The organism is Breznakibacter xylanolyticus, from assembly GCF_003254275.1.
GTDB lineage: Bacteria > Bacteroidota > Bacteroidia > Bacteroidales > Marinilabiliaceae > Breznakibacter > Breznakibacter xylanolyticus.
Genome location: NZ_QKZK01000003.1, coordinates 56,580 through 171,922 on the forward strand (window position 1 = coordinate 56,580; position 115,343 = coordinate 171,922).

Annotated in this window: 90 protein-coding genes, 2 tRNA genes and 1 pseudogene; 58 read left to right on the forward strand and 35 right to left on the reverse strand. The window is 46.2% G+C overall.

Going from position 1 to position 115,343, the window contains the following annotated elements:
* Positions 1-161 precede the first annotated feature (161 nt).
* The 3 genes from LX69_RS02415 to LX69_RS17945 all read right to left on the reverse strand — a co-directional run bounded on the left by LX69_RS02415 (position 162) and on the right by LX69_RS17945 (position 2,202).
* The gene (locus tag LX69_RS02415) at positions 162-1,481 is read right to left on the reverse strand and encodes an acetylxylan esterase (protein WP_111444227.1); all 1,320 of its coding nucleotides are present in this window, start codon (positions 1,479-1,481) and stop codon (positions 162-164) included.
* A gap of 171 nt (positions 1,482-1,652) precedes the next feature.
* Entirely contained in the window at positions 1,653-1,820 is a 168-nt protein-coding gene (locus tag LX69_RS17940; RefSeq protein ID WP_221621256.1) for a hypothetical protein, read from the reverse strand.
* Positions 1,821-1,884: 64 nt separating this feature from the next.
* Positions 1,885-2,202, reverse strand: coding sequence for a hypothetical protein (locus LX69_RS17945; protein WP_221621257.1), 318 nt, complete (start codon positions 2,200-2,202; stop codon positions 1,885-1,887).
* 1,025 nt (positions 2,203-3,227) lie between these two features.
* Here LX69_RS17945 and LX69_RS02425 point away from each other — a divergent pair.
* From LX69_RS02425 to LX69_RS02445, 5 genes are all read left to right on the forward strand, one after another.
* Positions 3,228-5,405, forward strand: a complete 2,178-nt coding sequence (locus LX69_RS02425; RefSeq protein ID WP_170124204.1) for a S9 family peptidase — start codon at positions 3,228-3,230, stop codon at positions 5,403-5,405.
* Positions 5,406-5,407: 2 nt separating this feature from the next.
* Entirely contained in the window at positions 5,408-5,809 is a 402-nt protein-coding gene (locus LX69_RS02430; protein ID WP_146260616.1) for a DUF5329 family protein, read from the forward strand.
* A gap of 710 nt (positions 5,810-6,519) precedes the next feature.
* The gene (locus LX69_RS02435; RefSeq protein WP_146260617.1) at positions 6,520-7,011 is read left to right on the forward strand and encodes a DUF6252 family protein; all 492 of its coding nucleotides are present in this window, start codon (positions 6,520-6,522) and stop codon (positions 7,009-7,011) included.
* A gap of 132 nt (positions 7,012-7,143) precedes the next feature.
* Positions 7,144-7,227 (forward strand) — tRNA-Leu (locus LX69_RS02440).
* 154 nt (positions 7,228-7,381) lie between these two features.
* Positions 7,382-8,014, forward strand: a complete 633-nt coding sequence (locus LX69_RS02445) for a peroxiredoxin (protein ID WP_111444231.1) — start codon at positions 7,382-7,384, stop codon at positions 8,012-8,014.
* Between the two features lie 324 nt (positions 8,015-8,338).
* Here LX69_RS02445 and LX69_RS02450 read toward each other — a convergent pair whose 3' ends face one another.
* From LX69_RS02450 to queC, 6 genes are all read right to left on the reverse strand, one after another.
* The gene (locus LX69_RS02450; RefSeq protein ID WP_111444232.1) at positions 8,339-9,655 is read right to left on the reverse strand and encodes a PAS domain-containing sensor histidine kinase; all 1,317 of its coding nucleotides are present in this window, start codon (positions 9,653-9,655) and stop codon (positions 8,339-8,341) included.
* Between the two features lie 2 nt (positions 9,656-9,657).
* Positions 9,658-10,824, reverse strand: a complete 1,167-nt coding sequence (ercA, locus tag LX69_RS02455; RefSeq protein ID WP_111444233.1) for an alcohol dehydrogenase-like regulatory protein ErcA — start codon at positions 10,822-10,824, stop codon at positions 9,658-9,660.
* Between the two features lie 972 nt (positions 10,825-11,796).
* Complete coding sequence (locus LX69_RS02465) at positions 11,797-13,668, reverse strand: ABC-F family ATP-binding cassette domain-containing protein (RefSeq protein WP_111444235.1); 1,872 nt, start codon at positions 13,666-13,668, stop codon at positions 11,797-11,799.
* Between the two features lie 78 nt (positions 13,669-13,746).
* Entirely contained in the window at positions 13,747-14,637 is an 891-nt protein-coding gene (locus LX69_RS02470; RefSeq protein ID WP_111444236.1) for an NADPH-dependent 7-cyano-7-deazaguanine reductase QueF, read from the reverse strand.
* An 84-nt stretch (positions 14,638-14,721) separates the two neighbouring features.
* Positions 14,722-15,624 (reverse strand): 7-carboxy-7-deazaguanine synthase QueE, encoded by a 903-nt coding sequence (locus LX69_RS02475; RefSeq protein WP_111444237.1) that lies wholly within the window; start codon positions 15,622-15,624, stop codon positions 14,722-14,724.
* A 341-nt stretch (positions 15,625-15,965) separates the two neighbouring features.
* The gene (queC, locus tag LX69_RS02480; protein WP_111444238.1) at positions 15,966-16,637 is read right to left on the reverse strand and encodes a 7-cyano-7-deazaguanine synthase QueC; all 672 of its coding nucleotides are present in this window, start codon (positions 16,635-16,637) and stop codon (positions 15,966-15,968) included.
* Positions 16,638-17,051: 414 nt separating this feature from the next.
* Here queC and LX69_RS02485 point away from each other — a divergent pair, with 414 nt between their 5' ends.
* The 14 genes from LX69_RS02485 to LX69_RS02550 all read left to right on the forward strand — a co-directional run bounded on the left by LX69_RS02485 (position 17,052) and on the right by LX69_RS02550 (position 42,082).
* Entirely contained in the window at positions 17,052-17,549 is a 498-nt protein-coding gene (locus LX69_RS02485; protein ID WP_111444239.1) for a SixA phosphatase family protein, read from the forward strand.
* Positions 17,550-17,651: 102 nt separating this feature from the next.
* Positions 17,652-19,127, forward strand: coding sequence for a proline--tRNA ligase (gene proS, locus LX69_RS02490; protein ID WP_111444240.1), 1,476 nt, complete (start codon positions 17,652-17,654; stop codon positions 19,125-19,127).
* A 679-nt stretch (positions 19,128-19,806) separates the two neighbouring features.
* A complete protein-coding gene (locus LX69_RS02495; RefSeq protein ID WP_111444241.1) occupies positions 19,807-20,487 on the forward strand; it encodes a hypothetical protein in 681 nt (226 codons plus the stop codon).
* A 118-nt stretch (positions 20,488-20,605) separates the two neighbouring features.
* Positions 20,606-21,826 carry a peptidase T gene (gene pepT, locus LX69_RS02500; RefSeq protein ID WP_111444242.1) on the forward strand — a complete coding sequence of 407 codons (1,221 nt, stop codon included), beginning with the start codon at positions 20,606-20,608 and terminating at the stop codon, positions 21,824-21,826.
* Between the two features lie 331 nt (positions 21,827-22,157).
* The gene (locus tag LX69_RS02505) at positions 22,158-23,534 is read left to right on the forward strand and encodes an MFS transporter (protein WP_111444343.1); all 1,377 of its coding nucleotides are present in this window, start codon (positions 22,158-22,160) and stop codon (positions 23,532-23,534) included.
* Positions 23,535-23,621: 87 nt separating this feature from the next.
* Complete coding sequence (locus LX69_RS02510) at positions 23,622-24,599, forward strand: ROK family protein (RefSeq protein WP_111444344.1); 978 nt, start codon at positions 23,622-23,624, stop codon at positions 24,597-24,599.
* 324 nt (positions 24,600-24,923) lie between these two features.
* On the forward strand, positions 24,924-26,381 hold the full coding sequence (locus tag LX69_RS02515; RefSeq protein WP_111444243.1) for a glycoside hydrolase family 30 protein: 1,458 nt from the start codon (positions 24,924-24,926) through the stop codon (positions 26,379-26,381).
* A gap of 245 nt (positions 26,382-26,626) precedes the next feature.
* Positions 26,627-29,548, forward strand: coding sequence for a LuxR C-terminal-related transcriptional regulator (locus LX69_RS02520; protein ID WP_170124205.1), 2,922 nt, complete (start codon positions 26,627-26,629; stop codon positions 29,546-29,548).
* 1,237 nt (positions 29,549-30,785) lie between these two features.
* On the forward strand, positions 30,786-33,938 hold the full coding sequence (locus LX69_RS02525) for a SusC/RagA family TonB-linked outer membrane protein (RefSeq protein ID WP_111444245.1): 3,153 nt from the start codon (positions 30,786-30,788) through the stop codon (positions 33,936-33,938).
* 19 nt (positions 33,939-33,957) lie between these two features.
* Complete coding sequence (locus LX69_RS02530) at positions 33,958-35,463, forward strand: RagB/SusD family nutrient uptake outer membrane protein (RefSeq protein ID WP_111444246.1); 1,506 nt, start codon at positions 33,958-33,960, stop codon at positions 35,461-35,463.
* 18 nt (positions 35,464-35,481) lie between these two features.
* Positions 35,482-36,936 carry a hypothetical protein gene (locus LX69_RS02535; RefSeq protein ID WP_111444247.1) on the forward strand — a complete coding sequence of 485 codons (1,455 nt, stop codon included), beginning with the start codon at positions 35,482-35,484 and terminating at the stop codon, positions 36,934-36,936.
* 505 nt (positions 36,937-37,441) lie between these two features.
* Positions 37,442-39,703, forward strand: a complete 2,262-nt coding sequence (bglX, locus tag LX69_RS02540) for a beta-glucosidase BglX (RefSeq protein ID WP_111444248.1) — start codon at positions 37,442-37,444, stop codon at positions 39,701-39,703.
* 575 nt (positions 39,704-40,278) lie between these two features.
* Complete coding sequence (locus LX69_RS02545) at positions 40,279-40,527, forward strand: hypothetical protein (protein ID WP_111444249.1); 249 nt, start codon at positions 40,279-40,281, stop codon at positions 40,525-40,527.
* A gap of 205 nt (positions 40,528-40,732) precedes the next feature.
* A complete protein-coding gene (locus tag LX69_RS02550) occupies positions 40,733-42,082 on the forward strand; it encodes an MFS transporter (protein WP_111444250.1) in 1,350 nt (449 codons plus the stop codon).
* A gap of 79 nt (positions 42,083-42,161) precedes the next feature.
* Here LX69_RS02550 and LX69_RS02555 read toward each other — a convergent pair whose 3' ends face one another.
* From LX69_RS02555 to LX69_RS02645, 19 genes are all read right to left on the reverse strand, one after another.
* On the reverse strand, positions 42,162-43,019 hold the full coding sequence (locus LX69_RS02555) for an alpha/beta hydrolase (RefSeq protein WP_111444251.1): 858 nt from the start codon (positions 43,017-43,019) through the stop codon (positions 42,162-42,164).
* A gap of 286 nt (positions 43,020-43,305) precedes the next feature.
* Positions 43,306-44,862: a RagB/SusD family nutrient uptake outer membrane protein gene (locus LX69_RS02560; RefSeq protein ID WP_111444252.1), complete on the reverse strand. Its 1,557-nt coding sequence runs from the start codon at positions 44,860-44,862 to the stop codon at positions 43,306-43,308.
* Positions 44,863-44,882: 20 nt separating this feature from the next.
* Positions 44,883-47,924 carry a SusC/RagA family TonB-linked outer membrane protein gene (locus LX69_RS02565; RefSeq protein ID WP_317046391.1) on the reverse strand — a complete coding sequence of 1,014 codons (3,042 nt, stop codon included), beginning with the start codon at positions 47,922-47,924 and terminating at the stop codon, positions 44,883-44,885.
* Between the two features lie 730 nt (positions 47,925-48,654).
* Positions 48,655-50,040, reverse strand: coding sequence for a D-xylose transporter XylE (gene xylE, locus LX69_RS02570; RefSeq protein WP_111444253.1), 1,386 nt, complete (start codon positions 50,038-50,040; stop codon positions 48,655-48,657).
* Positions 50,041-50,129: 89 nt separating this feature from the next.
* Entirely contained in the window at positions 50,130-51,455 is a 1,326-nt protein-coding gene (xylA, locus tag LX69_RS02575) for a xylose isomerase (protein ID WP_111444254.1), read from the reverse strand.
* 59 nt (positions 51,456-51,514) lie between these two features.
* A complete protein-coding gene (locus LX69_RS02580; protein ID WP_111444255.1) occupies positions 51,515-52,999 on the reverse strand; it encodes a xylulokinase in 1,485 nt (494 codons plus the stop codon).
* 236 nt (positions 53,000-53,235) lie between these two features.
* A complete protein-coding gene (locus tag LX69_RS02585) occupies positions 53,236-53,952 on the reverse strand; it encodes a NigD1/NigD2 family lipoprotein (protein ID WP_170124206.1) in 717 nt (238 codons plus the stop codon).
* A gap of 169 nt (positions 53,953-54,121) precedes the next feature.
* A complete protein-coding gene (locus tag LX69_RS02590; RefSeq protein ID WP_111444257.1) occupies positions 54,122-54,586 on the reverse strand; it encodes an FKBP-type peptidyl-prolyl cis-trans isomerase in 465 nt (154 codons plus the stop codon).
* Positions 54,587-54,780: 194 nt separating this feature from the next.
* Positions 54,781-55,296 (reverse strand): FKBP-type peptidyl-prolyl cis-trans isomerase, encoded by a 516-nt coding sequence (locus LX69_RS02595; RefSeq protein ID WP_111444258.1) that lies wholly within the window; start codon positions 55,294-55,296, stop codon positions 54,781-54,783.
* A gap of 259 nt (positions 55,297-55,555) precedes the next feature.
* A complete protein-coding gene (locus tag LX69_RS02600; protein WP_111444259.1) occupies positions 55,556-56,563 on the reverse strand; it encodes a DHH family phosphoesterase in 1,008 nt (335 codons plus the stop codon).
* A gap of 128 nt (positions 56,564-56,691) precedes the next feature.
* Positions 56,692-58,185, reverse strand: coding sequence for a methyl-accepting chemotaxis protein (locus tag LX69_RS17680; RefSeq protein ID WP_111444260.1), 1,494 nt, complete (start codon positions 58,183-58,185; stop codon positions 56,692-56,694).
* 259 nt (positions 58,186-58,444) lie between these two features.
* Positions 58,445-58,867 (reverse strand): type 2 periplasmic-binding domain-containing protein, encoded by a 423-nt coding sequence (locus tag LX69_RS02610; RefSeq protein WP_111444261.1) that lies wholly within the window; start codon positions 58,865-58,867, stop codon positions 58,445-58,447.
* Positions 58,868-58,883: 16 nt separating this feature from the next.
* On the reverse strand, positions 58,884-60,020 hold the full coding sequence (locus tag LX69_RS02615; RefSeq protein WP_146260618.1) for a hypothetical protein: 1,137 nt from the start codon (positions 60,018-60,020) through the stop codon (positions 58,884-58,886).
* Positions 60,021-60,047: 27 nt separating this feature from the next.
* A complete protein-coding gene (locus LX69_RS02620; RefSeq protein ID WP_170124207.1) occupies positions 60,048-60,425 on the reverse strand; it encodes a response regulator in 378 nt (125 codons plus the stop codon).
* A 228-nt stretch (positions 60,426-60,653) separates the two neighbouring features.
* Positions 60,654-61,283 carry a response regulator transcription factor gene (locus LX69_RS02625; RefSeq protein WP_111444264.1) on the reverse strand — a complete coding sequence of 210 codons (630 nt, stop codon included), beginning with the start codon at positions 61,281-61,283 and terminating at the stop codon, positions 60,654-60,656.
* Between the two features lie 13 nt (positions 61,284-61,296).
* Positions 61,297-63,144 (reverse strand): PAS domain-containing sensor histidine kinase, encoded by a 1,848-nt coding sequence (locus LX69_RS02630; RefSeq protein WP_111444265.1) that lies wholly within the window; start codon positions 63,142-63,144, stop codon positions 61,297-61,299.
* Positions 63,141-63,656, reverse strand: a complete 516-nt coding sequence (locus LX69_RS02635) for a V4R domain-containing protein (RefSeq protein ID WP_111444266.1) — start codon at positions 63,654-63,656, stop codon at positions 63,141-63,143. The genes LX69_RS02630 and LX69_RS02635 overlap by 4 nt, the downstream gene beginning before the upstream one ends.
* 892 nt (positions 63,657-64,548) lie before the next feature.
* Positions 64,549-65,508 carry a hypothetical protein gene (locus tag LX69_RS02640; protein WP_111444267.1) on the reverse strand — a complete coding sequence of 320 codons (960 nt, stop codon included), beginning with the start codon at positions 65,506-65,508 and terminating at the stop codon, positions 64,549-64,551.
* 92 nt (positions 65,509-65,600) lie between these two features.
* A complete protein-coding gene (locus LX69_RS02645) occupies positions 65,601-67,895 on the reverse strand; it encodes an inorganic phosphate transporter (protein ID WP_245934922.1) in 2,295 nt (764 codons plus the stop codon).
* Between the two features lie 273 nt (positions 67,896-68,168).
* On the opposite strand from LX69_RS02645, the gene LX69_RS02650 reads away from it, so the two are divergent.
* Positions 68,169-68,813 (forward strand): LysE family translocator, encoded by a 645-nt coding sequence (locus LX69_RS02650; protein ID WP_111444268.1) that lies wholly within the window; start codon positions 68,169-68,171, stop codon positions 68,811-68,813.
* Positions 68,814-69,339: 526 nt separating this feature from the next.
* Here LX69_RS02650 and LX69_RS02655 read toward each other — a convergent pair.
* Positions 69,340-70,155: an SDR family oxidoreductase gene (locus LX69_RS02655; protein ID WP_111444269.1), complete on the reverse strand. Its 816-nt coding sequence runs from the start codon at positions 70,153-70,155 to the stop codon at positions 69,340-69,342.
* A 190-nt stretch (positions 70,156-70,345) separates the two neighbouring features.
* Here LX69_RS02655 and LX69_RS02660 point away from each other — a divergent pair, with 190 nt between their 5' ends.
* The 20 genes from LX69_RS02660 to LX69_RS02755 all read left to right on the forward strand — a co-directional run bounded on the left by LX69_RS02660 (position 70,346) and on the right by LX69_RS02755 (position 88,136).
* Positions 70,346-70,885: an FKBP-type peptidyl-prolyl cis-trans isomerase gene (locus LX69_RS02660; RefSeq protein WP_111444270.1), complete on the forward strand. Its 540-nt coding sequence runs from the start codon at positions 70,346-70,348 to the stop codon at positions 70,883-70,885.
* A gap of 164 nt (positions 70,886-71,049) precedes the next feature.
* Positions 71,050-72,126: a chorismate synthase gene (aroC, locus tag LX69_RS02665; RefSeq protein ID WP_111444271.1), complete on the forward strand. Its 1,077-nt coding sequence runs from the start codon at positions 71,050-71,052 to the stop codon at positions 72,124-72,126.
* 67 nt (positions 72,127-72,193) lie between these two features.
* Positions 72,194-72,269: transfer RNA gene (locus tag LX69_RS02670), tRNA-Pro, on the forward strand.
* 283 nt (positions 72,270-72,552) lie between these two features.
* Positions 72,553-73,812, forward strand: a complete 1,260-nt coding sequence (locus LX69_RS02675; protein ID WP_111444346.1) for a site-specific integrase — start codon at positions 72,553-72,555, stop codon at positions 73,810-73,812.
* A 108-nt stretch (positions 73,813-73,920) separates the two neighbouring features.
* Positions 73,921-74,760: an RteC domain-containing protein gene (locus LX69_RS02680; protein ID WP_111444272.1), complete on the forward strand. Its 840-nt coding sequence runs from the start codon at positions 73,921-73,923 to the stop codon at positions 74,758-74,760.
* 356 nt (positions 74,761-75,116) lie between these two features.
* A complete protein-coding gene (locus LX69_RS02685; protein ID WP_111444273.1) occupies positions 75,117-75,389 on the forward strand; it encodes a helix-turn-helix domain-containing protein in 273 nt (90 codons plus the stop codon).
* Positions 75,390-75,648: 259 nt separating this feature from the next.
* Positions 75,649-76,314, forward strand: coding sequence for a hypothetical protein (locus tag LX69_RS02690; RefSeq protein WP_146260619.1), 666 nt, complete (start codon positions 75,649-75,651; stop codon positions 76,312-76,314).
* 98 nt (positions 76,315-76,412) lie between these two features.
* Positions 76,413-77,015 (forward strand): ATP-binding protein, encoded by a 603-nt coding sequence (locus LX69_RS02695; protein ID WP_111444275.1) that lies wholly within the window; start codon positions 76,413-76,415, stop codon positions 77,013-77,015.
* 166 nt (positions 77,016-77,181) lie between these two features.
* Positions 77,182-78,033 (forward strand): peptidoglycan-binding domain-containing protein, encoded by an 852-nt coding sequence (locus LX69_RS02700; protein WP_111444276.1) that lies wholly within the window; start codon positions 77,182-77,184, stop codon positions 78,031-78,033.
* Between the two features lie 162 nt (positions 78,034-78,195).
* Complete coding sequence (locus LX69_RS02705; protein ID WP_111444277.1) at positions 78,196-78,636, forward strand: hypothetical protein; 441 nt, start codon at positions 78,196-78,198, stop codon at positions 78,634-78,636.
* A gap of 151 nt (positions 78,637-78,787) precedes the next feature.
* Complete coding sequence (locus tag LX69_RS02710) at positions 78,788-79,369, forward strand: hypothetical protein (protein WP_111444278.1); 582 nt, start codon at positions 78,788-78,790, stop codon at positions 79,367-79,369.
* 85 nt (positions 79,370-79,454) lie between these two features.
* On the forward strand, positions 79,455-80,384 hold the full coding sequence (locus LX69_RS02715) for a DNA/RNA non-specific endonuclease (protein WP_111444279.1): 930 nt from the start codon (positions 79,455-79,457) through the stop codon (positions 80,382-80,384).
* An 833-nt stretch (positions 80,385-81,217) separates the two neighbouring features.
* The gene (locus LX69_RS02720) at positions 81,218-81,643 is read left to right on the forward strand and encodes a Fur family transcriptional regulator (RefSeq protein ID WP_111444280.1); all 426 of its coding nucleotides are present in this window, start codon (positions 81,218-81,220) and stop codon (positions 81,641-81,643) included.
* A gap of 80 nt (positions 81,644-81,723) precedes the next feature.
* Entirely contained in the window at positions 81,724-82,182 is a 459-nt protein-coding gene (locus LX69_RS02725; RefSeq protein ID WP_111444281.1) for a ferritin-like domain-containing protein, read from the forward strand.
* Between the two features lie 21 nt (positions 82,183-82,203).
* Entirely contained in the window at positions 82,204-82,911 is a 708-nt protein-coding gene (locus LX69_RS02730) for a peroxiredoxin (RefSeq protein ID WP_111444282.1), read from the forward strand.
* A 164-nt stretch (positions 82,912-83,075) separates the two neighbouring features.
* Positions 83,076-83,612: a hypothetical protein gene (locus LX69_RS02735; RefSeq protein WP_111444283.1), complete on the forward strand. Its 537-nt coding sequence runs from the start codon at positions 83,076-83,078 to the stop codon at positions 83,610-83,612.
* A gap of 437 nt (positions 83,613-84,049) precedes the next feature.
* The gene (locus LX69_RS02740; RefSeq protein ID WP_111444284.1) at positions 84,050-84,535 is read left to right on the forward strand and encodes a mechanosensitive ion channel domain-containing protein; all 486 of its coding nucleotides are present in this window, start codon (positions 84,050-84,052) and stop codon (positions 84,533-84,535) included.
* Between the two features lie 463 nt (positions 84,536-84,998).
* Positions 84,999-85,823 (forward strand): hypothetical protein, encoded by an 825-nt coding sequence (locus LX69_RS02745; protein WP_111444285.1) that lies wholly within the window; start codon positions 84,999-85,001, stop codon positions 85,821-85,823.
* Between the two features lie 165 nt (positions 85,824-85,988).
* Positions 85,989-86,729: a zinc ribbon domain-containing protein gene (locus tag LX69_RS02750; protein ID WP_111444286.1), complete on the forward strand. Its 741-nt coding sequence runs from the start codon at positions 85,989-85,991 to the stop codon at positions 86,727-86,729.
* A 165-nt stretch (positions 86,730-86,894) separates the two neighbouring features.
* The gene (locus LX69_RS02755; RefSeq protein WP_111444287.1) at positions 86,895-88,136 is read left to right on the forward strand and encodes a PDDEXK-like family protein; all 1,242 of its coding nucleotides are present in this window, start codon (positions 86,895-86,897) and stop codon (positions 88,134-88,136) included.
* 313 nt (positions 88,137-88,449) lie between these two features.
* Here the strand turns inward: LX69_RS02755 and LX69_RS18110 are convergent, their stop codons facing one another.
* Complete coding sequence (locus LX69_RS18110) at positions 88,450-88,620, reverse strand: hypothetical protein (protein WP_245934923.1); 171 nt, start codon at positions 88,618-88,620, stop codon at positions 88,450-88,452.
* A gap of 33 nt (positions 88,621-88,653) precedes the next feature.
* Positions 88,654-88,737 (reverse strand): annotated as a pseudogene (locus tag LX69_RS18320) (transposase); the annotation flags it as partial.
* 453 nt (positions 88,738-89,190) lie between these two features.
* Between LX69_RS18320 and LX69_RS02765 the strand changes: the two are divergent.
* The 16 genes from LX69_RS02765 to LX69_RS02835 all read left to right on the forward strand — a co-directional run bounded on the left by LX69_RS02765 (position 89,191) and on the right by LX69_RS02835 (position 105,759).
* A complete protein-coding gene (locus LX69_RS02765; protein WP_111444289.1) occupies positions 89,191-89,556 on the forward strand; it encodes an HNH endonuclease in 366 nt (121 codons plus the stop codon).
* 24 nt (positions 89,557-89,580) lie between these two features.
* Positions 89,581-89,988, forward strand: a complete 408-nt coding sequence (locus LX69_RS02770) for a TIR domain-containing protein (RefSeq protein WP_111444290.1) — start codon at positions 89,581-89,583, stop codon at positions 89,986-89,988.
* Positions 89,979-90,866: a DUF4231 domain-containing protein gene (locus tag LX69_RS02775; protein WP_111444291.1), complete on the forward strand. Its 888-nt coding sequence runs from the start codon at positions 89,979-89,981 to the stop codon at positions 90,864-90,866. The genes LX69_RS02770 and LX69_RS02775 overlap by 10 nt, the downstream gene beginning before the upstream one ends.
* A 197-nt stretch (positions 90,867-91,063) precedes the next feature.
* On the forward strand, positions 91,064-91,762 hold the full coding sequence (locus LX69_RS02780; protein ID WP_111444292.1) for a hypothetical protein: 699 nt from the start codon (positions 91,064-91,066) through the stop codon (positions 91,760-91,762).
* Between the two features lie 10 nt (positions 91,763-91,772).
* Positions 91,773-92,168 carry a hypothetical protein gene (locus LX69_RS02785; protein WP_111444293.1) on the forward strand — a complete coding sequence of 132 codons (396 nt, stop codon included), beginning with the start codon at positions 91,773-91,775 and terminating at the stop codon, positions 92,166-92,168.
* 28 nt (positions 92,169-92,196) lie between these two features.
* Positions 92,197-92,511, forward strand: a complete 315-nt coding sequence (locus LX69_RS02790) for a hypothetical protein (protein ID WP_111444294.1) — start codon at positions 92,197-92,199, stop codon at positions 92,509-92,511.
* A gap of 303 nt (positions 92,512-92,814) precedes the next feature.
* Entirely contained in the window at positions 92,815-95,505 is a 2,691-nt protein-coding gene (locus tag LX69_RS02795) for a class I SAM-dependent DNA methyltransferase (RefSeq protein ID WP_111444295.1), read from the forward strand.
* Positions 95,502-97,142 (forward strand): ATP-binding protein, encoded by a 1,641-nt coding sequence (locus LX69_RS02800; protein WP_221621258.1) that lies wholly within the window; start codon positions 95,502-95,504, stop codon positions 97,140-97,142. The genes LX69_RS02795 and LX69_RS02800 overlap by 4 nt, the downstream gene beginning before the upstream one ends.
* A 548-nt stretch (positions 97,143-97,690) precedes the next feature.
* Entirely contained in the window at positions 97,691-98,047 is a 357-nt protein-coding gene (locus LX69_RS02805; protein ID WP_111444296.1) for a four helix bundle protein, read from the forward strand.
* 221 nt (positions 98,048-98,268) lie between these two features.
* Positions 98,269-100,137: a DEAD/DEAH box helicase gene (locus LX69_RS02810; RefSeq protein ID WP_245934924.1), complete on the forward strand. Its 1,869-nt coding sequence runs from the start codon at positions 98,269-98,271 to the stop codon at positions 100,135-100,137.
* A 139-nt stretch (positions 100,138-100,276) separates the two neighbouring features.
* Positions 100,277-101,479: a GIY-YIG nuclease family protein gene (locus LX69_RS02815; protein WP_111444298.1), complete on the forward strand. Its 1,203-nt coding sequence runs from the start codon at positions 100,277-100,279 to the stop codon at positions 101,477-101,479.
* A gap of 782 nt (positions 101,480-102,261) precedes the next feature.
* Positions 102,262-102,681 (forward strand): LexA family protein, encoded by a 420-nt coding sequence (locus tag LX69_RS02820; protein ID WP_111444299.1) that lies wholly within the window; start codon positions 102,262-102,264, stop codon positions 102,679-102,681.
* A 73-nt stretch (positions 102,682-102,754) separates the two neighbouring features.
* On the forward strand, positions 102,755-103,168 hold the full coding sequence (locus LX69_RS02825; protein ID WP_111444300.1) for a hypothetical protein: 414 nt from the start codon (positions 102,755-102,757) through the stop codon (positions 103,166-103,168).
* A gap of 117 nt (positions 103,169-103,285) precedes the next feature.
* Positions 103,286-104,869 (forward strand): hypothetical protein, encoded by a 1,584-nt coding sequence (locus tag LX69_RS02830; RefSeq protein ID WP_111444301.1) that lies wholly within the window; start codon positions 103,286-103,288, stop codon positions 104,867-104,869.
* 9 nt (positions 104,870-104,878) lie between these two features.
* Positions 104,879-105,556, forward strand: coding sequence for a hypothetical protein (locus LX69_RS17505; protein WP_170124209.1), 678 nt, complete (start codon positions 104,879-104,881; stop codon positions 105,554-105,556).
* 23 nt (positions 105,557-105,579) lie between these two features.
* Positions 105,580-105,759 carry a hypothetical protein gene (locus tag LX69_RS02835; RefSeq protein ID WP_111444302.1) on the forward strand — a complete coding sequence of 60 codons (180 nt, stop codon included), beginning with the start codon at positions 105,580-105,582 and terminating at the stop codon, positions 105,757-105,759.
* A 16-nt stretch (positions 105,760-105,775) separates the two neighbouring features.
* On the opposite strand, the gene LX69_RS02840 is transcribed toward LX69_RS02835, so the two are convergent.
* The 3 genes from LX69_RS02840 to LX69_RS02850 form a co-directional block, all read right to left on the reverse strand.
* Positions 105,776-108,466, reverse strand: coding sequence for a CHAT domain-containing protein (locus LX69_RS02840; protein ID WP_170124210.1), 2,691 nt, complete (start codon positions 108,464-108,466; stop codon positions 105,776-105,778).
* Positions 108,467-108,719: 253 nt separating this feature from the next.
* Positions 108,720-109,640 carry a tetratricopeptide repeat protein gene (locus LX69_RS02845; RefSeq protein ID WP_111444304.1) on the reverse strand — a complete coding sequence of 307 codons (921 nt, stop codon included), beginning with the start codon at positions 109,638-109,640 and terminating at the stop codon, positions 108,720-108,722.
* A complete protein-coding gene (locus tag LX69_RS02850) occupies positions 109,637-110,236 on the reverse strand; it encodes an RNA polymerase sigma factor (RefSeq protein WP_111444305.1) in 600 nt (199 codons plus the stop codon). The genes LX69_RS02845 and LX69_RS02850 overlap by 4 nt, the downstream gene beginning before the upstream one ends.
* Positions 110,237-110,382: 146 nt before the next feature.
* On the opposite strand from LX69_RS02850, the gene LX69_RS02855 reads away from it, so the two are divergent.
* Both LX69_RS02855 and LX69_RS02860 read left to right on the forward strand, forming a co-directional pair.
* Positions 110,383-111,522 carry a hypothetical protein gene (locus tag LX69_RS02855; RefSeq protein WP_111444306.1) on the forward strand — a complete coding sequence of 380 codons (1,140 nt, stop codon included), beginning with the start codon at positions 110,383-110,385 and terminating at the stop codon, positions 111,520-111,522.
* A gap of 57 nt (positions 111,523-111,579) precedes the next feature.
* Positions 111,580-112,110, forward strand: a complete 531-nt coding sequence (locus LX69_RS02860; RefSeq protein ID WP_111444307.1) for a hypothetical protein — start codon at positions 111,580-111,582, stop codon at positions 112,108-112,110.
* Between the two features lie 103 nt (positions 112,111-112,213).
* Here LX69_RS02860 and LX69_RS02865 read toward each other — a convergent pair whose 3' ends face one another.
* Positions 112,214-112,705, reverse strand: coding sequence for a hypothetical protein (locus tag LX69_RS02865; RefSeq protein WP_111444308.1), 492 nt, complete (start codon positions 112,703-112,705; stop codon positions 112,214-112,216).
* Positions 112,706-115,343: the final 2,638 nt, after the last annotated feature.

The window sequence follows — 115,343 nt, forward strand, 5'->3', positions numbered from 1 at the left end:
CCTCTTAAGAACTGACGCTGAGTTGCAGTGAGGTAAGATGAGTGCCGGTGAGGTGAAGAAAACTCAGTGGAACTCAGTGTTGACTCATCTTCCTCAGTGTAACCCTCGAAGAACTACCGCTGAGTTGCAGAGAGAAAAGATGAGAAACTAAATATCTTCACTTATTTCACCTGTTTTACAAGCCAGCTCATGATGTGACGACGAGTATTTTGCGACACCCAGTGCTCGTTCACGGGAGTGAGGTAAGCGGTTTTGGGGCAGGTGAGGGTGTTATAAACGATGTAACTGGTGGTAGGCGGGCAGACGTTGTCGTTGTATCCCCAGGTCATGTACACCGGCACCCGGATGTTACGGGCAAAATTCACCACATCGTAGTAGGCCAGGGTATTTAGTTTTTCGGGGGTGTCAATATTGCTGTAGTTGGTGAATAGGTGTGGGTAGCCACCGGCGCGGTTGGCCTTGTAACCCGCCATGTCGCTCAGTGCCGGATGTGCTACGGCGCAGGCCGTGATGCGCTGGTCGAGAGCCGTGGCCACCAAGGCCAGGGCTCCTCCCTGGCTGTTGCCCTGTGCCATCAGGTTTTTGCCGTCCCACTCGGGAAGGGTGGTGAGGTAGTCGATGGCACGCAGCAGGGATAGGTACACCTTTTTCAGGTAGTAGGTGTCGCGGTTGTCGATGCCATTGACCAGGTAGCTGTTGTTTGCAGTGCCAAAGGCAGCGCTGATCTCCTTGTAAGTGGCCTCGTCCAGGTCGGGGCGGATGCCGTGTATCTCCATGTCGAAGCGAATCAGACCATTGTCGGCATAGAAAATCTCCTTGAGAGGGTTCATGGGTTTGATGCCGGCTCCCGGAGGCGAAATCACCACCGGATATTTACCGGGTGCCTTAGGCTGTGTCAGGTAGCCATACACATACTGTCCTTTTTTGTAGGCCTGTAGCTTCACCAGATAACAATCTGTTTTGTCGGAGGAGTATTCGGGGACATAGGTACGGGTCACTTCCATGGGGCAGCGTGAAGCTTCGTCTTTGGCGTTTTCCCAATAGGTCATGAAGTCTTCGGGTTGTTGTGTGTAGGGCTTGAGTTTGTGGGGGGCAAAACCCACCTTGATGTGGTGTTTGTAAGTGTGGTCGTTGAGGGTGATTTGCATGGAGCAGTCGCGAAAGCCAGGCTCGGTCAGTGTGCCCATGGGGATCATGGCCGCACCGTTTTTGAGGCGCACGGTGCCCTGTTGGTCTGTCGGCATCAGTTCCGGCCCGCATTGGTAGGTAATGTCAGCATCGTTCACCACCATGCCGTGTTCGTAAACCGCTACGGTGATGCGCGCTTCCTGCTTCAGTGAGTATAGCCAGTCGGGACTGTCGGGCGTGGTCACCCACAGCACGTCGCTTTGATGGGGGTAGTTTTGAGCAATGGATGGCATCTGAATTGCCATTACAGCCAATAAGGTCAGGAGGTATTTGCGTGTGATTTTGGTTTTCATGCCGGCATGGTTTGATGAATTGATGCAAGATAAAGCATCAAAATTAAATCATGGTGGTTGATGTGCTGAGTGGTGGGCTGATTTTGAATAATTAACAGGTTCCGCAAAATTGTGTGGGTGGTCGTAGGGCTAGTTGGGTTACATTTTACGGAGGTTTTATTCTGATGTCGTTTAGGTGGTATAGGATTGATTGAGGTATTGCTTTTTTAACCAAAGTTCAAAAGCCGGATCAACAAATTCATACCTTTTATTATCTTCTTGAATGATGTCGGAATTGATGAGGATGGTTTTGTTTTTGCTCACGTTTCTAGGGGTACCAAGCGCGTGTTTTTGCATCACGGCGGCACTTGTGAGTTGAGTTTCTCCTTTTGCGATTGCTTTTAATAGATTTAATTGTGTGTGGCTAAGGTTTTCTGTTTCTTTTTGATAAAGTGTTGACTTTGGAGTTAATTAGCTCAGAGAGAGCGGCGTTTAATTCGTTTAATGAAGCTTGTTTGTCGGTGATATTCCAGACATAATGAGCGAGTTGCTGGACATACCATGAGTGGTTTTTCATTAACGTTGCTATCAATTGGGCTGTTTTTACATCAATCTCTTTTCCTGTATTCTTAAAGCCTTCGCAATTAAATTGCACCCATTTATTGGTTTCGATTTTTGAAAGAAGCATGATGTCTCCAAAGCGATAAAATGGTTTTGAGGGATTGTTGAAGATGTCGGTCATCATATGTCGCTTGCTGCCGTAGAGGCAATATGTTACAGATTTGTGGCGTTGCCAATAAGCTCTTTATTTCTTTTCAAAAATCTGATAGTCGTTAAGTGTGGTCAGTTTTTGAAATTCATCTAAGCATATGATAAATTGAATTCCTTTCGTATTCGCAATTGTCTCTGGGAGATTTAGTATTTCGTCGCTGTGGCGTTTCATCTCTTCCCAGTCGATGCTCAGGCTAAAGTCTGTTTGAGGATCAATTCCAATACTGAATTTTGGAATTAATTTATTAAATCACTCTTTGCCACTGGCAAGCCACTCTTCCCATTTCGTTGATGATGCCTTAATGACTTCACGAGCAAAGGTCTCTAAAAACTCTTCCTGACTACCGATTGAAAAGAGATCAATGATGACTTGTTTTGTATTTGGAAAATTGATGTCGTTGATGACTTTTTCGACTAACGATGATTTTCCCCATCGTCTGGGTGAGATGATGGTGGTGTTGATTCCGTTTAGTAAGTTGCTTCTTAGCTTTTCTGATTCTTCTTTTCGATCAGTAAACGAACGATCACTGACAGTTGTGCCGTATATAAGGGTGAATCTTTCATGTGCTGAAAATTTTTTTACTTAATTATTAGGATGAGAGGCGATGATATTTTTTTTATCATTCCTGCAATACAACTCTTTGTTGAGAATCTCTTAGGTTTCTTCTGCCTACTGGTCTACTGGTTCTTATCTTCTCTCTCTGCAACTCATGGTGATGATCGTTTTGTGGCATTATACCACATGGTATTATACCCAAAGGTATAAAACATATACTCCCTTGTTAAGTGTTTTTGAGATTGTCATTTTCTGTTGACGTTACCAATATGATTGTCTTAGTTTTCGTTGCCATTTTTGTTTATTCCCACTTCAGTTATTTCTCTTTATCTCCTCTTTTTTTTGCACCCATATTGAAATGCTTTAGATTTGTTGCGTGTAGGGTGCCACCATGGCACCAAAATTGTTATCCCGAACGTCAACCTCACAAATACGTTATCATGAAGCATCTGTTTTTGTTATGGAGTCTCTGCGCCCTGTCTATGGGTGTGATGGGACAAAAACAACCCGTCACGCTAATTTCATTGGGACAGCTCACGCCCAAGTCGGTGCCCGCCATTCAAAGCATGGCTGATGGCTTGCACTACACTCAACTGGGTGAAAATGGCCGCTCCATTGAGCAGTACGATTATGCAACCGGCAAAAAAGTTGCCGACCTGCTCGATCTCGATAAGGTTGAATTAAAGGACGTAGCTGTCATTGACGGCTACGAGGTTAACGATGCTGCAACACGCATTCTCATCTACACCAATAAAAAACCTTTGTACCGTCATTCGTTTGTGGCCGACTATTATGTGTACGACATGAATCGTCGTGAGCTCAAGCCTCTTTCGGAGGGGGGCGGACAACGCATGGCTTCCTTTTCGCCCGATGGCCATCATGTGGCCTTTGTCAAGAACAACAATCTGCACGTGGCCAAGTTGCGTTTCGGCACCGTGAGTGCCATCACCTCCGATGGCGCCCCGGGAGCGGTCATCAATGGCGTGCCCGACTGGGTGTACGAAGAGGAGTTTAAGCTCACTCAGGCCTATGCATGGTCGCCCGACAGTCGTGAAGTCGCGTTTGTGCGTTTCGATGAGTCGGCGGTCAATACATTTAATTTTCCCCTGTACCGAGGCTCTATGCCGGCCAACGAAGCCTATGGGCTCTATCCCGGGATGTATGAATACAAGTATCCAAAGGCCGGTCAGCCCAATGCCCGCGTGAGCGTTCGGGTGTTTAATCTCGATAACCGCACCACCAAGACCATGGACATCGGCAAGGACGACGATGTGTATGTGCCGCGCCTGATGTGGGCCGATGCTCAGCGGGTGGCGGTGGTGAAACTCAATCGTCTGCAAAACCAGCTCGACTTGTTGCTGTGTCATTCGGCAACCACCGTGTCGACTTCGTTATTGATGCATCGTAATGAGTTTTATATTGGTGATGATGTGCTCGATAATATTCAATTTTTGCCCGATGGCAATGGTTTCCTTTATGTGGGCGAGATGGATGGCTGGAATCACATTCATCATTATTCCATGGCCGGAACTGAACTCTCTCAATTGACCAAGGGTGAGTACGATGTGATGTCTTTGTTGGGGTACGATGCTGATAAAAAAATGGTCTATTATCAGGCCGCTGAGGAGTCGCCGCTGTGCCGCGATATTTATATGGTGAGCCTCAGTGGCAAGGTGAAAAAGAAAATCAGCCCGTTGAAAGGAACCAATGAGGCCGAAGTGTCTGTGGGGGGCAAATACCTGTTTGTGACCTCGCACAACGCCACCACACCGCCTCGTTACTCCATGTTGGATGCCGCCGGTAAAGTGCTGCGAACCATTGACGACAACAAGGATTTGTCCGCCAAAATGGCCGATTATGAGATCGCCTCAAAGGAGTACTTTACCTTCAATCAGACCGATGGCGTGGCCTTGAACGGTTGGCTCATGAAGCCTGCCGGGTTCGATGGCTCTAAAAAATATCCTGTGGTGCTGGTGCAATACAACGGCCCTAATTATCAGGAAGTGCTCGATGGTTTTAAACTGGGATGGGAACAGGCCCTGGTGACCGAAGGGTTCATCGTTGCCTGTGTGGATGGACGCGGCACCGGAGCGCGCGGCGAGGCGTTTCGTAAAAGTACCTACATGAAGTTGGGACAACTCGAGAGTGCCGACATGGTCGATGCTGCTGCTTATCTGTCGGGTTTGCCCTTTGTGGATGGCTCCCGCATCGGTATCTGGGGGTGGAGTTATGGAGGCTATGTGACGCTGATGAGCATGAGCCGTTCGGCTGCCTTCAAGGCCGGGGTGGCCATTGCACCGCTTACCGACTGGCGTTTTTACGACACTGCTTACACCGAGCGATACATGAGACGTCCTTCCGACAATGAGGCGGGTTATAACGCCGGTTCGCCGCTCTTGATGGCAGGCCGTCTCAAAGGACGACTGCTGTTGGTGCATGGTACGGCCGATGACAATGTCCATTTTCAAAACACCATGGAGTATGCTGATCGCCTGATTCAGACTGGTAAACAGTTCGATATGATGGTGTACCCCAATCAGAGCCATGCCATCAAAGGCGGATTTAGCCGGATGCATTTATATGTGAGGGTGATTGATTTCTTTAAACAAAATCTTTGATGATGATGCAATATAATAAACGAATGGGGCTGAAGTTTTGGTTGTTGCTTGGTGTTATTTTGATGTCGGCCATGGCTTTTTCACAAACCACGCCTATGGCTTCGCGCAAGCCTCTCACCGAAGACCAAAAGATTGAGGCATTGATTGCCGGTGTTGAAAAGGCCAACGGCATTCAGTTCTTTCGCAACGGAAGCTATCATGATGCCGCCACAGCCGCTTCGCATCTGCGTCTGAAGCGCAAAAAGGCCGGCAGTGCAGTCAAAACCGCTGCCGCTTTCATCGACAAACTGGCCACCAAATCATCCATGAGTGGCGAGGAGTATCGCATCCGTTATGCCAATGGCAAGGAAGTGAAGGCGCGCGATTATTTTTACGCGCAGCTCAATGCCATTGAGTCTAAATAGGATTTTTAAATCAATGTCGTTTAGTTAAGAAGTTGAACTGTTCAGTGAGGCTTTCTGGTCAGTCAAGGTGTTTGCCAATCACTGTTTGTACGATATATTAAAGCTACAAACGCAAGTAAAAGAATAGATCAACTACCATATGATTTCTTTTTTAACGCGAGCAATACTTTTTTTTAGAGGCCCCATAGGGGCCAAATATCGGTAGCATTTAGGGGATTCGTTTCCCTCTCGCCCCAATCGGGGCGAAAGATGGGGTGCTAACCTTCATCTACCGAGCTTTGGTGCCCCAATGCACCAAAAAAAGTTTGAAAGGTCAAGTTCGATATGATTTTGAGACATGAGAATTGGGAGGAATGATGGCAAATCACTAACTAAATGACTTTGATAGAGTATTATGTGTGGGCATGCAAATTAAAGGAAAGACAAGCGAGATATTTGTGTTGATATGACATAGGGGAGTGTTATTATAATTTCCCAGTAGGGGAAAAAGATCGGTGGTCATAAAATCGTTGATTAGGTCTTTTGCCCCGGATGGGGCAAGACAAAACGATATTCTCCTTCGTTTCTACTGTGCTTTCCTGCCTAACGGCAGGAGAATTTTAAAGCCTCATAAATTTCACGCTTCGTAAATTTTGTAATACACATTAGTTTTTTTGATCTTTAAATGCATTTTCAATTATTAATTCGCATTAACAACTAAAAATTTAGTGATGATGAACAGTGTAAAGTGGGTGTTGGGAATATGTGTGGGGATGGCTGTGATGCTGTCGTCGTGCAGCAAGGATTCGGATGGCAATATCATTGCCACCAAAATGAGTGCGACCATCGACGGATCTGGCTGGTCGACGATATCGCGGGTGACGGTGCTCACCAATGGGATTTTTACCATTACCGGGACGACTGCCTTAAGCGAATCGATGGTGATCACCATTCGGGGAGATGAAACGGGAACCTATGAATTGAGTGCCAATTTGAACGATCTTTCCGGGCAATGTCTTTGTGTTTATTCAACCTCGTTATTGCCAACGGCCGATGTGTTTACCAGTACCGAAGGGGTGGTGACGTTGACTGCCGTGGATACGTCGGCCAAAACCATTTCGGGAACTTTTTCCTTTACGGTGTATAACCTGACTAAAGGAACCAAGTCGATTGAAAACGGGGTGTTCAATAACCTTTCGTACACAGAACGGAGTGGTGAATGATTTATTTTAGATGGTAAATGATTGAAAGGCAGATGAACCAATGATGGCATCTGCCTTTTTTCTATCTTTTTTGAAGGCTGAATTTGGTGGTTCAAAAAAAAAGCTATCTTTGCATCGCATTTGAAACAAATCGCCCGGGTGGTGGAATTGGTAGACACGCTAGTTTCAGGGACTAGTGGCCGTACGGCTGTGTGAGTTCGAGTCTCGTCCCGGGTACAAGGTTTATAACCGCAAATTTCTTTGTGAAATTTGCGGTTTTTTTATTTGACGCTGTTTTATCGTGAATAATTCTTAATTGCTCAAACAAACCTTCTTTTTGTGTTGTTATACTGCCATTGTTACAAATATTAATTCAAAAAAAACATTCAACATGTCAGTATTAGTAGGAAAAAAAGCGCCGAGCTTCTCGGCCAAAGCAGTGGTTAATGGCGGTGAAATTGTTGAGAATTTCTCACTCGACCAGTATGTCGGAAAAAAATATGTCGTCTTCTTCTTCTATCCGGCCGACTTCACCTTTGTGTGCCCCACCGAAATCATCGCCTTTCAGGACAAGATTGCCGAGTTCGAAAAACGCAATGTGCAAGTAGTGGCAGCATCTACCGACTCGGAATTCTCGCACTGGAAATGGTTGCAAACCGAAAAGAAACAAGGCGGCATTGGTGGCGTGAAATTCCCATTGGTGGCCGACAGCAGCATGACCATCTCCGATAATTACGACGTGCTGGCCGGTTCGTACGATTACAACGACGATGGACAAATTGTGTTCAACGGCGAGCCCAAAGCTTACCGTGGCCTCTTTTTGATCGATAAGGACGGTGTTGTACGCCACCAAGTGGTGAACGACATGCCCCTGGGGCGTAGCGTTGAGGAGGTGTTGCGCATGATTGATGCCCTTCAGTTTTTTGAGGAGAACGGCGAAGTATGCCCCGCCGACTGGCACAAAGGCGACGCAGGTCTCAAAGCCACTCAGGAAGGCATTTCCGAATTCCTGTCAAAAAACTAATCGCCCTGTCGTAGTCCATTATTGTTTGGAGTTAGATAGTTGATTTAATCCCCGCCGGATGCTCATTGCAGTGTCCGGCTTTTTTTATGCATCGCGTTCACCCCTTCCCTTCATCCATCAACGGAGAATCGTGTTTGTTCTGTGCTTCAATTCGGGGTGGCAGTATGGCCTTTTTTTGCCGTTTCCCCTCTTTTCCTCTTGAACTTTTGCACTCCTCCACTCTTACACTTCTACACTTCTAAACTCCTCCACTCCTGCACTCTTCCACTCTTCCATTCCTCCACTCTTCCACTTTTACACTCTTCCACTCCTTCCACTCTTCCCTCACCCCAACTTCCGATTGTGCTCCCGAGGAATGGCAAACGTAAACGTGCTGCCCTTGCCCAGTTGCGATTGCACCTCGATGGTGCCCCCCAATAGTTTCACCAGAGCTTTGCAAATGGCCAGCCCCAGCCCGGTGCCACCATGGTGCGTGCGGTTTTTTTGGTCGGACTGCCGAAAGCGTTTAAATATCCTTTTCAATTGCGATTTGGGGATGCCAATGCCGGTGTCGCTCACAAAGAACTCAATCATCCCGTTGTTGTCACGATAGCCAAAGGCGATGCTGCCCGCTTCGGTGAATTTCATGGCATTGTTGAGCAGGTTGTTGAGTATTTGGCGCAGTCGCCCCGGGTCGGTAAATATTTGACAATCCTCATCGGGCAGCGTGTTGGTCATTTCCAGCGTGATTTCATCTTTGCCGGTGGCCCGATAGTAGGCATACAGTTCGTGCATCAGGCGGTTCAGGTGTGTCATCTCAGGGGTGATGGTCATCTGCCCGGCTTCAATCTTTGAGATGTCGATGATGTCATCAATGATGGTGAGCAGTTGCTGCGAGCAGTTGTTGATGATCGACACGTACTCGCGGGTGGCCTCTTTGTCGTCGTCGGTAAAGGCCAGCAGCGAGGCAAAGCCAATGATGCCATTCATGGGGGTGCGAATCTCGTGGCTCATGTTGGCCAGAAAGGCCGATTTGAGGCGATCGCTTTCCACGGCTTTCTTTTGAGCCGCTCGCAGTTGCTGGTTCATCTCGGCAATGTGGCGGTTGCTTTCGGCCAGTTGCGCGTTGAGTTGCTGTAGTTGCTGATTTTGTTTGAGCAGTGCCAGTTCCCGTTCTTTGAGGCTTTTTTCAATGTTTTTGCGAAAGGTGATGTCGCGCACCGTCACAATAATGGCCGGCTGGTGGTTCCAGATGGTGGCATGCATCGACACCTCGGCATCAAAGGTGGCGTGATCGACGGGCGAGCGCATGGGCCATTCGAGTATTTGCGGCATGCCTCCAATGGTTTCGGCGATGATTTGGTGCAGCAGTTCTGCGTCGATGTCGCGGGTGTAACCGATAAAGGGGAGGGAGAGTGCCATATCACGGTCGCTCAATTGAAACAAGCGAAGTACGCTATTGTTGATGCCCATGATGTTGCCCTTTTGGTCGATGATAAACACGGCATCCATCATGCTGTTGAGCAGGGTCACCAGGTTTTGCTCACGTTCCTGCAGATCGTTAATTTTTTTCTGGAGCTCGGGAAAATAGCTTTTCCGGCCCGACTGATCGCCCAGACCAATGATTTTATCCCGCAGTTCGTTCCAATTATTGTCGTTCATGGTTACATGGCCTCCCGATAAATGGTTTCGAGGTCTTGTTGGGTAGGTTGCCTCGGGTTGGTGATGTTGCACGGGTCGTTGATGGCTTTGGCGGCCAGCAGGGGCAGGTCGCTCAGGCTGACGCCGTACGTCCCCAGGGTGTGGCTGATGCCTGCATTTTGTTTAAAGGCAATGATGTGTTGCACAATGGCCGTCCGTTGTTTGGCCGTCGGCAGATGCGTGGTGTCGAGTCCCATCCAGGCGGCCACCTGTGCGATGCGTTGTGGTGCTGCCGATTGGTTGAAGCCGATGACATGGGGCAGCAGCATGGCGTTGCATTCGCCGTGAGGCAGGTCGAGGTAGCCCCCCAGACTGTGTGCCATGGCATGCACGCAGCCCAGGCTGGCGTTTGAGAAGGCCAGACCGGCATACAGACTGGCCATCATCACCTGCCCCCGGTACGCCAGGTTGTCGGGCTCGGCAATCGAAAGGTTCAGGTAGCCATGAATAAGTCGGATGGCTTCGGCGGCATTGAGGTCAGTCACCGGCGAGGCGGCGTTGGAGACGTAAGCTTCAATGGCATGCACCAGGGCATCAATGCCGGTGCAGGCCGTCAGGTAGGCATCCATGGTGGTGAGCGTGGCCGGGTCAATCAGCGCCAGGTCGGGAACCACGGCCTTGCTGATGATGGCAATTTTAACCCGCTCGATTTCGTTGTTGATGATGGCAAACTGCGACACGTCGGCTGCTGTGCCCCCCGTGGTGGGAATGCAGATGAGGGGCGGCATGGGCACGGTGATTTGATCGACCCCCTTGTAATTGAGAATGTGACCCCCGTTCGACACCACAATGCCAATACCCTTGGCGCAATCCATCACGCTGCCTCCGCCCACAGCAATGATGACGTTACATTGTTGTTGCCGAAACCATTCGGCACCGTTCATCACCTCCTGCGAGCGCGGGTTGGGACTGATGTCTTTGAAGATGGTCACGGGGATGCCTTCATTTTCGAGCGATTCGACCACCCGGTTGGCCCATCCGGCGGCCATCACCCCCGCATCGGTGGCCAGCAGCACCCTTTGTGCCCCCAAATTGCGGGCATAGCGGCCGGTCAGTTGCAGGGCATCTTTTCCAAAAATAAATTCGGGTGCCACAAATTTGCGAAGCGAGAGTTCTGGCGATTCTGTCATCTTACTATGTTTTGAGTGTCAATGTTTGCTGAGTTTCACAGCGTTTTCTTCACCTCATTTTAACTCATCTTATCTCATTGCAACTCAGCGTCAGTTCTTCGCGGGTTACACTGAGGAAGAAGAATTTAGACTGAGTACAACAGCATTTTCTTCACCTCATTTAACTCATCTTATCTCACTGCACCTCAGCGTCAGTTCTTTGTGGGTTACATTGAGGAAGATGCGTTAACACTGAGTTCCACAGCGTTTTCTTCACCTCATTTTAACTCATCTTATCTCATTGCAACTCAGCGTCAGTTCTTTGTGGATTACATTGAGGAAGATGCGTTAACGCTGTTTTATTTGACCACAGTTTTAAGTTTTTTCAAGCTCACATCATCAACTGAAAAAAACTCTGTGTCCCTGTGTTTTTTGAAAACCCTGATATTGATTTTCTAAAATTAAGGCACAATCGTATGGAATGGAAATTTTTTGTGGGGTTTATCATCGCACCATTTTCCTTGATGAAAGAATGTTTAAAGTCTGAAGAATGTTGTCAGTTTTTGACGCGCCGTCCTATTCAAGAGATCCGACGCCGGAAGTTTTTGACACAATGATCTCCTTTTTTAATGCGGTGGGGCATTTAAAAGATGCGACGTCGTCAGTTTTTTACAGGATGTTGACAGACGAGGGTAGGACGTTGTCTGTTTTTGATACGACGTCCTATCCTAAAGATGCAATTTTGTCAGTTTTGGGTAGGGCGTTGTCAGTTTTTGATGCAACGTCCTACCCAAAAGATGCAATTGTGTCAGTTTTTGACAGGATGTTGTCAGTCGTGGGTAGGACGTTGTCAGTTTTTGATGCGACATCCTACTCAAAAGATGCGACGCCGTCACTTTTTGATAGGACGTTGTGTGTTTTTGATGCAACGTTCCATCAAAAAGATGCGACCTCGTCAGTTTTTGGTGGGATGATGCATTTGTTTACATGCATTTATATCTCGCTCAACTCCAGCCAGCGCATCTCTTTCTCCTCGAGCTGTTCGATGATTTGTCCCACGCGCATCGATTGTTGGGTGAGTTCATCGCCCGTGAGGGTGCCCGATGAGAGGGCGGTTTCAAGGCTGTTTTTTTCTGCTTCCAGCGCAGCAATGTCGGCTTCGAGCTGCTCGAGTTCGCGTTTTTCTTTAAAGCTGAGTTTGCGGGTGGTGTCGGCTTTTTTCTCGGCCGGCTTGGCTTCGGTGGCTTTCTTGTCGGCGGGTTTTTCCTGGGCTTTGATTTTGTCCTGCTCCTTGCGGTAATCCTGAAACTCGGTGTAGTTGCCCGGAAAATCTTTCACCACGCCGTTGCCCTGAAACACAAACACGTGATCGACCACCTTATCCATAAAATAACGGTCGTGCGACACAATGATGAGGCATCCCTTAAAGGCACGCAGGTAGTCCTCGAGCACGTTGAGGGTAAAGATGTCCAGGTCGTTGGTGGGCTCATCCAGAATGAGGAAGTTGGGGTTGCGCATGAGCACCGTCATCAGATGCAGGCGTTTGCGTTCGCCCCCGCTGAGCTTGGCCACCTGCACGTAGTGCATCTCGTTGGGGAACATAAAGTAACGCAGAAACTGCGAGGCCGACATGGTTTGCCCGTCGCCCAGCGATATTTTTTCAGATATCTCGGAGATGACGTCAATCACGCGTTTGTCGTCGTCCACCACAATGCCTTGCTGGCGGTAGTAGCCAAATACCACCGTTTCGCCAATTTCGATGGTGCCGCTGTCGGGCTTGATTTGCCCCGAAATCATGTTCAGGAAGGTGGTTTTGCCGGTGCCGTTGTTGCCGATGATGCCCACCTTTTCGTTGCGGGCAAATTTGTAGGTAAAGTCCTTCATCATCACCAGGTCGTCGTAGGCTTTGCACACACCGTCCATCTCGAGGATTTTCGAGCCCAGTCGGGCGCCCTGTATGCCCAGCTCCATTTCGCGGCCGCCCACGCGTTGTGAGGCCACGTCTTTGAGCTCGTAAAAGGCGTTGATGCGGTATTTGGCTTTGGTGGCGCGCGCCTGGGGCATGCGGTTCATCCACTCCTGTTCCTTGCGCAACAGGTTGCGGGCTTTTTCTACCTCGGCGCTCTTCATGGCAATGCGTTCCTCGCGTTTCTCGAGGTAGTAGGGGTAGTTGCCCTGGTATTGATAAATGGTTTGATTGTCGAGTTCTAAGATGTGGTTGCACACCCGATCCAGGAAGTAACGGTCGTGGGTAATCATCAGCAGGGTCGATTTCGACTTGCCCAGGTATTGCTCCAGCCACTCAATCATGTCCAGGTCGAGGTGGTTGGTGGGCTCATCCAAAAGGATGAAGTCGGGCTCGGTGATGAGCACTTTGGCCAATGCCACGCGTTTGCGCTGCCCGCCCGAGAGTTCTGAAATCTGTTGGTCGAAGCGGGTGATTTTCAGTTGTGCCAATATCTGTTTGATGCGGCTCTCGTAATCCCACGCGTTGAGGTGATCTATGCGCGAGGTCAGGCGGCTCAGGGCATCCATGTCGTGATGGTGAAGCGCTTCTTCGTATTGCCGGATGGTTTGAATGGCTTCGCCTTCGGCAAAAAACAACTCCTGCATCACCGTGTTGTCGGGGCACAGCTCGGGATCCTGCGACAGATAGCCCACCCGGATGCCTTTGCGGAAGGTCACTTCGCCCTCCTGGGGTGGAAACTGGCCGGTGAGGATGTTGAAAAGGGTGGTTTTGCCGGCGCCGTTTTTGGCGATCAGCGCCACTTTTTGGCCTTCGCTCACGCCAAAGTTGATGTTGTCGAACAGGGCGAGGTCGCCGTAGTGGTAGGTCACGTTTTCGACCGACAGGTAATTGATCATTGCTCCATGATTGATGTGGCGCAAAAATAGGCAAAAAAAAGCTGTCTCCTTGCCCTGTTTGAAGGAGACAGCATGCGATTATTGACGAAGCAATTTGTGCGAGAGCGTGTGATGCGAGGTGAGCGATGGCGGGATGAGGAACGCATGGCTGGCCCTGACCGGGCAGATGTCGATGCCGCCGCGTCGCGTGTAGATGCACACCACCATGAGCTGCTCGGGATTGAAGGCCTCGTGAAGGCGCGTAAACAGCATCTCGCAAATCTCTTCGTGAAAATGGTTTTCGTTGCGCAACGACACGATGTATTGCAGAATCGACATGAAGTTGGGCGTTACATTGGCCTTGATGTGAATGTAGGCACTGCCCCAGTCGGGCTGGTGAGTGATTTTGCAGTTGCTGCGCAGCAAATGGGTGGCCAGACGCAATTCGCAGGGTCGGTCGTAGTCGGTGCGCAGCAGAGCCGGCGTGTCGGTGTAATGTGCGAAGTCCACCTGGTCGGCGCCATGCAACGTCTCCAGTATTTTGAATCCATGAAAGTCGAAGGGCAAATGGCCGGGCTGGGTGGTGAAGAGTTCCACACGCACGTCGTCGGTTTGCAACAACGTGGCCAGGTCGCGCTGCACGGTCAGTTTAAATTCCCTGATGCCATCCTCGGGCGTGTTGCCCAGTCGCTCCATGTTGAAGGAGTTGAGATATAGCTTGAGCGATTTACTCTCGACAATCACCGGGTTATTGGCCGGGTAAATGATTTTGAGCACGCCGGCCACCGGCAGGCCGCGTCGGGTCAAAAACCCGGCTTCCCAGGCGTGCCAAACGTCGTAGCCGGTAAAGGGCAGGTTTTTATCGTCAATGGCATATTGGGTGCGGTTGAGTTGTCGTGGCACTGCCACCAATACCTGTGGGGCGTAGGTGGCCGGGTATTCAACGTGTTTGCCCAGCAGGGTGGCTTCGATGGGGACGGTGGGGGTCATCGGGTGGTGTTTTTGTGAATGTTGGTCAAATTTATGAATTTTTTTGTAGAGACAGGGCATGCCCTGTCTCTACAAATCCAATAATCATACCCCTGCCCTGTTACCCCACAAATCAATGTGTAATCGAGGTGCGAACCGCCATCCGTTGATAACGGCCAATTGCACGGCTATGGGGGTGTTCACGGCCAGTTGGTCGCGGTTGCCGCCCAACGGCATTAGCAGGATATCTGATGGTTGCCATCCGGTCAGCTCATTCAAAAAATCGGTTTTTATTTCGTCCACTTCATCGGGGTGTGCCACCACGAATTTGAGTTGAAAATCATTGTCAAATACCCGGCAGTTATTCATCCATTGTTGAATGGCTTCGGTGTTTTTTCGTATTTCGGCATGGTAGGCAAACGTCCCTTTGTAGTCCATGTTCATTTTTTGGGCCGATGCCGGGGTGGGGGTGGCGTTTTGCAGTTTGGGCGAAAGACTCACCAGGTCAATTAGTGGCGCCAGTTCTTTGTCAAAAAGGGTGCCGTTGGTCTCCATGGTGATGTGCAGGTGCAGCTCTGTTTTGAGGATACGGCATAACTCGGTGAGGCTGCGCGACTGCAACATGGGTTCGCCGCCGGTGATCACCACGTGGCGCATGCTGCCGATGTTGTGCCTCACCGTATTCAGCACTTCATCAACGGTCATGCGGCGTGTCTGCCCGGTGTGAAACGACGCGTAAGCCGTATCGCACAGGCTTACCTCCCCGTTGGGCATCTGCCACATGCACCTCAGGTTGCAGCCCGCCAGGCGAATGAAGAGCGAGGGCACCCCGGCCAGCTTGCCTTCTCCCTGTATGGTGCCGGCATGGTGCCAGCCCGTGTTGGGGCACTGTTCCAGCAAGTCGCCCCGGTGGTTGCGCGTCACGGGAAACACGCCTTCCTGCACCAGTGTCAGATGGTGGGTGGTTTTGGGGGTAACGGTGGCCGGTTGGGCAAGTGGCTGATGCATGGGTGTGAATTGTGTGGTGTGATGATGTGTTTAATGTTGAGGTACAGAGGTGCTGAGTTTTCTTTTCCTCACTGGTTCTCATCTGCTCTCATTGCATCTCAGTGTCAGTTCTTCGTTGGTTTTGCTGAGGAAGATGAGTAACGCTGAGTGATCTGCTTTTTTTCATTTGAACGCAAGGCGTTACAAATAAACTCAGCGCCTTTTAGCCTCAGCGTTTAATCCTATTGCTATATAAATCTTTGAGTTATCTGCTTTGTTATTTAAACGCATGGTGCAATAAAATAACTCAGCGCCTTCGCGCCTCTGCGTTTATTCTTTACTCTGTGTTATAGATAACCGCATCAAAGCGAAGTATCCGTTACCCCCGCCTCAGCAAATGCCTTGGCACGGAGCAGGCAACTGTCGCAGGTGCCGCATGGTTTGTCTCCGCCCCGGTAGCACGACCAGGTGAGTGAGAAATCAACGCCAAGTTCAACGCCCAGCCGTATCTCATCGGCTTTGGTTTTGTAGATGAAGGGGGCATGAATGGTGATGGGGCGGTTGAGTTCGGCACCCATCACTGTGCCCTGGTTGATGGCCGTCTCCATGGCCTTGATGAACGACTCGCGGCAATCGACATAGCCTGAGTAGTCTACCTGACTCACCCCGATGAAGATGTCCTGCGCCCCGCGAGCTTCGGCCAGCGACGCAGCCACCGACAGAAACACCATGTTGCGCGCCGGCACGTATGTGGCCGGGATGTCGGTGCGATCTACATCGCCATCCTCTACCGGCATGGCGGCATCGGTAAGCGATGAGCTACCCCAGCTGCCCAACTGGAGCGATACCACGTGGTGCGAAGTCACGCCGGCCTTTTGGGCAATGGCTCGTGCCGATTGCAGTTCCCGGTTGTGCCGCTGACCATAATCGAACGACAGGGCATGCACTTCAAAGCCTTGCGATTTTGCCAAATACAACGCCACGGCCGAATCGAGGCCGCCTGATAACAATACGATTGCTTGTTTGGATGACATGGTGAATGAATCTCGTGAGTGAAACCATGCCTATAAATAAACCTAGTGTCGGCCAGCCGTACGTGACACCACTGCCGGACATGCCAACCAACGGTGCCTGGCGGTACCGTCTTCCCTAGTTTTGTTTATAGACAGGATGGTTTCGAACTGTCTGTTTGCGTGGCAAAGATAGTGCTTTATTGGATATATTGATGACCTCTGTTGGTGTTGCGATTGTGGCGTCTCCCCCAAAAAAACGTTTACCGATGGTTGAAAAAGGTGTATTTTTGGTGAAAAGTAGCAAAGTGACAGAGTAACAAAGTCGCAAAGCGATAAAGTAGAAAAGGAGTAAATATTTCGATCCGCTTTTTCCTGTTTAAAGTACGAAACAACCCAAGTCCCCTTCGGGAGATAAGGGGGCTTATAATTCATCTTATGAAACGATTGATTCTTATTCGCCACGCCAAAACCGAGGCACTGCAATATGGTTTTTCCGACATCGAACGTCAGTTAGAGCAGCGGGGCATTCGCGATGCCGGACAGATTGCCCAACATCTGTCCGACAAGGGCTATCGACCCGGGTTGATGGTGTGCAGCAATGCATCGCGCGCCTTGCAAACCTGTCACATCATGGCCGAAGTTGTTGGCTATCCCGTGTTCACCATTCACTCCGAAGGGTTTATTTATGATGGTTATACCACGGCCGATTTTCTCGATTTTTTGGGTCGACAGGATAACCATCACCACGAGATTTGGGTGGTGGGGCACAATCCCGACATTGCCATGCTGGCCACCAAACTCACCAACGATCATTTTGACCATTATCCCACATGTGCTGCCGCTGTAATTGAATTTGAGAGCGATCACTGGGGCGATGTGGCTGCCCGCAGTGGCAAGGTGGCCTATTTTGTGTTTCCACGTGAGTTGAAGTGAGTCTGCGCTCCAACAAATCCGCCCTGCTTGCCCGATAATTCTTTAATAATTTGTAATTTCGGCCGATTTTTAAAACGCTGAAACAGACAATTATTACAAGATATGGCAAAGGTTTTAACGTCCCGAAGCGAAAGTTATTCGCAATGGTACAACGATTTAGTGTTGAAGGCCGACCTGGCTGAAAATTCGGCTGTGCGGGGTTGCATGGTCATCAAACCCTATGGTTATGCCATTTGGGAGAAGATGCAGGCTGTGCTCGACCGCATGTTTAAAGATACCGGTCACGTCAACGCTTATTTCCCGCTTTTTATTCCCAAATCGTTTTTGAGCAAGGAGGCCGACCATGTGGAGGGTTTTGCCAAAGAATGTGCCGTGGTGACGCATTATCGTCTCATGAACAGCCCCGATGGTAAAGGTGTGGTGGTGGATCCCCAGGCCAAATTGGAGGAGGAGCTCATTGTGCGCCCCACTTCTGAAACCATCATTTGGAATACTTACAAGGGCTGGATTCAAAGCTATCGAGACCTGCCAATCTTGTGCAACCAGTGGGCCAACGTGGTGCGCTGGGAAATGCGTACGCGTTTGTTCTTGCGCACTGCCGAGTTCTTGTGGCAGGAGGGACACACGGCTCATGCCACTCAGGCTGAGGCCATGACCGAAGCCATGACCATGTTGAAGGTCTATGCCAAATTTGCCGAAGAGTATCTGGCTGTGCCGGTGGTGCAAGGCGTGAAAACGGCCAACGAGCGTTTTGCCGGAGCTGTTGAAACTTACACCATCGAGGCTTTGATGCAGGATGGCAAGGCGCTTCAGAGCGGTACCAGCCACTTCCTGGGGCAGAACTTTGCCAAGGCTTTTGACGTGACTTTCACCAATCAGGAGGGGAAAATTGACCACGTGTGGGCCACCTCGTGGGGCGTGTCAACGCGGTTGATGGGTGCCCTCATTATGGCTCACTCCGATGACAACGGTCTGGTGCTGCCTCCCAAATTGGCGCCCATTCAGGTGGTGATTGTGCCCATCTATAAAAGCATGGAAGAGCTCGATAAAATCTCTGTGGTGGCCAAAGAGTTGGTGGCTAAACTGAAGGCCAAAGGTTACGACGTGAAATTTGATGACAACGATAAAAAGAAACCCGGCTGGAAATTCGCTGAGTATGAATTGAAAGGCGTGCCCGTGCGTTTGGCCATTGGCCCGCGCGACCTGGAGAATGGCACTGTAGAGGTGGCTCGCCGCGATACCCTTACCAAAGAGGTGATGCAGCTCGATGGCATCGATGAGCGCATCGTGTCGCTGCTGGACGATATTCAGACCAACATCTATCAAAAAGCACTCGATTTTCGTGCTGCAAGCACCACCAAGGTCGATTCGTACGAAGAGTTTCAGAAGGTGCTCGACGAGAAAGGCGGTTTCGTGTTGGCGCATTGGGACGGCACCAGCGAAACTGAACAGCGCATCAAAGACGAAACCAAAGCCACCATTCGCTGTATCCCTCTCGATAATGAGCAGGAAGCCGGCGTGTGCATGGTAACCGGTCAGCCATCCACCCAACGCGTGGTATTTGCACGGGCGTATTGATTTTTATCATTCATAAAATGAAGGCACAGTCGATCGGCTGTGCCTTTTTTGTGCCCGTGTAGCTGATGTGAAACGGAGGGAATCACTATATTTGGTTAATAACCATGGTGATATTTCCGATAAAAGAGATGATTATTTGACTCAGAGTTACTACTATATAAATCTTTGAGTTATCTGCTTTGTTATTTAAAGGCTCTATGTCGAATCCTGTGGGTAAACAAAATATGAATGCACGAAATCAAACAAGGTAACTAAGCCGCCTTCGGAAAATGGCGTTAAAAAAATCATAGGCCTGAGCGTTAAAAAATATGCGCTGTTTGAGCTTGCGAGTTCGCAGATTTTAGCGAAGGCCTATGATTTTTAGCCATTTTACGTCAGCGGCGGCCTTTTTTGCTTACTTTTTGGGGCTGTAGCCAAAAAGTAAGAGCCCGCCCGGCTGGGGGCTCGAAAAAATGGTTAGTGTGAATTGATACTTATGATTACCCACACAAATCTGAATAGAGCCTATTTAAACGCAAGGCGTTACAAATTAACTCAGCGCCTTTAGCCTCAGCGTTTATTTTGACTCTGTGGCTGCTCCGTGCAACTCGGTGTAATATAATCCTGCTTCACAGAGTTCCTGAACCCTATCGCATTAGTATTTACATCTATATTGACGAACACCTTAAACTTTAAAAATATGCCAACCACACAAAACAACATATTGGCCATGCTTCAGCATAAGGCCGTGATGAAACAACATGTTTTTGATGTCACGCAATCAACTTTTAATGAACTCAAGAGCGTGCTGGCTGAAGTGGCCGAGACATATAATCAACTGCTCCACGACAGCGACCCGCGCGTTCGTCTCGAGTACCACGACCGGGGCGAATTTGTGGCCATGCTCAAAGTGGCCGGTGACATGCTGGTGTTTTACATGCATTCTAACACCTTTGAGTTTGATCGGGACCATAAAATATGGCAGCAGCCTGTGGTGCAGGAGGATGTGTTAAACACCTATTCGGGGCAGATCAATGTCTTTAATTTTCTTGACGATTCGTTTCGTTACAATCGTGAAGAAGATTTAGGCTATCTGGTGGCTCGTCTGTTTGTGAACCGCAACGGACATTATTTTGTTGAAGGCAAACGACAGCGTGGCATGGGCATCGCTCAATTTGGGAAGTCGGTGCTCGATCGTGCTGCTTTGCGAAAGGTGGTGGATGCTGCCATCAATTATGCCCTGCAGTTTGATTTGCTGGTGCAACCCTACGACGATGTGAAAATTATTTCGCTGGCTCAGGTGAACAATGAAATCATGAACTCTCGCGTGCGTACCGGTAAACGGCTTGGATTTCAGTATAATTCGGATGATGTGCGTTGATCGTTAGCGACTGTGTCTGAAGTTGTGCAATGTGTGCCTTTGCTGTTGATGATTGGTGGCTTGACAATGACCTGTCGTGGCTGCGGTTGGGATTTAACTTTTTAAAATAAAAACAACGATGAGAGAGTCTGTTTTATCTCGTTTCTTAAAATATGTCACCATCCACACTCAGAGTGACACTTCCAGTGGAACCACGCCCAGTTCTGACGGTCAAATGCATTTTGCCCGCCAACTGGCTGATGAATTGCAACAAATAGGACTTCACGACGTGTCAGTGGACAAGAATGGGTATGTGATGGCCACGTTGCCGGCCAATGGCGACACTGCCGCTCCGGTGATTGGGCTGATTGCTCACATGGACACAAGTCCCGACATGTCGGGCGAAGGGGTGAAACCCCAAATTGTGGAACGGTTCAACGGTCAACCCATTGTGCTCAATCCATCGAAACACATCGTGCTTGACCCATCCGAATTTCCTGAGTTGAACCGATATCTCGGTCAGGATTTGGTGGTGACCGATGGCAACACGTTGCTGGGGGCCGACGATAAGGCCGGCATTGCCGAGATTGTCACAGCCGCCGAGTACCTGTTGGCGCATCCCGAATTGAAGCATGGCAAGGTGCGTATCTGTTTCACGCCCGATGAGGAAATAGGGCAGGGTGCCGATCATTTTGATGTGGCGCGTTTTGGTGCCGACTTTGCCTACACCATCGACGGGGGCGAGATTGGGGAACTGGAGTTCGAGAATTTTCATGCCGCTTCGGCGCACATCACCGTCATTGGTCGTAACGTGCATCCGGGATATGCCAAAGGGAAGATGCGAAATGCCATTCATCTGGCGCGTAAGTTGGCCAACCATCTGCCCGCCGATGAAGTGCCTGAAGCTACCGATGGTTATGAGGGTTTTTTCCACTTAATCGCGTTTAATGGCACGGTCGAGAAGGCTGAAATCGAATACATTATCCGCGATTTTGATGAGGTGAAATTCAGTCATCGCAAGGAGATGATTCAGGCCATGGTAGATGATCTCAATCAGCAGTTTGGAGCAGGCACTGCGCTGTTGCAGATTAAAGATCAGTACGCCAATATGCGCACTAAGATAGAACCCGTGATGCATGTGGTGGATCGTGCCCGGGCGGCCATGGAAAAGGCTGGAGTGACGCCGTTGGTGCGCCCCATTCGTGGTGGTACCGATGGGGCACGTCTGTCGTTCATGGGGCTGCCCACGCCCAATATCTTTGCCGGGGGGCACTATTTCCATGGGCGTTTCGAGTTTGTTCCTGTTCAAAGCATGGAAAAAGCCGTGGAGGTGATCGTAAATCTGGTGCAGCAACCCTGATTAACGGGGCGTTTTCGTTAATATTTTATGATGGCCGGCCTTGGATGGGTTATATTTTTTCACATCCGGGGGTTGGCTATTGTTTTGTTTGGGTGGTGGTTAGATGTAGTGAAGACCCTCATGTATCTATATTTTTCCTCTGTTGTGTCTGTTTTAGGTGTTTGGTGATGAAGGATTGAATTTCTTTGTGATTGATTTTTTAAACACTTCTTCGCAATTTTTCAAGGAACCTTTTGTTAGTGTATTAAAAACACGGTATTTTGGTGCCATATTTCACGCACATCAAAACATCAAAGGAAAAAGTAATCATTCAAACACAAATTCAATCATTATGAATCAGAACAACAATCAGTTTGCCGTCGGAATGTCGGCATTCGGGGCTATCTTTTTCATCTTCGGGTTTGCCACCACGTTCATCATCACGTTGAGTGCGCCGGTGAAAGGGATTTTCGGCTTGTCGGAGACGGCGGCTCAGCTGCTTTCATCGGCATTTTTTATTGCTTATCCCATCATGTCCATCCCCACCGGGAAACTCATCAATGTGATTGGGTACAAAAAAACGGTCATCTCGGGCTTGGTGCTCATGGCCATCGGGAGCTTGCTGTTTTTACCGGCTGCCAAGTTGCCTTCGTTCCCCTTCTTTTTGTTGGCCACGTTTATTTTGGCCATCGGGGTGGTGTTTTTGCAGGTGTCGGCCAATCCATACGTCACTGCTTTGGGAGCCGAATCGTCTGCATCGAGCCGTTTGAACCTCACACAAGCTTTGAATTCTATTGCGACCATGATTGCCCCATGGCTCATTTCGGTGGCGGTGTTCAAAGGGTTGGATTTGGGGGCTGTGGATGCCGATGTGCTTAAAGCCAATCAGATGGAAGCTGCCAGCCGTGTGCCCATGCCCTTTATCATGATGGCGACCGTGGTGCTGGCTGTGGCAGTGATTTTATTCATCATCAAGCTACCGGCAATCACATCGGGTGCCAAAGCTGCTAAAAAGAGTGTATGGAAATACCCTCACGTGGTGCTGGGTGCCATTGGCATTTTCTGTTACGTGGGTGCCGAGGTGGGTAACGCCGGTTTGTTGGTGAATTACCTGAAAAAGTCAAGCGCCGATATTACCTCCGAAGTGGCATCGACCTATGCAGCCATCTATTGGGGGGGAGCCATGGTGGGGCGTTTCTTTGGTTCCATTATGTTCTCGGACATCAAGGACAAGATGCGCAAATACTCCCTCATTGCCGGGGTGTTGGTGTTGGGTTTCTTCGCCGGCTCGTTTGTGACCGATTGGAACTGGAACATCGGATTTATTTTTGTGGCCATTGCCTTTGTGAACTTCCTGATTATGCAATTCGGAACCGGTAAAGCTGCCCGCACGTTGGCCATCTTTGCCCTGGCTGCGGCTCTGCTCGATATCGTGACCTCGTTTACAACCGGCAACGTGGCGTTGTGGTCGGTGGTGTCCATCGGGTTGTTCAACTCCATTATGTTCCCCAATATCTTCTCGCTGGCTGTGAAAGATTTGGATGGTGAAGAGATGGCCTCGGCCTCTGGTATTATCAATGCGTTGATTATCGGTGGTGCCATCATCCCGCCTCTCATGGGGATGGTGGCTGATAAATTTGCCTATTCATTGGCATTTATCATTCCGGCGCTTTGTTACCTTTATATCTTCTTTTTTGCTGTTAAGGGAAGCAAGATTCGTACTGCTTAATTAAAACAAACACAAACATTCGTCGTTTGTATGAATGATTCGCCCATGGGCGGATGGAACACACAAACACAAAAAGAGATTTTACAGATGAAAAAGATTGCAATTGGAATTGACATCGGTGGCACCAACTCGGCCATTGGTGTGGTCGATGCAGATGGCAACGTGTTGGCAAAAGGTGGCATTAGCACGCCTTCGCACGGTGATGTGGATCGTTACGTGAAAGATTTGGCCGAAGCCGTTCGCGAGATGCTTAAATCGGTGATGCAGATTAATGCTAATTTCGAAGTGATTGGCATTGGCATTGGTGCGCCCAACGGGAACTATTACAGCGGTACCATTGAGTACGCTCCCAACCTCTCGTTTAAAGGGGTGGTGCATCTGGTGGAGCTTTTGAAAAAACAGTTCCCCGAGTATGCCCACATTGCTCTGACCAACGATGCAAACGCGGCTGCCATTGGTGAGATGATATACGGGGGTGCCAAAGGAATGAAAAACTTTGTGATGTACACCCTGGGTACCGGCGTGGGCAGCGGGGTCGTGGTGAATGGAGACCTGGTTTACGGTCACGATGGGTTTGCCGGCGAATGCGGGCACACCACCCTGATTCCCGACGGCCGTTTGTGCGGTTGCGGTGCCAAAGGTCACCTCGAAGCTTATTGCTCTGCCCCTGGCATGAAGCGAACAGCTTTTGAGTTGCTGGCCAAATACAACGCCATCGACAGTCAGTTGGCCTCCAAAACTTTCCAGAACATGGAGTCGAAAGATATCTATGATGCGGCCGTGAAAGGCGATAAAGTGGCGCTTGAAGTGTTTGAGCTCACCGGCAAATATCTGGGACAAGGCATTGCCGATACGGTTCACCACCTGAGCCCCGAGGCCATCTTCCTGTTTGGTGGCCCCACTGCTGCCGGGGACTTCATTTTTAAACCCACCATTGCCAGCATGGAGGCGCACTTGTTGCCCATCTTTAAAAACAAGGTGAAGGTATTGCCTTCGAAGCTGAGCGCAGGCGATGCTGCCATTGTCGGTGCCAGTGCTTTGGTGTGGAAAGAGCTGGATAAGTAATTGATTCTTCTTCTTCTTCTTCTCATTTAAAAAACGAACTGCCCCCGGGTGGTTCGTTTTTTTTTGATGCCTGTGGCATTGGTTGTGATTATCTGTAATGAGGTGTGCTTATGTGCTTGTGATGGTTGTGTGTTTGTTTGTAATTCCTATGGTGTGAGTGTGATGGATTTTTTTTGTTGGGTTGATGTAGTGTTTGTGATGAGGTGTTTTTTTTGCAATGATGAGGTTTAAGTGTGGTGGTTCAATCGTCTTTCGGTGGCTTCTTATTTATGTTTGCCTTGTCAAATGTTGATAACCGAGTATTCACCATTCATCCCATAGATTATGAGAATATTGTCTCTTTCCCTGTTGGTCGTTTTATTTGGGTGTGCCTCCAAACCGTCACCCGATGTAGCTGCGGAAGCCGACTATTCGGTGGCCGGCAAAGTGGCCACGGTTTACACCACCGCCGATCAATCCGATTTACGATTGTCGATGACGGCATCTCTCGATTTCTCGGCCAATCCTCAACCCCTCGAAACTGAAGTGGCTGTGTTTGTTGAGCCTCGCTTGCAGTATCAGACTTTTATTGGCATTGGTGGCGCCATCACCGACGCTTCGGCCGAGGTATTTGCCCGTCTGCCCGAGGCGCGTCAACGCGAACTGCTCGAAGCTTACTACAATCCTGTCAGGGGCATCGGCTACTCGTTGGCACGCACCACCATTCATAGCTGTGATTTCGCCAGTGGAAGCTATACTTATATTGACGAAGGAGACGACAAGCTTTCTACTTTCTCCATCGATCACGACCGCACTTACCGCATCCCTATGATTAAGCGTGGCATGGAGGCTGCCGGAGGGTCGTTGTTGCTGTACGCCAGTCCCTGGAGTCCCCCGGCGTTTATGAAGTCGAACAAAAACATGTTGCAGGGCGGCAAGCTGTTACCCGAGTATTATCAGGCCTGGGCAGATTACTTTGTGAAGTTCATTAAGGCGTACGAAGCCGAAGGAATGCCCATTTGGGGCGTGACCGTGCAAAATGAGCCCATGGCTGTGCAGCGTTGGGAGTCGTGCATCTATACCGCCGACGAGGAGCGCGATTTTGTGAAGAATTTCCTGGGCCCCACTTTCTGGAAACAAGGGTTGAAGGATAAAAACATCGTGGTGTGGGATCACAACCGTGACCTGCTTGCGCAGCGTGCCAATACCATTTTGAGCGACCCCGAAGCTGCTAAATATGTGTGGGGTACTGGTTTTCATTGGTATGAAAACTGGTCGGGAGGGGAGCCCATGTTCGAGAATGTAGCGCGCGTGAAAGAGGCCTTCCCCGACAAGCAGCTCCTCTTTACCGAGGGATGTAATGAGCGCTTCTCGGCCGATAAGTATCAGTATTGGCCCAATGCCGAACGTTATGGTCGTGCGATGATTCACGACTTCAATAACGGCACGGCCGGATGGACCGACTGGAACATCCTGCTGGACGAAAATGGCGGACCCAACCATGTGGGCAACTTCTGTTTCGCGCCCGTGCATGGCGATACGCGCACGGGAGAACTGGTTTTCACCCCTGCCTATTACTACATCGGCCATTTCTCAAAGTTTATTCGTCCCGGTGCTCAGCGCATCAGTGCTGCATCCAGCCGGAGTAGTTTGTTGTGCACGGCGTTCCTCAATCCCGATGGCACGGTGGCCACGGTGGTGATGAATCCCGGCGACCATCCCGTGACTTATAAACTGTATGTGGACAATCAGGCGGTGGTGACCGAGATTTTGCCCCACGCCTTGCAAACGCTGGTGTTTTAATCAGGGTGTCATCGCATCATCGGTTATTTTGACCATTCGTTCTTGAGTTTGAATATTTATCTGAGTGAAATACCCCGTGACGATCTTTTTTGTCATGGGGTGTTTGGGTTGGATCGATTCCCGGTAGTGTTGAGTGGTTTCCTGATTGATATTTGCTAATTTGGCTTTGTCGGTTCGTTCATGGTAGGAGGCACTGATATTGTTCTCCCGAAGCTCATGCCCGCGAATGATTTAAATGGATGTCTATGAAAAAGAATACGCTCTGGCAATGTGGTTGTGTGTTGATGTGTTGGATGGTGTTGGCCGGTGCTCTGTTGGCGCAACAACCCTCGGTGACGCCCGGCGTACCCGAAATTGAGAGCTATTCCCGTAACGATTATCGCGGGGGGACACAGAACTGGGCCATTGCCCAAACCGATAACGGGTTGATGTATTTTGCCAACAATGATGGAATCCTGGAGTACGATGGGACCTATTGGAAACTGATTCCCCGCATGACCAATGCTGTGGTGCGCGCCATGCTGGTGCACGAGGGGCGCATCTATGCAGGCTCCACCAACGAAATTGGCTATTTTGCCAAGCAGGGACGCGACTACGTTTATACCTCCATCACCAAAGCGTACAATTTGCGCGACATTGGCGAGGTGTGGGGCATTCATGCATATGACGGGCGGATTGTGTTTCAAACCGAGAAGATGCTTTGCCTCTTTCATGAAGGCTCCAAAGTAGAGATGATACATGCCGGTTCGCGCTTTCCCAGTTCGTTTTTGGTGAATGGCATGATGCTGGTGCACGACGAGCAACAGGGGCTCATGGAGTTGCGTGGTAACAAATTGCAACTGGTACCCGGGGGGCAGCGCATCACGGGCGACCGCATAGGTGCCATCCTTCCTCTGTCGGGGCAAGGGATGGTCATCGGCACCATGCTTGGGGGGATGTACCGATGGGGGATGTCTGATCAGATTGAGAAATGGAATGTCCCGGCAGATGATTACCTGCGGCGCATGAACATCTTCAGCGGCACAGTTGTGGATGGCGATTTGATTTTTGGAACCATACAGTCCGGAGTGGTGGTGGTCGATCGCCTGGGACGCATCCGGCAGGTGGTGAACAAGGCTAAAGGATTAAAGAATAACACGGTGCTGAGCATCTTTCCCGATCGGGAAAAGAACATCTGGGCCGGCCTCGATAACGGCATTGCAAAAGTTGCCTATCATTCGCCCATTACCTTCTTAAACGACTTTTTCGACATCGGTTCCGGTTATGCTATTGCCCGCAAGGGCGGAAAACTTTACATGGGCACCAATCAGGGGCTTTATAGTGTGGATGAATCGACTTTTTACGATCCCCTGAAGGAGCCCGGTTCGTTTCGGCGCATCGATGGCACGGTGGGGCAGGTATGGACGCTCTTTGACGACGGTTCCCCCGATGGACTCCTGTGTGGCCACACCCAGGGTGCTTATGCCGTGCGTGGCGGCTTGGCTCGCCTCATCACCCCGCCCGGCATTCTGGGCGTGTGGACGTTTCGTGATGTGCCCGGACGGCGTGATTTGCTCATGGCGGGCATTTATGACGGTCTGGTGTTGTTTGAGAAAGATGCCTCGGGGCAGTGGCGATACCGGTGCCGCGTCGATGGCTTTAGGGAATCCTCACGCGCCATCGAATGGGATGTGGATGGTGGTTTGTGGATGACCCACGGTCAGCAAGGCATTTATAAGCTGTATTTCAATAGCAGTTACACCGCGGTGGTGAAAATCGAAACCATCGACCATTACAAGGGGATGCTCAATGACAAAGACATGAGTCTGGCCATGATCGACGGCCAAATGGTGTTTGTGTCGCCCCGGGGCATCTATCGCCTCGACCAGGCATCGCATACCTTTTATGAGCATCAGTTGGCTCAGTATTTTACGAGCGATGGTCATCCCCTGCCCACCGGGATGGTGCAGGATGAGGAAGGTAACATCTGGTTTTTTGGACAACGAGGGGTGGGGCAGTTGCGACACCGTTCCGATGGGGGATATCAGCGTGTGGAACACCCATTTCTTCCTTTGCGCGGGCGCATGGTGAGCGCTTTTGAAACGTTGTTAGTGTGGGATCGGCAGAACGTTCTTTTTGGCATGGTTGATGGTTTTGCCCACTATCGGGTCGATGATCGGGCGGAGGACTTGCATGCTTTTTCGGTGCACATCCGTTCGTTTAGGGGGGCTACCGACAGCATCGCCCATTTTCGGCATGCCGACCAACCCTGGCCGGAGACATATCCGAAATATCCTTTTGCCGACAATGCCTTTGAGGTCTCCTATGCGGCCACCTGGTTTGGAACCGCTCAGGTGGAGTACGCATCGTTTCTCAAGGGGTTCGACAAAGATTGGTCGCCGTGGGACGAACGGCAACGCCGTCAGTTTACTCGTTTGCGTGAAGGGGAATACGCCTTGATGGTGAAAGCTCGTAACATTCAGGGGGTCGAGAGTGAACCGGTCACGTTGGTGTTTCGGGTGATGCCTCCCTGGTATCGCACCCTGGTGGCCAAAGGCGTGTATGTGTTGCTGCTGTTGTTGTCGGTGCTGGCCGTTTGGGGCATGACGCGCCGCATCATCGAGAAAAGCCGGCAGCGCGAAATGCTCCGTCAGGCCGAGTTGTATCGGCAGGAACAAGAGAAGCTTCGCCACGAGGCTCTGCTCAACGAGAAAGAGATGATACAGTTGCGCAGCGAGAAGCTTCACTTCGAAAACCAGCTCAAAGAGAAAGAGCTGGCCAACTCCACCATGAACATCATTCAAAAGAATGAGTTTCTCATTAAGCTAAAGGAGGAGCTGGCTTCGGCCGTGCAGGTACGCGACACTGATGGTATCATTCGCAAGATTTCACAAACACTCCGTCGCATAGATCAGGACATCGACAACGACTCTCAATGGCAGCTCTTTGAGACTCACCTGGAGCAGGTGCACGAAGATTTTCTCGAACGTCTCAAATCTCGTCACCCCGAACTGGTGCCACGTGAACTTAAGCTGTGTGCCTACCTGCGCATGGGGATGTCGTCGAAAGAGATTGCTGCCCTGATGAACATCAGCTCCCGTGCCGTGGAGAATAACCGTTACAAGCTTCGAAAAAAGATGGGCATGGATCAGGGCGACAACCTGCTTGAATACATCACCAAATTGTAACGCATTTTTGTAGTTGGTGTATGTGGTAACATCCAAGGGCGTTCCTCGGATGTGTCATTTTGTTTAAATGTGCCCGAAGCCACCATCTGTTTTTATCGCATTGGGAGGATGGACGTATGCTGTTGCTCTTATGCTTGGTTTTTTCTGACTGCCTCAATCCTGTCAGGTCTTTGAGATTTGACAGGGTTGAATAATATCCTCACGGAGTCATTGATGGAGTGCTTGCCCATAATACTGTATATCTCAGTATATTCTCTGTGCAATATTGAGCTGTGTTTCATTTCATTGAATCATTGCGTTTTGATCGTACTGGTTGGTTATTGCACGATGGACGCACAAATTCGGCTTCAGTCTTTATTTATAATGCGAGTTTGCATGTTCCATGTGTGGATGCCAATCGTCTAATCACACGGGGTTGCTTTTCACGGATTTGTGTTTGTATGAGGGTGGGTTGATGAACAGTATGGACGTGTCCTCGTTGGCTTATTTCGTTTCCTCATTCATTTTTGTACGTAGTGATGTGTCGTTGCACCTTTATGGAACGTCTGACCAAGATGCTTGGTATTGGCGAGCCAGGGTGTGTGGTACGCCTGTACCAGGGTGTGTGGTATAGGCGTGCAAGGGTGTCGTGCACGCTTGTACCATGGTGTGTGGTATAGGCTGTACCATACACTGTGGTAATTCGTATGGTGTTGATGTGTTGTGCTTTATCGTGGATGTGGGTTTCGTAATGATGTCATCGGTTGTACAGGCTATTCGTGAGGCTTGTTTTTATGGTTTTCTTCCATCGCTCTTTTCTGTCATGCATGAACGGGTGCCTCATGAGGGTTTGGATTTCTTCATCAGGATGACGGTGTATTTATCTCGCATCAAATGCGTGGGAATGCTCTTTTCTTACCCTTCTGTCAATAGATGTGAAAAGGGTTGGCTTGCTTATTTTATGCGTCAATGAGGTGGTTGTGTGCTCTGTTGTGTTGTGTAGGTGTTTTGTATATGAAAGTATATCACTTGAATGTGGTTTTATTGATGAGTTTTTGATGAGTTAATAAATGTGAATGAGTGAGTTTTTAGAGGGGTGTGTGATTAGGGTTTGTTAACATCTGGAGGGTAGTTTTGCTGCATCAATCGGGCAACGCCACACGGCTCAAACGAATGTGGCCGACCATGAAAATGGCGCGATGCCCGGGAGACATCTAGAATCAATTCATATAAACATGCAAACCAAATTAAGTGGATTATGAAAAAAACGCTAGGCCTTTTTTTCCTGCTGATGTGGACGACCCTCATGTTCGCGCAGGAAATAACCGTCACCGGAAAGGTGACTTCCAAACCCGACGGGGCTCCCATACCCGGGGTGAACGTGCTGGTGAAAGGCACCACCCATGGTACCATCACCAATTTCGACGGGGATTACTCGTTAACGGTTCCCAAGGGGCAGACGCTCCTGTTTTCGTCCATCGGCATGAAGAGTGTAGAGGTGGTGGTTGACAATTCGTTGATTTCCCCGCAGATGGAAGAAGATGTCACCGATTTGGGCGAAGTGGTGGTGGTGGGGTACGGCGTTCAAAAGAAGAGCGTGGTCACTGCTGCCATCAGCCGCGTGAGCAGTGAGGACTTGGCCAAAAACAAACCTTCGCGCATCGAGGATGTGCTCAAAGGCAAAGTGTCGGGCGTGCAAATTACGCAAAGCTCAGGGCAGCCCAATGCCGACTCTAAGGTGCGCATCCGCGGGATTGGAACTGTCAACAACAGCGAGCCTCTTTACATTGTTGATGGGATGGCGGTTGAAGGGGGCATCAATTACCTCAACCCCACCGATATTCAGTCAGTGGAGATTCTCAAGGATGCTGCCTCGGCGGCTGTGTATGGTGCCCGTGCTGCCAATGGCGTGGTGTTGGTGACCACCAAGTCGGGAACCAAAGGTAAAACCACCATCAACTACGATGTGACCTATGGCTGGCAAAATCCGTGGAAAAAGCGCGAGATGCTCAATGCCACAGAATACATGACACTCATGAACGAAATGCAGGTCAACGATGGCAATCCGATACGCTATACGCTCGATGACATTGCGGCTGCCGGCAAAGGCACCGATTGGCAGGACGAGACCTTTAATTACAATGCACCCGTGCAGAACCACCAGGTGAGCATGAACGGGGGGAACGACAAAGGCACCTATTTTCTCTCGTTTGGTTACTACAACCAGGAAGGGATTGTGGGTGGCAACTTCGATAAATCGAATTACGAGCGTTGGAGCTTGCGCAGCAACTCAACCTACACCGCTTACGAAACCGACTCGCGCCAATTTCTCAATAAGGTGCGCGTGGGCGTGAATGCCGGTTACACCCGCGGCCTGGCATCGTCCATCGAAACCAACTCGGAGTATGGCTCCATTTTGGGGAGTGCTTTGGCTTTTAACCCTACATTGCCTGTCTATGCCATTGACCCTGAAAAAGAATTATCTGATTATCCACATGCCGTGACCGACAGTCAGGGACGCGTGTTTACCACACCTCCGGCCGGTTTTCAGGAAATTGCCAACCCCGTGGCCATGCTCAATGCGCCCTCGCATTCGCAGCTCAACGAAGATAAGTTTGTCTCTACCTTTTGGGGCGAAGTCGATATCGTGGAGGGCTTGAAGTTTAAATCAAGCTATGGCGTCGACCTGGCTTTTTGGGGCAATGATGGTTACACCTTTCCGCACTTCCTGGCCACCCAGGGCAAAAACATCACCCAAAGCTCGGTGTTTTCGAACATGCACCGCGGGTTTACCTGGCAGCTCGAAAACACGCTGACCTACACCAAGTCGTTCAACGATAAGCATAACTTTAACTTCCTGTTGGGGCAATCGGCCAAGGAGCAGACCCTGCGAGAGCTTTTTGGTGACGATTACGACTTGCTCGACAACTCCGATCCCCGCAAAGCCAACATCGACTCGGCCATTGCCGACCGTGAAGATGAACGTGTGGGTGGCGGTTATGGTGTGGGCGGTGAAGATGCATCGGCTCGCACGCTGGCCTCCTATTTTGGTCGCATCGACTACAACTATGCAGAGAAGTACATGTTGCAGGCCACCATTCGTCGTGATGGTTCGTCGAACTTCGGAACCAATAATCAGTGGGCCATCTTCCCATCCTTTTCGTTGGGGTGGAACATCACCAGCGAACCCTTTCTGGAAAATCGTCCCGACTGGTTCACCATGTTGAAACTGCGTGCCAGCTGGGGGATGAACGGTAACGAAAACATTGGTGCCTTTAAATACACCAGCCTGATGGACGGCGGTCAAAACTACTACTTTGGTTCGGCCAAAACATCGGCCATGCAGTATGGCAGCAGTCCCTCTAAACTGTCCAATCCTTACATCAAGTGGGAAGAGTCGGAGCAGATCGACCTGGGCTTCGAAGCCCGTTTCTTCAACAATGCCCTCACCTTTGGGTTCGATTATTACAAGAAGACCACCAAGGGCATGCTCATCGAGCAACCCATTCCCGACTACGTGGGCAAAGGCAAACCATGGGCCAATGCCGGCGACATGGAAAACTCGGGTCTTGAGTTCGAAGCTTCTTATAAGTTAAAGGTGCGCGACCTGGTGATCAATTTCGGCGCCAATGCCTCTTACCTGCAAAACGAGCTCATCAACCTGGGCAATGCCTCGGGCGAAGCCATTAAGGCCGATGCCGGTGCTTCGGGCGTGGGCAGCTATGTGAAAGCTCAAAATGGCGAAGTGTATCCTTATTTCTATGGTTTCCTTACCAATGGCATTTTGCAAACCGATGCCGATGCTCTGGCTTATAATAACAAATACAAGGGTGAGAAAGCGCAGGCCGGTGACGTCATCTTTGTGGATCGCGACGGGAACGGCCTCATCGAAGATGCCGATAAGACAAAGATTGGGAAAGGAATGCCCGACTGGACCTTTGGCTTCAACATCAACGCCGAGTGGAAGAACTTCGATTTGAGTGCCTTCTTTCAGGGGACCTATGGCAACGACATCTATGACTTCTCGATGCGTGGCGACATTCCGGCCATGAACCTGCCGGCCTGGATGATGGATCGTTGGGTGGGTGAGGGCTCTTCGAATAAGATTCCCCGCATGACCAGCTCCAACCCCAACCGCAACTGGCGTTCGTCCGACTTGTATGTGAAGGATGGTTCCTACCTGCGTCTCAAGACTCTGCAACTGGGTTACGCCCTGCCCGAAAGCATCACCCAAAAGATTGCCATGCAACGTTTGCGTGTGTTTGTGTCGGCCGAGAACCTGTTGACCTTTACCCAATACGATGGCTTTGATCCCGAAATCGCTTCGGGCGACTACCACAACATTGGCGTCGATAAAGGCATTTATCCACAAGCCCGCACCATTTCGGTGGGTGCCAACATCACTTTCTAACTTCTTAATGTCACTTGTTATGAAAAAATATATTGGACTGTTATCAATTGTGTTGCTGCTGGGGACGGCTTCGTGCAGCGACGATTTTCTGGAAGTATATCCCACCTCGTCGATGGAGGCGGGAGGGGCGGCCACCGAGGATGCCATTGTGTCGAATCTGGCAGCTTGTTATCAGATATTACTGTTCGACAACTATGCCAATGGTAATTACAACAGCGTGGTGCTGATGAGCGACCTCCGTTCCGACGACATCTTTAAAGGTGGTGGCACGGCCGGCGATCAGGGAATGCTCTACCGTCTGTCGCAGTTCGACTGTACCCCCGATGAGGTGCCGCAAGGGTTATGGAGCATTTATTACAGCGGGTTGGCGCGTTGCAACAATGCCATTTTGGCTTGCGAAAATGCCGTGGGCGTGAGCGAAACCAAGCTGAATCAATACAAGTCCGAAGCTCACTTTTTGCGTGCCTACTATGTACACTGGTTGTGGAAGTTCTGGGGTAACATTCCCTACTTTGAGGCCGACCTGCCGGCTCCTTACATGGCGCCCCAATTCAAGGCCGATGACATTTATAAAGAGCTGATTGAGGACGTAGACATGGCAATTGCCGGCGACAAGCTACCCATGCGTACCGCCAAGGCCGACGACGGCCGTGCCTCCAAAGCGGCTGCCATGATGCTCAAAGCCCGCATTGTGATGTATCAGAAAGACCAGTCGAAGTACGCGCAAGTATTGGCCGACATGGCCGAGATTATCAAAAGCGGTATGTACAACACCACCTCGGTGATTTACGATTCCATCTGGGTGGAGTCGGGCGAGTTTTGCGATGAGTCCATCTTTGAGAGCAATCAGCTGCCCGAAGGCAAAACCTGGAGTGCTTCATGGCAAGGCTATGGCACCAACCTGCCGGCCTTTATATCGCCCAGTGAGCTCAAGGGAAGCGATGTGTTTCAGGGCGGTTGGGGCTTTGGCCCTGTACGGAGCGATGCCTTTGCCATTTACGAGGAGGGCGACAAACGGCGCAACGTGGCCATCAATGCCTTTGAAGCCGATCAGTATGCTGCCCGTTTCCAAAACACCGGTTACTTCATGGGCAAGTACGCTGCCCGCAAAGGATACAACCCCCCTCCGGGCGATGTGGACTTGAACTACCAAAACAACCTCCGCATTTTCCGTTATGCCGAAGCGTTGCTCAATGCGGCCGAGCTGATGGTGATACACGGCGTGCCGGCTGTCGATGGCATCTCGGCTCAGCAGTGCATCGACCAGGTGCGTGCCCGCGGGGGGGTGCCCTCCATCCCCGCTACGGCCGAAAACATCAAGTTGGAGCGTCGCCGTGAGTTCCTGGGTGAAGGCATCCGTTTTTGGGACTTGGTGCGCTGGGGCGATACCCACCTGCTCTCCGAGAGTCTGCCTGCGTTCAATTCTGTTCGCACCTGGACGGCTAACGAAAAGTACCTGCCCATCCCACAATCGGAAATCGACAAAACCGAAGGCCAGTTTAAACTGGTACAGAACGAGTATTAATCCTTTAATCATCCTGTTATGTTTCAATATATCATCAAATCGGGCATGCTTTGCGCTCTGGCGGCATGCCTGCTGACAGCCTGCGAGCCGCAGGAGAAAGACGAATTTGAGTTGGGGGCATTGCCCAATGCGCAACAGCTCTCGTTTACCATGACCCCCTCGGCGGCATCGGCCAATGTGATTGAGTTTAAAAGTACAACCCCCTTTAATGGTGTGGTGGTGTGGGATTTGGGCAACAACGCAAAGGCCAAGGGCAACACGGCGGTGGGTGAATATCCCTTTGCAGGCACTTACGAGGTGTCCTACGCCATTTATACCGAGGGTGGTTCGGCCACCATCACTCAAAACCTGGTGATTGCCAACGATGACCTTTCGCTGTTGAGCCATCCGCTTTACACCGTGCTCACCGGCGGTGCCGATGCGGTAAATGGTAAAACATGGGTGTTCGACCAGTATCACTCCGGCCATTTTGGCGTTGGCCCGGCGGCATCGCTCAAGCCCGAGTGGTGGGCGGCCGGCCCCAACGATAAACTCGATTGTTCGCTTTACACCAATGAGTTTACCTTTAAACAGGTGGGCGTGGAGATGACCTGGGTCAATAACGGATCGGTGTACACCAACGGAGCCGGTAAGGCGGGGCTCGAAGCACTGGGCTTTGGCCCTTCGGTGGTGCCTCCTGCCGGGGACTTTGATGTGGCCTACCAGCCCAAAGCGTTGTATCACTACTCGCTTTCCACTTCCGACTCGACGTTGGTGCTCAGCGATGGGGCTTTCTTTGGACATTATGCCGGAACATCAACCTATAAGATTTTGAGTATTACCAAGGATGAGATGTACGTTAAGTGCATGAGCACCGTGGAATCCGGTAACGGATGGTGGTACCGCCTCATCCCCAAGGAGCTCAATGTGAAGCCGGTGGTGCCAACCAAGGCGGTGCCCCTGTCGGAGGGCTTCGAGACCGAAAAACCGAAGGTAGTGTTTGCCACCGAAGACATGGGCGATCTCACCTCAGCAGCCTATCAAAACCCCGCCCCGGTGCCGTTCAATGAATCGGCTGCGGTGTACCTCTATCAAAAAAAGGCCGGCGTGGCTTACTCCAACATCTCGCACGTGGTGTCGGGTTACAAGTTCGACCTCACCAAGCAGAACCAAATCACCATGAAGGTGTTCATCCCATCGTACAACGATTACGTGACCGAAAACGCGGTTGCGGGCGACTGGGTGAGCAACAAGGTGCTGCAAAAGTCGGTGGCCGTGAAGTTGCAAAACAACGAGCTGGGCACCAGTGCCTACACCACGCAGGTGGAGGTAATGAAGAACGATTTGCCCACCGACCAGTGGGTGGAGCTCACCTTCGACTTTAGCGCGGCGGCCAACCGCACCGATCTGGATAAGATTCTCATTCAGTTTGGAACCGAAGGGCACAATGGCGGTGGCATCTTCTTTTTTGATGACTTTAAATTCGCTGAATAACACCTGACCCCTCATGAGGCTGCCCGATGTCACTGCTCGGGCGGCCTCTTTGTGGTAATTTAACTCTCAATGCCGTTGAGTTAAGCCCTGAAAGGGCGATGAGCAATAGCGTTGGGCATCGCCCAACGATGAGTGCAAACTCAATCATAGAGCCCTGAAGGGGCGAAAGCTTGCGCCCTTTGACTTCGTCGATTTTCAATTCAGGGCTTGCGCTCGTCTATGACACTTAAGCAGGGTTTGCTCTACGCTGGTGCTGACGGCTCTTTGGGGATTAACGAAACGTCATTGATATAACTCTTTTGAGTTAACTGCTTTTTGGTTTAAACGCTAAGCGTTTCAAATGTACTCAGCGCCTTAGCGTCTTTGCGTTTATTCTCGGTGAAACTCTGTGTCATCTCAGCGTAACTCAGTGAAACCTTTTTTTGATGATACATCCTGTTTCTCGTTAATGTGGTCTCCACGACAATACATTTCCATTGCATTATTTACCTAAAAGGAAAGACAAATGATAAAAAAGAACATTGTGGTTGCGGCGGTTTGCCTGATGGCTTTGGCCGGTTGCAATACGTCGCCCTCGTCGGGCAAGGCCGGCGACGACGTCGAAAAGAAAGTGGCATCGCTGCTCTCGCAGATGACCCTCGAGGAAAAGATCGGGCAGATGGTGCAGCAAAATCCGCCTTATGATGCCGCCGGCATCGACGCCATGAAAGAGCAGATTCGCCAGGGGCGCATCGGCTCGCTGCTCAACGTGGTGGGCGCCAGGGAGGTGAACGAGCTGCAGCGCATTGCCGTGCAGGAGAGCCGTCTGGGCATCCCTCTCATCATCGGGCGCGATGTGATACACGGTTTCCGAACCATCTTTCCCATCCCCCTGGGCATGGCTGCTTCGTGGAACGAGGAGCTGGTGCGAGAGGCGGCGGCCATTTCGGCCAAAGAAGCCGCTTCGATGGGCATCCGTTGGACTTTCACCCCCATGGTGGACGTGTCGCGCGACCCCCGCTGGGGACGCATTGCCGAGAGTGGTGGCGAAGATCCGCTGGTGAATGCCATGGTGGCCCGTGCCATGGTGCAGGGATTGCAGGGCGACGACATGAGCCGTCCCGATCGCATTGCCGCCTGTGTGAAGCATTACGTGGGGTATGGTGCTGCTGAGGGCGGACGCGATTACAACACCACCCTCATTCCCGACCTTTACTTGCACAATGTGTACCTGCCTCCCTTTAAGGAGGCCGTGAAGGCCGGTGCCGCCACCTTTATGTCGGCCTTCAACGATATTAACGGCGTGCCGGCTTCGGGCAACCGTCAGGCCATTCGCGACATCCTTAAAGCGTCGTATGGCTTCGACGGGTTTGTGGTGAGCGACTGGGGATCCATTACCGAAATGATTGCCCATGGCTTTTCGGCCGACGAAAAAGAGGCGGCCTTCCACGGGCTCAATGCCGGGGTGGACATGGAGATGGCTTCCCTCTCGTACTCGCATCACATCAAGTCGTTGCTCGACGAAGGACGCGTGAAGATGGCCTGGATTGACGATGCCGTGGCTCGCATCCTGCGTATCAAGTTCCGCCTGGGGCTTTTCGATCAGCCCTACACCTCCGAAACGCTGGCCGACTCGGTGCTGGTGCATCCCAACCATCTGGCCGTGGCTCGTCGCTTGGCGGCCGAAAGCGTGGTGCTGCTCAAAAACAACAGCAACCTGTTGCCTCTGAAAAAGGGAACCCCCGTTGCGCTTATCGGCCCCCTGGTCAACGAACCTTACGAGCAGTTGGGCACCTGGGTGTTTGATGGAAAGGCCGAGAATTCGGTGACCGTGCTCACGGCCATGAATGAGGCCAACGGTGCCGGTAATACCTTTTTTGCCGAGGGGTTGAAATACAGCCGCGACAAGTCAACGGCCGGCTTCAGGGCTGCCGAACAGGCCATTGCCAAGGCACAGGTGGTGGTGGCCGTGATGGGCGAGGAGTCCATCCTCTCTGGCGAAGCCAAATGTCTGGCCGAGCTGAAACTGCCCGGCAAGCAGGCCGAACTGCTGCAACTGGCCGCTTCTAAAGGCAAGCCCGTGGTGCTGGTGGTGATGGCCGGCCGTCCCACCGGGTTGGCGCCCTTGCACCATCTGGCCGACGCGATTCTTTATGCATGGCATCCCGGCACCATGGCAGGGCCTGCGCTGGCCGATCTCATTTTTGGCGATGTGGTGCCATCGGGCAAGCTGCCCGTGACCTTTCCCAAAGGCGAGGGACAGATTCCCATTTACTATGCCCACAAAAATTCGGGACGTCCGGCATCGGCCGAGAGCTGGATGCACATCGACAGCATCCCTGTGCATGCCGTGCAGCACTCTACCGGCAACACCAACCACACGCTCGATTATGGCTTTACGCCTCTCTATCCCTTTGGATACGGATTGTCGTACACCACCTTTGCATATAGCGACATCCGATTGAGTGCCTCCGATATGAAGCAGGGCGGGAACGTGACGGCCAGTGCCATCATCACCAACACGGGCAACGTGACGGCCACCGAGGTGGTGCAGCTTTACATTCGTGACCTTACGGGCACCTACACCCGTCCGGTGCGTGAGCTCAAGGGCTTTGAGCGCGTGACGCTGGCTGCGGGCGAAAGCAAAACTGTCTCCTTTGAACTGGGCAACGACCAGCTGGGCTACTACTTCCCCGACGGACGCTACGTGGTGGAGCCGGGCAAGTTCCAGGTGTGGATCGCCCCCAATGCCGCCGAAGGAACGCCACAGGATTTGACGCTCGAGTGACAACAGTTTCAAATGGAATGGTTGATGGCACAGAAAGATTAAACGCAAAGTCAGAATAAACGCAAAGGCGCGAAGGCGCTGAGTTATTTTGTTACGCCTGCGTTTAAATAACACATCAGATAACTCAAAATTGTTATATAGTAGTCGCTAGGGCGCAGATTTGTGATCTTTATATAATAGTCGCATGGAGCGTGCGGATTGCAAGTTCGTTACTGTATGACTCTTTTGGGTGGTCTGCTTTTTTTATTTAAATGCAAGGCATTATGAATCGATTCAGTGCCTTAGCGTCTCCGCGTTTATTCCTCTGCTGGCGCAGATTTGTAATCTGTGCCTGTATGGATGCTATAACTCTTTCGTGTGATCTGCTTATTTATTTAAATGTAAAGTGTTACAATAAAACTCAGCGCCTTTGTGCCTCAGCGTTTAATCCGACTCTGTGATGCCAGCTGGATGATCTCTGCCGGCACAGATGCCGCCATGGTGATCGATAGCCTCTCAGCCTCGTGATTGACAATTGCACTGCCGGCTGGTGGACGATCGCACAGCCGGCTGATTGATGATCGCACAGCCGGCTGGTGGACGATCGCACAGCCTCGTTTCGCGTGATGCGAAAGCCTCGTTTCGTATGGCACGAAAGCCCCGTTTCGCACGGCACGAAAGCCTCGTTTCGCACGGCACGAAAGCCTCGTTTCGAATGGATCGAAAGCCCCGTTTCGCACGGCACGAAAGCCTCGTTTCGAATGGATCGAAAGCCTCGTTTCGAATGGATCGAATGCCTCGGTTCGAATGGATCGAACGCCTCGGTTCGAATGGTTGATGTTTAATCCTGTCAGGTCTTGGAGACCTGACAGGATTGTAAAAAAAGGCCACTACTATATAACTCTTTCGAGTGAACTGCTTCTTTGTTTAAACGCAACGTGTTACAATAAAACTCAGCGCCTTAGCGCCTCAGCGTTTAATCCTACTCTGTGAGACTTTTGTTAATCCCCGAGGTTGCCGGACAGCCTCATTACTCATATAACCCGTCATATGACACAAAAGAACAATCAGTTTGCCATCGGGATGTCGGTGATATCCTCGATCTTTTTCATCTTCGGTTTTGCCACCACGTTCATCATCACGCTCAGCGCCAAAGTGAAGGACATCTTTACGCTGAGTGAGCTGGAAGCGCAATTGCTTACCGGAGCCTTTTTTCTCACATACCTGTTTCTGTCCATCCCCACGGGGTACATCATTCGCCGCATTGGCTACAAAACGGCACTGGTGACCGGTTTGTTGCTCATGGCCGTGGGCAGTTTCATGTTTTATCCTGCCGCCACGGCGCCGTCGTTTCCGCTGTTTTTGGCGGCCACCTTTGTGCTGGCAGCCGGGGTGGTGTTTCTGCAAACGTCGGCCAACCCTTATGTGGCGGCATTGGGCAGTGAAGTCACGGCATCGGGGCGCCTCAATCTCACGCAGGCGCTCAACTCCATCGCCACCATGATTGCGCCTTGGATCATAGCCGTGGTCATCTTTAAGGGGGTGAGCGAGATTCCTTCGCCACAGGAGTCGGCGCAGACGGTGAAGATGCCCTTTTTGCTCATGGGCAGCATTGTGTTGTTGGTGGCGATGGCCATCGTCACCATCCAACTGCCTGCCATTGCAAAAGGCACCGTCGAATCTAAAAAGAGTGTGTGGAAATATCCCCACGTGCTGTTGGGTGCTGTGGCCATTTTTTGCTACGTGGGCGCCGAGGTGGGTAACGCCGGCTTGCTGGTGAACTTCCTCAACGACAAGTTGCAAATCAGCAAGGAAAACGCTTCGACCTACGCGGCCATTTACTGGGGCGGCGCCATGGTGGGGCGTTTCTTTGGCTCCATCATGCTCTCCGATATTCAAAGCCGGACGCGCAAAACCCTTTATTTTGCCCTGGTGCTGATGCTGGCTTTGGTGTCGGGCGCTTTTGTCACCGATTGGAACTGGAACATCGGTGCCATCTTTTTGGGCACATCGGTGGTAAACCTGCTGGCCATTCAGTTGGGGCGGGGCAATGCTAGCCTCACGCTGGGCGTGTTTGCGCTTATTGCGGCAGCACTGGCCATAGTCACCACGTTTGCTCCCGGTCAGCTGGCCATCTGGACGCTGGTGTCCATCGGGCTGTTCAATTCGGTGATGTTCCCCAATATCTTTGGGTTGGCGGTGAAGGATTTGAGCAACGGTGAAATGAGCACTGCCTCGGGCATCATCAACACCCTGATTGTGGGGGGCGCCATTGTTCCCGTGCTCATGGGCGCCATTGCCGACAGTCCGGCGCTGGGCTATTCGTGGGCTTTTGTGGTGCCGGCGCTCTGTTATCTTTACATCTTCTTTTTTGCGGTCAAGGGCAGCAAGATGCGTTAAAGTGATATAGTGTTAGTTTGAAAAGAAAGGCGCAGTGGGAGGTTTTCCCGCTGCACCTTTCGCTTGTTTGGCGGTAGTGTTATTTGCCAAAGCCGTTGCTCACCCATGGCAGAGCCAGGTAGAGTGCCGAGTGCCAGTATTCCCAGGTGTGACCGCCGTCGCGCACCCGCAGTTGGCAGGGGATGTGTGCCTTGATCATGGCTCGGTAAAAGTCGAGGTTCACGTCGAACAGGAAGTCATCGTCGCCACAATCCACAAACCACCGCACTGAACGCAGGGCTGCTTTGCCGGCTTCGTCGGCTTTGATTACGTGGTCGATGCAGCTGTTGGCTGTCACCGATTGGTTGAGTTCCTGCATTTTGAAGTCGGTGGATGGCGCGCGGCCAAATTCGGGTAGCGCCATCAGGGCACTCATGGCATAGGCCGATGCAAACAGGTCGGGGTGCTTTTGGGCATAAGCTGTGGTGCCACCGCCACCCATCGACAGCCCGGCAATGGCACGGTGGGCTTTGTCGCCCTTGATGCGGAAGCGCTTTTCGATGGCGGGCATGAACTCCTCAAAAAAGAACCGCTCGTATTCCCATCCTTTCATGTTGAAGTAGCCGTACCAGTCAGTCCCGGCATCGGGCATCACAATGATCATTTCGTCGGCCATGCCCGAGTCGAACACCTGGTTGGCCACATCGGCTACGTGACCGCGTTCGCTCCAGTCCTTGTGGTTGCCGTACAGCCCGTGCAGCAGGTACAGCACCGGAAATTGGCGCAGCGTGTCGGTGGTGTAGCTCTTGGGCAGGTAAATGGCATAGTCGCGTTCGGTGTTCAAAATGGTGCTGTTGAGCTTTTGCATCTGCACCTTACCCACAGGAGGATAGGGGTGTTGCGCGCTCAGATGAAGGGTCATGAGCAGGGAGAATGACAGGAGCAGCAAGTGTTTCATGGTGTGTGTTGTTTTAAGTGAGAGGATGTTGTTATTAAGATGAGTATGAATGTCGTTTAGTTGGTGTTATTCGGATGTTAGATAAGAAGATGTTTAGACTGTAGACAGATAGATAAGACTGAAGAGACGAAGAGAACAGATCTAAACATTTGTCTTTTTGTCTTATCTTTTCTTCTCTTCTCTAAACGATCATGGTGTGAATTTACCCTTTTTTTCGAATCTGATGATGGGGTTTGTGCATAAAAAAAGCCCCCATGCTGTCATGAGGGCTTTTGCGGATGGAGAGTTAATATCCCGGGTTTTGGTCTTTGTCTGTGAGTGCTGTGTTTGTTTTGATTTCGTTGGCCGGTATGGGGAACACTTCATGCTTGCCTTTTACGAAACCGAGGCTGCCCAGTTCCTGTTCGGCCAGGTTCCAGCGAACCAAGTCCCAAAAACGTGAGCCTTCAAAGGCTAGTTCCAGTTGACGTTCGCGAATGATGGCCGCACGAAGGTCACTTTGCGAAATGCCTTCGGGCAGTAAGTCCAGTTGGGCGCGTTTGCGTACTTTGTTGATTTCCTTCACGCCCAATTTGGGTTTGCCGTCTTCGTTGTAGGCTTCAGCAGCCATCAGCAGCACATCGGCCCAGCGAATCAGGCGCCAGTTCACCCCGTAGTTTAGTTCGGGAGTCACCCCGCCCGAGGTGTTGGTTTCGCTGGTGCGGGTGGCGTATTTCATGCGCAGGTAACCTTCATAATCGTGAGTGCCGTTTTCGGTGTCAATGGTTCCTCCGGCAGCTGTAAATTCTTCGGCCGACATGAGGGTGGCCTGGTAGCGGGCTCCCTTATCGCCTGCGGCCACAAAGGCATCGCCGATTTTTTTGGTGGGGAGGTTGAAGCCCCAGCCGTTCAGTAGGCCGACTTTCGCAACATCCTTGAACAAATTGTCGCGAGGGCCCATCAGCTGCACGTGGATGTTGCTTTCGTGGTTGCCACTCCAGCCAAAGTTGCCCCAGTCGTAACCTTCCTGCGACGTGTAACAAACTTCCAATACCGACTCGATGCCCAGCGCACCGGCTTTCAGCCACACATTGGTAAAGTCGGTCTCCAGTCCATAACCACTGTTTTCGGTGTTGATGAGCTGTGACAATTGCGCGTGAGCCGCCGCCCATTTGCCTTGATAGAGCAGTGCTTTGCCCAGGATGGCGCGGGCTGTGCCCCGTGACATGCGAAATTTGTTGGCAGCGTCGTAGTCGGTTTTACCCGGCAGCACTTCGATGGCATCGGCCAAATCCTTTTCTATTTGCGTGTAGATGGTTGCTTTGGCTGTGCGTGGGCGGTAAATTTTTGTTTCTGATATCTCATTGGCATTATCGGTGTAGTAGGGCACATCGCCAAACATCACCACCAGTTCAAAGTACGTGAAAGCGCGAATGGCCTTCGCCTCAGCAATGATTTTACTGGTGGCTGGTGTGTTTGTTTTAAAGTTGATGATGATGGTATTGCACGCGTTGATGGTTTTGTAAAAACCTTCCCAAATGGCTGTGGTAACGGTGTTGTCGGCCTGTTGTTTAAAGTCGTCAAGGTTTTGATACGGCAACTGGTCGCTGGCCGATGAGCCGGCATTACAATCATCGCCGGGCAGGTTCTTTGCAAAATAGGCACTGTTCCAGTCGCGGCCGTAGTTCCATTGCATTAGGTCGTAAACCCCGTAGATGGACGCGAGTGCATTGTTCTCGTTGTTGAAAAAATCCTCGCTGGGTATCTTCCCAATGGCATCTTTCTCGAGGAATTCGTCGCTGCAAGCCGTGGCGGTGATCAATGCGCTTGCAAGAAGGACTTTAAATATATTATGTGTTTTCATCTTTGTATGTTTTTTAAGGTTTAGAAATTCACCGATAAACCGAACATCAATTTACCGGGGATGGGGTACACGCCTCTGTCAATGCCCTGACTTTGGTCGTTGTTACTACCCGCTTCGGGGTCTAATCCTTTGTAGTTGGTGAAGGTGAAATAGTCATCCAGCGACACAAAAATGCGTGAGCGGGTAATGCCGACTTTCGAGATCAGGTCTGTCGGTAGCTGGTATCCCAATTGAATCTGTTTGATTCGAAGATACGAACCGTCCTGCACCATCAGGTCACTGCGGTAAATCAGGTCGCTGCTGCCGTCGGCCTTGGGCATCGATGCATTGTGGTTGTCGGCCGTCCATCGGTTATCGAAGAAGTATTTGGGCTTGTTGGAAGTGGCACGGTCGGGGCGGTACCAGGCTGTGTAAATGTCGTTGCCCTGTGTGCCTTGCATGAAGAACGAGAAGTCAAATTGTTTGTACTCCAAATTGATGCTGGCGCCATAAAGGAAATCTGGGTGAGGGTCGCCAATCATCTGCAAGTCGGCTGCTGTTTCGGTGCCTCGTGCTTTAATTTGACCATCTTTGCCAACGATGTTGGGCAATCCATCTGCTTTGTTGATGCCTGCGGTTTTGTAACCATTGAAATACCAAATGGGTTTGCCTTGTTCAAACCAGGTCAGGTCGTATCCCCTTACGTTCACCCCTGCTATGGGCGCTTCGGATTTCAACGAAGTGACTTCGTTTTTGAGGGTCGAGAGGTTGGCGTTGAGCGTCACTTTCAAGTCGCCGAATTGTTGGTTAAAGCCGGCTTCGAACTCAAAGCCTGAGTTGGTCACGTCACCCCCGTTGATGAAGGGATTGGCTTGCGCACCTCCCGAGAGTGGCGGCGTGGCACGGATGATCAAATCTTTGGTTACTTTTTTGTAATAGTCGGCCGAGAATGAAATTTTACCGCCTAAGGCCCTAATGTCAATTCCTAAGTCGAGCTGTTCCGATTTCTCCCACACCAGTGAGCTGTTGGTGAGTTTGTCAATTCTGGCTCCCGAGAAATATCCGCCGGTAGGGTTGGGGTAAAAAATGTCGGTGGTGGTGACGAAACTGATGTCTTCGTTACCTGGTAAGTTACTTTTGCTGCCGTTTTGTCCCCAACTGGCTCGCAATTTTAAATAATCCAATGCCTCAAGGTTCCAAAACGACTCTTGTGATACCACCCATCCCAGCGATGCGGATGAGAAAATGGCGCCTTTGTTGTCTTCGGGGAACTCGCTGGCGGCATCCTGACGCAACGACCCTTCAAACATGTACTTATTGGCATAGTTGTACGACAATCGACCAAATACCGATGTCATAGAATTTTCGATGATGGTGCCGGCCACTTTGTCCTGCTCACGTGAGGTGGTGTGGTCGTGGTAGGCATAGGCATCGCCTTCCATGAGCATGGGGCCGGAATAGAGGTAGTAGTTGGGATGTTGATAATCTTGTGCCGAGTAACCGCCCAACATGGTGAAGTTATGTTGATCTAAATTAAATTGATAGGTGGCAAAGTTCTCCCACAACCACGAGAAGGTTTTGTTCAGATTGTCGGTGATGGTGTTGGAGCTGTTGTTGCGTTCGCTTGATACGTAGTAAACTTTGCTCCAGCTGTGGTCGGTCACATAACTTAAATCCATCCCGAAACGTGAAGTGAAATTGAAGCCTTTGATGGGAGAAATTTTTGCATAAAAGGTGCTCAGCAAATTGTCGGTGGTGATTTTGTTGTTGTACGTTTGCAGCAACGATACCGGGTTGCCAATTTCACCATCCACATTTAGTGGAAGGGCATAGTAAAGGCCATCTTCATTGGTCAGGATGGTTTTTCTTTCTTTTTCATCTATCGTGCCATCCGTTTTAACCCCATTAACCAGGTCTTTAATTTTTTGTGGTTCGGTTCCTTTTGCGTATAAAACCGGCGTGATGGGATCTATCAGCAAAGCATTGTTGAGGATGCCCCGGTACTCATCATCTTCGCCAATCGATTTGCGTTTGGAGTGTGAGAAACTCAGGGCATTGCCCACTTCCATCCATTTTTTCATTTGGTGGGTCGCATTTAGCCTGAAGGTGAAGCGATCGTACGATGCACGGCTGCCACCCACAATCCCGTCCTGGGTGGTGAACGAGCCAGAGGTGAGATACGAGGTGCGCTCGTTGCCACCTGTAAAGCTCAAATGGTGCTTCTGCATGGGGGCACTTTCAAAAATCTCATTCAGCCAGTTGGTCCCTTTTCCCGTGTTGGCCGGAAAGTTAATGGTGGCACCCTGCTCTTTCATGTATTGAGCGTATTCGATGGCGTTCATCAACTCCATGTTGGTGCGCACGGTTTGGATGCCGTATTGGAAATCGTAGGAGATTTGTCCGTCTCCTTTTTTTCCTTTTTTGGTGCTGATGATGATAACGCCGTTCGCACCCTCGGTTCCATAAATGGCTGCTGATGCTGCATCTTTCAATACCTCAATGGATTCGATGTCGTTGGGATCCAGGTTGTCGATGCTGCTGGTTTTCATCCCGTCCACGATGTACAACGGATTGGAGTTGCCGTTGGTTCCCGTTCCACGGATGCGGATTTTTGCGCCGGCACCCGGCGAGCCCGACACCGGCAGGATGGTCACCCCTGAGGTGCGTCCCTGCAGGGCTTGCTCCACGCGCGTTGAGGAGCTGTTAGCAATGTCGTCCGACTTGATGCTGGAGATGGCTCCGGTGACCAGCGACTTTTTTTGGGCGCCATAACCCACCACCACAACTTCGCCCAAATCCTTGCTTTCTTCTTTCATCACCACGTTGATGGTGGTTTGATTGCCAACTGCAATTTGTTGGTCTTCAAAGCCAATGAAGCTGAATGCCAGGATGTCTTCCGGCGATACGTCCAGACGATAAGCGCCTGTACCGTCGGTTACAATCCCGTTCATGGTGCCTTTAACCAACACGTTGACGCCGGGCAGCGGAATTTGTTGGTCATCGGTGACGGTGCCTTGCACCACTTGACGTGTGGGCTGGGCTTGCATCACTGTCAAGGCCAAAGCGCTTGCCAGTAATGTCATCCCACTGCGGTGGAGCAATTGTCATCCCACTGCGGTGGAGCAATTGATGCCCCTGTGTTTTGACCTTTTTTAATAGGTCAAAAACACGGAAAGAACATTTCTTTTCCATACATTTGAATTTGTAGGTTTTAACAATAATTAATAAAGTTGAAATCACTCGAGGGGGGTTAGTCGGGCCAATGCCAATTTTTCCGATTAACACCCCTTTTTCTTTATGATGGGTTACATCTTTTCATGTGCTTTGTATAGGATTATTTATGATTTTTGAATCGGCAACATGGCGACCTTGCATTCAATTTTTGTTATTTTGATTGTTTTGTTTGTGTTGAGGTTTTGTTTAAGGGAAGGCAAAGTGTTTTTTAGACACTTAGAATGTAAATGCTAAATTATATTAAAATGTCAATAGTGCAAATTCTCGATTGTTAAATTTTTTTTGGTGTTGGTTGGCGATTTTTTGCTTTTGGTTGATTTTACTGGGAAAATGAGTCAACATTTTTTTTGTTTTTGATAGTTAAGTAGAAACATTCTAAATAGCAAAATTGATTGTTGTGTGTGTGAATATCCATTTATTGTAGATGAATGCGTGAACCATTTATGAATAATGCATTTGTTCTTGCGTCATAAATGGGGTAGGGTGTTAGTTAAGTGGTTGATTGTCTTGTGTTTTTTTTCATTAAAAAAGAGGATGCCCTTGTGGAACATCCTCTTTTAATGAAAGCTATGTGTGAGTTTATTTTTCCCAAACGCTTTCCATCTCCTCGAGCGTTTTGCCTTTGGTTTCGGGTACCATTTTCCATACAAACAGGAACGACAACACGCTCATCACGCCATAAAAACCATAGGTCATGGTGCTGCTGAATTCCATCATCGATGGGTAAGTGGACGATATAAAGTAGTTGGCGGCCCATTGTGCGGCTACGGCCACTGCCACGGCTCGACCCCTGATTTTGTTGGGGAAGATTTCCGAAATCAACACCCAGCAGATGGGCCCCCACGACATCATAAACGATGCGGTATAAACAATGATAAATACAAGCGTGCTTACGCCAATCACCTGGAAGTAAGCCAGCGTGGCAATGGCGAACATGCCAATGGCCATGCCAATGGATCCCACCATCAGCAACGGTTTGCGACCCCAACGGTCAACGGTCATGATGGCAATAACGGTAAACACTACGTTCACCAATCCCATCACCACGGTTTGCATCATGGAGGCATCTTTGGCCACGCCCATGCTTTCGAATATGCGGGGTGCATAATACAGAGCCACGTTAATGCCCACAAATTGCTGGAATACGGATAACAGGATTCCGATGATGATCACTGTTTTGCCGTACGACATCAATTTGGCTGAGGCATGGTGTGTCATGGTATTTTTAATGTCTTTCAGAATGTTTGAGGCCATTTCTGCGCCATTGATGCGGGTCAATACGCGTAAGGCTTCGTCATCTTTTTTCATCAGGGTCAGGTAACGAGGTGTCTCTGGAACCAGAAACAACAATAGGCCAAACAGACCGGCCGGGATGGCTTCTGATGCAAACATGTAGCGCCATCCGATGGCGTTGATCCAATCGAGTGATTTTCCGTCGGCAATGCCCCAGTTAACAAAGTAAACCACCAACATCCCAAAGATGATTGCAAACTGGTTAATGGATACCAGACGGCCTCGAAGGTGTGCCGGCGCAATTTCGCCTATGTACATGGGGCAAATGGCTGATGCCATCCCTACGCCAATGCCGCCAATGATGCGATAGAAATTAAATACATAAAGCAAGGACATGGATACCTCGCCTTGTTTAAAGAAAAGAAATTCGGGATATCCCGAGCCTAATGCGGAAATGAAGAATAAAAATGCGGCTAGCATGAGTGAGCGTTTACGTCCCATTCGCGAAGCAAACCATCCCGAGATGGCACCGCCGAGGATGCAGCCAATCAGTGCGCTCGAGGTGGTGGCGCCATGTGCCCAGGTACTCAATCCCAGGCTGTCGATTAAAAAGGCCTGAATGGATTTTTCAGCGCCCGATATTACCGCCGTGTCGTAGCCAAACAGCAATCCCCCCAGGGTGGCTACCAGCGTGATGCCGAAGATGTAAAGTGTGTTTTGCAGATTTTTCATTGGTCTCCTTTTTTTTATGATGTGTATAAACGAAAATATCACAGGCCTTGTGAGCCTGTGATATATGCAGAGTTCAATATGTCAAAGAATCAGATGTACAGGTTGATCAGTTGCTCATAAAGCTCCTGTTTACCGCTGATTTGTTTGGGTTCACCCACTTCTTTGGCAATTTTGTACATGTCTTCGAGGGTCAGTTTACCTTGCTCGTATGCTTTTCCGTTAGCGCTTTCAAATGAAGCATAACGGTCAGCGCGCATTTTCAGGTAGTTAGACTCTGAAAGGATGCGGTCGGCAATTACTAAAGCGCGAGCAAAAGTGTCCATCCCAGAGATGTGACCGATGAAGATATCTTCCAGGTCGGTAGAGTTACGACGGGTTTTTGCATCGAAGTTGATACCACCGTGAGTAAAGCCACCAGCTTGAAGTACTTCCAACATCGCCAAAGTTGATTCGGTGATTGAAGTGGGGAACTCATCGGTATCCCAACCGTTTTGGTAGTCACCTTTGTTGGCATCGATAGAGCCCAGCATGCCGGCATCAGCAGCCATGCGCAATTCGTGCTCCATGGTGTGTTGTGCCAATGTGGCGTGGTTTACTTCGATGTTCAATTTGAAGTCTTTTTCCAAACCGTATTGTTTCAGGAAGCCAATCACCGTTTGAGCATCAACATCATACTGGTGTTTAGATGGTTCCATAGGTTTAGGTTCGATGAAGAATGAACCGGTAAAGCCTTTTGAACGGGCATAGTCACGTGCCATGGTCAGGAAGCGACCCATGTGCTCGAGTTCCTGCTTGGTGTTGGTGTTGTGCAAGCTCATGTAACCTTCGCGTCCACCCCAGAATACATATCCGGTACCACCCAAAGCGATGGTGGCATCAATGGCGTTTTTCACCTGAACAGATGCGTTGGCCACCACGTTGAAATCGGGGTTGGTTGAAGCTCCGTTCATATAACGGGGGTTTGAGAAGACGTTGGCAGTACCCCAAAGCAATTTCACGCCTGATTCGGCTTGTTTTTTCTTGGCTACTTCAACGATTTGAGCTAGTCGTTTTTCGATTTCGAAAACCGAACCATCGCCTACCAAGTCAGTATCGTGGAAGCAATAGTAAGGAACACCCAGTTTGGTGATGAATTCAAATGCTGCATCCATTTTGTCTTTGGCTGCTTGCATTGGGTCTGTGGCGCTGTTCCAGGCATAGTTGATGGTGCCGGGTCCAAATGGATCGCCGCCTTCGCCGCAGAAGGTGTGCCAGTAAGCCACTGCAAAGCGCAGGTGCTCTTTCATGGTTTTTCCTGCAACCACACGGTTTTCGTCATACCATTTGAATGCCAATGGGTTGGTTGATTTTGCGCCTTCAAAGCCAATTTTGCCAATGCCTTTGAAGTACTCTTTTTCGCCTAATACAATACTCATAGCGTTAATAATTAATTGTTGATAACTGATCTTGAATATTTTGTGGCCTGTTGAGCCAATTAAATCATGTTTTCGAGTTCCGATTTCCAGCTTTCGTAAACTTCTCCCAGTTGAGAGGTCATTTGTGGCACCGGCTCGGCTTCCATGGTTTTCTCAAAACCTACGAATGCTTCGGAGAAGTTTTTGTAATAGTTAGCTCCCACACCGGCTCCGCGAGCTGCGCCAATGGCGCCATCGGTGTTGTACAACTCAATGGTTGCTCCGGTGATGGAGGCCAATGTTTTGCGGAACAACGGACTTAGGAATAAGTTGGCCGAACCGGCACGAATCAGGCTGGTGCTGATGCCCATGCCGTTCATCACTTCCATACCGTATTTGAACGAGAAGGCAATGCCTTCCTGCGCCGCACGAAACAGGTGTCCGTCGTGGTGCTGGTTGAAGTTGATGCCGGAGATGCGGGCGCCGGGGTTTTGGTTTTTCAATACCCGTTCTGCTCCGTTTCCAAAGGGGAACACGCGCACGCCCTCGCTGCCGGGAGGTACCATGGCGGCTTTCTCGTTCAGTTCGGGATAGCTGTATTGGTTTTTACCCACTTCGCGTTTCATCCATGAGTATTGAATGCCTGTTCCGTTGATGCAAAGCAACACGCCCAGACGTTTGGCTGCTGCTGTGTGGTTCACGTGCGCAAAGGCATTTACGCGTGAGTGCGGGTCGTAGCTTACCTGGTCGGAGATGGCGTAAACCACGCCTGAGGTACCGGCGGTGGCCGCCACTTCGCCCGGGTTGAGCACGTTAAGCGAGAAGGCGTTGTTGGGCTGGTCGCCGGCCCGATAGGTCACCGGAATGCCGGCTTTCAGACCTAGCTCAGCTGCTGCGGCGGCCGACAATTTTCCCTGATCCCCAAATGTAGGGACGATTTGTGGGGTTTTGGCTGCATCAATGCCATATTGGGCAAGCAGTTCACTCGATAATTTGTCGTTTTTGAAATCCCAGAAGATCCCTTCACTCAATCCTGAAACGGTGGTGTTGACTTCGCCGGTGAGTTTCATGGCAATGTAATCGCCTGGCAACATGAAATGAGCGGCTTTTTCGTATATGGCTTTTTGGTTGTCGATGACCCATTTGAGTTTCGAGGCGGTGAAATTACCGGGTGAGTTGAGCAGATGACTCAAACACCACTCTTCTCCCAGTCCTTTAAAGGCTTGTGCGCCAATGCCGGTAGCACGACTGTCGCACCAGATGATGGCGTTGCGAAGTGGGTTCATGGCCTTGTCAACCAGAACCAAACCGTGCATTTGATACGAAATCCCGATAGCGCCAATTTGATCGGCTTTCACTTCGGGGTTTTTCATCAGGCGTGCCAAGGCTTGTTTAAAATTGTTGTACCACATGTCGGGGTGCTGTTCGGCCCATCCGGCTTGTGGGGCTTCAATGGTCATTTCCACGTCGGGGTACTGGCCGGCGGCCAGGCAACGACCGGTGGCGCCGTCAATGATGGCCGCTTTTACCGATGAGCTGCCAATGTCGATTCCTAATAATTGCATATTGTCAGTGTTCTGGTCTATTCTGTTAATAGTGCAAAATTAATCTAGTTTGTGAATAAATCAAAATTTTTCTCTCCAATTTTTCCCCTTTTTTCTGATTTTGAATTCGACCTCCGGTTTCCTTCTGAGGGGATGCCCTGTTGTGTTTGGTTCTGTAATGGTGTAGGGGAAAAATAAAAAAAGCGGGTGATGCGAATCTATCGCACCACCCGCTCATGGATCAATATTGTTGTCGATTATTCCGTGGCTTTCACCATGGGATCGTAGCTCAATTCGATGTCCTTTGTTTCGGAATTGCTGTTTTTGTAGCGCAACACAAATTGGTGTGGCGGTGTCGTTGGCCAGTTGTATTCGCTCAGCTTAAAGCTGCGCAAGGTATAATAGGTGTAACCGTAACTGCTGTTGTCGTTGTTGTGGTCGTGGTACAGTCTCAAAACGGGCTTGCCCTCTATGTTCTGCTGCATTGGGTCATACCCCAGATAAAAATCGTGGCGCACGCTTCCGCTTCCCAGGTAAGTGATGTCGGTGTTCAGGTATTCGCCAGCAACCCAGCAGCCCTGGAGGTTAATGGTATTGTCTTTGAGGGTGTCGCGCCCTGCTTCGTCTACCATCAGGACATTACCGACGGTTATTATTGCCATTTCTTCTATGGCGATGCGCTTGTCATACCCCAGTTCGGTGCCGCCTTCGCCAATGATGTTGAATATTACGCGCACTCGGTCACCGCTTTTGATGGTCATGCCCGTGGGTTTGGTTGAGCTGTAAAGAACCAGCAATGAGTCGGTGCTGATTTTGAGTCCCGAAGTTTCGTCAATCACATTGCCGATGGCCACATAACTGATCTTGGTGTCGTTATCGTCAAGGTCAACGCATGAGGGAAGGAGGTGGATGGTCAGCAATAACATGAGGGCGATGAAGCTCCTTTTGATGAATTTTTCGTGGTTTCGTTTCATGGTTTTTTGAAATATGATTGTTAATGGTTGCACCGAACACCCCGTTTTTGTGTTTGTTTTTGTCCAAAATGGAAGGTGCTTTGGTGGTGTTGACGCAGATGATGTCTTTAAAGTTGCGTGAGGATGTGGTGCATCACAAAAAAAATCGGCCATGTGCCGATTTTCTGTTTTAAGGTTCCACTTTAACCAGTGTTACCGAAAAGACCAACGGAGTGTTCGGAGCGATGGGCCCCACGCGTCGGTCGCCATAGGCCAGGAACGATGGGATGATGAATTCGGCCTTCTCGCCCTCGCGCATGGTGGCAATGCCTTGTTCCCAGCCGGCAATGACCTTGCCGCTGCCCAGGACAAACGCGATGGGCTGTTGTCGGTCGTAGGATGAGTCGAAAACGCGTCCATCCAGAAACCGACCTTCGTAATCGACAATGACCCGGTTGCCGGGCATGGCCGCAATGCCTTGGGTGACCGTTTGGTGGATGATATATAGGCCGTTCATCTCAGCCTCCGCGCCCGGATGATGTGCCTCGATGTATTGATTGATTTGTTGATCCTCGTTTTGTTGCGTCACCTGGTTATCACAACTGATGTGAAGAAATGCCAGGGCAACGATGATGATGTAGTCGATTTTTTTCATGTGTTTTAAAACGTATTGAGATGTGATTATCAGGACACAAGGTGATGAGGTTTTCTGATGAATGGCTAGGCCGATCTTCGATTCCTTTCATGTAACAAGGAAGTATAGGGGTATTGTATTTTCAATATCCCCACTTTTAAACTCTCCCCTCCTAAACTTTTCCACTCTTACACTCCTAAACTCCTAAACTCTCTTCACCTCTCCCTTACGTCCAGTACCTCCACTTCGTAAATGATGGTGGCACGGGGGGGGATGCGGTTGTTGTCGCCCGTGAGACCATAGGCCAGGTGCGGGGGCATGATGAAGGTGGCTTTGTCGCCTTTGCGAAGCATCAGAGCCGCCTCTTCGAGCCCCGATTCCACGCCGCCTTGTCCGATGCGGAACGTGCGGGGGTTCTTTTTGTCGGATGCATAGCAGGCAGTCCCGTCGAGCAGCGACACGTTGTATTTCAGGCTGATGATTTGGCCTGTTGCGGCCGTGGGCGTTTTCTTTTTCGATTGGATGTTGTACCACATACCGGTTTCGGTACGTTGCATCTGCAGTTTTTTCTCATCAATATATGTCTTGATGCGCGCGTCATCATCGTTCACCAGTTGGCGATTGATTTCAATGAGTTCGTCCATGGTCAGCCGTGTGGCAGGTTTCTTTTTCTCCTGGCATCCGGCCAATATTGGTAGAAACAGGAATAGGAGGGAGATGATTTTTTTCATGGTTTTGTAATTAAGCCCCCCTATATTTCCCAAGGGTGACTTTGATGTTGTTTTTCGTCAAATATATATAAGCCCCCTATATCCCCCCAAGGGGGACTTAAGTTGGTTCGTCAAATATTTAAAAGGTATTTGTAATCTTGTATCCTGCATCTTCGTGATTTAGCTCCTCTATTCTTTTCTTTAATGCTCTTGTACTTTTGCACTTCCTCACTCAGGCACTTTGCTACTTAGTCGCTTAGTCGCTTAGTTAGTTAAAAAATTAAACGAATTCCGGCAGTGCTGTGCGATAGGTTTCTACAATGGCATCCATGTCGATGCGGCTCCATTCGCCACCTGCCGCGTTGTGGTGGCCGCCACCGTTAAAATATTTTTCCGACATCTTATTCACGGCCACTTCGCCGCGCGAACGCAGTGACACCTTGATTTGGTTGTCGCGTTCGATGAACAGTGCCGAGATGTTGATGCCTTCAATGCCCAGTGGGTAGTTGACGAACCCTTCGGTGTCGCCCGGCTGGTAATTAAAGTCATTGAGTTCCTGTGCTGTCAGGGTGATGTAGGCGGCCTGATGCTGGGGAATGAGTACCATTTTTTGGCTCAAACAGTATCCCAGCAGACGCATGCGGTTCACGGAATTGCTGTGAAACACCAGCTTGTGTATTTCATCTTTGTCGATGTTGCGTCCCAACAGGTTGGCCACCACATGGTAGGTTTCGGGGCGTGAGGAGTTGTGATTGAGCATGCCGGTGTCGGTCATGATGCCGGTATAGAGGCATGTGGCCGCATGGCGGTCGATGGCCGCCGACCAACCGGCTGCGGACATCACATCATACATCAGTTCACACGACGATGACACTTCGATGTTCGAAATCACCAGTTGCGCCAGTTGGGTATCGGGGTAGGGGTGGTGGTCGATGATGACGCGTTGTTTCGCGAAACTCAATAGCAGTTGCTCCATCTCCTTGACGCGTCCGCTGCAGTTAAAGTCGACCATCACCAACAGATCTGCATCGTCAAAAGCGGTTTGCACCTGCCCGGGATGTTCTTTGTAGTTGATGATGCGATCGGCACCGGGCATCCAGGCCAAAAACGAGGGCGTTTCATTGGGCATGATCACCGTCACGCTTTTGTGAAGGTTTTGCAGGACATTGTAGAGCCCGAGCGAGGCGCCTAAAGCATCGCCGTCGGGGTTTTGATGAGCGACAATCAGGATGTGGTTGGCCGCAAGGGCTTTTTCGGAAAAGTGTTGTGCTTGTTGTGCCTGATTCATGGAGTGTATTGATTTTTTGAATTGTCAAAGTTAAGCGTTTCGGCCATCTGGTGAAAGCATCCGTAAAAAACAAAAGCCCGCAAAGGGGCTTTCGTTTGGAGATGCAAGGTTTAGCAAAGGTAAAACGTTTATACTCGAAAGTATTGGAGGGTCTCTTTCAGGTCGGTGGCGTGCGAGGTAAGTATTTCGGCCTTCTGGGTGAGATCTTGCGAGGTGGCGGTGTTGGTTTGCGTCACCAGGTTGAGTTCCTGAATGGCGCCATTGACCTGTTCCACACCTTGGTTTTGCTCCACGCTGGCCGCCGCAATGTCCTGCACCAAGCGGGAGGTGTTTTCGATGTCGGGGATGATGCCTGCCACCAACTGAGTGGCTATTTCGGTTTGCTGCACGCTGCTGCCGGCCATTTGGTTAATTTCGATGCTGGCCACCCGGCTGCGTTCGGCCAGTTTGCGCACTTCGGCAGCCACCACGGCAAAGCCTCGTCCGTGTTCGCCGGCGCGAGCCGATTCAACGGCTGCGTTGAGGGCCAATATGTTGGTTTGCTTGGCGATTTCGTCAATCACCTTGATTTTGGCTGCGATTTGATGAATAGAGGCCAGGCTGGTGGTGGATGACTCCTCGACGTGGCGGATGTCTTCCGAAATTTTCATGGCAATGCGGCGCACGTTTTCGGCATTTTCGCGGTTTTGGGTGATGTTGGCCAGCATCTCTTCCATCGACGAGGAAATCTCCTCGGTGTTGGCCGCCTGACTGTTCGACCCGTTGCTGATTTCCTCCGCTGTTCGCTCAAGGTCTAGGCTGGCCTCGGTCACCGTTTGGGTGCTGGTTTGTACTTTGGTGGCCATTTCGGAGAGTTTGTTGATTAAATGGTGCATCGCCCCAAATATTTCTCCTATTTCATCCTTGCGTTGTAAATGACGGTTTTCGACGGCATGGGTCAAATCGCCTTCGGCCACGGCGTTGAGGTGGCTCGCAAAATCGTGCAGGGGTGTCACGGTGGTTTGGCTCACCCGCATGGCAATGAAGCCTAATACCAATATCATCCCAATGATGGTGAGTGTGATGATCCATGTGGTGCGTTTGCTGGTGTTGAAAATGGTGTCGATGGCCTGGCTCATTTGGGTCTTGCTGCGGCTTTCAAGGGCATCGAGGTGTCCCGAAATCTCTTTGTACATGGTAATCATCTGTTGGATGTTTCCGGTGACCTCGTCGCTGAAGTCCCCGCCAATCATCTTTGCGGATGTTTGTTGTGCCGTTTGGTAGTAGGCTGTGAAATTATCCCGGATGAGAATCAGGTTGCTGTCGTTAGCCATGTAAGGGTTTTGCAGGGCGGCATGCACCAGGCTGTCGAAGTGGGTTTGAAGGCTGGCTGTTGCGGCCAGTTTATCGTAATCGCTGGCGGCCACGGCATCCTGAAACCCCTTTTGCAGTTCCTTCATGGTCATGATCAGGTCGTTGCTCAGCTCTACAAACGGAACGTTGTTCTTGTCGATGTGCATCAACAGTTTCTCGTTGCGCCGGGTGGTTTCGCCGTTGAGCACCATGAGCCCCAACAGTGTGACCACCGCAATGAGCGGGAGTAACATGATTTTAAACCGGATTTTAATGTTTTGTAGTTTCATGTGTTTATGGTTGAGCCCTCAGAATCAGCAGGGGGTGATTTGAAAGTGATTCATCGTTAATGGTTGGGATCTCCTTTTTGCGTCCTGAAGGGATTGCTAATGGGGTCTCCGTGTGTGGGGGATGGTTTAGTCCGGTGGTTTTGGGGCGCTCAATTTAAGGATTCTGCTCGAGATGCCGATCAGGTTGTTGAATTGTTGAGACACAAGAACGGCGTGTTCTTGTGTCTCGATAGGATGAGTAGGTTTAGGAAAAAAAACGTCACTTGATGGGCACGGTTTTGACACCGGCCGTGGAGGCGGCCGCCGATACATACCCAATGGCACCGGGGTTCTTTTTCACGTATTCGAGCACATCGGCATCGGTGGCTTTTTCGGCCGGAGCTGTGCCGGCACCCGAAAAGGCGGCCTGTTGCCAAAAGTTACGAATGGCTGCGGTTGTTTTGCCATGCACTTGCTTTGAAAAGCTTTCGCGCACGGCCGATGATGACGACAAATCGACGGGCATCACGGCAGTTCCCGTGACCCATTTGCTCTTCTTTTTCAAAAAGAAATCGGAGGCTTCTTTTTTCGTCAGGGAGGTCACCGCGTTGTCGTTGTTGACAATCACTTTAAAGGATTGTGCCTGCAGGCTCATCAGGGTTCCCACGGTGAGGAGTATCAGAAGTGAAAATATTTGTTTCATGGTGTGTGAGGAGTGATTAGAATGAATAAATAACCGATGCCACAAAGCCATTGATGTCTTTGATGTCGTGTTGGTAATAGAGGTACTCCAGCTTGAGGGTGGTTTCGAAGATTGGCTTGTAATTGATGCCGGTGGTGTAGCGGTTGTATTCCACGCCCGCTGCATCGTGGTACTCAAAACGTACGTAGGGGATCAGTTTGCCAAAGTTGTTGCTCACTTCTATAAACGAACAATTTACGTTATAGTCATTGTCGAGATTGAAGGCTTCGTTTTTGAAGTTCATCTCATTCTTCCATACTTCACCCAATAATTGCAGGTTGTTGTATTTGGCCTTAAAGTTTAGACCGTAGGCAATGCGGTTCACGTCAAGGTCAATGATAAATGGGTTGGCGGGGTCGTAAGGATTGTCAAATGTTGTGGATGCTTTCTCTTTGTCTGAGAGCATCACATTGGCGCCTATCGTAAAATATTCGTCGAATGACACGCCGGCATGGGCACCTCCGCCAAAGCTCAATGCCTGGTTGGCGCTCGAAGTGTTCAATTTATATCCGATTTTCTCCAAGGCTCCGTAATATTCGTCTTCGGTGCCGAACAAACCTACCGGCCCGGTCTTCAACCACAAAGCGTTGCGGTATCCTCCGGCAAACAGGTCGTAATCGAAACGGATGTTTTCACCCACGACGCCGTTTATCGACACAGCATCCATGTTGAGAGGGAAGAACTCGTGGTGTGAAATCACAAAGGGCAGCGTGGCGCTGTTGTTCACCGGCGCATAATAATAGGTGTTCATAGGGCTCAGGGGCGTGAGGAATCGACCCACTTTCACGTTCAAAAACGAGGTGGCTTTCCATTCGGCATTGGCCTCGTTAATCATTTGGTCAATGGTCAGGTCGGGACGGTACACAAACACCCCTTTGATGGTGATGTTCGAAGTGGGCTGGTAGCTGGTGAGTAAGCCGGCTTCGGAGAGCGACACGCCATATTGCTTGTAAGTCCCCTCAAGGTCGTGAAAATAGTTGGCCTCGGTGGCAATGTAGCCGGTGATGCGGGTTTGGGCTTCCCATTCGGTTTCCTGGGCAACGGCCGGTGTCAGGCAAAAGGCAGCAACGGCCAGTGTCATCCATTTTTTACTCAGAGTAGTTGTGTTGTACATATTATGAAAGTTGTGTTTGTTCGGTATTTAAGCAAGTAGTTGACAAATGGTTTGATGGTCGATGTCGTCTTTCACCAGGTATTGTGTGGCTCCGGCCCGCATCACCTGTGCCCTGAATATGGCTTCGGTGTGGAACGACAGGGCGATGATTTTGGGCGTGTACATCAGCCCCTTCTTAACACTTTGTGCAATGCAAATGTTATCGATGTCCGACATTTTGACGTTCAAAAAAACATATTCAAAATAGTTATCCCGCAACAGAGCCATGCCGTCGTAAATGTTGTGCGTCCATCGAATGGAAATTCGGTCGTCTCCCGCCACATCTTCCAGCAGGCGACCAAACGAACGGATAAATTCCGGGTTGTCGTCAATAATCAGTATGTTTCGGGGGGGATGCGCAGGCACGTTTTGTCTGTTTTTTTTGAACGTGCAAAAATACCATGGGTGATGCTCTCCGTCAGGTCGGTTTTTTCGAAAAATAGTGCGGAAACTACGGGGTGTTTTCATCATGCCGTTAAACCCTCCTCCATACCTAAATTTCACCACTCTTGTCTTTCAGCACTCCTGCATTGTCTACCTCCTAAACTCCTAAACTTCTAAACTCCTCCACTCTTCCACTCCTCCACTCTTCCCTCAAATCTCCACCAATCCATTTTTAATGGCAAACACCACCAGGCTGATGGCGTTGGGCGATCCGGTGCGTAGCAACATTTCGGAGCGGTGTTTCTCAACCGTGCGCACGCCAATGAGCAGTTTGTCGGCAATTTCGGCGGTCGACAGCCCCAGGCAAAGGTAGCGAAGGATCTCTTTTTCGCGTTCGGTGAGGATGACCAGTGTGGTGGGTTGACGGTTGTTGACCATGCTCAGCAGCAGCTCCTGCGAAAAATATTTGCCTCCCTTCATCACCGTGGTGATGGCGCGCTCCAGCTCGTCGTAGTCGGCCTCTTTGATGATGTAACCATCCACGCCTAGCTCGTTCATGGTTTTAAAAAACTGCTCCTCGCGATTCATCGACAGCACAACGACCTTTAGGTGCGGACACATGAGTTTGGCACGACGAATGGCTTCATCGCCCTTCATCACCGGCATGTTGATGTCCACAATGGCCAGGTCGGGCGTGATGTGTTGCAGATGGTCGATGAACTCCTGCCCGTTGGCCGCTTCTATTACAATGTCCATTTGTTGCATTTCGCCCAGCAACACTTTTAGTCCCTGGCGGAGGATGGCGTGGTCGTCGACGATGGCTACTTTCGTTTTTGTCATGGGGTGAATGGGGTTAAAGGGGAAATTCGATGTTTACCAAAAAACCTTGTCCCGAGGCCGTGTCCATTTGGTAGGTGCCATCCAGGTTATTGATGCGGTTGATGATGCTGAAAAGCCCCAGGTTGTTGGATGGCTCGGCCATTTTTTGCGCCAGGTCGAATCCTTTGCCGTTATCACGGTATTGTATAAATATTTTACCATCGCATTGCGACAGCGACAAGTCGATGGCCGTGGCATCGGCATATTTAATGGTGTTGTTATAAAGCTCTTTGATGATGTTGTAGCACATGATTTCCTTGAGCTCGTTGAAACGCAAATCGCCCAACGTATTGGTGTGGCGGATGCAGATGAGCTTTTGCTTGGTTTCAAAAAAGAGTTCAAGCGCCGAGGTGAGGCCGTAGTTGGTGAGTACCTGCGGGCTGAGGTTGTTGGAGATTTCGCGCACCGAAGTGATGGCCTCGCGCAAAATGTCGCGCACATCGTTCACCAGGGCGGCATGTGGCGCGATTTCGGGTTTGCGCGCCAGGGTTGACAGGTACATGTTCATGCTCGAGAGCAGCGGCCCCACGTTGTCGTGAAGGTCGGCAGCCAGTTGGCGGCGTTCGCGCGTTTCGATTCGGATGCCGATTTGGGTGAGCTGGCGTTCCATCTCTTTGCGTTCCGACACGTCGTACACCAGGGCGGCTCCCTGGTCGATGCGTTGGGTTTGTTCGTTGACGATGGGAATGAGCACCACTTCGATGTGCTTGCCCCGCCAAAAACATTGTTCCTGAATGGTGGCGCCGGCGGCCATGGCCCGGTCGATGAGCGAATGGTACATGCGCGACGATTCGGGGTCAATCAGGTCATCAATGTCACGGTTCTCCACATCGTTGGGCGTCATGCCCAGCGCCATGGCCCAGCGTTGGTTGCATTTGGTGATGCGGATGCGGTGGGCGTCGATGTCGAAAAAGGCGATGGCGTTGACCGTGTGGTCGTAAAAATATTGCAGTTGTCGATTGAGTTTCTTGTTGGCCTGGGTTTGACGTTTCAGCAGTTTGGCCAGGTTGGCCTCGCTGCGTCGCAAAGCTGTTTCGGTGGCTTTGCGACGGGTGATGTCGCGCGTTACGCCCACAATTTCGATGGGCTGCCCGTTGGCATCGAATACAACAGTGGCTGTGAGTTCGATGTCTATGATGCGACCGTCTTTGCAGGGCTGTTGGTATTCGTCGCAGACGTACAGGTTGGCCAGTTCGGGTTTGGATAAATATGACTGCAAGGTGGTGAGCGCCTGTTGCGCCGAGGCGGGGGTGAGCGATTCTTCTACCGATTGTGACATGGCTTCCTGCACCGTGTAACCGCGCATGCCCAGCACCGACGGGCTGATGTAGTTGTAGCGCATGGTGGCCAGGTCAATTTTCCAAATCACGTCCAGCGTGTTTTCGGCAATGAGCTTAAATTGCTGGTTGCTGCGTTCCAGTTCCTGTTCAATGCTGCGTCGTTCGCGCAGCGATTGTATCAGTTGGTTGAACGAGGTCGCAAAATCGCCCAGGAAATCGATTTGCTGGTGGTAGTCGCCTTGTGCCAGTCGGTTGGTTTGCCACACCAGGTGTTTGAGCTTGGCTTGCAAATCCTTGATGGGCGAGAAAAAAGCATTGTCCCTGGGCAGCTCAAAGTCGAGGTTGCCCAACGACATTTGTTGTACGGCGTCGAAGGCAATGGTGCGCACCTGCGCCAATTCCCGGCTGAGCTGCAACACCTCGCGTGCTGCCGGGCTGCATTGGTCGGGCGGCAGGGGCGGGCGTTCGGGCGGCCGTTCGGCCGATGTTGGCATCTGTTTCATGCCCATGGCCAACAGGCGCATCACTTCACTATCTGTCATGATTTTTTAAATATTTCGAAACGACATGTTTGGCTGCCCGTACCCCAGCATTCCAATTCACGGGCTTCCATTTCGTGCCCACTGTAGCATTCAAAAATACCGGCCAAAAATCCTTCGTCGTAGTGACAGAGGGTTTGCCCCGTGACCGGGGTGCCTGAGCAATCCAAATCTTCCTCGATGGTGAGGGTGATATGAAAATTTTGCGGGTTGCTGTGTTCGATGCGCAAAATGCCGATGCCCAAGTCGCGCAGCTTGGCTTGCAGGTGGGGAATGAAATCGAAAAATGGCAAGTCGCCATTCATATTGTGACGGCAAAACTCCTGTCCGGAGATTTTTCCTGCCTTAAAAAACAGGTCGTTGCTGGCCGCTTGGCCGTATTGACGCTCCAAAACGTGGCGAAGCGAATGTTGCAGCAGCCGGTACACGTTCACGTGAGTTTGCGTGCCCATGTTGGGGCGGCCGATTTCTATGTCGCCCAGTTGCGACCATTGAAATGCTGAGGGCTGATTCATCTTTTTTATAACGGGTGTGTGGTGCTGCAAAAGTAATCAATTCCCTTGGTTAGCTCATATGCTGCTTTATTCCATTTTTTGAGTGCTGATACCTGAGTGGTTTTGATGTGAACAGAAATAACGCCAGTGTGATCCACTACGTCCTCTCCCAAACTGACAGTCGCATCTTATTTAATGGGACATTGCACCCAAAACTGACATCCTCCTGTTATAAAACATCATCGTCGCATCTTTTTAATGGAACATCGCATTAAAACAATGGCATCGGCCTCTTTAAAAATGACAACGTCCCATCTGTTTGATGGAACGTTGCATTTATGATTGGTAACTTCCTGTGAAAAGCGGACAACCTCGCATCTTTTCGATAGGACGTTGCATTTTTTATACAGGACATCGCATTAAAAACTGTCAGCGTCGCATTTTTTATACAGGACATCGCATCTAAAAATGACAACGTCCTACCCGAGACTGACGATCTCCCGGCAAAATCTGACAACGTCGCATCTTTTTAATTCAACATTGCATCAAAAACTGACAACGTCCTACCCAAAACTGACAACATCCTGCCCGATGCCTGACAAAATTGCATCTTTTTGATGGGACGTTGGATGAAATAAGGATCACCTCGGTGTTAAAACTGTCAGCGTCGCATCTTTTTGATGGAACGATGCATTTAAATCTGACACCGTCCCTTTTTTTTAATCAACCATTCTCCCAAAAACTGACAATGTCCGGCTCATGGATTCTTTTGTGGGGAGCCTTCTGATAAATGTAAAACGCCAATGTTAACGCGTTTTGGGTTTGCATCGCTTTTCCGATGAGGTGAAAAAGCGTGGCATCCTCCCAAACTCATGTCAACATTGGCGATATCCCTGTCAATGCAGGGGTGTTGTTAAAACTTTACATCAAAGCTGGCGTAGCCAAACATGGTGGCTGTGCCGCCATCGTATTCGTAACGATGCACATTTAAGGCGCCACGCAGGTTTTTGCTAAAGGTGTATTCCATGCCCCCTAATACGGTGTAGTCGGTAGTGGTCACCTGGCTGATTTCTTTTTCGATTTGATCGACCCGTGCAAACAGCGCCACTTTGTCGCTCACCGCAAAGGCCGCAAAGGCCGATACGCCACCCGTGGTGTTGTCCTCAACGTGTGCCACGTTGGTTTGGCGGTTGTATTCAATGCCGCCGGTGAGTTTGTCGCCCTGGTAGCCGGCAAACAGAGTGAGCAGGTTTTGGGCATTGCCTTTGGTTTCGTATTCATCGCCCACGCGAACGAGCAGTTTCTCATCCATCAGCGAGGCTGTCATGCCCAGAGCGGCTCGGTAGGTGTTGTCGCTTTGCACCTTTTTGTATCCTTCGCCGTTAAATATGGCGCCGTCAATGGTGATTTGACCCAGTTTGTATTGGGCGGTAATCCCCAAATCGGCCGTGTGGCCCAGTTTGTTTTCATCAATGTAGGCTTTGAAAACGTAGCGGCGATTCCACACCTTTTCCTGCACGGTCATCGATTGGGTGTTTTGAATCCCGAAACCGATTTTGAGGTCATTTTTGCTGTAAAAAAAGGCCGCGTTTTTATAAAACGCGTAGCGATTTAAATCGTTTTTGTCACCAATGTCCAGCAACACGCGTGCGGTCCATTCGGGAGCCACCTGGTAGGTATAACCCAGGTATGCGCGTTCCATTTGAAAGCCCGATACGGTAGGATCCACGCCTTCGAGTGAATTATAATAATGGGCAAACAAACGCCCGTCGAGCTTACCCGAGGGCTTAAACTCCGGTGCTGCCGTTTCCTGACTGTGGGCTGCGATTCCCGCCAGGGCGATGGCTGCGAGTGTGATCAATGTTCGTTTCATGCTGCTGATAATTATAAATGAATTGAATTGGAATAACAAAGGAAGGCCAACTGCCTCCCTTTGTCAAGATGTGATAAATCGGAATAACGATATTATGACTGAAATTTGACGAAATCGCGCTGCGCCTTGAGCAAATTGCCCACATGCAGGAGCATGTTCTGCGTTTCGTGCAAAATATTCAAATACAACAAGCTCATGCGGGTGCCGGCTTTTTCCTTTTTGATGCGTTTGAGTTGCTTTTTGCGCAACAGGCGCATGTGTTCCATCAGTTGCCCTTGAAGGTGCTGCAAATTGTCGAGCTCTTTAAAATTGTTTTGACCAATCATGGCCATCGTTTGCTCAAAAAAGTCGCTGATGTTGGCTTTGAGTTCATTCAAGTCCTCAAACTGTTCGGGCATAAACACTTTGTGGTTGTTGTCCAGATGCTCAAAACAGGGGGTCGAGATGTAGGTGAGGCAGTGCGCCGACTCGCGCAGGTAGTCAATCACCTGTACATAAAACAGACCCGAGTCGATGGAGCCTTCCTGCAGTTTGCGCACGGTGGGGTAAATGTTGTGACGCATCTGCTTGGTGTTGGCATTGAGTTCGGCCACCTCTTTGGTGATTTGCTTGAGGGCTCGGCGGTCTTCGTCTTCAAAGCTGGTGAGGCTTCGGTGGTACAAATCCGACACGCCTTTGAGCACGTCGATGACATTGACTTTGCAACGGTCAAATATTTTTTCGGGCAATATTTCGCCGTTCACTTCTTCTATTTCAAAGCTGTCAACAGTGGCTTCGCGTGCCTGTTTGCGTTTGTTGAGCACATGGGTGTGGTACACAAAGTAAATGGCCAGTGCCAGCAATCCAATCACGGCACTCCATCCCAGCCAGTTGATGAGCATGGCAAACACAAACGCCCCGGTAAAGGCCGAAAAGGCTGTGAAAAACCATCCCCCGATGACCGACAGCACGCCGGTGATGCGGTAAACGGCGCTTTCGCGACCCCACGAACGGTCAGCCAGCGACGATCCCATGGCCACCATAAAAGTTACATATGTGGTTGAGAGCGGCAACTTGTGCGACGTGGCCAGTGCAATGAGCATGCTCGAGGTCACCAAATTGACGGTGGCACGAAGCATGTCGAAATGCGGCGCTTCGTGACCTTGTGCCTTGCGTTTGGCTTCGGCTTCGGTCCCATCAAAACGACTGGCCAAAAAGGCATACACGCGCTTGGGAAGCACCCGTTCGGCCGTGTTGGTGAGGCGCAGAACCGAGCGAACCAGGTTGCGAGCCAAAAAGGACGACCCAAAACGTTCTTCTCCTTCGTTTTGACGGCTCAGGCTCAGTTCTGTTTTGGTCACGTTTTTCGCTTTTTTCGAAAACCACAGCGTGAGCACCATCACTGCCCCTGCAATAAAGAGCATGTACGAGGGTACGGTGACCGATTTGTCGGCAGCCATACCCGTCATCAGCAGCGTGGTGGCATCGGCATTGGGGGTGGCTGAAAATATTTCGTACGACGAGAAGCCCGCGATGGGCACCCCTATGAAGTTTACCAAATCGTTGCCCGCAAAGGCCATGGCCAGGGCAAAGGTGCCGGTGAGCACCACCATTTTCAGAATGTTGATGCGGAATAACCAAGTGAGGATTTGTAACAGGATGGTCCAGGCAATGATGCTGTATGCAATGATGAGGCCGCTGTTCTCTTTAATCCATGCTTTGGCCTCGGGGCTCATAAATACGGCATCTTTGGCTCCCTTGATGAGCAAAAAGTAGGTGATGGTGGTGATTGCCACCCCGCCTAAAAGCGAACCCATGTATTTGAGCTTGGGCTCGTAATTGAACGTGAAAATGGTGCGAATGATGAACTGAATGATCACCCCGGTGGTGAAGGCAATGACCACACTCGACAGAATGCCGGTGATAATGCCCAGCGACTTGGCCGTATTGATGTAATCGCCAATGGTGGCCAGTCGTTCAATGCCGTTGTCGATGATGTGTGGATTGCTGGTGGCTATTTTATATATCGAAACCGCCACGGCTGCCCCCATCAGTTCCGACACAAGCGATACGGTGGTGGAGGTGGGCAGTCCCAATGAGTTAAAGGCATCCAGCAAAATCACATCGGTAATCATCACCGCAATAAAGATGATCATGATTTCCTTAAAATAGAAATACTGCGGGTTGAAGATGCCGTTTCGGGCCACTTCCATCATGCCTGTTGAAAAGGTTGCGCCCAAAAAGATCCCAATGGAAGCAATGAACAGGATGGTTCGGTACGAAGCCGCTTTGGAGCCCACGGCCGAGTTGAGAAAGTTCACCGCGTCGTTGGCAACCCCCACCACCAGATCCGATATGGCTAGCATGAAGAGGATGAATACCAGGATTAAATAAATGTTGTCCATCATTTGTATTGATTGTTTCGGTTTCTAATGATTCGGGTGCAAACTTACATCTCCCCTTTCTGGGGAAGGTTGTCTTTGGGTTAAGCCAATGTTAATTTAAGGTTAAGTCGTGCCTTTTGTCAACGTTCATCTTCTTGGAGGTATGATGGGTAATGAACTTAAGAAAAACTTCATATTAAATGTGTGAATGCTTTTTTGTGATGCTTTTCTTAAATCTTCAATGCTTTCCCTGTTTGATGTGTTTTCTCATTTCTCAATTTTTGTCATATTTGCCAAATGGATTTTTCGTTTTTCTTTGATGGATTTATTGTAGGACTCATCGCCTCAGTGCCATTGGGACCTATTGGGGTGCTGTGCATTCAGCGCACTTTGAGCAAGGGGCGATGGTCGGGGTTCATCTCCGGGTTGGGGGCGGCTTCCTCCGATGCCATTTATGCCATCATCGCCTGTTTTAGCTTGTCGTATGTGGTGTCGTTTATCGAAAAGCAGATGTTATGGCTTCAGATTTTCGGTGTTGCTTTGATGCTGTTTTTGGGCCTGCGCATTTTTTACAGCAATCCGGCCAAACAGCTGCGACGTCAAAAAAGCAACAGCAAAAATTTTGTGCAGGATTTTGCGTCAGTCTTTTTTCTCACCATTTCCAATCCGTTATATGTTTTCTTGTTCATCGGGATTTTTGCCGGACTTCGATTTGTGCAACCCGAAAATGATATTTTTGGGCAATTGGTGTTGATTTTGGGCGTCTTGGCTGGAGCTTCTGCCTGGTGGTTTGCGCTCACCTCTATTGTGAATCTCTTTCGGGCCAAAATCAACCTGCGGCGTTTGTGGTGGATCAATAAAATTGCCGGGGGGGTGATTGTTTTGGCCGCTCTTTTTTCGTTTCTCTATTGGCTCATTCACGATTTCTTTCAGTGGATCTAAGTCCCCTTCGCTATTCATGATTCCCGACTCCAACTTTAAGGCTGGGGTTGATAGATTGCTGCTTGGTGTTGCCCCTTGTCCTAAGGTTATGGATAATCAGATCGCTGTATTGAGATGCTAACTTCAGCTTTAAGGCTAAGGTTGGTCAGTTGCCCGCCATGTGCTAACCCCAGCCTTAAGGTTATGGATAATCAGATAGCTGTATTGAGATGCTAACTTCAGCTTTAAGGCTGAGGCTGGTCAGTTGCCCGCCATGTGCTAACCCCAGCCTTAAGGTTATGGATAATCAGATAGCTGTATTGAGATGCTAGCTTCAGCTTTAAGGCTGAGGCTGGTCAGTTGCCCGCCATGTGCTAACCCCAGCCTTAAGGTTATGGATAATCAGATACCTGCATTGAGATGCGAACTTCAGCTTTAAGGCTGAGGCTGGTCAGTTGCCCGCCATGTGCTAAGCCCAGCCTTAAGGCTGGGCTTAACTCCAACCTCGCTTTCATTGGGCTTTAGCCCATGTATTGTACCTGTATTGTCATTCTTTTTTGAAAGGCGAATCGGGTTCTTTAGCCATGTGGTTATAAGCCATCTTTTCGAGTAGCGAAGGCATCCATTTTTTTAGAAAAACGGTCAGCTTGCCCTCTACAAAAGTCAGTATCAGGGTGCGCTTGCGTTTCTCAATGGCCTTATATAGGTGTTTGGCCACCTCTTCGGCTGTCATCATTTTGTTCTCCTGGCGTGGGGTGTTGCCTTGTGTGGTGCCATCGGCCATGAGCGCTGTTTTGCGAATGTTGGATGCCGTAAAGCCCGGGGCGGCAATCAGGACATGCAAGCCGGTTTTGAGGTTCTCGGTACGCAGTGACTCCAAAAATCCATGCATGGCAAATTTCGATGCTGAATAACCCGTGCGACCGGGTAGTCCCACGTAACCCGCTATTGACGAGATGCCCACCACCGATCCTTTGCTTGCCAGCAGATGCGGCAATGCGTGTTTGGTGCAATACACCGTGCCCCAAAAATTTACGTCCATCAGTTGGCGTATCACTTTCAAATCGGCATCTTTAAACAACGCCCGCATGGAGATGCCCGCGTTGTTAATCAATACATCGATGCGTCCAAACGCTTTCATCGTCGCTTCAATCAAATGGGCGCAGTCGGCTTCGAGGCTCACATCGGTTTGTGTGACCAGGACTTGGTGTCCCTTCGCTTGCAATTCGTGTTGCACTTCGGTCAATCGGTCGATGTTACGGGCTGCCAGGCTCAGGATGGCGCCACGGGAGGCAAATTCATAGGCGCAGGCCAATCCGATTCCCGAACTGGCGCCGGTGATTATCACGACTTGTGGTTGCATGGTGCGAATGCTTAAATTTTGTTTTCGGCCGTCGAAATTAGGTTTTTTTTGTAAACCCTCACACGCTTTGTTCGTAAATAAGGGGCAATGAGACTTTTTCGGAGTGTTTTGTCTTTTTTTAAGAGTTCAAATTTGATATCCAACCAAATTCTCGTTTATTTTGTAACCAAAAATTTAAAGATTCAATTGTATGAAAATTAACAGAAATGCCCACGTGACCGTTTCTTATGAGTTGCGCCTGAACGGTGCTGATGGCGAGATGGTTGAGAAAACCGAAGCCAATGCACCGCTGGAATTCGTTTTTGGTGCCGGTAAGATGTTGGAAATGTTTGAGCAAAAACTTGAAGGTTTGGCTGCCGGTGATGCGTTCAATTTTGAACTCAAAGCTCAGGATGCTTATGGCGAGCTCAATCCTAACGCGGTTGTGGAGCTTCCAAAAAATATTTTCGAGGTCAATGGGAATGTCGAAGAGGGACTTCTCGAAGTGGGCAATCAGATTCCCATGCAGGACTCTCATGGCAATCGTCTGACCGGCATTGTGCTCGAAGTGGAAGAGGATGTTGTTAAAATGGACTTCAATCACCCGCTGGCTGGTGAAGACCTCCATTTCTCTGGTGAAGTGCTTAATGTGCGTGAAGCCACCGAAGATGAATTGGCTGCCTGCTGTGGTTCTGACTGCGGATCGGGTTGCGATTCGGGTGGTTGCGGAAGCTGTGGTTGCGGTCACTAATGATTGGCATCTCTCGTAACGGTTTGGATACCGTTTGATGATAATAGAAAGGCGTCGGTGGGCGCCTTTTTTTGTTGCGAGGCGAAATTCAGAATCCGCATGTTTGTGTTCTAAGGCGAATGCTCTATTTTTACGCCTTCTTTTCCATCTTTTTGAAAAATATTATGAGTGCAAATTCTTTTGGCAACCTGTTTCGGTTGACTTCCTTTGGCGAATCTCACGGTAAAGCAGTGGGGGGGGTGATTGAAGGCATTCTCCCGGGGCTGGACATCGATATGGATTTTATCCAACATGAAATGAACCGTCGCCGACCGGGGCAGTCGGCCATTACCACGCCCCGCGACGAAAAGGATCAGGTTGAAATCCTTTCGGGGGTGTTTGAAGGCAAAGCGACTGGGACACCGATGGGCTTTCTGGTGTGGAACAGCGACCAGAAGTCGGGCGATTACGATAATATTCGCAATGTGTATCGTCCATCACACGCCGATTATACCTATCAAACCAAGTACGGGATTCGCGATCATAGGGGAGGAGGGCGTTCCTCGGCTCGCGAAACCATTGCTCGCGTTTTTGCCGGTGCCATTGCCAAGCTTATTCTTCGTCGCGAGGGGTTGACTGTACAGGCTTATACGTCGCAGGTGGGGCACATCCAGCTTGATAAATCCTATCAACAAATGGATCTCGAAGTGGCCGAGAGCAACATCGTGCGCTGCCCCGATCCTGAAGTGGCTCAACAGATGATTGACTTTATCGACCAAACCCGCATCAATAAAGATTCCGTGGGTGGCGTGATTACATGCGTCATTAAAAATGTCCCCGTTGGATTGGGTGAGCCGGTATTTAATAAGTTACACGCTCAGTTGGGGCATGCCATGTTGGGCATCAATGCCGTGAAGGGCTTTGAATATGGCTCGGGCTTTGGTGCTGCTGCCATGACCGGCATGGCTCACAACGATGAGTTCTTTATGGATGGTGACCGTGTGCGGACGCGCACCAATCGGTCGGGGGGCATTCAGGGTGGTATCTCCAATGGAGAGGACATCTATTTTAATGTGGCTTTTAAACCCATTGCCACTGTTTTAAAGGAGCAGCAAACCGTGAATAAGGATGGGGAAGAAGTTCCCACAGTGGTCAAAGGTCGCCACGATCCTTGTGTGTTGCCCCGAGCCGTGCCCATTGTCGAAGCCATGGCCGCCATGGTGATGGTCGATAACTTGTATCTCAATAAAATGTATCGATAAGCCAAAAAAAACAAGCATCAGCAGTGCGCAAAAATGAAAAAAATCATAGTTTTGCATTGCAATTGCTCGGGGTGTAGCGCAGTTGGTAGCGCGCTACGTTCGGGACGTAGAGGTCGCCAGTTCGAATCCGGTCACCCCGACCAAGTGAATATCAAATCACATCAAAAGCCTGTAAATCGCATGATTTACAGGCTTTTTTAATTTTTAGTAGTTTAATGCAATTCAAAGGAATTCAATAAAAATGAGAACCAAAAGGTGAACCAAATTAATTCCTATATTTGGGTCTCACAAAACGCTGCAAAGTGCAACAAATCAGTATGATGCACATTATTTTTGGTTCTTTTTGAGGGCTTTTAGAGGGGGAGAGTTGAGAACTATTTGGTGACCTAAATCAAATGGAATCAAATGAACTTAAATTGTATTGCCATGAGAACTACAAACACCTTCGGAATTCAGTTCATCTTACGCATGAACAAACTCAAAAACGGCATTGCCCCCATTTATGTCCGTATTGTTGTTGACCGTCAAAGAGTCGAAATTTCTCTAAAAAAGACAATCGCTGTCGAAAACTGGAACGATAGCAAGGGCATTGCTCGTGGTAGCAACCTCGAAGCTCGAAAGCTCAATACATACCTCGAGCAAGTTCGTAGTCGTCTAACCGAATGCTACCAAGAGCTTCTGCTAAAGAAACAAATCATCACCGCTGATGCTATTAAGAACATATTCTGTGGTGTCAAGGAAAAAGAAAACACCTTACTCTCCGTTTTTGACTACCACAACAAAGAAATGAAATCCACCTTAGAGTGGGGGACGCTCAAAAATTACTTTACAACTCGCAGGTATATCGAAGAGTTTATTCAGTCTCAAATGAAAACATCTGATATATATCTGTCTCAACTTAACTATAAATTCCTCGCCGACTTCGAGCGCTTCATGCGCGGGTACGTCACCAAAGACCATAAGAACTCCCCATGTGGTCAAAACACCATCATGAAGCACATCGAGCGTTTCCGCAAAGTCATCAATATGGCAATAAAGAACGAATGGTTAGAGCGCGACCCCTTTCAAAAATTCAAAGCCTCCTTCACCCGAACCACACGGGAGTTTCTTACAGCCGACGAGCTCTCAATCCTCGAATCCCGTCAATTCAGTCTCGATCGCCTCAACATGGTTCGCGACCTCTTCATCTTCAGTTGTTACACCGGCTTGGCCTACATCGACGTGTTCGAGCTCACGCCCCACAACATCGTTCGCGGCATCGATGGCGAATACTGGATCAGCACCAAGCGGCACAAAACCGACATCCCCGTCCGCATTCCCATTCTGCCAGTGCCATTGGCCATCATCGAAAAATACAAGAACCATCCCCAGGTGCTCTACACCGCAAAGCTACTGCCGGGCTATTCCAATCAACGCCTCAACTCCTATCTTAAGGAAATCGCCGACCTCTGTGGCATCGACAAGCCGCTCACCTTCCACATCGCCCGTCACACCTTTGCCACCACGGTCACCCTCACCAATGGCGTTCCCATCGAGACCGTCTCTAAACTCCTCGGTCACACCAGCATCAAAACCACACAGATTTATGCCAAAGTCATCGAACAAAAAATCAGCGACGACATGACCAACCTCCGTCTCAAGCTCAATGACACCAAGCCAAAACCTCAAAAACTATCTGCACAGTAAATTCAATCTCACTCCCCAACCACCCTTGGGGAGTGAATTTTTTATGATGTTTTGTTTAATTTAGAGTGTTAGAAGTACAATAACCGATCAACTCTAAATTTTCAAACCATGGAATCATTTATTGAAAATCTACGCATCAATCTGAACGAAGAACTCAAAGCCATTCAATCCAACAACAGCTCAATCCTCAAAGTCTGCGAGCAATCCATTACCGGCATTCACGCTGCCATCAAGCAGCTACGCCAAAAAGTCGTCCAATCTCCTTTCCCGTCCGACGCACACGAAATCCAATTCTTCAAAAACATCAAGCCTCATTTTTTCGCCTTGTTGATGTACTACGTCGACACCTATCACCTCAATGCCAGTCTAAATGCCTGGGATGTTTCTATTTCTATGGAAATACTACAAAGTAAAATCCATGAGCTAAATGCGTTCCGTACTAAAAACATCAACTTCTACCAGTACATCACCAGCGGCCTCGACATCAACGACGAACGTTATTTCCTCCGGCGTCACTTTAACTTCATCGATGCTCCTGACTTCTTTTCTTACCATTGTGATGCCTGTTTCATCACAAATATGGACTACTATGTGGCTCGTTTAAAAGCCAATGACATGCTTTTGGTCGACATCAATCAGAAATTCCAAGCCTATCAACATGATACTCATGCTTCGCACAGCTCAATCCCTTCTGAATTTTGCCTCGATTGGTCTGATTCAAAGATTTCCCTGGCCGAACTCATTTATGCACTTCATGCGGCCGGTTGCATCAGCCATGGACATGTTGAAATCAAAGATATCACCCGTTTCTTTGAACATGCTTTTAAAATCGACATGCACGATATCTACAACGATTTCAAGCAAATAAAGCACCGTAACCACCAAACCAAATTCCTCGACCACCTTAAAGAGGCCATCCTCAACCGCATCCAGGTAAAAGACAGTTAACCTCCGTTTTCAACCCTCATTCTTGTTTAAAATCGACAGAATCATAAATTTTTTTGCTCAAAATGAAATTTTAACACATTTATTTTAATGTGTTTTGATGTGTTTTGGTTTTTACCTATGTCAGCCATATAGGTAGTTTTTAATTTTCATGACTTTCATAATAATCTGAAATACAGAATGTGGTAATTTTTTTGAAAAAAACCACCCAGTTGGCCAAATTTATTTTGCGTTCTAAATCCCACTAAAACGCATCAAATATCATTAATATATGTATAGTGCCTATGTAAGTCATATAGGTATTAAGTTTATCCAAAAATTTTAATCTTTGTCTCATAAACCTCTAAACACTTTTTTTTATGCCACTCAAAGTTATCACCTCCGAAGATCTCGAAATCTTCAAATCCGAATTGATCGCCGAAATCAAAAGTCTCCTCGATGGCTTCCAAAAAGCCGGGACAACTCAAAAATGGATGAAAACCAAAGATGTCCTCGCATTGCTCAAAATCTCTCACGGTACCCTCCAGCACTTGCGCATCACCGGTCAAATTCCTTTCTCCAAAATTGGCGGCGTCATCTACTACGATGCCGAAGAAATTAACCAACTCATCGCTCGCAACATGATCTACTAAACTACCTCTTCATCTCCCTGAAATCCCCCCTTTTTTTAATCCATTCAACATTCCTTTATGAATGAACTACATCCAACACCTCTCCTCGTTTCTCGAAATGGTGAAAACCGACCAGCGGTTAACCCCTCAGCACATATCACTTTATATCGCTCTTTTTTATCAATGGAATCGTTGCTTTTTCCAAAACCCCGTAGCAATATCTCGTAATGAAATATTAATCATGTCGCACATTGGATCTCATCACACATATGCCAGATGTATGAAACAGCTTCATGAGTGGAAATACATCCAGTACAAACCATCTTTTAATCCTCATAAGCCTAGTATGGTTAGTCTTAAAATCTTCAAAACAGAATTCCAGGATAATAAAGTCATGGTTAATGATGACCCACAAAACATGGTTGTCGGTGTCAAAAATAGCACAGGTCACATGTCGAAAATGAGACAGCTTGCGTGTCAAAAATGGCACCGGTTGCGTGTCAAAAATGGCACCCATTGCGTGTCAAAAATGACACCCATTGCGTGTCAAAAATGCCCCCCTTATATAAACAATACAAACAATAAAACAGAAAAGAAAGAGCACGAGCAAAAAAATTCAAATTTAAATTCTCTCAACATGAAAAATCAAAATCCAACTCCAGCCCCCCGTTGTTCCGTTAGCAAAGTTTCCGACGTCCCCCCGCCAATCGAGCACGTCAAAATTTACTTCCTCGAAAAAAAGTTCTCCGACGAAGAAGCCGAAAAATTCTTCAACTACTTCCAAAGCATCGGATGGCTCGTCGGCGGTCGCACCAAAATGCGCGACTGGAAAGCCGCCGCCCGAAACTGGATGCTCAACGTCAAAAAGTTTGCCGCCCAAAAAAAGCCCCAACCCCCAAAATCCCAAATCATCGACAAAAACAAATCCTACGACATCCCCCTGTAGCTGCAGGGCACGCCCTGCAGCTATCTCCCCATCATGCCTTCCCATCTTCAATCACTGTAAAGCAAGGGCACGCCCTTGCTCTTTAAAATCTTAACCTCATGCACACCACCCAATTCTTTTCCCAACTCGAGGCCATGGGGCGCAAGCGCTCCCCCGCCTTCCGAATCCTTCCGGCCGACCATCACATCATCCTGCGTCTGCTGGCCTGGTTCCTCAACGACCCGGCCTTCGCCCAAAAACACGACATCGATCTTCGCAAAGGAATCCTTCTTACCGGTCCCGTCGGCTGTGGCAAAACCACCCTCATGCACCTCTTCCGGCTCATGTACAAACCTCAGGATCAGTTCATCATCAGACCCTGCCGCGACATCAGCTTCGAATTCATCCGCGACGGGTACGCCGTCATTGCCCGCTACTCCAGCGGCGCTTACGACCGCAACAACCGCCCAAAAATCTACTGCTTCGACGATCTCGGCACCGAGAGTGCCCTCAAATTCTTCGGCAACGAATGCAACGTCATGGCCGAAATCCTTCAATCCCGTTACGACCTCTTCATCCACAACCACATGCTCACCCACATCACCACCAATCTCAACAGCGAAGAAATCGAAACCCTCTACGGCACCCGCGTCCGCAGCCGCCTCCGCGAAATGTTCAACCTCATCACCTTTCCCCCCGACACCCCCGACAAACGCACCTAGCGCCTCCCCCCGTACAGACGCGATTCATCGCGTCTCTCTCCACTACCATCGCGTCTCTCTCCACTGCCATCGCAATCCCTCTGTACAGACGCGATTCATCGCGTCTCAAAGCTACCATCGCGTCTCCCTCCACTCTTCCACTCTTCCACTCATAAACCCCTCCACCATGAAACCCACATTCCAGCCCATCTTTCCTGCCGAGAAAAACGCCCTTCTCGTTCACATCATCCAAGGCCAACTCCTACGCCATGGATTCTCCAACGTCCCCCAAGATGGCATCTACGACCGTCACACCCTTGCGGCCGTTCGTGCCTTTCAGTCCATCCACACCGACGCCTTAGGTCACCCCTTGCTCGTTGATGGCATCATTGGCCAAAATACCTGGTTTGCCCTCTTTGGCAAACACCCTCATCCTGAACCCCACACCATCCCCGTCATGCCCGACGTCACCATCCCTTTAAACCGTCCCTCTTCTTCTCAGCCATCCCCCCTCCAACGCCTGGCACTTCAAATTGCCGGCTTCGAAGTCGGCATCCTCGAAGCTCCCCTGCGTTCCAACCTCGGACCACGCGTCCAACAATACCACAAAAGCGTCGGCGTCCGTCCGGGCGCTCCTTGGTGCGCCGCCTTCATCTACTGGTGCTTCCAACAAGCCGCCAACGAACTCTGCACCCTCAACCCACTCCCCAAAACAGCCCACTGCCTCACCCATTGGAACAAGTCACAAGGCCACCGCATCCCCGCTGGCATCATCGCTTCTCCCTCATCGAATGAGGTCGGGCAGGAGAGGGGCGCCCTCATCAAGCCCGGCACCATCTTCATCATCAACCACGGTTCCGGCCGTGGACACACCGGCATCGTCGTTTCGCCCCCAAAATGGAACTCAGAGTGTTCTAAATACACCATTGAGACCATCGAAGGCAACACCAACCAACACCGTTCCTCCGAAGGCATCGGCGTCTTTCGCCACATCCGCAACCTATCCGAAATCAATACCGGTTTCATCAATTACGGTTAATCCCAATCCCCGTAGAGGCAGGGCATGCCCTGCCTCCCTTCAACGCCATCATCCAATCCCGTACAGACAGGGCACGCCCTGTCTCAAATTTAACATTCAAATTCAATCCCGTACAGCCAAGGCACGCCCTGGCTCACGATTCACATCAAAATCCCATATCCCATGCACACACAAAATCCCACCCTTTCTGAAATTCAGAATAACCAAATCAACACCATCTACACCGAAGTCAACCAACGCATCGATGAATCCCGCATCCTCCTTCATGCCTGGTCTGGTTATCTCAATCGTCTCAATATCGACCTCGAATTGAATCTGTCCGACACCTTCATCGCTGTAGTTCCCCATCTGTTCGTCCACTACTACAACCTCGACGACGTTTATGTCGAAACCGCTAAATACCTCTTTGCTGAGTATGTTCATTTCTTCATCCTCGAGCCTCACAATAAAGGCGAAAGCAAGATGCTCGACAGCGATCTGTTCACCATCGCCGCCAACATCTTTTACCTCACCATCCCGATCATTCTACCCGACGATCCCCGCATCACCCGACAGCTTGACCCAAATTTCGATTGCGAAAAACTCAAACAATCCATCCTCTAATCCACCATCGCACAGCCAGACCACGCCCTGGCTCCATTCTACGCCATTATCCAATCTTGTACAGCCAGGGCACGCCCTGGCTCCCCTTCAAATCATCATCCAATCCCGTACAGCCAAGGCACGCCTTGGCTCATTTCAAAAATCCAATCCCATGAAACGCATCACCCCCAAAGACATCACCCGTGTGCTCCGCAAACACCACTACATCCCCAACAACCACTATCTCTCAAACATCGTCATCATCCGCAACAACCACCCCGTCCCATACCATTTCAACGACCTGCTCTACATCATCTGCGATGAGGTGTTAAGGCCATCCACCTATTACCGTTACAACGTCACCGCCAATCCCGCATTGTTCAAACTCAGCACCCTCAACACCCTGCGCAACCACATCATCAAAGAAGGCCAATACATCAACGCCCTCCATCTCGTCCAGCCTTCTGTGCGCCAAAAGCGTCTCGACCAAATCGAACCCATCACACTTTTCAACACCCAAAACCCCGCCGACGAACGCACCGACCTCTTCAACATCTCCATCCTCCCAAACACCTCATCCCCCGATCCCTTCAAGCCCAAAGACTGGAATCCCGCCAACATCATCTTCGAAGATCCTTCCGAATACCGCCAATTCATCTCCTTCTGCCAAGTCGCAACCCGTTACAATACCAACCGATTCACCCTCACCATCCTCAACCTCGCCGAATTCTACCCCCTTGATCCCATCCCCTAATAGGGTGGAATGAATCGCGATTCATCGCGCCTCCTTAATCATCCCAGCTAATCTCCTCAAATTATTCATCCTATTTTTGCACCTTATGAAACCCAAAATCCTCCTCCTCTTCTTTTTCTTCCTCCGTTTCGCCGTCGCCCAGGTATACCTCCCCGCATCCCCCGGTGAAATCATCCATCACACCCATTACTCCCTCGCTTACGCCGAAGAACATGAGCAGCCCTATTGGGTCACCTACACACTCACCAAAGAACAAGTCAACGGCACTGTTTCTCGTTCCGACCAGTTCCGACCCGACCCGGCCGTCTCCACCGAATCCGCCCAGCTCGCCGACTACAAAGCATCCGGCTACGACCGCGGCCACATTTGCCCTGCCGCCGATATGAAAATATCCTCACAAGCCATGTCCGAATCCTTCTTCCTCAGCAACATGTCACCCCAAAACCCATCCTTCAACCGTGGCGTCTGGAACAAACTCGAAGAATACGTCCGCCAAATCGCAAACACGTTCCACACCATCCACGTTGTCACCGGCCCCATCTTCTGTGACAACCTTGGCACCATCGGCGCCAACCACGTCACCATCCCCGGCTACTTCTATAAAGTCATCTACATACCCGAACCACAAACGATGCTCGGTTTCGTCATCCCTAACCAACCCGGCAAACAAAAACTCTATCAATACACCCTCACCATCGACTCCATCGAAACCCTCACCGGCATCGATTTCTTCCCCCAACTCGACACAACCCTCCAGGCTTCCCTCGAAGCCACCATCCCAAATGAATCCGCCATCATCTCTCCTGCATCCGTACAGCCAGAGCACGCTCTGGCTCATCCATTCAGCAATAAATCATCCTCCGTTAGTGCTAATGCATGCGTTGGCTCAAATGTAATTGAAGCAATCCCCGCCTCCCAATGCCTCGGCATCGCCAAGTCCACCGGCCAACGCTGCAAATCTAAAACCACCAACCCCAACGGCTACTGCAACGCCCATCAATCCCAAGTCCCATAAAAGTCAATCATCCAAACAATATTTTACCGCATCTAAATGATGAGGTTTATTGTCTGAGAATTATTTTCCTACATATAACTCTTTTACTGAGTGGCACTGAGGCTTCTTCTCCTCACTGGTTCTCATCTTATCTCACTGAAACTCAGTGTTAGTTCTTAGTTTGTTAAGTAGAGGACGATGATCAAATGCTGAGTTATCTGCTTTCATATTTAAACGCAATCTATTAATCATACCAACTCAGCGCCTTCGCGCCTCAGCGTTTATCTTGACTCTTTATTTTTCAAAATGAAGAGGGGAATGCCCGCATTCAGCGACAGATTGTGTCCGTTTGTGGATGGTGCGGTTGTTCCCCTTCTTTTCATACCATCTTTTCACTACCTTCGTTTAAAGGTAATCGGTGCCAACCTTGGACTGTATCCCTGTGTGATGGCACCACCACCCAGGGCAACCGCTGGGAGACGCATTCGCTGCTTCAGTACAATGGCTCCCCCCGCTGGCGCGCATTTGTAATGCGTGCCTCCTTTTTCATCTTGTAGCTTCTTGATGTGTTTTGGTTTTCCTCAAATGCCTTTTTCTCTTTTTATTTCATTTCTTCTGCTGCAAAACACATTATTTTAACATTCCATTTTATTTTGCTTGCCCCTTTTTTTGTTAATTTTATTGCTTCTTCCACTTTAACTTTAAAGTGGATGTATCACTAATGGTGATATTAAGTAATTAGCGTTCATGCTAAAAAAAACGACAGCATAAATCTGAATAAAAGTGTTTGATTATAAAAAAAGATGATTACATTTGTCCTTAAATAAGAATGATTCTCTATAAAGAATAATTCAATGAAAGTTTTGATAGAAGATATAAGAAATAAATTTTCGCAAAAAGGATTAAAGATAACTCCTCAACGGGTTGTTATTCTTGAAGCTATTTATAAATTAAACAATCATCCTACTGCTGATAATATTATTGAAAATATTCGAGAATCACATCCCAATATTGCAACAGGTACAGTATATAAAGTATTGGAAACATTGGTTGAAAATGGATTGATTAGAAAAGTAAAAACAGATAAAGATATAATGAGATATGATGGAATAATTGAAATTCATCATCATTTATATTGTTCAAAATGCGATTTAATTGAAGATTATATTGACGAGGATTTAGATAACTTATTGAAAAATCATTTTAAAGACAAAAATATTAAAGGATTTAAGATTGAAGATATTGTACTTCAAATTAGGGGGGCTTTTGATAAATGTTAATTATTCACTTTTAAAATAATAATACATGGGAAAAACAAGGAATAAAAATCTCATCAGTTGATGTAGAAGAGCTTTTAAAAATGTTGAATGCGGCACTTTCTGAAGAGTGGCTTGCATACTATCAATATTGGATTGGAGCAAGATTAATGGAGGGTTCAATGAGAAGTGAAGTAGAACCTGAATTACTATTGCATGCCGACCAAGAATTAGGGCATGCTTTATTAGTAGTCAACAGGATTATTCAATTAGGTGGCACACCAGTGATAAATCCAACAGAATGGACAAAATTAGCTCGTTGCTCTTATGACGAACCATCAGACCCTTATATTGAAGTCATTTTAGAGCAGAACTTGAAAGGAGAAAGATGTGCCATTCAGAGGTATCAGGAAATTGCAGATTTCACAGCAGGTAAAGACCATTCAGCGCATCAAATGGCTGTTCAGATTCTTAATGAGGAACTAGAACACGAAAATGACATCGAAGATTGGATTAATGATATTGCCCGAATGAAAGAAGAATGGAAAAAAATTAGAATGTAAAACAATTTAAATTTAATAATCATGGAAGAAAAAGTAGTTTCAATGCCTCGCATAGGCGAAAATGCACCAGAATTTAAAGCAGTTACAACTCAAGGACAAATAAACTTTCCCTCTGACTACAAAGGTAGTTGGGTAATTTTATTTAGCCATCCAGCAGACTTTACACCAGTTTGTACATCTGAGTTTATGACTTTTGCCACTTTAGAACCTAAATTCAATGAAGCAAATTGTAAACTTGTAGGACTTTCTGTTGACGGGCTTTACAGTCATATTGCATGGTTGAGAACCATTAAAGAAAAGATTGAATACAAGGGAATGAAAAATGTTGAAGTAACATTTCCTCTGATTGAAGACATCACAATGGAAGTAGCTCAAAAGTACGGTATGATGATGCCCGGAGAAAGCAATACTAAAGCTGTTCGTGCAGTGTTTGTAATTGACCCGAAAGGAATTATTAGGACAATTATTTATTACCCACTTAGTTTAGGTCGTAATTTTGATGAATTGTACCGTGTTGTTCTTGCATTGCAAACAGCAGATGAGTTTAGTGTAGCTACACCAGCAGACTGGAGACCTGGTGATGAAGTTATTGTACCAACAGCAGGTTCTTGCGGTGTTGCAAAAGAAAGAATGGAAAGCAAAGACGAAAATACGAAATGTTATGATTGGTTCTTCTGCACTAAAAAGATTGATAAAGAAACTGTTTTAAAGAAAATCTTGAAAAAATAAAGCACGAAACGCTAACATCGTGTATAAGTAATGGCGGGGTTTGTAGCGTATTCAAGCGTTCAGCCCCGCATTTACTTTTGTGGTAGCATGACAGGATAGTACTCCGCAATCCGCCACTAGGCATATGCGTAACGTTGGCGTTCATTTTAGAAAAAATAAATCATATGGAAACAACTACAACTGCAGAATTCAGAACAATTAAAAAGAAAGATATTGAAGGTCTAATTGAATCTTCTCGATATGAGAGGATTGACCGTGGCGGATTTTTAGGGTTCTTTAAGAAAGTAGAGTATGTTGATAATTATGAGAATTATTTGGCTGAAAAGACACGATTAATTGGAAAATTTTCAGGAAAAGGATTTCTTCTTTTTGATGATATCGTTATCTTTTTAAAATCATTCAAAGCAATCAATTTATTACAGCCAGAATTTCAAAGTATTGATTATAATTCAATTCATGAAAGGGAAGAAAATGCTTATTTTTTAGATTCAAATTATGTTCGACTTTTATCTGATCAGATTTCCAAAATCTCTATAGAAGATTCTGAACTCGAGGAATTCAATCAAGCTAGTAGTTTTGGTCTGCCAATGAACGAGTTGATCGTATTTCAGAAAGATCAAATACGACAACTTTCATTGCTTTTTAATCAATTTAAGGATGAAGTACTTTATATTAGGTGTGAAGCCTCCAATTTGTACTAAGTTCGCGTATAGATTGAAGTCTGTTTTAAACTAAAAATAAAAAACGAGTGCTAATATATAGGGATTTAAGCGGCATGTAATGCCTAGCGCGAATCCCCCCGCTGGCGCGCATTTGTAATGCGTGCCTCCTTTTTCATCTTGTAGCTTTTTGATGTGTTTTGGTTTTCCTCAAATGCCTTTTTCTCTTTTTATTTCATTTCTTCTGCTGTAAAACACATTATTTTAACATTCCAATTTATTTTGCTTGCCCCTTTTTTTGTTAGTTTTATTGCTTCTCCCACTTTGATTTTAACGTGGATGTATCACCAATGGTGATATTAAGTAGTTACCTTGCATTTAAGAAACTCGTGCAAAAATTAAAAATTCAGCGGATTGAAAAATGAAATATATTTGTGTAGGAATTTAAAAAACAAGACTTAAAATTAAAATAAAATCATATGGATATTAGAATTTTAGAAACATTAATTGCAGTTGCTTCCTTCTTTATTTTAAGATTTGTGTTAATAAAAATACTTGCGAAAATTCAAAAAAAATACGACTATTCAAAGTACAGAATAAGACCCATACTAAAATCTGCCAATTTATTCATTTTTGCAACCCTTGTTATAGTGTTAATAGCAATTTGGGGTGTTGAACAGACAAATATTTTGACTTTCATTACTTCTGTTCTCGCAGTTTTGGGGGTCGCATTAGTTGCCCAATGGTCAATACTTTCAAACATATTGTCAGCAATAATCATTTTTGTTAGCCATCCTGTGAAATTAGGACAATCGATTACTATAATTGACAAAGAATTTGATATTAAAGGACAAGTGTCAGATATTGGGTTGTTCTATGTGATTTTAAAGACAGATACAAATGAAAAAATCATGATTCCAAACAATATATTTTTACAAAAAGCAACAAAGATTATGATAGAATAAAACTTTCGGATAGGAAAAACGCAAGGTAACAAATGGTATAGTGCATGCGGGTTTCAGCGGTTTTCGAGCGTTTGTGGCTCGTAAAAAAGGCCGGTGTAAACTGATAGGAAATCGCTTCGTAATCCCGCACGACACCATACCATCAAACGTTAGGGGCAACCATAAGTTCTATACAAATCAAAACAATTGTATTTTGTAATTAATATCCCCCCGCTGGCGCGCATTTGTAATGCGTGCCTCCTTTTTCATCTTGTAGCTTCTTGATGTGTTTTGGTTTTCCTCAAATGCCTTTTTCTCTTTTTATTTCATTTCTTCTGCTGCAAAACACATTATTTTAACATTCCAGTTTATTTTGCTTGCCCCTTTTTTTATTAATTTTATTGCTTCTTCCACTTTAATTTTAAAGTGGATGTATCACCAATGGTGATATTAAGTAGTTAGGGCTCATTTGAAAAAACACAAAATGGTTAGTTCAATTTTAGACACCAAAGAATATTTAGAATTTATTGAGAGTCTTAAGCTTTCTGAATATAGCACAGAGGATTTAAAGAAGTTTATAAATAACTCTTTTAGTTATCCATATTTCATTTTTCCACAAGTTGAAGGATCGAGAATATTTAGAGGCCAGATTTGCAATGAAAATCCATATGATAAAATATCTCGATTGTCATACAACCCAGAGCCTGCTTCTAATCTAGGAAGAGCAAACTTAAAACAAGAAAGTGTTTTCTATGCTGCTGGAACTTTAGATAATGCAGCAATAGAATCATGTCAGGATGAATTAAAAAAGGGGACTAAAATCTTCTTTGTAACTGTAGGAGAATGGATATTAAAAAAAGGACTAGAGATAAATGTAGTTTGCCATTCAAAAAAAGCTCAGTCTACAGGAACAGACCTTATTGTTGCCGCTGAATCAATAGAGGAAATGATGCGAAAAGATAGATCAGAGGAAGAATACCAGGTACTTTTATTGAAAAGTGAATTTTTTGCAGACCAATTTGCTAAATCTGAAATTGGTGGTTATGATGATTATTCGATTAGTGCTCTGTATTCATCTCAAATACTTCATAACCCAAAAAAGATATGTGATGGAATATGCTATCCTAGTGTTGCTTATAAATTGAAAAGTTTCAATTTTGTATACAGAACAGAATTGTTTGATAATGGAAGTATTGAATTTGTTTGTGCACATCATTTAAAACTGAGTTTCACTAGTTCAGAAACATATCCGGAAATTGAAATATTAGCAAAATCAAAAGGATTTGAAGGTGATTCAATTAAATGGTAAAAACAAACGAGCCCTAACATCGCATATACCTAATGGCGGTTTTACAGCACTTTGCAAGGCTTTTCGCCCGCTCAAACTTCTCCTCGGTTTGACAGTTGAATCGTCCGCAATCCGCCACTAGGCATATGCGTAACGTTGTGTGGCATTATAATAAAGACTCAAAAGATGAAAAGCAATAACAAAGTTTATATAAAAATACTAGATAATAGAATCGGTAGATTCATTTTAAAATTCTACTTTTTTTTAATAATTCCATTGTATTTTTTGACTCCAGTCCTTTTAGTATATCTGAATGAACCAAAACCATTTTTCTTCAAAGGAAAGGTTACTAAGCAATATGACGATGTTGCTTATCTAAATGGCAGAAAAGGTAAGAGGAAAGATGAGAAATGCATTACATTAGAATTAAATGACTCAATTAATTTTATTTTACTCCAATATTCAGCTCGGAATATCTTGAAAAATAATAAAATCTTAAATGACACTGTTTTTATACAATACAAAATACTACCAAGATACCGTCATGAGCTATCAGATTTAATTGAGACACTCACTTTCGAAAAAGAAAATGAAGATTATATCAAGAATAGAATGCCATATTTTAGTATTAAACTATTAGCTACTAAGGACAGAGTTCTGGTAAATGAATCTAAAGGTGTAATTTTAATAGTATTCTTACTTTTTTTCATTTCTATTACTTGGTTTTTACTTGGTGTTATAAATGACATAAAAAGGATTTGGCTATCTGTGCCAGAGAAAAGAAGTATTAATGGATTGGGAATTTCTAAACCGAGCCAGAATAATCATGGTAAAATCATAAAGAACTTTAGTTCATGTCCTGCTTGTGGAATGAGACTTAAAGATTCTGATATTGAGTGTCCCGATTGTGGATTGAACTTTAACTGATGAATAATAACGCCACACAACATCGCATATACCTAATGGCGGCTTTATTGCACTTTGCAAGGCTTTTCGCCCGCTCAAGCTTTTTCACGGTTTGACAGTTGAATCGTCCGCAATCCGCCACTAGGCATATGCGTAACGTTGTGCCCCATTCTAAAAAAAAATAAAATGAACATTCAAGATCTATTAAGCAATACAGCATTAATATCAAAGAAAAGCAATCAATTATTGGATGCAACAGGAGGAAGATTCAATATTTTCCAAATAATCGGTTTAACAACAGACGAAACAAGGTTACACTCTTCTTTTCTCTGCGAATTATTAAACGTAAATGGTTCGCACGGTCTGAAAGATAAGCCTCTTAAAGCCTTTATTAAAATATGTTTAGATAAGGAATTTGAGTTTAATGTACAAAATGCTATCAGTAAAGTTGAATATCATATTGGAGAGAAAACAGAAACGAGTGGAGGTAGAATAGACATTCACATCATTGATAATGAAAACAAAGCAATAATCATTGAAAATAAAATATATGCAAACGACCAAGAGTGTCAAATGCTTAGATACTTCAATTATTCAAAGAAATATTCTGAATCTAGACTAATATATTTGAGTTTAGATGGGAAATTACCATCAGATTTCAGTTTAGGTGGAATTCCTTTTGATTATATACCCTTGTCTTATAAATTCGACATTATTAATTGGCTAATTGCATGCAAGCAACTTGCCGTTGATTTTCCATTAGTAAGGGAAGGTATTAGTCACTATATAAACCTTATTAAACAATTGACAAACACCAGTTTTATGGAAGAAATAAATGATGAGATTGTTGGATTGGTAATGCAATCCCCAGAAAATATGCAAAATGCATTTGAGTTAGAAAAAGCATTGTTAAACGTGAAAATTAAAACTCAAATGGAATTCTGGAATCAATTAAAAAAATCCCTGGAAAATAAAGGATTGAAAACAAAAGGAGATGAGGATTCTAAAACAGTTGATTATAGTAAAGTGAGAGGCTTTTATGAGAAGCAAAGAAATAAGGACATTCAATATGGATTGTGGATTGAGGTTTTCAACAAAAATGGAGTAACTATTCATTGGGGATGTGAAGTTCATAACAATATCTATTTTGGTTTTACATTAGAGAAAGAAGGTAAAGGAGGTATTTCAAATAGTGATTTTGCAAAACCGTATAGGCAGATTGTTAAAGAATGTAATGAGCTATACTTTGAAGATTCTGAATTTTGGCTTGGGTGGGTATATCCCCAAACAATGTTGAATTTCAGAGATTTTAATACAAGAGAGGTATTTGGATTATCAGATAAAACGATTTTAGAAAGTGTAACAAATCAAATAGCTGATAAAGCATTTTCTGAGATTTCTTTTATTACAAAGAAACTTGAAAATTAAATTGAATAGAAAAAAGAACGGGGCACAATATATAGGGATTTAAGCGGCATGTAATGCCTAGCGCGAATCCCAGGTTGAACTATATCCCGGATGTTCGGCTATGGATTTCTCAGCCGTTGTACTCTTTTTAATCGATTGTCAAGAGGAGTTAGAGTGTTTGGATGAAATGTGGAATCGGGGTATAGTGATCAATGTTTGTGATATTTTGAATTGGGTTATAGTATTATGATAAAAATACGTCATGTATTGCTTCCATTAGGTCAATACGATGGCTGTCCCTTTAAAAGAGATGAAAACTCGGTTGATTAAATGGTTATACGAAACGCTTTTTCGTCAAAAAACCGATACCGGTGGGTGAACGCACCCTCGGGATAATTGCAATTGAGATCAACGCTTCTTTTTTGCAGGCAGGGCATTGCAAGTTGTTGTATCCGGTAAGTCGGGCAACGCGTTGCTGTTTGGTTTCCGGGGCGGCGATCACCATCGGCGCGTCTTTAAACCTCAATGCCGTGTAGCGGGCACTATAAATCCCGTAGCGCCTAATTTTCACAAATCCATGCGGGAGAATGTGAAGGCAGAAACGACGCAAAAACTCCACGCCCCCCGCTGGCGCGAGTTTGTAACTCGTGCCCTTTATTCGCTCACGGTTTGTGGTTCCTGCACTTCTGTGTTGTTATTTCCCTGTGTGATGGCACCACTACCCCGGGCAACCGCTGGGAGACGCATTCGCTGCTTCGGTACAATGGCTCCCCCCGCTGGCGCGCATTTGTAATGCGTGCCTCCTTTTTCATCTTGTAGCTTCTTGATGTGTTTTGGTTTTCCTCAAATGCCTTTTTATCTTTTTATTTCATTTCTTCTGCTGCAAAACACATTATTTTAACATTCCAGTTTATTTTGCTTGCCCCTTTTTTTGTTAATTTTATTGCTTCTTCCACTTTAACTTTAAAGTGGATGTATCACCAATGGTGATATTAATTAGTTGGCGGCAAGTTAAAAAAACAGACAACTAAATAAGAGGAAACTGAATTATTATAAAACACTAAATCATTAAAACATGGCGAATTTTTCTGACCAAAAAATCCAACAAGTTTGGGAGAAAGCACAAACTGTTGACTCATTCAATAAAGATTTATATAGGAAAGACTGTTGCGGTGCTTGGATGCAAAGAGACAAATATGGAGTAGAAGAACTTTATGGTTGGGAAATCGACCATGTTTATCCAGTCTCAAAAGGCGGTACAGATGACTTGGTAAATTTACGCCCAATGCAATGGGAGAATAATAGAAGCAAAGCTGATAGCTACCCTGATTATACTGCATCAAAGACTTCGGATGGTAATAAGAATATTAATAAGGAAGAGAATAAAACAATCAATGATGCCTTAAAATCTGAATTAAAAGAAAGATATAAAATCAAATAATTAATCATCTAAATCTTTAAAAAAATGCCTGAATTAAAAACACGAAGATTATTTATAAGCCATGCATGGTCTTATAGTACTCATTACAACACGATTGTTAAGTGGTTTAATGAAGAACCTAATTTCAGTTGGATAAATTATAGTGTACCAAGTGATGATGGTTGTTCTGAGAAAACGAAATCTGGACTAAAGACTTGTTTAACAAACCAAATGAGACCTGCTCAAGGAATTATTATACTTGCAGGTATGTATGCTGCCCATAGTGATTGGATTGATTACGAAATTGATGAAGCAGTTCGAATGGGTAAAACAATTATTGGCGTTAGGCCGTGGGGGCAAGAAAGAATGCCTGTAAAAATCCAAGAAGCTGCACATACTATTGTTAGTTGGAATAGTGCAAGTATAATAAGTGCAGTAAGAGCATGGATATAAAAGTCGACTCCACTGATTTACCAGGGTTGTATCAATCTGCTGATTCCGCATCTCTTAGAGAGCAAAAGAAATATTTTAGAGCAATAGGAATTTATTCTATTCTTTTGGTTTTTGCTGCACTATTTGCCTTTTGGTCAGACGGAAGTGAAAATCCTACGACTAACATTATTTCAACTCTTTTCTTTCTAATTACCCTTTCAATCATGATTTGGTTGAGAGTATCTAAACCAGATGATATTTGGTACAATGGTCGTGCCGTTGCTGAATCTGTAAAAACACGTGCATGGCGTTGGATGTTGAGAGCAGAACCTTACGAAGATTGCGAAGATGTAGAGATAATGCGAAAAAGATTTGTTGCTGATTTAAAGACTATTTTAAAACAGAATGAAAGCTTAATAGGTAAATTAGGTATTAGTGCCAGCGTAGCCGAACCTATTACAGACAAAATGCTTCAGGTAAGAAAACTAACTCTACCTGAAAGATTTGAGTTATATAGGAAAGAACGAATATTAAACCAAGCATTGTGGTATACAAAAAAAGCGAAATTTAACAAGCGTAAATCAACTTTATGGTTTACAACAACTGTTGTACTACACGGTTTAGCGATTGTTCTATTATTGTATAACATTAAAGAGCCTAGTTTAAAATTGCCGATTGAAGTTATTGCGGTCGCAGCATCATCAGTATTGACATGGCTTCAATCGAAAAAGCATAATGAATTATCTTCTTCATATTCATTGACAGCTCATGAGATAATGCTAATTAAATCAGAATCAAATAGAATTACGACAGAATCTGAATTATCTGAATACATATTGAATTGCGAAAATGCTTTTTCAAGAGAACATACACAATGGGTAGCAAGAAAAAATGAATAACCAGCCGCCAACATCATGTATAAAACATTGGGGTTTAGGTGGTTACTTGAAGTGTACTGCCCCGCATCAGCTTTTGCAACGGCAGACAGGGACGAAGCCCGCAATCCCCAACGTTTCATACATGTATCCGTTACCAACAAGCGTAAAAAGAAAAAACCGCCACAACTTAATAAAAGTGAATCCTAATACCGAACAACATGATACAAACTAATTTTGCAGAAATTATTGACAAAGGAGAATGCTTATCTACACTTCACTTAAATGCAAGTATTTCTTGGCCTGACCAAAATTTAAAAAGATTAGCCAATAGAGAAGAATGGAGTAAATATGATTTTTATCCATCAAATGGATTAGTTGGTGAAATAATACACGTGATTAATTCAACCATCTATATCCTGAAAATAAACAACAAATACTTTGTTCCAATGAGCAAAGATGGAATTCGATTTATCTCTGAAAGCGTGTTTAAGTCAAAAAAAGATTTATCAAATAACAGTGGAATGGACAACCGTCAGAAAAAAATCAACTCTGACTATGATAATTTCATGAAATCAATGAATCAAAAACCAATCTACAAAGAACATTTTAAAATTGATTTGGGAAAGAATTTTTCTAAAATGTTTAATACACCAAATAAGTCAGTAACAGTGAATGACATTTTAAATGAAGCCGCCATGTATTCATGTGACATATGTTTGAATTTCAAAGAGAAATCAGGTGGAATTCTTTCCAACGATTGGATTGAGCATTTAACACTTCAAACATGTGATGCAGTTCAGGACCTAATTAAAGAGATTACTCATGAACATAAACTGAAAGTGTTAAATGTAGTTAAGGAACTATTGAATAATGGAACTGCACAAATTAAGGTAAAGCAATATTACAATTATCAATAAAAACTCAATTATGAATGAACCCCAGATTTCGACATCTGTATTATTTACAGGTTTTCTTGGATTAACTGAAAGTCAAATTGATGGGAATAATCCTTTTGGTTCTGCATTAAAGAAAGTTGGCAAACAAGATTTAGAGGCTAATATGCAGATTATTCTTTATGCACTAAGCCAAGAACAATATTTTGAAGCTATCGTAGATAAAGACCAAAATGGAATTGTTGTTAGTCAAAAAACCTATTGGACAGACATTGAGCAATTTTATGAAATGATGAAAAAAAAGTCTATCCCTTGGCTAAAGTGCGGTTATTCTGATGGCTTTTATATTGAATCCCCCCAATTCGAGAAAATTCTTTTTGAATTGGTTTCATACCCAGGTCGTCCAACTTGCATATTGACAAGCATCTAAATAATATAACAACATTAATAACGAAGTTATGGACAATTTTATGAATGAAATTTCTGGAATGGCTACTGAAAGTATCATTATGTCTGACTTTCATAAAATAGTAGACACCAAAAAAGTCAATGGTATGCTTTCTAGAACAGCTATGATTGAATCAGTTGGTTTACTATGCCTACAAAGATGTATAGAAATACGTCAAAAACAGTCCGCCTTTTTTTCTGAAGAAAGAGTCGATTACGAGATTAGTCTTGTTTGTAAAACAATTCAGAAACAGTTTCCATTTCCAAATGAAATCATAGGCGAGTGGATTTTACCCAAAGTAAAAGAAGGCTTGAAAAGATTCTAATTCATTATTGGAAGAAAAAAACCCCGCTGGCGCGAGTTTGTAACTCGTGCCCTTTATTCACTCACGATCTGTCGTCCCTGCACTTCTGTGTTATTTTTCCCCTGCTCGCGCACATTTGTAATGCGTGCTTCTTTTTTGCGACATCTCATATCATTTGCCACCTGCTTTAGTTAGCGCTACAATAAACCCAAACATCAAACCCAGCAAAGTCAGAAATAATCTATCTTACAACAATTTCATCTAAAATATTGGTAGTTTCCCAGCTACTCATTCAATTTCAAAAACGTTTTGATTATTAAATAAATGAACATCGCTCAAATAGAAGAAAATCTGCAAACCGTAATCAAGTCCTTCTCAAAAGAGTCTTTTATTTTCGACTTATTATTGGCTTATGGTTCCCCTAAAGCATCAATTAGCCGTTTGCAGAATGGTAATTTAAACCTCTCAAAAATTGATGGCGAAATTTCCTGGAAGAAAAAAGTGTTTTTCCGACCTGTTGAAAATGCCGATTTACACAACGAAATATCCGAACTCGCCAATCAATTAAAACACGAACAACGTTTTGCAATTGTAACCGATTTCAAAACACTTTTGGCAATCGACACCAAAACTCAAGACAAACTTGATATTGAACTAAACGAGCTGCCCAAACATTTCGACTTCTTTTTACCATTGGCCGGAATGGAAAAAGCCCAACACGCCAACGAAAACCCTGCCGATGTAAAAGCCGCCGGCAAAATGGCCAAGCTTTTCGACGAGATTAAAAAAGACAATCCCGACAGTTCCCCCGAATTCATTCACGAAATGAATGTTTTCCTTTCTCGTCTGTTGTTTTGTTTCTTCGCCGAGGATACCAATATTTTCGCTGAAGGTCAATTTACAAATGCCATTGATTCCCATACCCAGCCCGATGGCAGCGATTTACATACCTATTTAAACAAACTCTTCGAAGTTCTTAATACACCCGAAAACAATCGAAATAACTTACCGGCCTATTTGCAGGCTTTCCCATATGTCAATGGCGGTTTGTTTCGCCCTCCCTATCAAACACCCAACTTCTCTCGCCGTAGCCGACAGGCAATTATCGACAGTGGCGAGCTCCAATGGAAAGAAATAAATCCCGATATCTTCGGGTCCATGTTTCAAGCCGTTGTTTCGGTTGACCAGCGTGGAAACCTCGGGCAACACTACACCTCCGTTCCTAACATCATGAAGGTCATTGAACCTTTGTTTCTAAACGATCTGTACGAAGAATTTGAGAAAGCCCTACAGACGCAGAATGCGGCGTCTCGCCTAAAGCTTCTTAATGCACTGCTGCTTCGCATCAGCAAAATCAAAATCTTCGATCCGGCATGTGGTAGCGGAAATTTTCTCATTATTGCATACAAAGAGCTGCGACGCCTCGAAATGAAAATTCTTAAAGAGCTTGGCATCCTTGCCTTTTCAAACATTCATTTAAGCAACTTCTACGGTATCGAAATCGACGACTTTGCACACGAAATCGCAAAACTAGCCCTCTGGCTGGCCGAACACCAAATGAACGTCGAATTCTACAACCAGTTTGGTCGTACCAATCCCACCCTGCCTCTGCGTGATGCCGGAAATATTGCTCTGGGGAACGCATGCCGTCTCGATTGGGAACAGGTTTGCCCAAAACAGGAAGGCGATGAAATTTATATTCTGGGTAATCCGCCATATTTAGGAAGCAGAAATCAGAATGAATTACAAAAAAATGACTCAAAATTAAATTTTTCTAAAGATTATAAAAGTTTAGATTACATAGCAAATTGGTTCTATAAAAGTTCAAATTATATAGATGGTATAGATGCTCAATACGCATTTGTAAGTACAAATTCTATTTGCCAAGGAGAACAAGTTGCTCTTTTATGGCCAAGATTATTAAAAGAAAAAAAAGAGATTTGTTTTGCTTTTCAATCTTTTAAATGGGAAAATAATGCAAAAAGTCAAGCTGCTGTTATGGTTGTTATTATTGGAGTTAGAAACAAATCATCTAAACAAAAATATTTATTTGCGCAAAATAATATTATTACTACAAAAGTTATAAATCCCTATTTATCTACTGGTAGTTCCGTTTTCATAACAAGACATTCAAGTCCAATTTCAAATCTTCCTGCTTTAGTATATGGTAGTATGCCAAATGATGGAGGAAATTTGATTTTTACTACAGAAGAAAAAAATGAATTAATCAATTCGTACCCTGACGCGGAACAATTTGTTAAACGTTTTCTTGGTGCGCATGATTTTTTAAATGGAGGAGAACGTTGGTGTTTATATTTAGAAGAAAATGAAGTTTCTTTAGTTATGAATATTCCAACAATACAAAATAGGCTATTAAAAGTTAAAGAAATAAGAGCAAAAAGCACAGAACAAAGTACTCGATTGTTAGCAGAAAAGCCATATAAATATTATTTCTCAGCTCACAGAAAGACGGATTCAATCATTATTCCACGTCATTCTTCTGAAAGAAGAGAATATATCCCTATCGGATTTTTAACGGATAAAACCTTAATTGCTGATTCTGCCTTAGCAATATATGATGCAACACCATATATTTTTTCGATAATCACATCAAGATTACATATGACTTGGGTGAAAACTGTTGGTGGCAGACTTAAAACGGACTATAGATATTCAGGTTCACTTTGTTACAACACCTTCCCCTTTCCCTCAATCTCCGACAAACAAAAAGAAGAGCTCACCCAATGTACCATGCGCATATTAGAAGAACGCGAAAAACACAGCGAAAAAACCCTTGCCCAGCTCTACGACCCCGATAAAATGCCCGAAGGCCTGCGCGAAGCCCACCGTCTCAACGATTTGGCTGTGGAGCGTTGCTACCGCAGCAAACCATTCGAAAGCGACGAAGAACGCCTGGAATACCTGTTTAAACTCTACGAGCAGATGATTGAAGAGGAGAAGAACAAAGGGACGTTATTTGCTGAGGAAAGTAAAACTAAAAAGAAGAAGAAATGATGCTAGCAGAAAACAGTAGTCGCGAATATAAAAGTCTTCGCAAAGCTATTGGGAAACAGGCTGATTTAAAATCGCTTGCCGAAACCTGTGTTGCTTTTGCAAATGCTCAAGGCGGTGAAATTATTATAGGCATTGAAGATAAAGAATCTGCACCTCCTTCAAACCAAAAAATAAATCAAGACGAAGTAAACAAGGTCGTTAGTACTTTGCGAAGCTTAACTGATGGTGTTGGCATTGTTAATCAAGAGATCGTTAAACATGAAAATGGCGGTCAATATTTCTCATTAAAAATATTGCCGTCAACACGCACCATTGCCATTACATCAGCCGGTAAAGTTTTCATTCGTATTTCCGACAATAGTGTCCCCGTTGGCAATGAGGAGTTAACAGATTTGGCGGCTGAAAAAACTGCTTTTCAATGGGAAATTGTTTCGCCTCAAAAAATATATTTACATCAAGCCGATGCCATTCAGGTGAAAAGTCTTATCAAAGATTTGAGACTATCGGAACGTGTTTCCGATTTTATAAAGGATAAAGAAGACACCGAAATATTAGCTTATTATCAGTTGTTAGACCATACCGCACTGTTAACAAATTTGGGCGTTTTATGGTTAGGAACCCCTGCTCAACGTGCCCGTTTAAGTTATCCTATTACTGTGCAATACATTGTATATAATGAACTGGAAGAAAAAGTTCGAAAAAAAGAGTGGCATCTTCACTTGCACAATCCCAAAGATTTATTGCTTGAAATTGAAAAAGATGCCGTTGAATTAACATACAGTACCGAAATACCCGATGGTTTGTTCCGTAAAAATCTGCGACAATATGCAAAAGAAGTCATTAGAGAATTGCTTATAAATGCTATTGCTCACAAAAAATTCACTATTTCGGGCGATATTTTCATTCAAGTATATCCAAACAGGGTTACAATTACCAGTCCCGGCGGGTTTCCAATTGGCATTTCAAAAAATAACATTTTGCATGAACGTCATAGGCGCAATCCTCATTTAATCAATTTGCTTAGTGTGCTTAAACTAATGGAAGGTGAAGGTTCGGGGTACGATTTGGTGTATCAGAAATTAGCTATGGATGCAAAGCCACTACCCCAAATCGAGAATTCATTCAATAAGGTGGCTGTTACTGTTTATGCTAGTGCTATTGATACTGGTGTGGTATCAATCCTCGATTATATTGACAAGCATTTTCTTCTTTCTCAAAAGGAGTATATAACCTTAGGGATTATTGCTACCGAAAAAAAGATTCTTTCTACTCAATTAGCAGTGAAATTGCAACTCAACAGTGAAGACAAAATGCGTTCGTGGATTGGCTCTTTGATTGATAAAAATATTCTTGTCTCGCAAGGTATTAAGAAGGGTACAGAATATTTGCTTAATCCTGAATTGTTTAAGCAAGCCAAATTAGATATTGCTCCTTCGCTGAAGACGATTGAGCCTTATAAACTTGAAGCTTTGATTATTGAGGATTTAAAGTATAACGGTAAAAGTAAGATGGTTGAAATAAAAAATAGATTAAGAGAAATTGATGAACGTGATATTCAAAAAACAATTTATAAAATGACTAAAGCCGGTAAAATTAATATTGAAGGTGCTGATAAGAACCGTGTCTATTTTATCTAAAAAAAAGCAAATAAAAAGCAAAACGAAAAGCAAAATCAATAATGTGCTGTATGTCTGCATTATAAATCTTAATTTCTAAAAAGTAATTGAAAGCATTTTCTTCGTTGATTATATGCACGATACAGAACCTACGATTTGTCCAAAAAAAAATAAACCTATAATAAAATCTAAAATAAAATCAATCATCTTCTTCATTTTCTGACACATGGATGCATTGCTTTTATTTTGCGTATAAAATGAATGTCTAATGTCTAAATGAAAAAAGTTTTAGATCAACCTTTAGATGAACCTTTAGATGAACAATCAACACTATAACCTTGAATATCAATACTTAAATGTTAAGTCTCCTAGATGAACTAACCATCAACAATTAACAATTAACCCTTAACCATTGATAATTAACCCTTAACCCTTAACCATTAATAATTAACCCTTAACCCTTAACCATTGATCATTAACAATTATCCATTAATAATTAACAATTAACAATTAACAATTAACAATTAACCATTAATCATTGATAATTAACAATTAACCCTTAACAACTAATGGAGAATATCGTTAAGAATAAAAGTTTTGCATTTGCAGTGAGAGTTGTGAAATTATACAAATTTTTATGTGAAGAGAAAAAAGAATTTGTGTTATCCAAACAGCTTTTACGAAGTGGCACTTCGGTTGGGGCAATGGTTCGTGAAGCAGAACACAGCGAAAGCAAAGCTGATTTTATTCATAAAATGGCTATAGCTCAAAAAGAAATCAACGAAACTCTTTATTGGCTCGAACTTTTAAAAGAAACCGAATATATAACCCATCAACAATTCGAAAGCATTAATAAAGATGCCATCGAAATCATCAAATTAATCACATCCATAATTAAAACCACCAAATCCCACATTAACCACTAACCACTAACCACTAACCACTAACCACTAACAATTAACAATTGATCATTAACCACTAACCACTAACAATTAACCACTAACAATTAACCACTAACAATTAACAATTGATCATTAACAATTAACAATTAACAATTGATCATTAACCATTAACAATTAAAAAAGTGGACATCGTACACGTAACATACAACCAAACAGGACAAAGCTCAAAAACAAACCCAATGGGAATGCGCGATATGCAGGAAAAAGCATATCAGGCTCGCGATGCGCAATATCTTTTATTGAAAGCGCCTCCGGCTTCGGGTAAATCAAGAGCTTTAATGTTTTTGGCTTTGGATAAACTCAAAAACCAAGGACTGAAAAAAGTAATTGTGGCCGTTCCCGAACGTTCCATTGGCAGTTCCTTTGCCAAAACCGATTTAATGAAATTCGGATTCTTTGCCAATTGGGAACCAAACGACCGTTACAATCTTTGCACACCGGGCAGCGACAATAGCCAAAGCAAAGTAAAATCGTTCCACGATTTTATGCTCAGCAACGAGTCAATTCTCATTTGTACCCATGCAACGCTTCGCTTTGCTTGTGAGGAACTTTCGGAAGACAAATTCAACAACTGTGTACTTGCAATTGATGAATTTCACCACGTTTCTGCCGATGTAAACAACCGCTTGGGCGATATCCTCCGTAACATTATGGACAAATCAACTGCCCATATTATTGCCATGACTGGCTCGTACTTTCGTGGCGACAGCGTACCTGTTCTAAAACCCGATGCCGAAGCTCGTTTTACAAAAGTCACTTACAACTATTACGAACAATTAAACGGTTACAGTTTTCTCAAATCGTTAGGTATTGGCTACCATTTCTATCAAGGTCGCTACACCGATGCCATTTTAGAAATTCTCGATACCAATAAAAAAACAATTCTTCATATTCCCAATGTCAATTCCGGCGAATCAACCAAAGACAAACACAACGAAGTTGATTTTATTATCGATTCTATTGGTTCGGTTGAAAAGCAAGATCCCGAAACTGGCGTCATTCATGTAAAACGTAATACTGACGGCAAAATACTCAAGGTGGCCGATTTGGTTGAAGATAACCCGCGCGAACGCGATAAAATTGTCGCTTATTTGCGTGACATTAAATCCGTCGACGACATGGATTTAATTATTGCTTTAGGAATGGCCAAAGAAGGTTTCGACTGGCCCTTTTGCGAACACGCTTTAACCGTTGGTTACCGTGGTTCATTAACCGAAATCATTCAAATTATTGGCCGTGCAACTCGCGACAGCAATAACAAAACGCATGCTCAGTTTACAAACCTGATTGCTCAACCTGATGCTGCCGATGATTTGGTAAAACTTTCGGTCAACAACATGCTAAAAGCCATTACTGCTTCTTTATTGATGGAACAAGTTTTAGCTCCTAATTGGTCTTTCAAAACCAAACTTTCTGATGAAGACATAGCCAAACCGGGCGAAATTAAAATCCGTGGGTTAAAAGAACCCAGTTCTAAACGAGTTAAAGACATCATCGAATCGGATTTGAACGATTTGAAAGCATCCATACTTCAAGACGATACAATGCTTAAAGCCATGCCCGGCAATGTTGACCCCGAGGTAATCAATAAAGTCTTGATCCCTAAAATTATTAAAATCAAATACCCCGTGTTAAACGATACAGAAGTTGAAGAAATTCGTCAATATGTAGTGGTTGATTCTGTAATTAAAAACGGCGAAATTAAAGAAGTTGGCGATAAACGATTCATCCGCATGGCTGACACGTTTGTTAACATTGACGATATTCACATCGACCTGATCGACCAAATAAACCCTTTTCAAAAAGCCTTTGAGGTACTCTCAAAATCTGTAACAACAAAGGTTTTAAAAGTTATTCAGGAAACCATTGAATCGACTCGCATTAAAATGGATTTCGAAGAAGCCAAAATCCTTTGGCCCAAAATTCAAGAATTTGTAAAAACATACAAACGTGAACCGTCTCTCTCGTCCAATGACCCTCTCGAAAAACGAATGGCTGAATGTATCATTTATTTGAAAGAAGAAAAACGTAAAAGAATGGTTAGTGATCAATGATAAATGGTCAATGATAGCAATTAACAACTAACCATTAACAACTAACCATTAACAACTAACCATTAACAACTAACCATTAATAATTAACAATTAACAATTAACAACTAACCATTAACCCTTAACCATTAACAATTAACCATTGACTACCAAAACTAAAATTTTAGACGAAATATTTAACAGCGATTCATTGGGTTTGCTCAATGTCAAACCAAAGTGTTCTTCTGCCCGGAATGCAGATGAACGCCTGTTGGCATCATTTCAAGAAATTGTTGATTTCTACGAGAGAAACAACAACCAAGAACCAACACCAAACCCAAGTAATATTGCAGAATATCAGCTTTATTCCCGTTTGAAAAATTTGAGAGAAAGCGAAGAAAAAATATCAGCGCTTGCTTCCGTTGACAAATACAATTTATTGCAATCGGCAAAACAAGAATTAATCTCAATCGATGATATTTTTAGTGATAATACATTTGACTTGTTAAATACTGATTCTGAAGGTTTATTTGATTTTAAACATACGCCTAAAGAATACGAGCGGGCAAGTGCTGAATTTGTGGCGCGTCGTAAACCTTGTAAAGATTTCAAAAAGTATGAACCTCTTTTTAAAGAAATTCAAAAGGATTTAGCATGTAATAATCGCAAACTTATTGATTTTGCTCAAAGGAATTTAGTTGAAGGCTCATATTATGTACATAATGGTGTTCTTTTCTTGCTCGAGAAAATCAGCATCACTCAAAAAGAACATTACAAACCCGATGGTACTAGAGTTCGAGAAGATGGACGAACAAGGTGTATTTTTGAGAATGGGACCGAATCCAATATGTTAAAAAGGTCTGTTGAAAAAATCCTTTACGCTAACGGCAAAGTAGTGACTGAAAACATTCAAAAAGTAAACGAAGGTTTCATTGAGAATTTTTGTGCCATAACAACAGAAGACGAAGTTGCTGGTTACATTTATGTTTTAAAATCTAAAAGTACTGACAATCGGATTACTTCTATTCAGAACCTTTACAAGATCGGTTATTCTAAAACTGAAGTTACTGAAAGGATTAAAAATGCTGAAAAAGAACCAACCTATCTTATGGCTCCGGTTGATTACATTGCTGGTTGGAAATGCTTCAACATGAACCCGCAGAAATTTGAACAACTCATTCATAACTTCTTTGGTAATTCCTGCTTAGAAATTGATGTTTTTGATGATAATGGTAAACGTTTTACCCCCCGCGAGTGGTTTATTGCCCCTATTGAAGTCATCGAACAAACAATCGAATTAATTATTAACGGCAAAGTGATTTATTACAAATACGATGCTGTAAACATGACAATAATTAAAAGATAGCACCGATGGCGCCCGTTTGCTACGCGTGTCTTTTCTCATATAGTTCAACCCTGCTCCCGCGCGACTCATGCAAATTCGGGTCACATCCGGACAGTGTTTCCGGGTTTATCAGGACACTTCTTTAGGTCTCTTTTCTTTGCTTTTCAAAAACACGATGAGCAATGAAAAAGACCATTATGATAAGAATTTGTGTTTTGTTTGAATTGTATGCCGGGCTATGCATCAGTTGCCGTGAGGCAGCGAAAATCACAGGACCGGGGTAAGCGACAGGTGCCGTTTATTGTTTCATTCCCCTTCTCTTTATCCAATTCCCCGTTGTCTTTTTCTCGTAAATTGCTTATCTTTACATTTCTCAGGGACATGCGCCCGGGGAAGCATCAAACAGCTCGTTGCATCTCAGCAGCTAGCTGTTTGTAGTTTATGGAGTATCCTTTCCCCCGTTCGGCTTAGCCTCCTAGCTAAGTCGCTCCCTTTGGCCTTGGCATCCCCTGGCTGGCGCAAGTTTGTAACATGTGCATTTTTCATGCCGTTCCCCTTCAATCCCTAACGGAGTACAGACGCGCTACCAGCGCGTCTCCTTTGTAATCAGCACTGCAATATATAAATTAGCACACAACGCCTCCCATTCCTCCTCATTTTTAAATCCACCAAAAATCCCCCCATTCATTCCCCTTCTCCGTATCTATGTAATTCAATTCACACAATAACACAGCGATAACAAAAGCTCAATTAAACACATCCTCATCTTGTGTCTTGATACCCAAATCTTGATACTCTAAAACATGAAATACATCAAACTCCACTCTTCAACCACCTTAGACATCTATTCCGCCTCCTTCGAGTCAGTGTTAGAATGCCCCATCATCGAAGGTGGGATCGCTGCCGGTTTCCCTTCACCAGCCGATGACTTTCTCGACTCGTCCATCGACATCAACAAATACCTCATCAAAAACAAACCCGCCACCTTCTATGCCCGTGTCAATGGACACTCCATGAAAAACGTCGGCATCAACGATGGCGATTTGCTCATCATCGACAAAGGCATCGAACCCGAAAATGGTAAAATTGCAGTGTGCTATATCGATGGAGAATTTTCTATCAAGCGGCTCAAAGTCGAAGAAAACCGCTTCTGGCTCATGCCCGAAAACGACGCATTTCAGCCCATCGAAGTGCTACCCGAAAGCCATCTTCATAAAAACTGAAAAAATAATGACCTCTGTTGATTACCTTTTTCCATGTGATCGGATAAATGAGAAATACTAAATCATTACGGTCATGAAAAAGTTATTTATCACTTTGCTATTCACAATTATCACATTGAATAGCTTTTCGCAATTGGTTCAATTTACCCCCCTTATCGATTCTCCACATAACAATGGTGTTAATAATTCTCATCAAAATGAGAATCAAACATTCCGTACTACTGCTTATGTCTTGAATGACAGAGGTGAAGTTGAGAAAAAAATCTCAATCAAAGTTTCAGTTTGCGAAACTCCTTTGGGGGAAAGATTAAATATCACAGCATATTATGATCCCCAATCGGCAACAGGAGCGACTTGGCAACCGATAAATATTCAGGCATATACAATTGGCAGTGTAACACCAATGACCCAAATAGAGCAGGTGGCTTTTGCAAATTTCAATTACCATGCCATCTGGGGGTTTCAAAAAATATGGTTTAACCTTTAATCATTGTCTGCGCAATGATGAATACATAACATTCAAGACGTTAGCATCACCCAACCATAAAAGATCTGCATTTATCCTCTTTCAACACTTTGCCTTACTGTACTAAAATTTCAAACCATGAGAAACTTTTGCTTGATCACATTTTTATCAATGTGTTTATTCGCTTATACACAAACTTCTAAAGAACATTGGATCGAATGTAATAACGAAGGATGTTTGATCAACGATCCCTATTATACCGATAACACTACCGTAATTTGGACTGGAAAATGTTCGAATGGTAAAGCCACAGGCTATGGAATTCTAACAAAATATTATAGTGGTAAATTGCAATCAACCTATTTGGGGCATTACAAAAAGGGAATCCGACAGGGGAAAGGTCGTTTCGTGCATCATATAGACGGAACTGAACATATTGGTTATTTCAAGGATGGACAAATGGTAGGAAAGGGCACCTGGTCTGATTCTTTGGGCAACCGGTACAAAGGTTCCTTTATCAATTACAGGATGCATGGTAACGGAAAAATGGTCTTTTCTGATGGGAGTACTTTTAAAGGATTTATGGCGACAGATAAATTGTATTCAGGAACTCTTACCCATCCTGATGGTTCTGTTTCACACATCCATGAATGTCAGATAGTCCACACGATCAAAAAAATTAATTCCACTTACAAACCTGAAATTGGTAAGCTGATAACGGAGTATTTTGATAGTCAATGGGAATATTGTGACAAACAAAATGCCGCTTATTATAGAATGGTTACTTACAAAGCACCTAATAAACCGATCGGCACTATCAAAAATTACAATATTTCTGGCGTACTATTGGATGAATATAACGCTGCCTACATAAGTTACGATGATCAGGCAAAGAATTTTTACGAAGGTGAATTTTGGAAATACTATCCAAATCATTCGATCAAAGAACATGGATATTTTCTGAACAATAAAATCAACGGCATACTTACCTTATACTATGAATCGGGTACTATCAGCGACAAATGTTCTTTTAAAGATGGTTTATTGCATGGTATTTCTAAAAGATGGGATGATAACGGCAAATTGTTTATGACGGCAAATTTTAACAACAATGAGGTGTTGAATGAACGATACGATATTTTTCACAACGACACTATCTGCAAGTGGTTAAAGTCTGTAGATTTTAATATAAACAGGAATGAATGGGAAATATGGAATCCGGAAGATGAATCTGTTATTACTAATGACAATAAACTTAAATTCTCTGTTTCCGATTCAATATTCTCACCCCATTTCAGGGAAAAATATATCGATATAAACACTGACAAACCGTTCGAAATTGAAATGAATATTTCAAATATCTCAGGCGTGGATAGTGCAGCATGTGGAATCTCCTTTTTTTCTAATACTTATGACACTTTTTACAATTTCTGTATCAATAAAAGACAAGAATATTTCATCATTGCTTTGAACAAAGGTGAATTTATGCCTCTCACAGACATTACATATTGCCAGGCAATCAAACAAGGAAACGAGAAAAATACACTTACAATAACGAGAACAGATGATGCCTATTTTTTTTGTATAAACGGACATTTAGTTGAAACATTCCAGTTATTACCAATAAATGAGTACAATATTGGTGTTGCGGCTTACTACAAGGGTGAACACCTTATTCATAACATATACACCTACGAATTAAATCCGGCCTGTCTTAAATAATTCAATAAAATGCACTTTATCAGTCACAATCCTAAGATTGTGACTGATAAAACTCACAAAATCAAATTAACCACACCAATGAATACAAAAATCAATACTCGCTTTATTCTACTCTGTTTGGGCTTATTTATAGGCTTAATTGGTTGTCATTTCCACCAAAATGATAACAACAAGTCAGATTCAATAATTCAACCTAATATAGCTCAAAAGCAAAATCCAATCGAATTATTCGACCTTATCTGTTTGTTTGCTCATGATCCTTCTTCCCCTTCACTCGAATGGGCAAATCAAGCGAACAATCCTGACATCCTTTGGTCTAATTCTGGTATTCTAATGTCCGATGATCGCTTCTATCGTCATGGGCAGGCAATTGTTTCTGTTAACAATCAATTATTAAATTGTCTTGATGTCAATTCTGTTCCTTGCAAATGGGATCTGGTTTTATCTGGCTCTCGCTGTGGTTACAACTCCTGTCTGATTCAAAGTGTCCATCATCAAGCTTTCAACGAAATATCTTTACCTGAACTTTTTAAGGGAAGAAATTTTAACTGCAAAGTAATTGATCATGATGACTTTACTTCACGTTATACATTCTCAATTCCCGGAAAAACTCCATTCCTCCTGTCAATCTCTTGGTCTTGTGGCTCTGCTGGCTGTTCGCTGAAAATCATTTGCGATTATGAATAATTTCACCATTAAACCATCTGAATATGAAAAAAGTATATCTCTCGTTGCTCTTCTCCATAATGACATTTACATCTATTCATGCAGAAAGAGAATGGGGCAAAATGTCTGACCTTGACGACAATGGCGGCTCATCGTGGATAATCTTTGCTATTATTTTCTTAATCGTAATAGTGAAAGTGATTTTTGATTCGAAGAAAAAGTGAAAATACAATCACGCCTTCACCTCAAAACAACAAACCCAGCCCAGGAATAAGGCTCCGGGTATTTCTTCTTCACCTTCAATTGTGCCTCTTTCAGCGCTTCGATTACCGACTTTCCGGTGAGATAGCCATCATAAAAGTGGATCATCAATTCCGAAGTCGCTTCATCCGGCACTTGCCATAAACTCATCACAATATTTTTGACACCGGCCATTTTAAAGGCGCGTTGCAAACCATAAACTCCCTCACTGTCGCTTATATCTCCTAATCCGGTTTCACATGCCGACAACACCACCAAATCAACATGGGTTAAATCCATTCCCGATATTTCAGCGGAAGTCAACACGCCGTCTGTTTGCGTTCGGTTGTCCTGACCGTGCAATTCTCCCGAAAGCAAAAAACCGGAACGAATCATCGGGTTTGTCACAATCGTATATCCATCGCTGATCCCGTAGATGCTTTCCCGCATCACCGTACTCGTATTTTTTGGGTAATAAAAACCATGCGTGGCAATATGTATCAAGCGTATTTTATCGTCACTTTCCAAACATCGAAAATTGGCTTCTGTGGCATTTATCCCGCAATAAATATTGTATTTCAACCCTCTTTTATCCATCAGTTGCGCTATCGTGCTGATTTCTTTGCGCGTTCCGGGTAGTGCAGCAAATCGACCTGATAAAATGTTACGGGTGATTTCTTTTTGAACATCATTTCCCCAAGCGGCGGTTTCGGCCATAGTACCAAATGTAACATCTCCAAATAATGCCACATTCATCAGCGTTTGCGTGCTATCTTCCTTGGTGTTCCATATCTCCTTCAGGCTGCTTAAGGTCTCCAGACTGTACGACTCATCAATCGTGAGTGCAGCAAATGATACCCTGTGCAAAATGCCACTCAACGATACAAATACCCGACTGGCTCCCTCAAGATGCTTTGTCACTGGCGCCCAAACCATTTTGTACATTTGCCCGTGTTGATTGTCGGAGTAAAGGGCATTTATATTGTCTTTCGAACAGCCTCCCAGCAATGCCTCTATTTCACGTTCTTCTGCCAATGGCACCAGCTTCAAATCAGCACTATGTGGGGTAACAATCACTGCATAATACCGATTCGCGATGGGATTTAACGGATCAATCGGAAAATTGACAAATTCAATTGCCACCTCATCATCATTCAGTTGGTCACGTACCTTCTGCCAGGTAATCTGTTTTAAAAAATATGCTTTTGTGTCGGCATGTTGCTCTACCTTTTCTATTAGCTGGTGTTCTTCCATCGTCAGGGTGTCAAGCAGATCCATCAATTGCTCTCGCTGATGCACTTGCAGCATTGCTTTTATTTCCGATTCCTTTTTACGTTTTACAATGTCTCGATATAACTTCTCTGCGTTATCGTCACGTAGTTGTTTAATAACCGCTTCAAATGCTTGTTGCGATTGCAGTGCGCCATGCTTTAAACACAACACATTGTTGAGCACCTTGCCAATATTCCCTGCGCCGTTTTGCTGCAAATAAAACGCATTGATGATTCGGGCATCAGTCTCAAATCGTCTGGTAAAAAACTCTTTTTCTTCGAGCGTTGTTGTTTCAAAATATTGAGCCATCAACATTTTTAACGTGCTGTCTGCTTCTGCCATCATTTGAATCGCCTTGGCTTGATGCCCCAACGCACCATAAGTGAGTGCTGTTTGGATGGCTGGTTGAATATTCTCCTGAATTGAATAGCCTGACGGTTTTATGGTTTGCCAAAAAATACGGTATTGCTCGTTGGCCTTCTGATACTGTTTCTGCCTAAAATAGAACGCAGCCAATGCCCTTTTTTGAATTGCCATAATCCGTTGCGGCATTTCTTCACTTGACGCGATGGCTTCCTCAAAATATGTTTCTGCTTCCTTGTAATTGCCGGCAAATTCTTCATACAATCCCATTTGATTGAGATAATAGGTGTAAATTTCATCACCTTCAAAGGTCGATGAAAGCTCATTTGCTTTCTCTGCAAATTGCCGTGCCTCTGTAACATTACGGCTGCTTATTTTTGAATTGAGCATGGCAAGCACAACCCCAAAATACATGGTCGTTTCTTGGTACGCATCATCAGTGGACATTTTTTCGTAAGCCTGTTCTCTGATTTGCAATCCTTTGACTATATCGCCTCGCGATTCTGCATATTGGGCGTAGGTCAGCATCAATATGAGGGAATAAACACGCTCCCTTTCATCCATCTTCTGAAATTCATGATTCAGATTTCGAAACCATTCATCTGCTTTCACCACATTGCCCTTACTGAGTTCTATTTTGGCAAGACGGATTTTGGTGTCCATGACATTGGTGCGTTGTTCTGAATCCATTTGTTGTGCGATGAACAGGCATTGGCGGTACAATTGCTCCGCCTTTTCAATATCCTTCCCAAGGTTTTCAAGGCAAAAAGCATAATTAAACTCAATCCGGTAATGTCGCCTCTGCAAAAATTGGTTGCCCCATTGGGAACTGACAAAGGCTTTTTTTAAAATCCAGAATTCCGATGTAATTGTTTTCTCGTTCTGGCTCTTTTCATACAAAGTTGCTGCATACGTCAGAGCCTTTTCATACTTCCCTTCTGTAAAATACTCCTCAGTTTGATTGACATATTGGTACTTGTTATCGACCTGATGTACCAGCCATGCAACCGGAACATATTCTATTACCAGACCCAAAATCCCAAAAACAACAATCAATATCCAAAATCCGATGTTGTGTGCGACTTTTCTGAAATTGCGTACGAAGTGGTAAACCCCCACCATCAGAAACAACACAACAAACAGGGTCACAATAAGCATTCCCCCATATTTGTAAATCCCCCACAAACCGGTCGGTTGCATTACAAACCACAACAAATTGGCAATGTTGACACAGAGATATAAAATGACAATAATCACTAAGCCATAAAAACTTTGCCGCAATGTTTGTTTTTTCATGTAAGCCTTTTTATCAGAACCATCTCAATTCTTTCAGCATCGCTTTCGATAACGATGATTGGTGTGGATACAGTGCTTGCATCTTTTGAATGGCGGTTTTTGCCTTTGATAGGTTGCCGTTTTGAATATAGGCCAACGACAGGTAATAAAGCACATCTGCTCCGAAGGATGCGTTGTCGCGATTCAGTTCTTCAAAAATACCAACACAATCCTTTTTTTGTAACAAACGGCTCAAGCCCAAATAGAAATAGAGCCTTGCATTTTTTTCGTGCAATGATTCGATTGACTGCAACAGTTTTTCTGCATTGGGGTAATCGCGGGCTGCTATTTGCTTTATGGCTGCTATGGCAATCTCACTTTCCTGTGCTGTCATCCCTTCAATCAGTGTGTTATTACCCCTCACCAGGTCGTTGGTCGTAGTTGATATGGTTATGGATGTCGGCACCAGTCCTGCATACTTTTCTACAAAGGCGTCATTCGATAGCTGTGTGGGCTGCCAAATCATGACCACCCCTGCTATCATGGCTGCGGCAAAGGTGACATAACCTATTAACTTCCGTCTGGGGCGCATTGTAATAGTCAGTTGCTTGTCTGCTCGCTCTTCCTCCATTTCTTCTCGGGCTCGCTTTATCTGTTCTTCCACCAAGGCTCGCGTGCGTATTTGCGTCACAAGTGTTGTTTCCAGTTCGGATTGTGAAACAGTCTCTTCGTTCCATTCGTCATTGTTGCCTTCTGCCTGAGCCAGTTCCTCTTTTGCAGCTTTAATCTGTTGTTCGGCGTTTGCCCTCGACCTAAGCTGTTCTATTAATTGCCGTTGCACTTCTACTGCATTTTTCAGCTTTTCATCATGTTGAAGGTTGGCTTCAAATGCACTTTTTTCAACATCGCTCATCTCACCACGTAGGTAGCGCTCCACATTCTCTTGCTCTTTCATGATGGTTCTCCCATTAATTGTTGGCGCTCCTCGCTCGTTATCATCTCGGCATCTTCCAATTCGCTCAGGTACATCTTCTTCAATGTCTTCATGCAGCGCGACCTTTGGTTTTTCACAGTATCTGTCGATTGATAATTGGTCTGTTCCACGATTTCCTTATCGCTCTTTTCGTGGTACCAGTACAGTGTCAGCAGGGTTTTGCACGGATCTGTCAATTTACCCACTATTTGATTGAGCAACATCGTCTTTTTATCCAATTCGGGCAACAAATCACTGTCGGGTTCCTCAATATCATGGATGCGTTCCGTCAGCCAAATCTTTCCCTTGCGCTTCATCTCATCAATGGCCATGTTGCGCCCTATGCTGAAAATAAAGGTCTTGATACTACAACGCATGTCTGTCAGCTTTCCCGCATTCACATACCCGCAAAACACCTGAAAACTCTCACTATAGATATCCTCCACCTCGTCAGTCCTTAAATCAGAAAAGGACTGTCGCATATATCCTATAAAGGCACTGTAATGTTGCTTATACAATTGGGTAATCACTCGGGGATTGGATTGACGAATCAGTTGTATCGTTTCTTGATCATTCATTTTACACAATATTCTGATGATTAATAAAAAAGCATGACGTCATATGGCTAAATCTTCATAAATTTGTTCCTAAAATATCTATTTTTGAGTTAATTCGTGATCAATTCAAAAATAAAAAGACATTATACCAAACTCGATTTTTGTGTATGAGAAGGATAAATTTTGATAATTTGCTATTAATTCACCTTCAGTTTGATAAACTGAATACTAGTCACTTTATTAGTTCTTCGGAATTACTGTGTGAAAAAATGATAACAGAAAGCTATGTAAATCAAGGCAATGATATTAGGTGTAAAAAAATAAATATTGTAAATAAAATATTCTGCAATAAGAATGAAATTACAAATTCAATTTTATTTGAAAATATAAAAGGTATTATTTCTCCAGTAAATCACGATTTGCTAGTAACTATTTTTTACAATGGTCACTTTTTTGAAGTTGCTTGCAAAGCAATAGTTACGAATTTTAAGGAACGTAAATTTATTCTTTGTGATTTAATAACCATTGATAAAAATATGTTTCCCTTACATGAATTAGAAATAATAAAATGGCTAGTTAATCCAACTTGCTGGGAAAAGCTAGTAAATGACTCGAAATATCTTGATAGAGAAGAAATTAGCAATATAGTTGTAAATAAAATTGTATCTATCGCTTGTCATTCTGTATATGATGGCACATACACTTATAATTCTAATGACCCTAATGTAGAAAAAATAAAAAATGCTTATAATTCATGCTATATTCATTCAATAGAAGTTTTAAATAATTCAAAAAATAAATTTAAAACAATAAGACAATTTATACCTCCATCAGATCACGAATTAAGTTTTTTTGAAATATGGTCTAATATTAAATGTCGTCCATATAGTGATTTCGAAATTAATTACAATTTCGAAGCTAAATCAATTATGTTATCTTCAATGCACAAGGAAACTTTTTTAAAACGAGATAGTGATTTTAGATCATATTTCAATGAAGAAACTGAAGAATATATTCTAAAGGCAAAGAAGTCATTTAATACCAGATATGAAATGAAAAATTTCATAATTGAGATTGAAAATGACTTTATCAAAAATAATATCATCACAGCATTTACGCAAAATTTAGACACATTAGATTACTATACATACAATGTATTTTGTGATGATATTTTTACTATTTTAAATAAAAGATTACAATTTGTCGAAAGTAAACCTTTTGATATTAGTTCGCCTGCAAATCATAATATTAGAGATAGTTATGATGAATTTGTATCATGGTTTAAAAAACCATTTATCCCGTATTGAAATCAATCTTTAAAAACGTAACAAAAGGCTCTTTATAACCCGTAAGTGTATTCGTTCATGAAAATTACTGATAACATTTTACATAGTAGTGTTGAGCAAATAGCAGATTATTTAATTGAAGCAGGTATTTCATCATCGAAATTAATTGGTACATATGGAAATTCATTTATACCCGATGGAGCTGTTATTAAATTTACTGATTTTGAAATAAAAGGTGAAAGAGAAACTGTCGTTGATGGCGTAAAAATCCCTTCAACTCGATACATTCAGCTAATTACAGATAAAGGCTATGTTTGTAGTCTATCACGCTTACAAGCATCGGTGTTTATTGGAGATCCGGAAAATGGGATTACAGAGATTCAAAGTGGCATCCATAAAGGTAAGTTTTTCCTAAAAACCAACACTACTCCAAATCCATTTTTAATGGGTAACCAAGCATCCGCATTAAAAAAATTAGTTGGTAAATCTTTTTTATGCAACCATATTTCTGGTTTTCGTTCTATTTATTGCAGCGAAGGCTATCATTCTATTGATGAATTACAAATTGAACCTTACACAATTTGCAAACTGACAGAATACAAATCATAATAATATAAAATACCAAGATATAAGTAGATCCGTAACAAAGTCTGATAACACTCCTATTTCATTTCCTCTGTGCCTGAATTTACTTTATAAATGCACAAACCAATTAGTTTTCAGGAAATACATGCCCTACAATATTTCCTTCCATCAGAGTAATGCTACAACATAATGGAAGCTTATCTCCAAACAGTTGTGATATTCCACTTTTAGGTGATATTCTAATTTCTCCTAAAAGTTCATTTTGAAATTTACCACCTTTTAACCAAACACCGGAGATTAATTTCCCATTAGATTCAGATCTAAATCTCTTTACAATAACCTCCCAATCTTGTACTTCTAAAACTTTTGGCAAAACATCAATAAATTCCTCGATTGTTTCACATGCAGCAGCTTCAATAAGTGTACTTAAGTCATGCATGTTTATTTTTTCTGAGAAATAGTTTACACGACCAGGTTCGTCGCAATATTTTTTAGACTTCACTATTACATAGTATTGTTCATACTCCTTTCGTACAAGTTGTAATTGAATAACATTATCTCCAATTACAGCATAAACATCCCCCCAATAGAATGGGCCTTCGTATAAATGTTTTTTCATCTCGAATGCAGTTAATGATCATATAAAATTAGTAAATTTTAAATAGATGTTAAATTCGTGAATTAAAAAAATGTTTATTCATATTTTGTGGCACACACCCCATAGTTGCCCCAAGTTCATAACTTGTGCCCATTCCTCTTTCCAATAGATATTTCGGTGATATTGCCCCCCTATTACAGGTATGATTTTTAGGCGATGGTAGTATGACAAAATTACCGTTTTTTCCTCAAACTTTGCCCCGCTAGTGCCCATTGCTGCCGCACGATTGCATCGTGTGGCTTATTCCCAGCTGGCGCAAGGTTGCAACTTGTGCCTTTTTTTGCCGTTCCCCTTCGGGTCGGGCTTTCCATTTCAAGTCCTCGCTTTGCTCCGGGCTTTCCACTTCAATCCCTAACGGTACATTTCGAAGCCCTTCAATGATTTGTCGTACAGCCTGGGCACGCACTGGCTCCCTCGTCCCTTCGCTCCCTTAAAACGATGCCTCAGAAGACCCACCCACCCTCCCTAGAGGTAATTCGGCATTCGTCCACTCACCTCGGCAAGGGGCGCGCCGGGTCGGCCGGGCAGCCGTCTCTTATGGTAGCCATATCCGCGGCTAGCCGGCAGCCCGTCCGCCAAAGGTGGGGCCGGTACTCTTTATGCACAACCCGTTCCGTCAGCCATTTCTTAAAGTTCGGCGAAGCCTCCAGGCTTCGTCGCATGGTTGGCCATGGCCTCCCTCTCTGGCATCTCATATCCATTGTTGCACACTACAATCTGCCGTCCCCAGCCCGGCACACCCCTTGCAGCTTCGGTTCGTTCCCTCATGGCAGCCTCCCTTGTCCGTGGGGCAGCCCTCACTCGTTACACTCCATTGCGCTTGGCGCTCCGTTCCTGCGTCACGGAAACTGCCTGCGCTCCATTCGTTCACTCCCTCACGCATCCCCACGTCCATCGGCTGCCCATTTTAGGCTCGCCTGCTGGTCGCCGTCGGCTGCGGGGCTGTCATGCTTTTTGCAAACCCCGCCCGCGTCCGGCATTGCCCCCTCCGGTCTCATACAATTCGTTCCCATCGCATTCCATCCAAGCCTCCACACACCTCAATCTCCGGGGGCAAAGCCTCTCTTATAAAAGGCCAGTTTCTCATTTATCGCCCGCAGCCAATGTCACTTCATTCACTCACCTCGCTCGTTGCGCTACATCCATTCACCTTGAGTCTTCACACCCTGCACATCATCTACCCGTTATCGTTACCCGTCACACATCGTCAAGGTTCATTCCTTCGCTCCACAACGCTCGTTTCATTCATTCAGCAACATTCGCTGCCACCCACAACGCAAAAAGCCCGCCAGCCCCTGGCCGCAAGCAGTTGCCAGCCCCCGTGCTCATCCTTCGCACTCCCGGTCTGCCACCGCCGGCTCCACTCGCAGACGGCTCGCGCCGAAGAGAAAAAGGTGGCCGCAAGCCATTGCACCCACCTTTTTCCAAAAAATACTGCAGCCCCTCCAATTATCCCCCCGGTACAGACGCGATTCATCGCGTCTCAAAAAGCACTACCAGTGCGTCTCAAAGCTACCAGTGCGTCTCAAAGCTACAGTGCGTCTCCCTCCACTCCTAAACTCCTCCACTCTAAACTCTTCCACCTCTCCACTTCTCCACTTCTCCACTCTTCAACTCCTCCACTCTAAACTCTTCCACCCCTCCACTTCCTTCCCCCACCCGCAAAAAAGCCACCTCAAGTTAGGCATCCGGCTCAAACCCCGTCAAGGTCATGCCCTTCGGGTTTTGCAGCCCCATCCCATACATCACGTACCCATTTTACTCACAAGCAAATCCAAAATAACCAACAGGGCCGCAAAAACCTTGACAGGTCGCCGGACACCTTTCCATCCCGCTGTCTTTTTGCTCGTTGGGGAAAAAAATATTCCACATCCATCCATTACACACACACACGATGAGGTTAATTCCAGCAGAGTAGAGTAGGGGCGTAGCCACCACACACCCCCCGGCCGGTACAGACGCGATTCATCGCGTCTCAAAGCTAACAGTGCGTCACAAAGCTACCAGTGCGTCTCCCTCACCACCCGTTCACCTCCACTTTTCCACTCTTCCACTCCTAAACTCTTCCACTTCTCTACTTCTCCACTCTTAACTCTTCCACTCCTCCACTCCTACACCCCTCCACTTCTCAACTTTCCATAATGCTCCTAATCATAAGCCCCAAGTTACAGGACTGCTGGGCAATGCCACAAGGGTGCGCTGCGCCCGTTCAAAAAAATCTCCACCCTCGTGCCTCGGGTCGTATTTTTTTGCCCGGCCCTTGCAGCAATGCCCCCCAGCCTGTGGGCGAAGGGCATTATGTTTATTCGCTCCTTTCACTGTAGGGCGTGTGGCTGGTGGCTGCACCTCTACCTCGTCAGCTCTTTCAAGTGCCGCTGCGTCATCATCCGGGGCAGCGCACCCGAGGTCTTCCTCCAGCTCTTTCACCTTCAGCTGGTCATCTCTCAGCTCCCTTTCTAAGGGGGCTTTTTTTTATGTCGGCATTCCTCTCATATAAATACCACATCAATAAATTTATCCATCTACTATTTTGTATATTATCTCTCTGCAAAACAAATAACAACACAACTCAGGCACATTTACAACTCAGACGTCACAA

What these genes read in the sequence shown, in the direction of transcription:
- LX69_RS02415 (WP_111444227.1), bottom strand. Translation starts at nt 1,481, where the DNA reads ATGAAAACCAAAATCACACGCAAATACCTCCTGACCTTATTGGCTGTA.
- LX69_RS17945 (WP_221621257.1), bottom strand. Translation starts at nt 2,202, where the DNA reads ATGACCGACATCTTCAACAATCCCTCAAAACCATTTTATCGCTTTGGA.
- LX69_RS02425 (WP_170124204.1), top strand. Translation starts at nt 3,228, where the DNA reads ATGAAGCATCTGTTTTTGTTATGGAGTCTCTGCGCCCTGTCTATGGGT.
- LX69_RS02430 (WP_146260616.1), top strand. Translation starts at nt 5,408, where the DNA reads ATGATGCAATATAATAAACGAATGGGGCTGAAGTTTTGGTTGTTGCTT.
- LX69_RS02435 (WP_146260617.1), top strand. Translation starts at nt 6,520, where the DNA reads ATGATGAACAGTGTAAAGTGGGTGTTGGGAATATGTGTGGGGATGGCT.
- LX69_RS02445 (WP_111444231.1), top strand. Translation starts at nt 7,382, where the DNA reads ATGTCAGTATTAGTAGGAAAAAAAGCGCCGAGCTTCTCGGCCAAAGCA.
- LX69_RS02450 (WP_111444232.1), bottom strand. Translation starts at nt 9,655, where the DNA reads ATGAACGACAATAATTGGAACGAACTGCGGGATAAAATCATTGGTCTG.
- ercA (WP_111444233.1), bottom strand. Translation starts at nt 10,824, where the DNA reads ATGACAGAATCGCCAGAACTCTCGCTTCGCAAATTTGTGGCACCCGAA.
- LX69_RS02465 (WP_111444235.1), bottom strand. Translation starts at nt 13,668, where the DNA reads ATGATCAATTACCTGTCGGTCGAAAACGTGACCTACCACTACGGCGAC.
- LX69_RS02470 (WP_111444236.1), bottom strand. Translation starts at nt 14,637, where the DNA reads ATGACCCCCACCGTCCCCATCGAAGCCACCCTGCTGGGCAAACACGTT.
- LX69_RS02475 (WP_111444237.1), bottom strand. Translation starts at nt 15,624, where the DNA reads ATGCATCAGCCACTTGCCCAACCGGCCACCGTTACCCCCAAAACCACC.
- queC (WP_111444238.1), bottom strand. Translation starts at nt 16,637, where the DNA reads ATGTCATCCAAACAAGCAATCGTATTGTTATCAGGCGGCCTCGATTCG.
- LX69_RS02485 (WP_111444239.1), top strand. Translation starts at nt 17,052, where the DNA reads ATGAAACGATTGATTCTTATTCGCCACGCCAAAACCGAGGCACTGCAA.
- proS (WP_111444240.1), top strand. Translation starts at nt 17,652, where the DNA reads ATGGCAAAGGTTTTAACGTCCCGAAGCGAAAGTTATTCGCAATGGTAC.
- LX69_RS02495 (WP_111444241.1), top strand. Translation starts at nt 19,807, where the DNA reads ATGCCAACCACACAAAACAACATATTGGCCATGCTTCAGCATAAGGCC.
- pepT (WP_111444242.1), top strand. Translation starts at nt 20,606, where the DNA reads ATGAGAGAGTCTGTTTTATCTCGTTTCTTAAAATATGTCACCATCCAC.
- LX69_RS02505 (WP_111444343.1), top strand. Translation starts at nt 22,158, where the DNA reads ATGAATCAGAACAACAATCAGTTTGCCGTCGGAATGTCGGCATTCGGG.
- LX69_RS02510 (WP_111444344.1), top strand. Translation starts at nt 23,622, where the DNA reads ATGAAAAAGATTGCAATTGGAATTGACATCGGTGGCACCAACTCGGCC.
- LX69_RS02515 (WP_111444243.1), top strand. Translation starts at nt 24,924, where the DNA reads ATGAGAATATTGTCTCTTTCCCTGTTGGTCGTTTTATTTGGGTGTGCC.
- LX69_RS02520 (WP_170124205.1), top strand. Translation starts at nt 26,627, where the DNA reads ATGAAAAAGAATACGCTCTGGCAATGTGGTTGTGTGTTGATGTGTTGG.
- LX69_RS02525 (WP_111444245.1), top strand. Translation starts at nt 30,786, where the DNA reads ATGAAAAAAACGCTAGGCCTTTTTTTCCTGCTGATGTGGACGACCCTC.
- LX69_RS02530 (WP_111444246.1), top strand. Translation starts at nt 33,958, where the DNA reads ATGAAAAAATATATTGGACTGTTATCAATTGTGTTGCTGCTGGGGACG.
- LX69_RS02535 (WP_111444247.1), top strand. Translation starts at nt 35,482, where the DNA reads ATGTTTCAATATATCATCAAATCGGGCATGCTTTGCGCTCTGGCGGCA.
- bglX (WP_111444248.1), top strand. Translation starts at nt 37,442, where the DNA reads ATGATAAAAAAGAACATTGTGGTTGCGGCGGTTTGCCTGATGGCTTTG.
- LX69_RS02550 (WP_111444250.1), top strand. Translation starts at nt 40,733, where the DNA reads ATGACACAAAAGAACAATCAGTTTGCCATCGGGATGTCGGTGATATCC.
- LX69_RS02555 (WP_111444251.1), bottom strand. Translation starts at nt 43,019, where the DNA reads ATGAAACACTTGCTGCTCCTGTCATTCTCCCTGCTCATGACCCTTCAT.
- LX69_RS02560 (WP_111444252.1), bottom strand. Translation starts at nt 44,862, where the DNA reads ATGAAAACACATAATATATTTAAAGTCCTTCTTGCAAGCGCATTGATC.
- LX69_RS02565 (WP_317046391.1), bottom strand. Translation starts at nt 47,924, where the DNA reads ATGACATTACTGGCAAGCGCTTTGGCCTTGACAGTGATGCAAGCCCAG.
- xylE (WP_111444253.1), bottom strand. Translation starts at nt 50,040, where the DNA reads ATGAAAAATCTGCAAAACACACTTTACATCTTCGGCATCACGCTGGTA.
- xylA (WP_111444254.1), bottom strand. Translation starts at nt 51,455, where the DNA reads ATGAGTATTGTATTAGGCGAAAAAGAGTACTTCAAAGGCATTGGCAAA.
- LX69_RS02580 (WP_111444255.1), bottom strand. Translation starts at nt 52,999, where the DNA reads ATGCAATTATTAGGAATCGACATTGGCAGCTCATCGGTAAAAGCGGCC.
- LX69_RS02585 (WP_170124206.1), bottom strand. Translation starts at nt 53,952, where the DNA reads ATGAAACGAAACCACGAAAAATTCATCAAAAGGAGCTTCATCGCCCTC.
- LX69_RS02590 (WP_111444257.1), bottom strand. Translation starts at nt 54,586, where the DNA reads ATGAAAAAAATCGACTACATCATCATCGTTGCCCTGGCATTTCTTCAC.
- LX69_RS02595 (WP_111444258.1), bottom strand. Translation starts at nt 55,296, where the DNA reads ATGAAAAAAATCATCTCCCTCCTATTCCTGTTTCTACCAATATTGGCC.
- LX69_RS02600 (WP_111444259.1), bottom strand. Translation starts at nt 56,563, where the DNA reads ATGAATCAGGCACAACAAGCACAACACTTTTCCGAAAAAGCCCTTGCG.
- LX69_RS17680 (WP_111444260.1), bottom strand. Translation starts at nt 58,185, where the DNA reads ATGAAACTACAAAACATTAAAATCCGGTTTAAAATCATGTTACTCCCG.
- LX69_RS02610 (WP_111444261.1), bottom strand. Translation starts at nt 58,867, where the DNA reads ATGAAACAAATATTTTCACTTCTGATACTCCTCACCGTGGGAACCCTG.
- LX69_RS02615 (WP_146260618.1), bottom strand. Translation starts at nt 60,020, where the DNA reads ATGTACAACACAACTACTCTGAGTAAAAAATGGATGACACTGGCCGTT.
- LX69_RS02625 (WP_111444264.1), bottom strand. Translation starts at nt 61,283, where the DNA reads ATGACAAAAACGAAAGTAGCCATCGTCGACGACCACGCCATCCTCCGC.
- LX69_RS02630 (WP_111444265.1), bottom strand. Translation starts at nt 63,144, where the DNA reads ATGACAGATAGTGAAGTGATGCGCCTGTTGGCCATGGGCATGAAACAG.
- LX69_RS02635 (WP_111444266.1), bottom strand. Translation starts at nt 63,656, where the DNA reads ATGAATCAGCCCTCAGCATTTCAATGGTCGCAACTGGGCGACATAGAA.
- LX69_RS02640 (WP_111444267.1), bottom strand. Translation starts at nt 65,508, where the DNA reads ATGAAACGAACATTGATCACACTCGCAGCCATCGCCCTGGCGGGAATC.
- LX69_RS02645 (WP_245934922.1), bottom strand. Translation starts at nt 67,895, where the DNA reads ATGATGGACAACATTTATTTAATCCTGGTATTCATCCTCTTCATGCTA.
- LX69_RS02650 (WP_111444268.1), top strand. Translation starts at nt 68,169, where the DNA reads ATGGATTTTTCGTTTTTCTTTGATGGATTTATTGTAGGACTCATCGCC.
- LX69_RS02655 (WP_111444269.1), bottom strand. Translation starts at nt 70,155, where the DNA reads ATGCAACCACAAGTCGTGATAATCACCGGCGCCAGTTCGGGAATCGGA.
- LX69_RS02660 (WP_111444270.1), top strand. Translation starts at nt 70,346, where the DNA reads ATGAAAATTAACAGAAATGCCCACGTGACCGTTTCTTATGAGTTGCGC.
- aroC (WP_111444271.1), top strand. Translation starts at nt 71,050, where the DNA reads ATGAGTGCAAATTCTTTTGGCAACCTGTTTCGGTTGACTTCCTTTGGC.
- LX69_RS02675 (WP_111444346.1), top strand. Translation starts at nt 72,553, where the DNA reads ATGAGAACTACAAACACCTTCGGAATTCAGTTCATCTTACGCATGAAC.
- LX69_RS02680 (WP_111444272.1), top strand. Translation starts at nt 73,921, where the DNA reads ATGGAATCATTTATTGAAAATCTACGCATCAATCTGAACGAAGAACTC.
- LX69_RS02685 (WP_111444273.1), top strand. Translation starts at nt 75,117, where the DNA reads ATGCCACTCAAAGTTATCACCTCCGAAGATCTCGAAATCTTCAAATCC.
- LX69_RS02690 (WP_146260619.1), top strand. Translation starts at nt 75,649, where the DNA reads ATGAAACAGCTTCATGAGTGGAAATACATCCAGTACAAACCATCTTTT.
- LX69_RS02695 (WP_111444275.1), top strand. Translation starts at nt 76,413, where the DNA reads ATGCACACCACCCAATTCTTTTCCCAACTCGAGGCCATGGGGCGCAAG.
- LX69_RS02700 (WP_111444276.1), top strand. Translation starts at nt 77,182, where the DNA reads ATGAAACCCACATTCCAGCCCATCTTTCCTGCCGAGAAAAACGCCCTT.
- LX69_RS02705 (WP_111444277.1), top strand. Translation starts at nt 78,196, where the DNA reads ATGCACACACAAAATCCCACCCTTTCTGAAATTCAGAATAACCAAATC.
- LX69_RS02710 (WP_111444278.1), top strand. Translation starts at nt 78,788, where the DNA reads ATGAAACGCATCACCCCCAAAGACATCACCCGTGTGCTCCGCAAACAC.
- LX69_RS02715 (WP_111444279.1), top strand. Translation starts at nt 79,455, where the DNA reads ATGAAACCCAAAATCCTCCTCCTCTTCTTTTTCTTCCTCCGTTTCGCC.
- LX69_RS02720 (WP_111444280.1), top strand. Translation starts at nt 81,218, where the DNA reads ATGAAAGTTTTGATAGAAGATATAAGAAATAAATTTTCGCAAAAAGGA.
- LX69_RS02725 (WP_111444281.1), top strand. Translation starts at nt 81,724, where the DNA reads ATGTTGAATGCGGCACTTTCTGAAGAGTGGCTTGCATACTATCAATAT.
- LX69_RS02730 (WP_111444282.1), top strand. Translation starts at nt 82,204, where the DNA reads ATGGAAGAAAAAGTAGTTTCAATGCCTCGCATAGGCGAAAATGCACCA.
- LX69_RS02735 (WP_111444283.1), top strand. Translation starts at nt 83,076, where the DNA reads ATGGAAACAACTACAACTGCAGAATTCAGAACAATTAAAAAGAAAGAT.
- LX69_RS02740 (WP_111444284.1), top strand. Translation starts at nt 84,050, where the DNA reads ATGGATATTAGAATTTTAGAAACATTAATTGCAGTTGCTTCCTTCTTT.
- LX69_RS02745 (WP_111444285.1), top strand. Translation starts at nt 84,999, where the DNA reads ATGGTTAGTTCAATTTTAGACACCAAAGAATATTTAGAATTTATTGAG.
- LX69_RS02750 (WP_111444286.1), top strand. Translation starts at nt 85,989, where the DNA reads ATGAAAAGCAATAACAAAGTTTATATAAAAATACTAGATAATAGAATC.
- LX69_RS02755 (WP_111444287.1), top strand. Translation starts at nt 86,895, where the DNA reads ATGAACATTCAAGATCTATTAAGCAATACAGCATTAATATCAAAGAAA.
- LX69_RS18110 (WP_245934923.1), bottom strand. Translation starts at nt 88,620, where the DNA reads ATGGTGATCGCCGCCCCGGAAACCAAACAGCAACGCGTTGCCCGACTT.
- LX69_RS02765 (WP_111444289.1), top strand. Translation starts at nt 89,191, where the DNA reads ATGGCGAATTTTTCTGACCAAAAAATCCAACAAGTTTGGGAGAAAGCA.
- LX69_RS02770 (WP_111444290.1), top strand. Translation starts at nt 89,581, where the DNA reads ATGCCTGAATTAAAAACACGAAGATTATTTATAAGCCATGCATGGTCT.
- LX69_RS02775 (WP_111444291.1), top strand. Translation starts at nt 89,979, where the DNA reads ATGGATATAAAAGTCGACTCCACTGATTTACCAGGGTTGTATCAATCT.
- LX69_RS02780 (WP_111444292.1), top strand. Translation starts at nt 91,064, where the DNA reads ATGATACAAACTAATTTTGCAGAAATTATTGACAAAGGAGAATGCTTA.
- LX69_RS02785 (WP_111444293.1), top strand. Translation starts at nt 91,773, where the DNA reads ATGAATGAACCCCAGATTTCGACATCTGTATTATTTACAGGTTTTCTT.
- LX69_RS02790 (WP_111444294.1), top strand. Translation starts at nt 92,197, where the DNA reads ATGGACAATTTTATGAATGAAATTTCTGGAATGGCTACTGAAAGTATC.
- LX69_RS02795 (WP_111444295.1), top strand. Translation starts at nt 92,815, where the DNA reads ATGAACATCGCTCAAATAGAAGAAAATCTGCAAACCGTAATCAAGTCC.
- LX69_RS02800 (WP_221621258.1), top strand. Translation starts at nt 95,502, where the DNA reads ATGATGCTAGCAGAAAACAGTAGTCGCGAATATAAAAGTCTTCGCAAA.
- LX69_RS02805 (WP_111444296.1), top strand. Translation starts at nt 97,691, where the DNA reads ATGGAGAATATCGTTAAGAATAAAAGTTTTGCATTTGCAGTGAGAGTT.
- LX69_RS02810 (WP_245934924.1), top strand. Translation starts at nt 98,269, where the DNA reads ATGCGCGATATGCAGGAAAAAGCATATCAGGCTCGCGATGCGCAATAT.
- LX69_RS02820 (WP_111444299.1), top strand. Translation starts at nt 102,262, where the DNA reads ATGAAATACATCAAACTCCACTCTTCAACCACCTTAGACATCTATTCC.
- LX69_RS02825 (WP_111444300.1), top strand. Translation starts at nt 102,755, where the DNA reads ATGAAAAAGTTATTTATCACTTTGCTATTCACAATTATCACATTGAAT.
- LX69_RS02830 (WP_111444301.1), top strand. Translation starts at nt 103,286, where the DNA reads ATGAGAAACTTTTGCTTGATCACATTTTTATCAATGTGTTTATTCGCT.
- LX69_RS17505 (WP_170124209.1), top strand. Translation starts at nt 104,879, where the DNA reads ATGCACTTTATCAGTCACAATCCTAAGATTGTGACTGATAAAACTCAC.
- LX69_RS02835 (WP_111444302.1), top strand. Translation starts at nt 105,580, where the DNA reads ATGAAAAAAGTATATCTCTCGTTGCTCTTCTCCATAATGACATTTACA.
- LX69_RS02845 (WP_111444304.1), bottom strand. Translation starts at nt 109,640, where the DNA reads ATGAAAGAGCAAGAGAATGTGGAGCGCTACCTACGTGGTGAGATGAGC.
- LX69_RS02850 (WP_111444305.1), bottom strand. Translation starts at nt 110,236, where the DNA reads ATGAATGATCAAGAAACGATACAACTGATTCGTCAATCCAATCCCCGA.
- LX69_RS02855 (WP_111444306.1), top strand. Translation starts at nt 110,383, where the DNA reads ATGAGAAGGATAAATTTTGATAATTTGCTATTAATTCACCTTCAGTTT.
- LX69_RS02860 (WP_111444307.1), top strand. Translation starts at nt 111,580, where the DNA reads ATGAAAATTACTGATAACATTTTACATAGTAGTGTTGAGCAAATAGCA.
- LX69_RS02865 (WP_111444308.1), bottom strand. Translation starts at nt 112,705, where the DNA reads ATGAAAAAACATTTATACGAAGGCCCATTCTATTGGGGGGATGTTTAT.